This is a genomic window from Streptomyces sp. NPDC002889 (genome assembly GCF_042888425.1).
Classification (GTDB): Bacteria; Actinomycetota; Actinomycetes; order Streptomycetales; family Streptomycetaceae; genus Streptomyces.
This window is the reverse complement of sequence record NZ_JBIAPT010000006.1, coordinates 14,041-129,383: the sequence shown is the minus strand read 5'-3', so window position 1 is coordinate 129,383 and position 115,343 is coordinate 14,041. Positions and strand designations below refer to the sequence as shown.

Below are 115,343 nucleotides of genomic sequence, written 5' to 3'. Positions count from 1 at the left end.
CTTCGGCGATCTGCTGCGCGAGTCGCTGGAGATCCCTCAGGCCCGAAAGCTCGTCCTGGACCGGGTCTTCGCGGAGAAGGAGTACGGCCCGCTCGCCACCGACCACCTCCGAGCGGCCTTCGACGAGTTGCCCACTTCCCAGCTGGTGGAGGCGCTCGTCGGCGGGATGACCAAGCGGGAGTTCCTCGCGGGGCATACCGAGCCGACGTCCGTCCGCTTCCATGCGATGGACCTGGACGACTTCCTCCTCCACCCGCTGCCCAACCATCTGTTCACCCGGGACACCTCCGCCTGGATCTACAACGGTGTCTCCATCAACGCGATGCGCTGGCCGGCCCGGCAGCGTGAAACCGTCCATTTCGAGGCGATCTACAAGCACCACCCCCACTTCGTCGGCCCTGATGCGGGCACCTTCCACCACTGGTCGGAGGGTCAGGACGACTATCCGTCCACCATCGAGGGCGGCGACGTACTGGTCATCGGCAACGGCGCCGTGCTGATCGGGATGAGCGAGCGCACCACTCCGCAGGCCGTGGAGATGCTGGCCCGCGGGCTGTTCGCCGCCGGATCGGCCCGCACGATCGTGGCTCTGGACATGCCCAAGAGGCGTGCCTTCATGCATCTGGACACCGTGATGACGATGGTCGACGGGGACACCTTCACCAAGTACGCGGGGCTGGGCATGCTCCGCTCCTACACCATCGAACCGGCCGACGGCTTCCACGGGCTGAAGGTCAGCGACCATCCGCCGGAGCATATGCACAGTGCGATCGCCGCGGCGCTGGGGCTGCAGGAGATCCGGGTGCTGACGGCGACGCAGGACGTGCACTCGGCGGAGCGCGAGCAATGGGACGACGGCTGCAATGTGCTCGCCGTCGAGCCGGGTGTCGTCATCGCGTACGAGCGCAATGTCACCACCAACACGCATCTGCGCAAGCAGGGCATCGAGGTGATCGAGATCCCCGGCAGTGAGCTGGGGCGGGGCAGGGGAGGCCCGCGCTGTATGAGCTGCCCGGTCGAACGCGAGCCCGTCCGGTAGACCGGCGGGCCGTCCGGCGTGGTGCTCGGCGCGTCGAGCCCGGCGGGGCTCTGTATAGCAATGCAGGGTGTCGTATATAGTTCCATGGTACCCGCATCAGTGACCCAGGAGCAGCCACCATGGCGATACATCTCGAAGGCCGCCACTTCCTCAAGGAGCTGGACTTCACCGCCGAGGAGTTCCGCAGCCTGATCGATCTGGCCGCGGAACTCAAGGCGGCCAAGCGGGCGGGCGCCGAGGTGCAGCGGCTGCGGGGCAGGAACATTGCGCTGATCTTCGAGAAGTCGTCCACGCGTACGCGCTGTTCCTTCGAGGTGGCCGCTGCCGATCAAGGGGCGTCGACGACCTATATCGACCCCGCCGGCTCCCATATCGGCAGCAAGGAGTCCGCCAAGGACACCGCGCGGGTGCTCGGCCGGCTGTTCGACGCCATCGAGTTCCGCGGCGACAGCCAGGACGTCGTCGAGGAGCTCGCCGCGTACGCCGGCGTGCCGGTGTACAACGGCCTGACCGACGACTGGCACCCCACCCAGATGCTCGCCGATGTGCTGACCATGACCGAGCACAGCGACAAGCCCCTGGAGGAGATCTCCTTCGCCTACCTCGGCGACGCCCGCTTCAACATGGGCAACTCCTACCTGGTCACCGCCGCGCTGCTGGGAATGGACATCCGGATCGTCGCCCCCCGGTCGTACTGGCCGGCCGAGGAGATCGTCGCCCGGGCCCGCCGGGTCGCCGAGGGGAGCGGGGCCCGGATCACCCTCACCGAGGACATCGCCGAGGGAGTGCTGGGTGCGGACTTCGTCGCCACCGATGTCTGGGTGTCGATGGGGGAGCCCCAGGAGGTCTGGGACGAGCGGATCAAGGTCCTCGGCCCGTACGCCGTGACCATGGACGTCCTGCGCGCCACGGGCAATGCGGAGGTGAAGTTCATGCACTGCCTGCCTGCCTTCCACGACCTGAAGACCAGGATCGGCCGCGAGATCCATGAGCGCCACGGTCTGGCCGAGCTCGAAGTCACCGACGAGGTCTTCGAGTCGGCCCACTCCGTCGTCTTCGACGAGGCGGAGAACCGGATGCACACGATCAAGGCCGTCATGGTGGCCACGCTCGCCGGGGGTGCGACCGGGGAGGATGCCGGATCCGCGTAGTCATGCGCCCGACCGGGGTGAGCATGCGTAGGGGGTCGCAGTGGGCCCCGACACGCCGCGCGATGCGGCGTAGTGGGAGCAGCTGGCCTACTGGCTGTTTCGCCGACGGCGTCGGATGCCTGCCAGGGCCAGTACGCCGGCGACCAGGGCAGCGGCTGTGGCGGCTCCGGCGTAGAGGAGTACGCGAGATTCCCTCTTCTCTTCCTTCTCTTCGGTGAGCGTCACGGCGGCTGTGCTCGTGTGTTGCACTGTGCCGCTCTGCAGCGTCAGTGTGGCTTTCCAGGGGCCGTCGGGCAGGCCTGGATCAAGGGGGACGGTGACGGTGCCTGTTCCGTATGGGGCGAGTGTGACGCCGGCGGCTGCGCGAAAGGGGCCTGCGCTGATGTCTCCGGGGCCGTGGTGAAGGTCGAGTGCCCCGTTCAGGTCCACCGCTCGCCTGCCGAGGTTGCGGACGGCGGCGGTGACGCTGGGACGGCCCTGTTTGTCTCGCGTACCGTTCAACTTCGCGATCTTGAAGTCGGAGACGGGCTCTCCGCCGGGCCCGATGTCCAGGTAGAGCCGCACCCCCACACGGGTGATGCTGCCGATGTTGTGGGTGGCGTCCGCTGCCGCGGCGCTTTCGGCCCAAACGACGGCGTAACGCTCCCCGGCTTGCGCGGTCCGCGGCACATTGATCGTGATCTCGGCCTTGGCTCTTGAGTGTGGCTCCAGGTTCGCTGTAGCGGGTTCGACTCTGGTCCACCGGGTCAGCTCGTTGGCTGTGCGCCTCGGGGCGAAGGTGAACCCCTGGTTCTCGATGGAGGCGGCGGCCGCGTACAGGTCCATACGGCGCGGAGCGGACGACTTGTTGGAAATCTCGATCTTGCGCTTGATCGTCATGCCCGGCTTGAGGTGGTCGACGATATACATCCGCGCGCGTGGGTCGTTACGCCGTGCTACAGGGGCCTGGAGGAGCCGGATCCCCATGAAGTCCCCCTTCGCGTCCGCCACTGCCGCTGAGGTGATGCCGGCCGGAGCAAGGACGCCCAGGGCGATCGCCGCCGTGGCGAGAGCCGCGGCGGCGATCAGAGTGAAGACCCGGTACTGGGGCGAGGAGTTACGCCACAGAATGGGTCACCGTCCCGGTGTAGGTGCCGGCGACCGCGGCGGCGGGCACAGCGACGTCCAGGGTGGGGTTCCACTTGACGGAGTTGTTGCCGGAACCGCTCGGCTTGCTGAACGCGGTCCGGGCGGAAGCGAGCGTGCCGGCCGCGCCCGGAGTGAACGGCCCGTTGACCGGGTCGATCGCGGCTCCCGGTGTGTAGGTCACCGCGCTGCCGGTGATGGGGCTGCCGCCGGTGGTGGTGAAGGGATCGGTCAGGGAGACGGTGGACACCCAGCTTGCATCGGCCAGCGAGCGCTCGTCGTTGACCGTGACCTGACCGAGCTGGCCAGTGGCGGTCCCGCCCGGAGTGACCTCGCTCAATGTGGCGGAGGCGGGAACGGCGGCGGTCAGGCCGTCGGTGGGGGTGACCTGGAAGGTGACCACCGTGTCCTCCTGGTCCGGGGAGGGTGCTGCTCCTGTCGGACCGCCGCCGACAGTGAGGAGAGTGGCGCTGGCGGTGTCGGTGCTGGTGTCGATCACCGACACGTCGTCGGAGCCGGTGTTCGTGATGTACGCCTTGGCACCGTCCGCGGTGATGGCCACCCCGCTCGGACCGGTGCCGATGTTGGTGGTGATGGTGGAGGAGACGGCGTCGGTGGTGGTGTTGATCACGGACACGCTGTCGGAGCCGTTGTTCACGACGTAGGCCTTGGCGCCGTTGGGAGCCACGGCCACCCCTCGGGGGTTGGAGCCGACGGCGATGGGGGTACCAGCGGTGTCGGTGGCAGTGTTGATCACCGATACGTCGTTCGAAGTGTTGTTCGTGACGTAGGCCTTGGCGCCGTTGGGGGTCACGGCGACCGTGGAGGGATTCGTGCCGACGGTGATGGTGGTGCTGACAGTGTCGGTGGCGGTGTCGATCACCGACACACTGTTGTTGTTGAGGTTGGCGACGTAGGCCTTGGCGCCGTCGGGGGTCACGGCCACCCCGATGGGAGTCGTGCCGACGGTGATCGTGGAGGTGACGGCATCGGTCGCGGTGTTGATCACCGAGACGTTGCCGTCATCGGAATTGACCACGTAGGCTTTCGCCCCGTTGGGGGTGACGGCAACCCCCCGGGGGCCGTCGCCGACGGCGATGGTGCCGCTGACAGTGTTGTCGGCAGTGTTGATCACCGACACGTCGTCGGAGCCGTAGTTGGTGACGTAGGCTTTTGTGCCGTTCGGGACGATCGCCACCCATGTCGGATTCGTGCCGACGGTAATGGGCGTGGCGCCAACGGTGTCGTTCGTGGTGTTGATCACCGAAACGGTGCCGTCATCGGAATTGGCCACATAGAGAAAGTCCGACGGGTCGGCGACTGCTGGAGACGCAGCGACCATGGACAGGGTCAACGACGCCAGCGCCATCAGACCCACCAAGGCCCGTCGCCTGGCTGCTGCAGGCTCCCTTCTTCGTCTGAACCATCTCCCCTGCCGCCCTTCGGGGCGGTCACCCACTTCCGTTCGAAGAGCCCGATGTCCGAGCACGGCGACCTCCGCGTCCACCACGATGACGCCCCGAATGCACCGAGGCGCCGAGATCATCTGCGATGACTCGAAGATCACTTTATGAACGCTGTTACTGCATAATTCCTAACTCAAATAGCGCGTGTCGCCCTAGTCATATATACCCAGTAAGTCCTGACGCTCTCCGGCCCTGGATATGAACCACCGTGATGTGCATGAGCCGGAACAGAGGCGGTCCCCTGATGGGGCTCACGCCACTGAATGCGTCACCACGCCTCGGTAGACGCCCGCCACCCAGGCGGCGGGCACGTGGACGTTCAGAGCGGGGCGCCAAGCGACGGAGTTGCTGCCGGAACCACTCGGATGGCTGAACGCCACGCGGAAGGTGGCGAGGGGCCCGGGGCGACCGGGGATGAACAGACCGTTGAACGCATCGACCGCCGCTCCGGGGCGGTAAACCACGCGACCGGCGGGTATCGCCTCATGGGGGCCACGTGAACCGGCCGTGAAATCCCGGCTCACGGTGACGGTGGCTGTCCAAGCGGCATCCCGCGCGGCCCGCTCATCGTTGACACGAACCTCGCCCAGGCGGCCAGATGCAGTGCCCCCCGGATGTGCACCAGACAGCACAGCCGCGCACGGCGCGGAAATGGACAGGCCCCCCGGCGCGACCACCTCAAACCGCATCCGAGTGCTGTCTGCTGTCTCATCGGCGCAGGCTGGCGTAGCACCCAGCGCAGCAACCACCCCGGCCGCCACGATGACGCCTCTCACCAGCGACATTCCACTGCCGTTACGACTTGCCATAGAAGTACGGTATGAGGAAACGGCCACTCATTCGCACTTTAAGTCACCTGATGGTGGAGTCCGGCTCCTCTGAAAGGGCGTGTATCGAATGTGCTGGTCGCAGCCACTCGTTGATGGCCGCTACAAGGACGATCGCCTCGTAGTGGACCGCGAGCTTGTCAGTTCACGATATCGGCCCGGTCACCTCGGCGGCGTGCACGGCGGTGTCGCCGTCGGGGCGTGGCCGGCTTCCATGCCACGCACGCGGCGGTGCCATCCCTCCCGTCGGCCGCCCCGGGAGGTCTGTCGCGTACTCGTGACGGCAGTCACGTATGGATGATAGCTTCGAGAGGCAGGCAGCAGCCGGACCACCCCGGCAGCAGACCGCCCGCCGAAGGAGGCCACACTCCATGAGCCCCTTTACCGGCTCCGCAGCGCGCACCGAGGACTGGCGACATCTGCGGCTGACGATCGACGAAGGTGTCGCGACCGTCACCCTCGCCCGCCCCGAGAAGCTCAACGCGCTCACCTTCAGCGCCTACGCCGATCTGCGCGATCTGCTCGCCGAGCTCGCCCGGGAGCGTTCCGTACGCGCGCTGGTGCTCGGTGGCGAGGGCCGAGGCTTCTGCTCCGGCGGCGACGTCGACGAGATCATCGGCGCGACCCTGTCCATGGACACCGCCCAGCTCCTCGACTTCAACCGGATGACGGGCCAGGTCGTACGGGCGGTCCGGGAGTGCCCGTTCCCGGTGATCGCCGCGGTGCACGGTGTTGCCGCCGGAGCCGGGGCGGTGCTCGCACTGGCCGCGGACTTCCGTATCGCGGACCCCTCGGCCACATTCCGGTTCCTGTTCACCAAGGTGGGGCTGTCCGGCGGCGACATGGGCGCGGCCTATTTGCTGCCGAGGGTCGTCGGACTCGGCCACGCCACCCGGCTGCTGATGCTGGGCGACGCCGTCCGGGCCCCCGAGGCCGAACGGATCGGTCTGATCAGCGAGCTGACCGACGAGGGCCGGGCCGGAGCCCGGGCCGCCGAACTGGCCCGCCGTCTCGCGGACGGACCGGCTCTGGCCCATGCGCAGACCAAGGCCCTGCTCACCGCCGAACTCGACATGCCGCTCGCCGCGTCGGTCGAACTGGACGCCGCGACGCAGGCGCTGCTGATGAACGGTGCGGACTACGCCGAGTTCCATGCCGCCTTCACCGAGAAGCGCCCGCCCAAATGGCAGGGGCGATAGCGGTGTCCGGCGCCCTGCGCGTCGCCGTCATCGGAGGCGGGCCCGGCGGACTCTACGCGGCCGCGCTGCTCAAACGGCTCGATCCCGAACGGGACATCACCGTCTGGGAGCGCAACGCCCCCGATGACACCTTCGGGTTCGGCGTCGTCCTCTCCGACGAGACCCTCGGTGGCATCGAGCACGCCGACCCCGCCGTCTACCGGGCCCTTCAGGCCGAGTTCGTACGGTGGGACGACATCGACATCGTCCACCGGGGCCGCACGCTCACCTCCGGTGGCCACGGCTTCGCCGCGCTCGGCAGGCGCAGGCTCCTGGAGATTCTGCACGAGCGCTGCGAGGGACTCGGCGTAAGGCTCCGCTTCCGCACCGAGGCGCCGCCCGTCGCCGAACTCGCCGCCACCCACGACCTCGTCATCGCCGCGGACGGCGTCCACAGCGCCACTCGTGACGCGCACGGCGACGTCTTCGCGCCCCGCATCACCACCCACCGCTGCCGCTACATCTGGCTCGCCGCCGACTTCGCCTTCGACTCGTTCCGCTTCGAGATCGCCGAGACCGAGCACGGCGTGATCCAACTGCACGGCTACCCCTACTCCAAGGACGCCTCCACCGTCATCGTCGAGATGCGAGAAGAGGTCTGGCGGGCCGCGGGCTTCGACCAGGTGGACGAGGCGGAGTCCGCCGTCCGCTGCGCCAAGATCTTCGCCGACGCGCTCGACGGCCGCCCCCTGCGGGGCAACTCCTCCGCCTGGACCGCCTTCCGCACCGTCGTCAACGACCGCTGGTCCCACGGCAACACGGTGCTGCTGGGCGATGCCGCCCACACCGCGCACTTCTCCATCGGCTCCGGCACCAAACTCGCCGTCGAGGACGCGCTCGCGCTCGCCGCCTGTATCGAGGAACAGCCCGGTCTGCCCGCCGCCCTCGCCGCGTACGAGAGCGAGCGCCGCCCCGTCGTCGAGTCCACCCAGCGCGCCGCCGGGGCCAGCCTGCGCTGGTTCGAGGAGCTCGCCACCCACCTCGACCAGCCGCCCCACCAGTTCGCCTTCAACCTGCTCACCCGCAGCCGCCGTGTCACCCACGACAATCTGCGGCTGCGCGACGCCGCCTTCACCGGCGCCGTCGAGAAGGGCTTCGGCTGCCCGCCCGGAACCCCGCCGATGTTCACCCCCTTCCGGCTGCGCTCCCTCACCCTGCGCAACCGCGTCGTCGTCTCACCCATGGACATGTATGTCGCGAAGGACGGGCTCCCCGGCGACTTCCACCTCGTCCACCTCGGCGCCCGCGCGCTCGGCGGAGCGGGCCTGGTGATGACCGAGATGGTCTGTGTCAGCCCTGAAGGCCGCATCACGCCCGGCTGCACCGGCCTCTACACCTCTGAGCAGCGGGACGCCTGGCGCCGCGTCACCGACTTCGTCCACCTCAGCTCGCCGGGTACCGCGATCGGCGTCCAGCTCGGCCACTCCGGTCGCAAGGGCTCCACCAAACTCATGTGGGAAGGCATCGACCAGCCGCTCGACCAGGACAACTGGCCTCTCTCCGCCGCCTCCCCGCTTCCCTACCGCCCCGGGGTCAATCAGATTCCGCACGCACTGGAGCGCACCGGACTCACCGAGATCCGCGAGCAGTTCGCCGCCGCCACCCGCCGCGCTGCGCACAGCGGCTTCGACCTCCTCGAACTCCACTGCGCCCACGGCTACTTGCTCTCCGGATTCCTCTCCCCGCTGACCAACCACCGCACCGACACCTACGGTGGCTCGCTCGAGAACCGGCTCCGGTTCCCCCTCGAAGTCTTCGACGAGATGCGTGCCGTCTGGCCGGACGACCGGCCGATGACCGTCCGTATCTCCGCCACCGACTGGGCCGACGGCGGCACCACGGCCGATGACGCCGTCGTCATCGCCCGCGCCTTCGCCGCCCACGGCGCCGACGCCATCGATGTCTCCACCGGCCAGGTCGTCCCCGACGAACAGCCCGAATACGGCCGCTCCTACCAGACCCCCTACGCCGACCGGATCCGCAACGAGGTGAACGTCCCCGTCATCGCGGTCGGCGCGATCTCCTCCTGGGACGACGTCAACTCACTCCTGCTGGCCGGCCGCGCCGACCTGTGCGCCCTGGCCAGGCCCCATCTCCACGACCCCCACTGGACGTTGCACGCGGCGGCCGACCAGGACTACACCGGCCCGGGCGCGCCCTGGCCGCTCCCGTACCGGGCGGGCAGCCGCAAGCCGCCGACCGGCCGTACGGACGCGCCCAAGCCCCGGCTCACGCTGGACGCGCGCTGACGCGACCGGCACCGGCAGCATGTCCCCGCGGTGGGCCGGGCGCTTTCCCCTCCGCCCGCCGGGGACAATGAGCCCATGCGTATCCGAGCGGCGACCATCGGCGACCTCCCCCTTCTGCAGGACATAGAGAGGGCGGCGGGGAGGTGCTTCCGAGACATCGGCATGCCGGAGATCGCCGACGACGAGCCCCTTCCGCTCGGCGAACTCGCCCGTCACCAGGAGGCAGGGCTGGCCTGGGTCGCCGTCGACGGTTCCGACGCTCCGGTGGCCTATCTCATCGCCGTCCCGGCCGACGGCAACCTGCACGTCGAGCAGGTGTCGGTCCACCCGGACAGCGCGCGCCGCGGCATCGGACTGTCCCTGCTGGACCACCTGGCAGACCATGCCCTGGCGGGCGGTGTGCCCGCCCTGACCCTGACCACGTTCGCCGAGGTGCCGTGGAACGCGCCCTACTACGCGCGCTGCGGCTTCCGGACGCTGAGCGAGAGCGCGCTCGGCCCCGATCTGCGGGCCATCCGCCGGCAGGAGACCGCCCACGGCCTGGACCGATGGCCACGCGTCTGCATGCGCCGGGCCGTGTGACCACCGGGCACCCCGACAGCGGTACCGGCATCGTGATGCCGTTCCGTCCGCTCGACCTCGGCGGTCACCGGAGCCAGAGGGGCCCGAGCGCCGGCTCGCCGGCCGCGGTCCCGGCGCTCACGCTCCCCCGCCCCCCAGCACGAACTTCGCCCCGGCTTCCCGCAGCCGCCCGTGCAGCCGGGCGAACACCTCCGCCGACCGGCCCCCGGGCCAGTCCTGCGGCAGCAGCTCGGCCGGCAGGCCCGGGTCCGCGTACGGCAGCCGCCGCCAGGAGTCCAGGGCCCGCAGATAGTCCTGGTACGCGTCCTCGGGCGCTGTGTCGTCGCGTGCGTCCCACGACCGCAGTACCGGCTCGTAGCGATCCAGGAATTCCTTGTGCAGCTCGGCGATCGCCCCCAGATCCCACCACCGTGACACCGCCTCCGCCGTCGCGGCGAAGCCGAGGTGCTCGCCCCGGAACAGCTCCACGTACGCATCGAGCTGAAGGCGGCGCAGCGTGTGCCGTGTCTCCTCGTACAGCCGTGCCGGCGCGATCCACACCCCCGGCGCGGCCGAGCCGAAGCCCAGCCGGACCAGCCGGGAGCGCAGCAGATGCCGCTTGTGGCGTTCGGCCTCCGGTACGGAGAACACGGCGATGACCCAGCCGTCGGACAGGAGCGGTGCGGTGCGGGTGTAGATTCGGCGGTCGCCGTCGTCGAGCAGCTGGCGGGCGTCGGCCGACAGGGCGTAGCCGGCCGCTCCGTCCTCGGTGCGCTCGGGAACCAGCAGGCCACGGCGTTTGAGCCGGGAGACCGACGAGCGCACGGACGGTGCGTCGACGCCGAGCACCGCCAGCAGCCGGATCAGTTCGGACACGGGCATGGAACCCGGCCGTTCGCGTCCGTACGCGCCGTACAGGGTGACGATCAGGGAGCGGGGGGTGTGCTGCTCGGCCACGTGATCACTCTAGGGCCCGCAGTCGGTAGCGCTGCAGCTTCCCGGTCGGGGTACGCGGCAGGGCCTGAAGGAAGACGATCTCGCGCGGACACTTGAACGGGGTCAGCCGCCCCTTCACCCAGTCGGTGAGTGTCCGCGCGGTGTCGTCGCCCGCCGGGACTCCGTCGCGCAGCACGACATACGCGACCACGATCTGTCCCCGCAGCTCGTCGGGACGCCCCACCACCGCCGCCTCGGCGACATCGCGGTGGTGCAGCAGTGCCTCCTCCACCTCGGGCCCGGCGATGTTGTACCCGGCAGAGATGATCATGTCGTCCGCGCGGGCGACGTACCGGAACCAGCCGTCCGGATCGCGCACGTAGGTGTCACCGGTCAGGTTCCAGCCGCCCTGCACGTACTCCGACTGCCGCGGGTCCGCCAGGTACCGGCAGCCCACCGGGCCGCGCACGGCCAGCAGCCCCGGCTCGCCGTCCGGGACCGGGCGGCCCTCGCCGTCCACGACGCGCGCGTCCCAGCCCGGGACGGGCACTCCGGTGGTGCCCGGCCTGATGGCCTCGTCCGCGGCCGAGATGAAGATGTGCAGCAGCTCGGTCGCCCCGATGCCGTTGATGATGCGCAGCCCGGTCCGCTCCTGCCAGGCCTGCCAGGTGGCGGCGGGCAGGTTCTCGCCGGCCGACACACAGCGCCGCAGGGATCCGGTGTCGTGCCCGTCCATCTGGTCGAGCATGACCCGGTAGGCGGTCGGCGCCGTGAACAGGACCGAGACGCGGTGTTCGGCGATCGCGGGCAACAGCTGGGCGGGGCCCGCCTGTTCGAGCAGCAGGGCCGATGCCCCTGCCCGCATCGGGAAGATCACCAGACCGCCGAGCCCGAAGGTGAAGCCCAGCGGCGGGCTGCCCGCGAACACATCGTCCGTCTCCGGCCGCAGCACCTGCGCGGAGAAGGTGTCCGCGACCGCAAGGACGTCGCGGTGGAAGTGCATGCATCCCTTGGGACGGCCGGTGGTGCCCGAGGTGAACGCGATCAGTGCGACATCGTCGGCGGCGGTCGCCACCGGCTCGAACCTCTCGTAGGGGCGTGCCGCGGCCAGCCGCAGCAGGTCGTCGGGGGAGTCGCCGCCGTATGCGGTGATCCGCAGCCCTGCCACCTCCGCCTTGGCCAGGTCGTCGACCGAGCGGATGTCGCACAGGGCGTGGCCGACCGCGGCGATCTCGCACACCGTGGCCAGCTCCTTGGCCCGCTGCTGGGCCAGGACAGTGACCGCCACCGCGCCCACCCGCATCACGGCCAGCCAGCAGGCGGCCAGATGGGGGGTCGTCGGGCCGCGAAGCAGCACCCGGTTGCCGGGCACCACCCCGAGATCCGCGGTGAGGACGTGCGCGATCCGGTCCACCTGTTCGCCCAGTTCCCCGTACGTCCAGACCTCGCCGCCCCCGGTGCGGAAGACGGGCCGGTCCGCGCCGAAGCGCTCGATCGTACGGTCCAGCAGCTCCGCCCCGCAGTTCAGCCGCTGGGGATAGTTCAGCGCCGGCAGGTCGAGGACGAGGTCGGGCCACTGCCCGGCGGGCGGCAGATGGTCGCGCGGAAAGGTGTCGAGGTGGGCCGAGGGTGACAGCTCCATGGTTCGCCCCGTTCTGGTGGTGGGGTCGCGCCTCGAGCGTATCGTGAAGGTGACGACAGTCAACGCTCCGCGATACTCTGCTTTTCCGGGGACGCAGACATCCGTGGCTTCGCCGCCAGGCCCCGGACCCCGGCCGTCGGAAGTGGGGGCTCGAATGCCCGTATTCTCGCTCGATCCGGTACAGACCGCCTGGTGTGCCCAGCTGCGCACCCTGGCCGACCAGCGCTTGCGGCCGCTCGCCGAGAAGGGCGAACCGGGGCGGGTCAACCGCCCGTTGATCACGGCACTCGGTGAACTCGGTCTGCTGGAACGCCTCTTCACGGCAGGCGCGCTGGAACTGTGCCTGCTGCGGGAGTCCCTGGCCTACGGCTGTACGGAGGCAGAGACCGCGCTGGCGCTCCAGGGCCTTGGCAGCTACCCGCTGGTCCAATCGGGTACGGCCGCACAGCGCGAGCGCTGGCTCCCCGACGTGAGTGCGGGGCACGCCGTCGCCGCCTTCGCGCTGTCCGAGCCGGATGCGGGATCGGATGCGGCGGCCCTCGGACTGAAGGCAGCGCCGGACGGTGCGGGCTGGCGGCTGAGCGGCGAGAAGCGCTGGATCTCCAACGCCCCCGAGGCCGATTTCTACACCGTGTTCGCCCGCACGACCGAGGGCGCGGGTGCCCGCGGCGTCACCGCCTTCCTCGTCCCCGCCGACCGCCCCGGTCTTTCCGGCACCGCGCTCGACATGCTCTCGCCGCACCCGATCGGCGCGCTCACCTTCACCGATGTGCCGGTCACCGCGGACGATGTGCTCGGCGAGGTGGACCGCGGGTTCCGTGTCGCGATGAACACGCTCAACCTCTTCCGCCCCAGCGTCGGCGCGTTCGCGGTCGGCATGGCCCAGGCCGCCCTGGACGCCACGATCGGTCACACGGCCGCCCGCCGAGCCTTCGGCGGCCCCCTCAAGGATCTCCAGTCGGTCGCCCACAAGGTCGCCGAGATGGCCACCCGCACCGAGGCCGCGCGGCTGCTGGTGTACGCGGCGGCCTGCGCGTACGACGACGGCGCGGCCGACGTGCCGGGGCGGTCCGCGATGGCGAAACTGCTCGCCACCGAGACCGCCCAGTACGTCGTCGACGCCGCCGTCCAGCTGCACGGCGCCCGCGCCCTGCAGCGCGGGCACCTGCTCGAACACCTCTACCGCGAGGTCCGCGCGCCCCGGATCTACGAGGGCGCCACCGAGGTCCAGCGCACGATCATCGCCAAGGAGCTGTACGCCAGGGGGACCGCCCAGGACCCGGCCGTGCGGCCGGCTGCCGACGAGCCGTACGCCACGGAGGTGTCCGCATGAGCCTGCAGCGCCACAACCCGGCCGAACTCTCCCCGCCCACCGGTTTCTCCCACGCCGTCACCGCCAGCGGTACCCGGCTGGTGTTCCTGGCCGGCCAGACCGCGCTGGACACCGAGGGAAAGGTGGTCGGCGATGCGCTGCCCGAGCAGTTCGAGACGGCACTCACCAACCTCCTCACCGCCCTCGCCGCCGCGGGCGGCACCCCGCACGACCTGGCCCGCGTCACCGTCTACGCCACGGACGTGGCCGACTACCGCGTACATGCGACCGAACTGGGCCGTATCTGGCGACGGTTGGCCGGCCGCGACTATCCGGCCATGGCGGTGATCGGCGTGGTCCGGCTCTGGGACGATCAGTGCCTGGTCGAGGTGGACGGAGTGGCCGTGCTGCCCTGACGGTCGTCGGTGGGGATGCTGCCGCCGGGCGGGACGTACTGGGTCCGGTCCTTGTACGGCTCCAGCTCCTTCGCCCGTTCATTGACCTCGAGGTCCACGAAGATCTGCCAGCGCGGGCTGGTGGCGATGTCGCGCATCTCGTCGAGGCTCAGCGGCGGCTCCAGACCGATGACCGGACCGTCCTCGATGTCCACGCCGTTGGCGGTGCCGACGGCGACCCGCATGCCGTCGGCCCGCAACAGATCCGCGTGCCGCCGCAGCAGAAGCCCCGAGCGGTCCTCGTACATGATCAGCACCGAGCCGTCGGCGAGCGCGGTGACACCACACGCCGTCATGCGCCCTTCCGGTTCACGGCCCTCACACGAGTAGAACTCCTCGAGGTCCTCACCCAGTGCGGCCGAGTTCCGGCCGAAGTCGGCATCGACGTTGACCTGCACCTCCGCCCCGGCCGGCCAGCCGGTGCCGAGCCTCCCGAAGGTCGTGGCCGGGTAGTGCTCCGGCCCGTCCTGTCCCTCGTAGTCCGATGACGACCTGTCGTTGGGCAGCAGGTCCCTCAAGATCTGTACGGTGGCCCGCCCGGACAGCCACTGCTTCCCGGGCGGCGGCGCGGTGGGCGGCCTGGGGACCTTGCTGAAGTCCGGCATCTCCACCCCGCCCATCCCGCCGCCGGGCGCGCTCGGCATCGCCGCACGCACCTCGCCGCCTGTGTACGTCGGCAGATACGCGCCGAAGACCGGCACCCCCAGTACCGCGCCGGTGACCGCGAACGCCACTGTCCCCACCGCCATCCGCCGCCGCACCCGCAGCCGCTGCCCCGTGCGTGTCGCCCCCTCGACCAGGTCGCCGGTCGCCGGCCGCACACCGCCGACCGCGTCATCCATCGCCCTGCTGAGTTCCTGCTCGTCCAGTTTCATGCTCCGCCCTCTCAGACAGTCGTGAGTGACTCGCGCTCGGCACCGAGCAGTTCACGAAGCCGTGCCAGCGCGCTCATGCTGCGATTGCGTACCGTGCCCGCCCGCAGGCCGAGTTCGACCGCGGTCTGCTCCACGCTGCGGTCCTCCCAGTAGCGCAGTACCAGCACCGCACGGTCCTTGGGAGGCAGCTGGGCCAAGGCCCCCAGCAGCGCGACGCGCAGGGCCGGATCCCCGCCCGTGCCGTACGCGCTGTCGGGCACCTCCCCCACAGGCTGCTCCGTGCTGCGCCGCAGCCGCCGCTGGGACAGATGGGCGCGCACCAGCACGGTGCGGACGTACGCGTCCTGGTTGTCCGCGCGCCGCACCCGTCCCCACGAGGCGAACGCCTTGCCCAGGGCCGTCTGCACCAGGTCCTCGGCCTGATGCCAGTCGCCGCCGGTCAGCAGCAGTGCCGTACGGAAAAGGCGGGCGCTTCGGGTGCTCGCGAACTCCTGGAATTCGTCCAAACTGTCGTGGCCGACCACTCCTGCCCTCCCTCTCCAGCCGCTCTGTCGCGGACTGCTCACTTCTCAGACGCGACGGAGAGCCAACCTTGTCACTGCCGCATCACTGGTATCCGGGCAGGCCTGTGCATAACATCGTTATCCAACGAGGGGAGCAGCAGTGCCGGAGATCGAACTCACCGCAGGCACCATCCACTACGAGGACACCGGGGGACCCGGCCCGGTCGTCGTCCTGCTGCACGGCCTGGTCCATGACGCGACGGTCTGGCGCACGGTCGTCGCCGACCTCCGGCGCGACCATCGATGCATCGCCCCGACCCTGCCGTACGGTGCGCACCGCACCCCCATGCGGCCGGACGTTCCGCTCGATCCCGACTCGGTCATCGAGCTGATCGCCGAGTTCATGGAGCGCCTGGACCTGCGCGAGGTGACGCTCGTCGAGAGCGACTGCGGCCGGGCACAGACCGTTGCCGCCCGCCACCCCGAGCGGCTGGCGCGGCTGGTGCTGATCTCCTGCGAGGCGTTCGACAACTACCCGCCGGGTGCCCCGGGCAAGATGATCTCCTTGATCTGCAAGGTGCCGGGCGGCGTCGCCCTCATGGCCCGAGTCCTTGGGCTGCGCGCCCTGCGCAGGCTCCCCATCGGGCTCGGCGCGCTGACCAAACGCCCGGTCCCCACGGAGATCACCGAGGGCTGGCTGCGTCCGCTGCGGACCGACCCGGTCATCAGAAACGACTTCCGCCGCTACAACGCGGGCGTGCGCAGGACGGAACTGCTCGAAGCGGCCGAGGCCCTGCCCTCCTTCGACCGGCCCGCGCTCGTGGTGTGGGCGACCGAGGACCGGATGATGCCCCGCGACCACGGGCGGCGGCTCGCCGAACTGCTGCCGCAGGGGCGGCTGCTGGAGATCGAGGACAGCTGCACCCTGATCGCCGAGGACCAGCCGGAACAACTGTCGGCCGCGCTGCGCTCCTTCGTCGCGGAGCCGACGGGCGACCGCGCTTGATCGAGTGGTGGCGCAACCACAGGGGGATTACCGTCGGAACAGTGGGCGGAATCCTCCACTGACCCGCCGCACGATTCGCCATGACCTCCCCCAAGCCGACGACCCCCGTACAGACCGCCGCTCCGGGCAAGGGCGGCGGACACGGAATCGCCCTTCTCGTCATCGCCTCGTGCCAGTTGATGGTGGTGCTGGACATCACCATCGTGAACATCGCCCTGCCGCACATCCAGAGCGCGCTGGACTTCTCCACCACCGGCCTGGCCTGGGTGGTCAACGCCTACACGCTCACCTTCGGCGGCCTGCTGCTCCTCGGTGGCCGGGCCGGTGACATCCTCGGCCGGCGACGCGTCTTCATCTTCGGCGTGCTGCTCTTCGCACTCGCCTCACTGCTCGGCGGACTCGCGCAGGACTCCGGCCAACTCCTGGCGGCGCGTGCCCTGCAGGGCGCCGGCGGCGCCATCGCCTCACCCACCGCGCTCGCGCTGATCACCACCACGTTCGCGGAAGGCCCGGAACGCAACCGGGCGTTCGGCGCGTTCGCGGCCGTCTCCGCGGGCGGCGGGGCGATCGGCCTGCTGCTCGGCGGTGTACTCGTGGAATGGCTGGACTGGCGCTGGGTCCTGTTCGTCAATGTGCCCATAGGGGTGCTCATCGCCTTCGTCACGCCCCGCGTCATCAAGGAGTCCGAGCGCCATCCAGGCAACTTCGACCTCGCCGGAGCTCTGACCTCCACGCTGGGTATGGTCGCGCTGGTCTACGGCTTCATCCGCGCCGCGCAGGAAGGCTGGCGTGACCCGCTCACGCTGGCGTCGTTCGGCGCGGCCGTGGTGCTGCTCGCCTCCTTCATCATGATCGAAAGGCGCTCCAAGCAGCCGATCACTCCGCTGCACATGTTCGCCGACCGCAACCGCGCCGGGACGTACGGCATCATGCTGAGCCTCGCCGCCGCGATCTTCGGCATGTTCTTCTTCCTCACCCTCTTCGTGCAGAACGTGCTGGGCTTCAGCCCGCTGCGGGCCGGCCTCGCCTTCCTGCCGGTCAGCGCCCTCATCGCGGTGGGCGCGGGCAGCACCTCCCGCCTGCTGCCGAAGTACGGGCCGAAACCGTTCATGGTCACCGGCGCCGTGCTCGCCGCGGCCGGGCTCTCCTGGCTTACTCTGACCGACATCCACTCGACGTATCTGGGCAGCGTCCTCGGCCCGATGCTCGTCTTCAGCCTCGGTATGGGGATGCAGTTCGTCTCACTGACCCTGATGGCGGTCTCCGGCGTGTCGCCGCACGAGAGCGGGGCGGCGTCCGGCCTGCTCAACACCACCCAACAGGTGGGCGGTTCGCTCGGCCTGTCCATCCTCGTCACGATCTACGGAACGGCCAGCCGCAATGAGGCCGAGGTCCAGGTCCCTGCATTCCTCGCCCAGGCGACCCCGGTCGAGCGGCTGCAGTTCCAGCGCACCGGGCAGCTCCCGCCGCCCTGGGGTTCAGAGGTCCTGACCTCCGGAGTCTCCGCGGCCTTCGTCATGGCCGCGGTCTTCACGGCGATCGCCGCGTTGATCGCCATATGCGTCATCCAGGTGCGGCCCTCCGACCTCGAACGCCTCAAGGGTGGCGTCACCCCCGGCCCGTGAGCTGCGCAGTCCCGCTGCCGCGCAGGGCGAAGGCCCCGCTCCTTCCGTTCGGGGCCCTCGATCGATGACAGCGGTGCGACGGTGTCAGCGGGCCAGTCGGCCGCGCGACATCTGACCGTTCGTGGCAGCCATGGCCAGGCCGCAGAGCAGCGCGACGACACCGACGATGACGTTGTTGACCACGGTGCGAGTCGTGGCGACACTGCCGGCGACGACCCACGGGGAAATGATCGTCCATGCGCCTATGGCGCACGCCGCCCACGCCATGGCGTGGGTGCGTTCGTATGCGGAACCGAAGCCGCCCATGCAGATGGCATAGGCGATACCGGTGATCAGGTTGCACACGGCCAGACTGGTCAGGTCGCTGAATCCGGCGATCCACGGCGAGGCCGCCAGGTAGAGGCCCGTGAGCAGGGCCAGGGTTTCAACGGCCTGGGCACGCGGAGTGGCGGTCGCCCGCTCGAAGCGGGAACGCATCTCGGCCAGGTCCGGGTGTTGCTCGATGTCTGCGTGGGTGGTCATGGTGGGCAGCCTCCCGTCGGCAGCCTTATCTGTCCTTTATGTCCATGGAACGCCTGTCGGGGCAGCCGGTCAATGGCCAATTTCCCGGTGTTCGCACGGTGCTTGCGCGGTGCCCGCAGGGCCCCTTGGTTGTGATCTGCGTCACGAGGTGACGGGTTCATTGCGGAGGGTGACGGTTACCGTCCGCCATTCCGGAGGGGCTCAACTCCCTTGCTGTGCAAGGTCCCTGAGTGGTCGTGGGTTCATTGTGCACGTCTCGTGATCATTACAGAGGCGTTGCATTTGTGAATCATGCAACTGTATCCCGGCGCGGCGACCTATTGTGTGACGCTCGGTGACATCGCCTGGATCGGTTATATCCGATCATGCTCGGGAGTATCCACAATTCTGCGATTGCCGTGGCTACTGCGAATGGTGTTGACGGCTCCCCGTGTCGCGCCTTTGGCTTCCCCGCGCCTGTGTAGGACTTGTGACTCTGGGGTGGGGACTGTGGGGGTTCGAAGAGGGTTCCCGCGTGCGCATGCGCGCATGCGGAGCAGATTCGCGGTGTCGACCGCGCTCGCGGCGATGTTCTCGGCACTGGTGGTGCCGGCCGTGACCGCGGAGGCCGCGGTTCTGGAAGCAAATCCTCCGGCTCGGTCGGAGGAACAGAGGGCACTGGCCCGGGCCGCCGAGACGGGGGAGCGCGTCGAAGTGGTGGGAGCGCGGACGGAGTTCGCGACGACCTATGCGAATCCCGACGGCGCTTCGTTCCGGTTGGAGCAGTCCGTGGTACCGGTGCGGGCTCGTACCGGTACCGGTGCGTGGGTGAAACCGGACGCCACGTTGGAGCGGCGGGCGGACGGAAGTGTGGGGCCCAGGGCGGCCACGGTCGACCTGTCGTTCTCCGGCGGCGGGGAGGGCGGCCGGCTGGTGAGCATCGCCCGGGGCGGGCGGTCTTTGGACCTGGGGTGGCCGGGCAGGCTGCCCGAACCGGTGCTGGACGGCGACAGCGCGGTGTACCCCGAGGTTCTGCCCGGCGTGGACCTGCGGATGACGGCCACGGTGGAGGGGTTCCGCGAGGTTCTGGTGGTCAAGACGCCGAAGGCGGCGGCCAATCCGGCGCTCAAGCGGATCCAGTTCTCGCTGAAGTCGGCGGGGGTGAAGGTCTCCGGCACTGCGGGTGGCGGCATGAGCGCGACGGACGCGAACGCCAAGGAGGTGTTCGTCTCGCCGCCTGCGCTGATGTGGGACTCCCGCGGGGAGGCGGCGCCCGCCCCGGAGCCTGTCCCCGGCCGTGGGTCCGCGGCCGCTTCGCCGTCCAGGACCGGCGATGCCCCGTCCGTATCGACGCCCGCGGCCAAGGCGTCCGTGCCGGCACCCGCGGCCAGGGGTTCCGTGTCGGTGCCGACGGCGGCTTCGGCACCGGGCGCCCCCGAGCCCATCGACGGCCCCGGCCCCGGTGACGCCCGGGCCGACCTGCCGATCCAGGTGGCCAAGGACTCGCTGGCCGTCGTCCCCGACGCCGAGCTGCTGGGCCAGAAGGACGCGCAGGCCTTCCCGCTGTACATCGACCCGCAGGTGACGTGGGGCGAGTCCGAGCGCACCCTGCTGCGCTCGGACGGCTACGAGAGCTACGGCTGGGGGAACGGCGACGACGGTCGGGGCATGGGCGCCGGCAAGTGCGGCACCTGGAACGGCTACTACTGCGGCCCCGGCTATGTGCAGCGGCTGTACTTCGAGTTCTCGCCGAGCTCGCTGGCCGGCAAGCACATCCTGGACGCCACGTTCCGGCTCACCGAGCCGTGGGCGTTCCAGTGCGACCCGCGCTGGGTGGACCTGGTCCGTACGAACAACATCTCCTCGGCGACCTCATGGTCCTCGCGCCCGGGTGAGCTCGACCTGATGGTGGACCGCCACGTCTCGGCGGGCCGCGGCTCGCTCTGCGACCCGGACGCACCGGACGCGCCCATCGACTTCAACGACAGCGCCGACGAGAGCAACGAGAACCTGACCCCGACCGTCCGCGACTTCGCGGCGGGCAAGTTCTCCCGGCTCACCCTGGCGATCCGGGCCCACGACGAGGGTGACACCAGCGCCTGGAAGCGGTTCAAGAACGACGCCGTGCTGGCGGTCGAATACGTCGGCAGGCCCTACTACCCGAGTCCGTTCGGCCTGATCGCCGGAAAAGGCACGGTCTGCTCCAAGGACGCGGCCAAGCCGAGCATCGTGAGCGACCCGACGCCGCAGCTCTCCGCGACCCTGCGGACCTACTCGGGCGGCGAGTCCGGCGCGATGCTCAAGGGCCTGTTCCGGGTGGAGCACCAGTCCGGCGGCAGCTGGATCAAGAACCAGGACATCCTCTCGCCGACCGGCACCGCCTACGTCGGCGCCGGAAAGCCGGTAACGCCGACGGTGCCCACAGCGCTCAAGGAAGGGACGCTCTACCGCGTCGGCGCCTGGACCAACTCGTACTGGAACAGCTTCAGGAACGTGCTCACCTCGGGCAGCGCGGGCGTGTGCTACTTCAAGGTGGACCCCACGGCGCCGAAGGCACCCGTGGTCACCGCGGTGAGCGGGTACACGCTGTGCACCACCACCTGCGTCCCGGGCGGCGGCCCGAACATCAAGGGCACCTTCAGCTTCGCCCCGGCCCCGGGCGACACGATCACCGCCTACCAGTACAAGCAGTCCAACCAGACGGCCTGGTCGCCTGAGATCGCCGGGTCGACGGTGTCGCGCGACATCGTGCCGCCCGAGCCCGGGACCTACCAGCTGGAGGTCAGGGCCAAGGACAACGTGGGCCGCTTCGGCGCCTCGCAGATCGTGAGCTTCCTGGTCAAGGAAGGCGACGGCCCCGTCGGCCGCTGGCACTTCGGCGAGGACAGCGGCCAGGCACTCGACACGTCGACCACCGTGGTGGCCAACCAGGACAACGCAACACTGTCCACAGGGGCCACGCGTGACGGCCGCGGTCGGCGCGGTGAACTCTGGTACGACGGCAAGGGCGAACCGCTCCCCGCCCCGAAGGCAGACAAGGGCATGCGGCTGAACGGCACTTCGGGCTACGCCGCGACCAGCGGTCCGGTGCTGGAGACCCGCTCCGCCTACACCGTCTCCACCTGGGTGCGGCTGGACGACAAGGGAGTGGACTCCATCGTGCTGTCGCAGGACGGCACCCGCTACAGCCCGTTCCTGCTCTGGCACGAACTCACCTACGGCAAGTGGTGCTTCGGCACCAAGGAGAAGGACGAGGACACCGGCCAGGCCTACTTCGGGGTCTGCGGCAGCAAGCAGGCCCAGCTCAACGTATGGACCCACCTCGCCGGCACCTATGACCCGGCCACCCAGTCACTGGCGTTCTATGTGAACGGCAAGCTCCAGGGGACGCGTACCGTCGCAGGTTCGTGGAACGCGGGCGGGGGAATGCAGATCGGCCGCTACAAGTGGAACAGCTCCTACCAGCACTACTTCCCCGGTTCCGTCGACGAGGTGGCCGTCTGGCAGCGGGCGCTCTCCGCCGCGGAGATCGCCAAGGAGGCACGCACCCTCTCCAGTGCGTCGGGTCTCGCCGACGTCGAACTTGTCGCGAACTGGAGCGCGGCGGGCGGCAGCGGCACCACGCTCACCGACGCCGCCTCCGGCTACGGACGGAACCTGACGCTGGCGGGCGGCGCCGCCCTGGACGGCCAGGCCCTCGAACTGGACGGCACCGACGACGCCGCGACGACCACGGGACCCGTCCTGGACGACACCGGATCCTTCACCGTGACCACCACGGTGGCGCTGGACCGCGAGAAGCTGCTGGCGAAGGACGCCGGATATGTCGGCCAGGTGGCAGGGCAGCGCACCGCCGGCGGTTCCTCCTGGGGCCTGTGGTACGAGCTGACGGGCAAGGAGACCCGGCTCGACGACGAGGACCACGAGTACACGGTCCCGGTGGGCTACTGGCGATTCGGCCGGGTCAACAGCGACGGCACCCACACCTGGGTGAGTTCCGACGAGGCCGCAGACCTGGGCAGCCCGGTCCGGCTGACCGGTGTCTTCGACGCACTGGCCGAGCCCGGCGGACCGGTGATCCGGCTGTACGTCGGTCTGAAGCAGAACGACACGGAGAGGGCGTACACGGCCCTCGCCGGGTCCGGTGACTTCGCCGTCGGCAAGGGAGCGAGCACCACGGACTGGGGCCACTACCTGCCTGCCCGGGTCGACGAGGTCCGGATCTGGGCCGGCGCGATGACCGGCACGGACCAGATCGGCGCCGTCATCGGGGACTAGGCCCTGGCCGGGCGATCTTCTCGGGCCCGCGACGACAGCTCCGGCACCTCGCTGTGCTGTCGGAGTCGCCCGAGTACGTCCAGTACGAGAGCCATCCTCCGCCTGGTGATGGCACGCACCGGACGACGCTCCTTGACGGGCAAACGTGTCGGTCACGGTACTCGCAGCATCCCGAACCGGCCCGCACCACGCACGGGGGCGGGCCGGCTGGGCATGCCCGGCCACGGGCATCACTGACGTTCCCGTGCGAGAGGGTGGGGGTTTCACAGTCATGCGCATCGGTTCAACAGCACGTCGAGGAAGCAGACACAGACATCGCAGATGGGCGCGGCCGGTCATGCTGGCCCTGTCCGTCGTCCTGGCCGTTCCCGCCGGGCTGACTCCGGTGGCGCAGGCCGCCGAAGGACCTGGCCGCCCGGGTGTGCCCAAGCAACGGTCCAGCAAGGTCGAGGCCATGAACGCGGCCGGGGCCGCCAAGGCGCGCAAGCGGGTGGCCGCCTCGGCGAAGAGCAATGCCGCCGATACGGCAAAGGCAGCAAAGGAGCAGCGCACCGCCCATTGGCCTGAGCCGGGCACGGCCGATGTGCCGCTCGCCCCCCGGGGCAAGGCCAAGCAGACAGCAGTCGGTGGTCTGGCCGTGTCCGTGGGGAGCCTGCCCGGCGCCACGGCTCCCGAGCGGACCAGGATCGCCGTTCTCGACCGCAAGGCGACCCGGGCGGCAGGGATCCGCGGTGTGGTGCTGACCGCCCAGGCCGACCGGAGCGGCAAGGCCGAACTGACCGTTGACTACGCCTCGTTCGCCTCCGCCGTCGGTGGCGGGTGGTCGGGACGGCTGCGCCTGGTCGAGTACCCCCGCTGCGTCCTGACCACCCCGAAGGACCCGAAGTGCCGGACGGCGAAGCCGCTGGAGGCGCGCAACGACATCACCGCGCAGACTCTGTCCGCTCCACTGGACCTCACGGCACCGCCGCGCTCCACGGCCCCGGCCGGCCGGGCCGCATCGGCGTCCCGGGCCACGGCGTCGACCGCGACCGTGCTCGCCGTCACCCCGGATCCGTCCGGTCAGTCCGCATCGGGCGCCGGCGACTTCTCGGCCACTCCGCTCGCCTCCTCGTCGACCTGGGAGGCAGGCGGCTCCTCCGGATCGTTCACCTGGGCCTATCCGATGAGCGCCCCGGCTCCGGCCGCCGGTCCCGCACCGTCGCTGAATCTGGCGTACGACTCCGGGAGCATCGACGGCCGCAACGCGTCGACGAACAACCAGGGCACCGACGCCGGTGAGGGCTTCGGCCTGTCCACGGTGTCGTACGTCGAGCGGCGGTACGGCTCCTGCGAGAGGGACGGACACGACAAACAGTACGACCTGTGCTGGAAGTTCGAGAACGCCTCCCTCGTCCTCAACGGCCGGTCCACCGAGCTCGTCAAGGACGACACCGACGGCACATGGCGGCTGAGGGACGACGACGCATCGACCGTGACCCGCGGCACCGGTGCCACCAACGGTGACGACAACGGCGAGCACTGGATCGTCACCACCGGTGAGGGCACCAAGTACCACTTCGGCGTCGACAAGCTGGCCGACGCGGACACCGAGCGCACCAACTCCGTCTGGACCGTGCCGGTCTTCGGTGACGACGCGGGCGAGCCCGGTCACGACAAGGGCGACGCGTTCGCCGACCGCGCGCTCACCCAGGCCTGGCGCTGGAACCTCGACTACGTCGAGGACACCCACGGCAACGTGATGACGTACTGGTACACCGCCGAGAAGAACCACTACCGCAAGAACAAGGCGAGCACGGCCAACACCCCGTACACACGCGGCGGTTACCTGAACGAGATTCGCTACGGCCAGCGCAAGGACACGCTCTTCACCACCACGGCCCCGTACAAGGTCGGCTTCTCCTACGCCGAGCGCTGCACGGCAGCGGACTGCTCCACGCTGAACGAGGACACGGCGAAGTACTGGCCGGACGTGCCCTACGACGCGATCTGCGCCGCCGGCACGGGCAAGGACGACTGCCTGCCCGAGAGCCCGTCGTTCTTCACCCGCAAGCGGCTCACCGAGATCGAGACCTCGGTGCTCTCGGGAACCGCGCACACGCCGGTCGACTCCTGGGTCTTCACCCAGGAGTTCCTGAACAACGGCGACATCGGTGACTCGACCGACCAGACGCTCACGCTGGAAAGCATCAGGCGCACCGGCCACACCGGCACCGACATCACCCTCGACCCGGTGACCTTCACCTACCACAAGCGCCCCAACCGGGTCGCGGGCGGCACCCAGCCGGGGGGCGGCAACATCCTCCCGCTGACCCGCCCTCGCGTGAACACCGTGACGTCGGAGGTCGGTGCGATCACCACGGTGACCTACAGCGAGCCCGAATGTGTGCGCGGTTCACGGATGCCTGTGGCCGAGGACGACAACAACGAGGCGTGCTACCCGCTGTACTGGCACATCAACGGCGCCCAGGACGCGAGCCTGGACTGGTTCCACAAGTACCGCGTCACCGCGGTGAACGCGGCGGACCCGGCCGGCCACGGTGAGCTCGTCGAGCACCACTACAGCTACGAGAAGCCGGCCTGGCACTACAACGACAGCCCCTTCCTTACGGCCGACGAGCGCACCTGGTCGAGCTGGCGCGGCTACCAGAAGGTCACCGTCCGCACCGGTGCCGGCACCGGAACGCAGTCCAGGACGGTCTCCACGTTCTTCCAGGGCATGCACGGTGACAAGCGCAAGGCGGGAGGCACCCGGAGCGTCGCCCTGCCCGGTGCCGACGTCGCCGGACTCGACGTGCCGGACTTCACGGACGCCGACCAGTTCGCCGGCTTCGTCCGCCAGACCATCACCTACGACGGGGGCACCCCGGTCTCCGTCAACGTCAACGACCCCTGGTCGGCGCGGACCGCGACCCAGCACAAGTCGTACGCCGACATCGAGTCGTACTACGTACGCACGGGCAAGGCCACCACGCACACGTATCTGACCGTGCCCAAGTCCTGGCGCACCACCAGCACCACCACGAGCTACGACTCCTACGGCATGGCCGTCAAGGTCGACAGCGCGGGGAACACCGCCAAGACCGGTGACGAGACGTGCACCAGAACCTGGTACGCCCGCAACGACAAGGCGGGCATCAACAGCCTGACCACCCGGGTCCGGATCACCGGTCGCCCCTGCGCGACGAAGGAGAGCGATCTGACGCTGCCGGCCTCGTCCGCCACAGCGGGCGACGTACTCGGCGACACCGCCACGGTGTACGACAACCCGGCGGCCACCGGATGGTCCCCCGACCAGCAGCCCACCGACGGCCTGGAGAGCTGGACCGGCCGGGCCACCGCCTATCCGGTCGCCGAAACCGGCGCGGAGCGCGCGCCCACGAGCTGGCAGCGCACCTCGAAGAAGACGTTCGACGCACTCGGCCGCCCGCTGAGCGTCATCGACACCGGAGGCAGGGAGACCACCACGCTCCACACGCCCACCGGTGCGGGTGTCCCCACGAAGACCGTGGTCACCAACGCCAAGGGGCACAAGACCACCACCTTCCTCGACGGCATGCGGGGCGTCCCCGTGCGGACGTACGACGCCAACTCGAAGAAGACCGAGCAGACGTACGACGCTCTGGGCCGGCTCACCGATGTCTGGCGGCCCGACCGGAGCAAGGACGGCGGCCAGAGCGCCAGCGTCTCCTTCCGGTACACCCTCGAGCGTGGCAAGGCCCCGGCCATCGCCACCTCGAAGATCAAATCGTCCGACACGGTGACAAAATCGTACGAGATCTTCGACTCGCTCCTGCGCCCGCTGCAGAAGCAGACGCCGACACCGCTCGGCGGACGGCTGCTCACCGACACCCGTTACGACTCGCGTGGCCTCGCCCACGAGACGTACGCCGAAATCTTCGATTCGACCACGACCCCCAACGGCACCTACGCCCGTGCCGAGTACGGGGAGTCGCCGAAACAGACGAACATCGCCCACGACGGTGCAGGACGCGCCGTCAGCAGCACCTTCCTCGTCTTCGGCGAGAAGCGGTGGACCACTACCACGACCTACACCGGCGACTCCACGGCGACCAGCGCGGTGGACGGCGGCAAGGCCACCCGGGTGATCACCGATGCCCTGGGCAGGACCGAGCAACGCCGTGAGTACGCGGGCCCCGATCCCAGGGACGCCGAGTACGGCGGCGCCCTCGGCGTCTCGTACACCACGACGCGCCACACCTATACCCGGGACGGAAAGGAGGCGACGATCACCGGCCCCGACGGCGGCACATGGTCCTCCACCTACGACCTGTTCGGCCGCCGGGTCAGCTCCACCGACCCGGACAAGGGAGCCTCCACGACCGGCTACACCGCTGCGGACCAGATCGACTGGACGAAGGACTCGGCCGGCCACCATCTGCTGTACGGCTACGACGAGCTGGGCCGCACCACCGGCCTGTGGTCGGGTTCGCGCACCGACGCCGGCAAGCTCGCCGCGTGGACCTTCGACACCGTCGCCAAGGGGCAGCCGACCGGCTCCACCCGCTACGACGGCGGAGCCACCACAGCGGGCAAGGCCTACACCAAGTCCGTCGTGACCTACGACAACCTCTATCGCGCCACCGCCACCCAGCTCTCACTGGACGCCAAGGAACCACTGGTCGTCGCCGGCGCGGCCCAGGCCACCTACAGCTTCGGGACCGCCTACAACCTCGACGGCACCGTGCAGCACACGACAGAACCGGCGGCAGCCGGCCTGCCCGCGGAGACCATCGAACGCAGGTACACACCCACCGGCCAGCCGACCTCCGTCTTCTCCGGTACCTCCGGATATCTCCAGGCTGCGAGCTACAGCGCGACGGGCCAGGTCCAGCAGCTGACCCTCGCGGTGTCGGCCGCCACCGAGGCGAAGAAGACGTACCTCAACAACGAGTACGAGCAGGGCACGGACCGGCTGAGCCGCTCCTATGTGACGATGCCGCAGACCGCCCCGTACAAGCCGCAGGACCTCTCCTACACCTACGACCAGGCCGGCAATGTCACCAAGATCAAGGACGTGCCGAATCCGGACGCCACGCTCAAGGCAGAGACCCAGTGCTTCGGCTACGACGGCCATCGGCGGCTGACGGAGGCATGGGCACCGTCGACGGACGACTGCACCGACAAGACCATCGGCGGCCCCGCCCCGTACCGCACCGCATACACCTACGACACCGCCGGCCTGCGCACCAGTGAGACCCGGTACAGCACCGACGGAACCAGCACCAGGACCAACTACTGCTACGCCGACAGCGCGCAGCGCCACACTCTGACGACCACCACGACCAAGCCCTGTGAAGGTGCCGACCCCACGTACGACTACGACCCGGCGGGCAACACGGAAAAGCGCCCCGGCTCCACAGCGAGCCAGTCGCTGGACTGGAACGCCGAGGGCAAGCTCGCTCTGCTCACGGAGGGCACCAAGAAGACCGGATACCTCTACGACACCGAAGGCAACCTGTTCATCCGCCGGGCGATCGGCGACGGCGAAAGCGTGCTGTACCTGGGCGCCACCGAGATCCACCGCAAGGTGAGCGGCACCACCACGAAGACCTGGGCCACGCGCTCGTACACCGCCGGCGAGACCGGCATCGCGGTGCGCAGCACCGAGAGCGGCAACCAGAAACTGTCCTTCCTCGCCGGGGACCACCACGGCACCTCCAGCCTGTCCGTCGACGCGACGACCCAGGCCGTGGTCCGGCGCTACTCCACGCCGTTCGGCGCCGCCCGCGGCACCACCAGCAGCGGCACCTGGCCCGACGACAAGCGGTTCCTGGGCAAACCTGCGGACACCGGAACGGGCCTGACCCATATCGGCGCACGCGAGTACGACCCGGCGATCGGCCGCTTCCTCAGCGTCGACCCGCTGCTGGAGTCGGAGAAGCACCAGTCGCTGAACGGCTACGCGTACGCCGAGAACAGCCCGGTGACCATCGCCGACCCGACCGGTCTCGCAGGTCAGATCACCTGCTCCGGCAGCAGCTGCACGCCTGAGATGATCGCCGCGGAGGAGACGCTCAGCCCGCCCCTGTTCGCCGGCGGCAGCGGCAACAACGCCAAGAGCAGCAGCAGCGGCAACAGTGGTACCGCGTCCAGCACCAGCACGGGCAACACGTGCAACGCAAAGTGCCAGGCGGCCATCCTGTGGGAGCAGCAGCGGCTCCTCGCCCTGCGCCAGGCAAAGGCCGACTACATCCGGATGATGATGTACGGCGTCGGCTCGGTCCAGCGCAAACAACTGAGGCCACTGGTCGACCTGAGCGGCTGCGATGTGGACTGCCGGGCCGAGTTCCTCCTGCTCCAGATCCAGAACATGCCGGCGACGAACGGCTCGTCCAAGCAGGGGTACAGCCTCTTCGACCCGATCAACAACTGGATGATCGACAAGGGGCAGTCCCTGCGGCAGGGCTACGACTGGCTCAAGAACCCGAAGAACCAGAGCGAGATACTGGGCGAGATGTACGAGGATGCGGCCGAGTTGACCGGCGGGGCCTGCGAGGACAAGGGCGTCGATCTGACCGTCTGCACCACGGACTGGACGATCTACGGCCGAGGCGGTACGACCATCGGCGACACCTATGTCACCGCCAAGAACCGTCCCGACTGGGTTGACCCGCCAAGGCTGAAACATGAGCGTGTGCATGTGAAGCAGTGGGAGAAGCGCGGCGTGAAGTTCGGATGGGACTACGCCATGGAGGGGTTCGACGCGTGCGAGAACAAGTACGAAGAGCAAGCGGGCTTCGCGGACGGGGACTACCCATGTCCGTGATGCGAGCGGTGCTGCGCGTTGCCATGCTCCCGCTGATCGTCCTCGCCACCGTGTCGTCCTGTGCGCTGACGAACGGTCCCGTGCCTATGGACTTCGGCTATCGCATGGAAGGCGGTCACCTTGTCGTCGTCCGTCCGAGCTGTCCGTCGGAGACGGTCCTCGGTGCCACCGTGGCGGTGAGCGTCGAAGGTGACGGCCGCGGAGACGGCTTCGAGTCACTGTGGAGCGCAAGTGATCCGACGTCCGGCGAGGTCCGCGGCGGATTGTTCGTGGTGGGAGGCGCGGGCAGTTTCAAGACCGAGCGGAAGCCGTTGCCCGGGAAGCTTCCCGACGAGTTCTATGTCGAGGCATGGCTCGATGAGGGAGGACAGAACACTGATTCCGGCTCGGTCGACCTGACCAAGCTCCGCTCCGCAAAGCTCGCCGACGACGAGTACATGACCTGGTCGGGCAAGGTCATGACGCGGGACCAGATCAATGCCCAGCGGAAGTGCAAGGTCGCTTCGTAACCGTGGCAGAGCCCGCCGGCCGGGCCACCGCACCTGCGGTGGCCCGGACAGTTCTCGCACACGTCGGATGTCCCGGAACTGACGGGGCGGGTTCTTGAGCTCTGCGCTTGTCAACGACGGCCCCTCCCACCTGCGGCGGGGCCGTCGTTGGTGGTCGCTGTGGACCGTTGTCGGCCGTCCCTCGATGGCCCGCCGAGGCCCGGGATGTGGCGACGACAGCCGGCCCGCGGTGAAAGGGCGGCGGGAGCTTCGATCTGTCAGGTTTCGCCTCCCCGATCACGGGCGGATGGTTAGCCTCACCGGCAGCTGATGCTGAGCCGCTGGATGATCGCCCGGCGGTCGGCGGTCGGCGATCGTCGGCCGTCAGCCACGAGGGGGTGGGCGGAAAATCTTGGGGCGGGCCGTGCATCCGACGAGCAGAATGCAGCCATGAACGACTGGCTCGACGACGTCCCCGGCGCCCCCACGGCGGACCGGGCGATGGACTGGATCACCACGCCCATCACCACAGCCATCCTGCGCGGCGCCCTGGATCTGGAGCGCACCGAACACGGGGTGCTGCCGCACCGGCTGCCCGCCCGGGCCCGTGCCCAGTGCGCCGACGGGCAGCTGGCCATGGCGGAGGCCCAGCCGTCCGGCGTACGGCTGGTGTTCCGCACGCGGGCCACCGCGGTCGAGCTGGACGCGCTCCGCACCAAGAACGTCTACGAGGGCGCCCCGCCCCGCCCCGATGGCGTGTACGACCTGCTCGTCGACGGCCGGCCGGCCGGGCAGGACAGTGTGACCGGCGGCAACGTCCTGATGGTGGACATGACCACCGGGTCCGTGGAAACCCGGCCCGGCCCGGTCGGCACCGTCCGTTTCTCCGGCCTCCCCGACCGCGTCAAGGACGTCGAGATCTGGCTGCCGTACAACGAGATCACCCAGCTGGTCGCCCTGCGCACCGACGCCCCCGTCGAGCCCCTACCGGGTGGTGGCCGCAAGAAGTGGCTGCACCACGGCAGTTCGATCAGCCACGGCTCCGACGCCGCAAGCCCCAGCACAACCTGGCCCGCCCTGGCCGGCTCTCTCGGCGGTGTGGATCTGACCAACCTGGGCCTGGGCGGCAGCGCCCTGCTCGACCCGTTCACCGCCCGGGCCCTGCGCGACATCCCCGCGGACCTGATCAGCGTCAAGATCGGCATCAACCTCGTCAACACCGACCTGATGCGCCTGCGCGCCTTCGGCCCCGCGGTGCACGGCTTCCTCGACACCATCCGCGACGGCCACCCCACCACTCCGCTCCTGGTCGTCTCGCCCATCCTGTGCCCCATCCACGAGGACACCCCCGGCCCCAGTGCCCCGGACTTCAGCAACCTCAGCGCGGGAAGGCTCCAGTTCCGGGCCGCGGGCGACCCCGCGGAACGGGCCGGCGGGAAGCTGACCCTCAACGTCATCCGGGACGAACTGGCCCGCCTCGTGAAGCAGCGGGCAGCCGACGACCCGAACCTGCACTACCTCGACGGCCGCGGCCTCTACGGCGAGCCGGACTTCGCCGAACTGCCGCTGCCCGACCAACTTCACCCGGACGCCACCACACACCGCCGCATAGGCGAACGCTTCGCCGCCCTGGCCTTCGGCTCCGGCGGCCCGTTCGCCGCCAAGCGTGCCTGAAACGCCCGCTCCTCGTCCGGCTCCGATCACGCTCGGGCCAACGGTCCGAGCACCTGGGATGCTTTGCCGTTCGGTGCGCAACCTGGATGGCAGCCCCGTAGACCCAGTTCTACGTGATGAGTCGGAGGAGCTGCTTTGTAGAGCCGCCGACACCAACCCGGCTCAGCCGACCTCAACTGAGACGCGGAGGCCGGCGAGCGCCGAACCGAGGATGATCCCGCCGGGCCGAGTCTGTTCGATTAACTCGCGCGGAACGGTGAGGAAGCCGCATGTGGCGACCCCCCGGTCGTAGGGAGCGCCGTCCTTGTGGCCCCGCCACGCCGTCGCCGACCGCGTCGGCGGGTTGGCCCCTGATGTGAGGTAGATACCGCGCACGTCACCGGGATGCAGGACGTCGCCGAGAGGCTGATCCCACACAACAGACCCTTCATCGTCAGCCACCAGAGCCAGCCCGATGGCTGGGGCATCGCCGCAGTTCGCAAGACGGAATGCGCCACTTCCTGGGCTGGTGATGCGGAACTTGGCCCTCGGCTCCGCCGCTGCCTTCTGTAGCTCGACAGCTGCTTCTGCAACTTCGGCGGAGCGGTGACTGCTCCAGAAGGCAAGGCCGCTAATGATCAGCGCGGCAATGGCCATCAGGAACGTGGCTATCTCCATGGACGGTCTGCAACGCCGGCTGCTCCTGGCAGTCGATCTAGACAGCTTGATCCGAAGCGGCACCAGCGTCTTGAACTGCACTTCGGGCGACGCCCCTGACCAGGCCAGATAGCGAAACGCTGCTGGAGGACCCGTCCACGGATGGCAGTACCCGCCAGTCGTGTCCTGTCCTCGCGCGCCTGCTCACCGAGCGCCAGGGCACCAGCCGGTGGCGGTCGTTCGCGTCAGGCGGTTACGCGTCGGGACTCCCCGGGTCCGGGGCGAGTCCCTCCAGTTCGCGCACTCGCTCAATCACCTCATTGATGGACCGCAGGCTCTTGTGGGACAGACCTGCCGTCCTGAGCGCCACGTGCTGCACCTGTGTGTCCCGGAGGGCCACGAGCAGGTCGAGTTCGGCGTTCACGGTCGCCGTCACCTGGTCGTCGAAGAAGTACGCCGGCGGTACACCGAAGAACCTCGCCATGCCTTCCACGTGCCGCAAGGTGGGATTGTCACGCTGCCCCTTGCGCAGAAGCCAGATGTAGCTGCCCGAGATGGGCACACCATCCACGCTGATGGCGCGGGCAACCTCCTCGTTGCTGTAAGGGCCGCGGCCGGCCGGAATCATGCTGGTGAACAGGTGGTTCAGCTTGTCTGCCAGGCTTCTGCCCGGCTCATTCTCTGAGTCGCTCAAGGCCGCGCCTCCATCCTCTGGAGCACACGCTATCGCCACACTGGTGTGGAAGTCGATGAGCGTGCAGCCTCTATACCGGTTGACGCCACGCGGACCTCAGGACTAGCGTCACACGAGGGCTTCAACTGGTGTTGACGCCAGAGGTGAAGCCACGGCATGCCAGTCAATGGGGGGCGGATGCCATGAGTACCCGTGTTACAGGGCACCGAACTGCACGATCCAGTGATGCCCGTCAGGCACGCGGCGCTGTGCGGGGCCAGCCGGGGTCCACAAGGGCGGTCACGCGGGAGGACTTCCTCGCCGCGCTCTTCTCCTCGCTGAGCAGAAGAGACCAGCGGGAAAGAGGGGAGCAGTACGTCCGGGGACTACTCGTGGCTCAGGGCCGCAAATCGGTCCGGAACATCGCCGCCAGCCTCGGCATCCCGGAAGAGGAACAGCGACTGCACCACTTCATCGCCGTTTCGACCTGGGACTGGGAACCGGTGCGAGCCGCCCTGGCCGACTTCTTGGAGCGGACCAGCCCGCCGCAGGCGTGGGTGATCCAGTCCATGCTGATTCCCAAGGTCGGCGAGCACACCGTCGGCGTGGACCGGTGGTTTGATCAGCGATACGGGCAGACCGTCGTGGGGCAGCGCGCCTATGGTGCGTGGTATGCCTCCGATCGGCTGAGTGTGCCGGTCAACTGGAAACTGTTCCTCCCCAGTCGATGGGCGTACGACCGGGACCTGCGCAATCGTGCCGAGATCCCTGACAAGGTCGCCGGCCAACCGCTCGAGGAATGTGCCGCCACTGTGGTCCTCGACGCTGCCGCCGCCTGGAACACCCGGCCGAGGCCGGTGCTGATGGACTTGAGGGACAGCAACGGCTGGAGGGCCATGAGCCGGTTCGCGTCGGCCGGGTTCCCGGTGCTCGCCAGGATCGACAGGGGAGCCCGGCTCGTGGTCGAGGACCCTTTGCTGCCCGGAGCCGGCGGGGCCGCCATGCCCGCGGCGCGCATTCTGGATGCGGTCAAGGCCCTGCGGCACCCGGTCGAATGGGCAGATCCGAGCGGGGCTCCGAGCATACGCGCCTCATTGGTCGCGTCCGTACGCGTACGGACGCCGGAGTCGTCCCCCGGTGCCCGGCGGACGCTCTTACTGTTGGGAGAGTGGCATACCCCGGACCGCGCTCCCGCCCAGGTGTGGATCACGGATCTCACCAAGGTGCCCAGCAGTTCACTGCTCCGACTCACGAAGCTGACCCGCAGGGTCGCCCGGGACTTCTCCCGTGGGGGTGACGAGGTCGGCCTGCGCGACTTCGTGGGCCGCTCGTTCCGGGGCTGGCACCGGCACATGACCCTGGCATCCGCGGCGCACACGATGGCCGCACTTCCGCTGTGACTCGGGGCGAGTCGCGGTCCGGGGCCGCTGCCCGCAAGGCCGGCCCCGGACCGGAGACTCAACCGGCCACCCGGGCTTCCTCCGGTGCCGGAGCCGTCACTTGGACAGCATCCAGCAGCTTGGGAAAGCGGGCATCGATGTCCTCACGCCGGAGCGTGATCACACGGGTGGTCCCGCGGATCTCGGTCTGCATGAGTCCGGCTTCCCGCAGCACCCTGAGGTGATGCGAGAGCGTCGACTTCGCGATCGGGTAGCTGAGCTGCCCGCACACGCGTGGGCCCTCCAGGTGCATCGTACGAGCGATGTCCCGGCGGATGGGGTCGCTGAGAGCGTGCAGCACCTTGTCCAGGGAGATGTCTCCCCGGTCGGGGTGAAACAGTTCACCACGCACGTCTGACCTCCTCGTCTCCTGATTGCAACGGCCATGTGATTGTCGCGGCTACGCGTCGTTGCCCTCCCCTTCCGGTGAGCACAGCCGGGAACCGGCTCCCGGCTGTGCCACTCCTTTGCGGTTCCGCAGCTGCCTCAGGCCGCGCTGAACCGGTCGATGACTTCGAGGGCCTGCAGCACATTGAGGCGTGGATCGCACAGGCTCGTGTAGTGACGCCCGAGCGCGTACTCGTCGGGGACGTCGACGCCTACGCATTCGGTGACGGCATCGGCAGCGGTCTCCAGGTGCAGCCCGCCGGGGTGAAGGCCCAGGCCGGTCAGCACTCGGGCGAAGGCGACGGCCTCTGCGGCGATGTGCTGGACGTACCGCGTCTTGATTCCGCCGGCGGTTCGTACGGTGTTGCCATGCATCGGGTCGCAGACCCAGACCACCGGGTGTCCAGCTTCCCGGACGGTCTGTACGAGCGCAGGCAGCCTGTCTGCGGCTGCCCGGTGGCCGAGCCGGGCGATCAGCGTGAGGCGGCCCGGCTCACGCTCGGGGTCGAGTACGCGGCACAGCTCCCGCAGCTGTTCGGGAGTAGCCGTCGGGCCGACCTTGCAGGCGACGGGATTGGCGAGGTTCGCGAACAGGCGTACGTGAGCTCCCCGCACATCCCGGGTCCGCTCCCCGATCCACGGGAAGTGCGTGGAACCGAGGAACCAGCGCCCTTCGGCCTCGTGGTAGCGGACCAGCGGGACCTCGTAGTCCATCACCAGGGCTTCATGACTCGTCCAGATGCGCCGCCCGTCGGCCGCGTTCGCCTCGAGCTGGGCCGCGGCGGCGCCCGAGAGTTCGTAGGCGCGCAGCATCCGGTCAGGGTCGTTGCGCCGGTCCGCCGCCGAAGTGCCCTCACCATTGACGAGATGGCCTCGGAAGACCGGCAGGTGCCGGCCGTCAACGGTCTCGACAGCGTCCGAGCGCGGCTTGGCGAACTGACCCGCCGTCCGCCCGACCGACACGACCTCGGTGCCACCGGTCCGGGCGAGCCGGGCGGCCAGTCGGCTCACGGTTCCGGCTTTGGCCCGGACGTGCGCGGGTGAGTACTCGGCGAAACTCTCGGCGCAGTCGCCGGCCTGGAGGATCCGCGCGGCACCCCTGGCGACGTCAGCCAGCAGACCCTTGAGTTCGGCCAGGCCGGCAGGGCTGACCAGCGATGGGGCCTCGGACAGCGTGCGGCAGGCGAGGTCACGCCGCGCGGGATCGCTCCAGTTGGGCTGCTGCGCGGTGGGCAGGTACTTCCAACGCTCCACGTCGTCCTGACGACCCGCGTCAGTGAGTGTCAGAGGCGCTTGTGCATCGGGGAGGGGCATGGGTCTCCTCGTGGATAGGACTGACGGACTGGACACCACCCCGGCCTTCCTCTCATTCGATGTTTTACGACTCTAGAACATTTGGAGGAGTGTCGGCCAGAAGGAGCGAGAAGCACTCGGACGGGGATCAGGAAAGGGAGCGGCGCCCGCAGCCGTGGCCGCGGGCGACGCGAGGGAGCAGGGGGAGCCTCAGGAAACGGCGATGGCGAAGTACGGGGTCAGGCCCTTGGCCAGGATGGCCAGGGACTGCACCGCCGCGAAGCCCTCGTCGATGGTTCCGGACGTCACTCCGGGGATGTTGGAGAAACCACCGTCCGGCGTCTGGCACCCGGTCAGCCACGTCTGGCACTCGTCCTGCCGGAGCGGCGCGGATTCGAGCAGGTAGAGCGCGGCGACCGCGTGGTAGGTGGCGATCAGGCTTTCGCGGCTGACCAGGTCGTGGGAGAAACCACCGCCCGGCCCCTGGCAGTCCTGCAGAAAGCGGACAGCTTCGGCGCGGTACGGCAGGTCTTTGCCGAGGAGCGCCAGTGTGCCGACCGCCCGGTAGACGGAGAAGGTGTCGGACGGGGTGCCCACCCGCTCGCCGTAGCCGCCGTCCTCGTTGCGTGCGGCGACGACGTAGCGCACGCACGCCTCGGGATCCGCAGGACCGGATCCCAGCGAATCGAGCGCCACCACTGCAAGGTTGGTGTGGAACAGGTCGCTGACAAAGCCGGGGACGACACCGAAGCCGCCGTCCTTGTTCTGGCAGCCCCGCAGGAACTCGATCGCCCCTTCGCGGTCCCGCGGCCCGGCCTCGTGCCCGAGGAGCTGGAACGCGTTGACGGCCAGGTACGAGTTGAGGACGTCAGCCGGGCCACCCGGGAACTCCGCGAACGCACCGTTGGGTGACTGGGCGTACGTGAGCCAGGCCGTCACCTGTTCGAGCTCCTGAGGGTCCTCGCCCAGAACGCGGAGGTTGGCCACCGAGTGGTGCGTGCCGAAGACGGAGGGCGCCTGGTTCGCGCCCGAGCCGATCGGGGCAATGCGCGGGGTCCATCCATAGCCCTGTCCGGGGGTGAAGCTGGAGCGGATGTAGTTCAGGTGGGCCGCGACGTCCATGACACCGGAGAGGTCGACCGCCTCCATGGCGTGGATGTCCTCGATCGCTGCCCGTATTTCGGGCAGGCCGGCCGCCAGAGCCGCGACGGACTCCGTCTGCGTGGCGACGGTCTGCTTCAGGTCGTCGGCCGCGTCCTCACGGGTGGCGTGCAGCGCGAGCGCGGTGAGGATCTGCGGAGACGCCTGCTTGTTGTAGAGGCGCAGGAAGCTGCTCGAACCGAAGTGGAAGATGCCCGGCAAGTCGCGGGGCGGCAGCATCTGGCGGACGAAGGGGCCGACAGGAGTGCCCGGAGGCGTCCAGAAATAGCCCTCGCCGATGAAGACACCGCCGTGCACCGTGTCGACCATGGACTCCAGGTACCCGCGGGTACGGGACACCGCCTGCTCAAGGCCCGTGTCGCGCAGGCCCAGGGCCGTGCGCACACGGCCGTTGGCGAGCAGGGACCAGGCGTTGGCGGCCGTGGTCTTGATCGGTATGGCGGAGTTCAGCAAGGTGATGAACTCCCGGTGGATGGTGATCTTTCCGTCGAGGTCGCAGTGGTTCCAGTGGCCGCCGAACCGCTCGTCCCACAGATGGCTGTTGTTGTAGCTGACGATCTGGACGGCGAGATCGGTCAGTGCCGCGTCCCCGAGCGTCCTGCCGGCCTCGGCCAGGGCGATCGCGGTAAGCGAGGAGGCGGTCAGGTCCACCTTGGCCGTTGGCACGGGGGCGTTGTCCAGGCCGCGCCAGTCCGGCACCGACCCGTCCTGGTTCACGAAGACCTCGACCAGGACGGCCGCCGACTGAACCGCCTCCTCCCGATCGGCGGCGTCGCTGGTCAGCCGGGCCAACAGGGCCAGGGCGAGCGTCCGGGCGGCGGCGCCGGCCGCCGGTGAACGGTCGTCGAGAACCGAACTGCCGTCACGCGCCACCGAGCCGAGCAGACGGCCGTCCCGGACGAGCAGTTGCTGCGCGTACTTCAGCTGGGCACGCCCGTCGGCCGGCTCCCCGACCCCGTGGGCGGCCGCCTCCAGCAGCGCCGCCGCGACGAGGAACTGCCGGTGCGCGGTTTTCACGCTGCTGAGCTCGTGCGGGATCCCGGAGACTTCCAGGAACTCGAGGTAACCGCCGTGCGTCCGGTCCACGAAGTCCGCCAGACCCTCGGCGGGCCGGACCCGGGCGGTGTCGAACCCGGCCTCCGCGGCCGCCCAGTGGGCCAGGGCACAGCTCTCGACCATACGGTCCGCCGTGATGGCCCGGGTACCGTCGTAGTCGATGGCCGAAACCAGGCCGCCGTACTGGGTGTTGGCGAACGAGGCAGCGTAGTTCTCCCACAGGGCCTCGGGGGCGGTGGCACGGGCGTTCTGGGGCATCGTTTTCCTTAAGGTGTCTGGGCGGGCCCGGCCCTGGGAGAGGTTCCGGGGACTGGGCCCGCGTCGGTCAGTCGGCGTGCTGGGCCGCCGGGCGCTGGGCCGCCGGGCGCTGGGCCGGCGGGGCGGCCGTCTCGGAGGCCGCCTGATTGGTTTCCGTAGCGCGGCTGCGCGCCACGCTGATGAGGTAGACGACGAGCGAGACCAGAGCCAGGACGGCACCCGTGGGTCCGATGTTGCGGACATCGCCCATGTCGATGACGGCGCCACCGACCAGCCCGGACGCTCCGATGCCGATGTACTGCGCCGAGGTGTTGAGCGAGATCACCAGCGGCGGGGCCTTGGGAGCCAGGCCGATGAGTCGGTGCTGCTGGGACAGCAGGATCATCCAGGCGAAGCCGGCGAAGAGCAGCAGGGTGACGGCGGCACCGGCGACGGTCGTGCCCGTCCACGGCAGGATGCCGAGCATCACGGCGAAGCCGAGGACGCACATCACGGTGGTCTTGGTGCTGCCCCACTTGTCCACGAGCCAGCCGGCGGCGAAGTTTCCGCAGGCGCCGCCGATTCCGTAGACGACGAGCAGCAGCGTCAGCGTGCCGGCGTCGACCTCCAGGATCTCCTCGAGCAGCAGCTTGATGTACGTGTAGACGGTGAAGCCGCCGAGGAAGGCGAGCAGGGTCGTCAGCAGGGTGCCGCCGACGCCCCGCACCTTCAGTACGGAGAGCCGCGTCCGCAGGCTGGTCGCCGGCGGGTTGGGCAGCGTGGGCAGGAAGACGGCGACTCCGATCAGCGCAACGACGCCCACGCCGGTGAGCATCCAGAAGACGCCCTGGTAACTGGTGTAGCTCCCGAGGTAGGTGCCGAGCGGGGAGCCGAAAACGGTGGCCACCGTGATGCCGCCGCCGACCACGGCCAGTGCTCGGCCGCGGGCCTCCTCGGGAGCAACCGCTGTCGCCGCCACTGCCGCGTTCGGGACGAACATCGCCGCACCGATGGCCGCCACGGCCCGCCCGGCGACGAGGACCTCGTAGTCGGAGGAGAGTGCGATGAGCAGATTGCCAAGGGTGAAGATCCCGAGCCCCCACAGCAGGACCCCGCGGCGGGGGAACCTGCCGAGCGCTGCCGCCAGTACGGGGCTCGACACGGCGAGCACCCAGGCGAACACCGTGATGAGCTGACCTGCCTGGCTTACCTCGACGCCCGCCTGTGCGGCGATGTCGTCAAGCACGCCGGCGATGACGAATCCGTCGGTGCCGATCGCGAAGGTTCCCAACGCGAGGATGAGAATCCGAAACCACATGAGCTGTCCTTTCCGTCTTCGGGAGAAACGCGCGCCAATAGTTCGAAGTTCGACGCACATCGAAAGACTAGAGGGAGGGCGGCCGCAGATCAACGGGGGCGGGGCCGGGATCGGCTGAACGAGTGTCAGTCGGTGCTCTGGCGACGCGCCTCGGCGTTCATGGCGGCGAAGTCGGCGCTCTTGCCCGCCACCCACTCCTGCGACGCCTTCAGGCTGCGTACGGAACCGCGGAAGTGCGGTACGACGTAGCGGGCGATGAGCTCATAGCTGCGCCGGAGCTTCTCCCGCGGAGCCCAGTCCTGCGCCGTGAACAGCACGGTGCCGAAACCTCCGCTGATCTCCTCCAGCTTCTCGATCGCCGCGATCGCGTCCTCCACCGTGCCGACGATCGCGCTGCCGGAGGCGACCATGGCCTCGACCTCTCGCCCCTCGGGCAGCTTGATCGGCAGACCGATGGTGTCCCGGAAGTAGCCGTTGATCCACCGGCCGACTCCGGCCCGAACGTCGTTGAGCGCCTCTTCCCTGGACTCCGCGACGTGCGCCGAGATGACGACCCGCCAGCCCTTGCGGTCCACGGTCTGCCCGTGTTCAACGGCCGATGCTTCGGCCGCCTGCCACAGCTCACCCAGCGGCGGGGCCCCTGCCCCGGGCATTCCGGTGGCGAAGGTCAGCGGGCTGAGGCCGTAGCGGCCGACGAGTTCCATGCTCCGGGTCGACCCGGAGCTGGCCACCACCATCGGCAGGCCGTCCGGGTTGTACGGGCGCAGGTGCAGCCGGGCTTCCTGGAGGTTGAACCAGTCGGTCTTGCGCGTCAGCGGCTCGTCCGAGTGAAAGAGATGCATGATCGCATCGAGCGACTCCGTCATCATCCGCCGCTGGTCGACCGGCGAGATACCCATCATGTACGCGTCCGAGGGGAGCACCCCGGCGCCCATGCCGAACAGCACGCGGCCGCGGCTCTGGTGGTCGAGCTGCACGATGCGGTTCGCCACGGTCAGCGGGTTGTGGTACGGCAGGCTCACGACACCGGTGCCGAGCTTGATCCTGTGCGTGCGCTCCGCTGCCGCCGCCATGAAGAGCTCGGGCGAACTGATGGGTGCCCACCCGGCCGAGTGGTGCTCCCCCACCCAGGCCTCGTCGAAGCCCAGCTCCTCGAGCCACTCCACGAGGCCGAGGTCGCGCCAGTAGATGTTGTGCGGGTCCTCTCCCGGCTCGTGGAAAGGCGGAAGGAAGCCGCCGAAGGAAAGGGTCATGGTGTTCTCCTCAGAGTGTGAAGGAGCTCCAGGCGGAGCTCGATGACGAAGTCCGGAGTCAGCCGACGGTGGCGAAGCGCCGTTGGTAGCGGACCAGGGGCCGGCCACCTCGCACCGTGACCTCGTGGACGGCACCTATGAGCAGTTCGTGGTCCCCCGCGTCGACCCGCTGGGCCAGGGAGCACCGGAAGTGCCCAATGGCGTCGCGGACGTACGGGAGACCGTCGCCGTCCTGCACCTGGTCGGTGCCCGAGAACCGGTCGATGCCACTGGTGGCGAAGGTCTCGGCGAGACCGACGTGGTCCCAGGACAGCATGCTGACGGTGAACTCAGCGGCCTGGGCGAAGGCCTCGTAGCAGCTGGAGGACCTGGCGATGCCGACCAGCAGGAGTGGTGGATCCAGCGAGAGGGACGAGACCGCGCTCGCGGTGAAACCCCACGGGCGGCCGTCGGCGTCCCGCGTCGCGACGATCGTCACAGGTGCGGAGAGCAGCGCCATTCCGTCGCGGAAGGCCGCCGTCGTGACGAGCGGTGCGGTCTGCGACTGCTGCACCGGCACCTACCGCCCCTTGCCGTTGACGACCACCTTGATGTTGCCCTCGACCGCACGGACGAAGGGGCACAAGGCATGGGCTTCGTCGAGCAGTTGATCCACCTGCTCCTGCGGTACGTCCGGCAGGGAGACCGTCAGCACGGCGCCCAGGGCAAAGCCGCCGTCCGCGGTCTGACCGAGCTCGATGTCCGCGGTGACCCGCGAGTTCTCCACATCGACGCCCTGGTTACGGCCCGCCACTCCCAGCATGCCCTGGAAGCAGATGGCCCAGGCCGCGCCCATCAGTTGCTCGGGATTGGTACCCGTCGTGGGCCACTCGCCGACGGGCGGTACGTACGCCACGTCGAAGACGTCGTCGTCCGCGCGCACCCGGCCCACCCGGACGGCGTCGCTCGTGGCGCCTCCGGTGTACCAGCTCTTCGTGATCTCCAGCATAGGAACTCCTGGTCGGTGGTGGTCGCTTCGTGGTCCGTATGCCTGGCCGGCTCAGCTGCCGGCAGGCTCGAGGTCCCGGTCGGACTCGGCCGCGCTCACGTATGCGGGGTTGAACTTCTCGAATACGTAGATCCGTGACCCGTCCGCGCAGGAGATGACGTATTCCTTGAACGCGCACGGCTGGTGGCGGTCGTCGCCGGGCCATTCGGCCAGGCCGGATGTCAGGATGGTGCGGTGCTGCTTGCTGCCGGCCTCGCGCAGGCGCTGGCCCAGCGGGGTGCTGTCGCTCGCGGATGCGGACCAGCCCGACGGCTGGACGGTGAAGGCGACGGTGTTGACGCTCACCACGTCGCCGCCAGGAGTGAGCAGCGCCGAGTGGCGCAGTACGGCTTGTTCCCCGGCCGCGAGCCCGAGGGCGCGCACGGCCCGGGAATCGAGCACATGCGCCGGGACGGGGCCCTGTGCGTCGACCCGAACGGAGAGCGGGCAGTTCAACAGCGCTTCGAGCAGGGTAGTGGTGGACCCGTCGCCGGCCAGCAGCATGCGTGTGGCATCGGCCGACAGGGCAACGTCGATCATCTGTTGCTCCCTCGATGGCTGGACGTTTCAGTGGCGGGACGGCGGGACCGCCGCGCGGTGGAAGAACGGCGGGCGGCCTCGACCAGCAGGCCGGCCGCGTAGGTGGTGCCCGGCCCGTCCGGAGCGATACGGCGGGCAGCCGCCTCGAACCGGTCGCCGGCGCCGGCGGCGAGCAGCGGTGAGACGGTGGTGGCGAGATCGTCCGGCCCCGGCGCTATGAGAGTGGGATACCCGAGGAGTTCCAGCCGCCGGGCGGCCTCCACCTCGTGGTACTCCCCGAGGCTGCCCAGCACGAAGACGCTGGGGACGCGCATCGCGGCCACTTCGGTCACGGTGATCCAGCCGGGAGCGGACAGCAGCAGGTCGGCCTCCTGGAGCAGCGGCATCCAGTCGGGCAGATAGCTGAGGGCCACCACATCAGCCGGCGTGTCGACCGGCTCCCGGCTCAGCAGCACCATCTGGAGGTCCGGGTGTTCCTTCTTGAGCAGCCGGAAGGCGTCCAGGTAGGTTCGGATGACACGTTGCTTGTTCTCCAGGAACATGGTCGTTCCGCCGACCGAGGCGACGACGACGGGTCCATCGCCCAGCCCGAGGGACCGGCGTACCCGGGTTCCGTCCACAGCGGCCGGGAAGTCGCGGATCATGGGACCGGTGAACACGGCCCGCCCTTCCTCCATGGCCAGCGCCACGGCCGTTCCGCGGTCCAGCTCCGCGACGGCCGGCTTGTCGGTGAGGACGATCTCGGCCGTGTCGACGATCCACGCGAAGACCGCGCGCAGGGCCTCACGGGCACGCCTCATGTCGTCCCGGTCGACCTCGAAACCCCCGGATTCGAGGGTCTCGTCATCGAGTTGGACGAGCGTGAAGTCAAAGCGCTCGGTGACAAGCGCATGCGCAACGCCGAGAATGGCGGCGGCCATACTGGCCGAGATGTTGTAGTCGCTCACCACCAGGTCCGGCTCGAGGTCGCGGAATTGGGCGAGGTGACTCAGAATGCGGTCCCCGCTGACGAACGCCGGGGCCACGTAGTCGGTGATGTACGCCGACCAGTCCATCTGTTTGCCGAGGTGGCTGGAGGTCGAGTGGTCCACATGCTTGCCGGCGACGTCCACCACGGCCACCCCGGCACTTTCGAAGAGAGGGGTGAAGGTGTCCTGCAGCGACCCCAGCAGGACGGTGAGCTCAGCATCGGGGTGCTGGGCTCGCAGGGCCCTGGCGAGCGACAGGGCGCGCATATTGTGCCCGGACCCGGTCGGGTTGGGCGCAAAGACGATCCTCATCGGATGCGTTTCCTTAATATTCCGGAAGTGGTGTTGCCTGCGGGTACGTCACTCACGACCAGGGCGTCCGCGGTGACCGTGGCCCCGTCTCCTATGTCGACCGGGCCGACGATCGTGGCCCCGTCGCCGATCCGGCAATCCGCACCGATGGTGATCGGTCCGGCCTGCCAGGGAAGGGAACGGCGGCCCATGTCGTGACCGCTGGAGAGCACGAGTACGCGTCGGCCCAGTACCGTGCGGGCGCCGATGTCGATCCCGCTCGATGCCTCGAGAATTGATCGCGCCCCCACCGTGACCGCGGCGCCGAACCTCACGCCGCCGTGTTCCGATGGCCCGTCGGCCCGGCCCATGGCAATGACCTCGTCGCCCAGGACGACGTCGGGACCGCCTGTCATGTCGGCGTCGAGCTGACAGTCGGAGCCGGCCAGCCAGCCCCGGGGAAGCGGGTGCGCCTCAGCCGTGCGCCTGGCCCGGACGACCTCGATGATGCGGCTGATATCGGGCAACCCGTCATCGAGGACGGTGCGGCGGCGCAGCAGGCGGGCGGGCGCTCCGGCCACGACCGCGTCGTCCGCCACGTCGTCGGTCACATGCGCGCCGGCGGCCACAACAGCACCGCCGCCCACCCGGACACCTGGCTCGATCACGGCCCGGGCCCCGATCCAGGCGCCGGAGCCGATACGGGTCCGGACATCCCCCACGCGTCCGATGCGGGCTTCGGAGGCGATCAGGGAACCGGCTCCGATGTCGGCCGAATCCAGCCGGCACCGGAAGCCGACGAAGGTGCCGTCGCCGAGAACGGATCCGCTCACCGTCGTTCCGGTGCGAATCCAGATGCCGGAACCGACAGCTGTGTCGGGGGCGACGGACGCCCCTGCCTCGACGAGAACTGCGGACATACTCCCCCCTGGGTCTCGGTTCTGATGGAGGATCGGAAGCTCGATCTGCTACTGACTGCTACTTCGAACTTCTACGAATGTTGAGGACCGTAGCGAGCGGCCCCGGGTAGCGCAAGCGTTCGACGACCTACCTGACAGACTCTTTCCTGGCTCACCCTCGACCGCCTGCCGATCGACAGCGGTCGACACAGCCACCCATTGAAGTGCCTCTGACCTGCGCATTTCATCCGTCTGTGAAGAGGAGCGCCGAACCGGTCAAGAGTTCGCCGCCAGCCGGCGACCAACTTTGACGTTGCTTGTCTGACTCAATTTCGTAGTTCTACGATCAGCGAATCCGGTCGAGCGGCGGGCATGCCCCCGCTTCGACTATCCATGTCTCACTACACATGGTGATGACTGCCGGGGTTCGACCGCGTCCTGGACCCCAACACCTCGCGACGACCCGAGCAGGGGGCTCTCCATGCATGTCCTGGTCACCGGCGGAGCCGGATTCATCGGCAGCAACTACGTACGCAGGACACTCGAAAACCACTACGGCACTGGTCACGCCACCGTCACCGTGCTGGACAAGCTCACCTATGCCGGAAACAGGGCGAACCTGGCGCCGTTCGCCGACAACCCGCTCCTGCGGTTCGTACAGGGGGACATCGGCGACGCCCAACTGCTCACCCGCTTGCTGCCTTCCGTCGACGCCGTCGTGAACTTCGCGGCCGAGAGCCATGTGGACCGGTCCATCGACAGTGCCGCCGAGTTCGTCGCCACCAACGTGGCCGGCACACAGACTCTGCTGCAGGCAGCGCTGGACGCGGGAGTCCCCCGCTTCGTCCATGTCTCCACCGACGAGGTCTACGGATCGATCGACACCGGATCCTGGACGGAGGAGTGGCCTCTGGAGCCCAACTCCCCCTATGCGGCGACGAAGGCGGGTGCCGACCTCATGGTGCGCGCCTACGCCCGGACCCACCGGATGAATGTGAGCATCACCCGCTGCAGCAACAACTACGGTCCCTACCAGTTCCCGGAGAAGGTCGTCCCCCTCTTCGTGACCAGCCTCATGCAGGGTGCGACCGTCCCCCTCTACGGAGACGGTCTGAACATCCGGGACTGGCTGCACGTGGACGATCACTGCCGCGGGATTCAGCTGGTCCTCGAACGCGGTGCCCCGGGCGAGATCTACCACATCGGCGGCGGGCAGGAGCTCACCAACCGTGAGCTGACGGAACGGATCCTGCAGGCGTTGGGATCCGACTGGTCCTCCGTGCGCCAGGTCGCCGACCGCAAGGGCCACGACCGCCGCTACTCCCTGGACGACAGCAAGCTCAGAGCGCTCGGCTACCGTCCGGAGGTCCCCTTCGAGGAAGGCCTCGCCACGACGGTGGCCTGGTATCGGGACAACACCGATTGGTGGCAGCCCATCACCGCGGCGGCTGCCTGACCGAAGGGAACTCAACGATGCGCGGCATCATCCTCGCCGGCGGGTCAGGCAGCCGCCTCCGCCCGTTGACCAGCATTCACTCCAAACAGCTCCTGCCCGTCTACGACAAGCCCATGATCTACTACCCGCTCTCGGTCCTGCTCCAGACCGGGATCCGGGAGATCCTCATCATCTCCACCCCGGCGCATCTGGGGATGTACCGCTCTCTGCTCGGAGACGGCAGGCAGTTGGGCATCAGCCTCTCCTACGAGGTTCAGGACGAGCCGAAGGGGCTGGCAGAAGCACTCCTGATCGGACGGGAGTTCGTGGGGTCGGAGCAGGTCTGCCTCATACTCGGCGACAACATCTTCTACGGTCACCGCCTCCCGGACATGCTGCGCGAGGAGGTCGAACGCCTCGACGGGTGCACCCTCTTCGGCTACCCGGTCAGCGATCCCGAGCGGTACGGAGTCGCCTCCGTGGACGCCGAGGGCACGATCTTGACCCTGGAGGAGAAGCCCACCGCTCCGCGGTCCAACCTCGCCGTCACGGGGCTCTACCTCTACGACAACGACGCCCTGGCCCATGCATCCGAGCTCCTGCCCTCCGCCCGCGGCGAGCTGGAGATCACCGATCTCAACCTGAGGTACGTCAAGGAGGGCCGGGCCCGGCTGGTCAACCTGGGCCGGGGATCAGCCTGGTTCGACACGGGCACCCACGACAGCCTGCTGGAGGCTTCGCTCTTCGTCCAGCTGCTGGAGAAGCGCCAGGGCATCCGCATCTCCTGCCTCGAAGAAGTCGCCCACCACATGGGCTACATCGACAACGAGCAACTGAGGGTGCTGGCCAAGGAACTCTCCTCCTCCAACTACGGCCAGTACGTCCTGAGCCTGGCCGGTGCCTAGAGAAGAGCGTGATGCGGATATGAGCCACACCGGTACCGACATCAACAGCGGGCGCTGGTCCAGGCGCCGGCTTCTGACCACAGGCGCCGTGTCCGTGGGAGCCGCCGCACTGCCCGCCGCGGCTGCCGCGGATCCGGGCCCGTTGACGGACACAACACCGGGTGCGGTGTCGGTCGTGCCGGGCGACCCCCGCTACCGGGACCTCGTCACCGGCATGAACCAGCGGTGGACCGGCCGCCCCGAGGAGGTCCGGCTGGCCCGCTCGACCGCCCACGTGGTTGCCGCGGTGCAGGAGGCGGTGACAGCGGGCAAGCGTCTCACGGTCCGCAGCGGCGGGCACTGCTACGAGGACTTCGTCTTCAACAGCGAAACGCAGGTCGTACTCGACATGTCCGGGATGAACGCGGTCGACTACGACCCCGAACGGCGCGCGTTCCGGGTGGAGGCGGGCGCCACCCTCCTCGACGTGTATGAGCGCCTGTACAAGGGCTGGGGCGTCACCGTCCCCGGCGGCATGTGCTACTCCGTCGGCGCGGGTGGCCACATCAGCGGCGGCGGCTGGGGGCTCCTGTGCCGCCGTGACGGCATCAGCGTGGACCACCTCTACGCCGTTGAGGTGGTGGTGGTCGACGCAGAGGGCACGGTGCGCACGGTCGTCGCCACGCGGGAACAGAGCGACCCCAACAGGGAGCTGTGGTGGGCGCACACCGGAGGGGGCGGCGGGAACTTCGGCGTCGTCACTCGGTACTGGTTCCGCTCGCCGCGCTCCTCCGGCGCGGATCCCGCCCAGGCCCTCCCGAAGCCGCCGGGCGAAGTGCTGCTCAGCGCCATCCAGTGGTCGTGGAGCAGGATGACCCAGAGCGCCTTCACCACTCTGGTCGGGAACTACGGTGCCTGGCACGAGGCGCACCGCGCGCCGGGCGGTCCGTACGCCGGTCTGTGCAGTTTCCTGCGGCTGAGCCACCGCTCGAACGGCACCATCGGCCTGGTGACACAGATGGATGCCACCGTGCCCGACGCGGAGCGCCGGCTCGACGAGTTCATCGCGGCAATCACCCAGGGTGTGGACGTCCCGCACGGGCCGCTCACGACGGGGGCCGGCGAGCACGGCCCCATGCCCGAGTTCTTCATACCGCAGCGCTGGCCGTGGCTGCGCGCCACACGCTATCTGGGCACAACCAACCGTCCGCTGGTCGATCCGTCCCTGCGCAGCGACTACAAGTCGGCGTACATGCGCACCAATTTCCCCGACTCCCAGATCTCCGCGTTCTACCGGCACCTGAACCGGGAGGATTTCAGCAACGGCTCCGCGATGGTCGTGCTCAGCTCGTACGGAGGCGAGGTCAACGCGGTGGCCCCCGAGGCGACGGCCACGCCCCACCGGGATTCGGCGTTCAAGCTGCTCTACCAGACCTATTGGTCCGAGCCAGACGACGACGCGGCCAACCTCGACTGGATCCGCAGCTTCTACGAAGACGTCTATGGGGACACCGGCGGTGTACCCGTGGCCAACGGCGTGACCGGCGGCTGTTACGTGAACTACGCGGACATAGACCTGGGAGACGCGCAGCGCAACACCTCCGGAGTGCCGTGGTACACCCTCTACTACGGCGCCAACTACCCCAGGCTGCAGCAGGCCAAGGCGAAGTGGGACCCGCGCGACTTCTTCCGCCACGGACAGTCGATCCGGTTGCCTGGCCATGCGTAGTGAGCTGTCGCGACGAGCGGAAGTCCGCCGTCCGCGCGTGGGCCGGACCTTCCCTGTCCTGGCGATGTGCTGGCTCGTCGTCATGTTCGACGGCATGGACCTCAACCTGTACGGCGCGGTGATGCCGCACATGATGGCTGACAAGGAGCTGGGCCTCACGCCCTCGACGGCAGGCACCATCGGCAGCTGGACCACGCTGGGCATGCTGATCGGTGCACTCGCCGCCGGCAATCTCACCGACTGGGCCGGCCGCCGGCCCGTCGTCATCAGCTGCACTGTGGTGTTCTCCGCGGGTTCGGTGCTGTGCGCCGTCTCCCAGGGAACCGGAGCCTTCGGCTTCGGTCGTTTCATCGCGGGTCTCGGCCTGGGCGGGGTGCTGCCCACCTGTCTGGCCATGGTCATGGAGTTCGCACCGGCCGGACGCGCCGCGTGGACCGCAGGCGCGCTGATGACGTCGTACCACGTGGGCGGCATGCTGGCGACGGGGCTGGGGCTCAGCCTGACGTCCGGAGCTGACTGGAGATGGGTGTTCTGGGCGGGGGTGGTCCCGGCGTTCGTTGCCGTGCCACTGCTCCTACGTCATCTGCCTGAATCCCCGTCCGTGCTCCTGGCCCGAGGCAAACGCGAGCAGGCAGATGAGGTGGCCCGCAGATTCGGGATGGAGCGGCCCGCCATCGACTCGGCCCCGGCATGGGGCGTCCGGGGCCGCTGGGACACTGTGCTGTTGCTGTTCCGCGCAAGCAGCCGCTGGGCCACGCTCCTGCTGTGGGCAGCCTCCTTCTGCGGTCTGCTGCTCGTCTACGGGGTCAGCACCTGGCTTCCGCAGCTCATGCGGGCGGCCGGATACGGGGTGAGCTCCTCGGTGAGCTTTCTCCTCGTGATCAACGCCGGCGGGATTGCGGGCATGTTCCTCGCGGGGAGGGCCGCCACAAGGTTCGGCCCCGTGCGCGTCTGCTCTCTCTGGTTCGTCCTCACCGCTGCGGGCTCCCTTCTGCTGTCTGTCCGGATGCCGTTGATGGCGACGTACGCGGTCGTCGCGCTCACCGGTGTGTGGCTGTTCAGCGCCCAGGTCATGGTCTACGCCGCGGTTTCTGCCCTGTATCCGGCCGGCCGGCGTGCCGCAGGTCTGGGCTGGACAACGGGGGTGGGCCGTCTCGGAGCGGTCGTGGGCCCCATGCTGGGTGGCGCTGTCATGGCCAACGGGGCGCACCAGTGGGGTTTTGCGGCCTTCGCGGTGGCGGGCCTGATCGGCGCCCTGACTATCGCTGCCGTACCGCTGGCGAGTGGCACCCGGGCACGAGGGCCGGACGCGGAAGCGCCGCATCAACCCGAGCTCTCCGCGCCGCCCGCCGCAACCCACCGAGCCCGCTGAACCGACCGTGGGAGCATCATGCCGCTGGGGTACCTGGACTTCCTCGACCAGCCCTTCGGGGACCACCGCGACAGCCCGCCGGAGGCGCCCGGAGCCTCCGTGCCCCGCGACCGTCCCGGTACGGGCAGGGTCAATGGCGGGGACTGCGCAGGGCTCCCGGGCGGAGTTCCTCAGGACCCGGCGAGCACTGTGGGCCGGCTCAGGAGGCTGCTGCGGCAGATCGCCCCTCGCCGTGCACCGTCTTGCAAGTCGCACTCGGAGGACCTGACGGACTTCGTGAGACGACATCGCAGCACAGCGCGAGCACGTCCTCGTGTCCGGAAGTAGCCCTACCTTGCCGCCAGTTGGGGATCATGTGTGGATGGATGCTTTGCAGTCGCATGGTCCGGTCGGGAGTGTCGTGACGCACAACACGTGGACATCACCTCAGCGTACGCGTATCCAGAGTCCGAAGCCGGGGCCTGCCCGCGCCGGGACCAAGCCGCCACAGCCGCACCTCCGCCCCCGCGATCAGTGATCAGTGATCGTGATGCGATGGCGGAGGACGGTCGACAGTCGACGCGCGGCCGGTCTCGGCGCCCGGTGTGAACAGCGAGTGCGTGCTCTCGGCCTTCCCCCCGGGACCGCTCTGACCATCCATGAGTTGTGTGACCGCATCAGCCACACCCGCGGCCGTCCCCTGCAACTGCTCCCCTTCCGCCTTCCGATGGCCAGCCCCCACGGGCTGTGGGTATCCGCGGCAACCCAGGACTACGTCGTCTTCGAAGAGCGATTGGCACCCATCCATCAGCATCAGGTCATTCTCCATGAGATCGGGCACGTGATCTGTGATCACGAGGGCTCGCCTGTCATGACCGCGGAAGCCTCGCGACTCATTCTGCCGTCGCTCGACCCTGCGCTGGTGCGTCGCGTACTCGGACGCGAACACAGCCACTCCGAGGCCGAGATGGAAGCCGAACTCGTCGGCTCGCTCATCGGACGTCAGATCAGCACGTGGACCGCGCGGCCCGACTGGGCGGTACCGCCGCAAGCCCGTGAGCTGGTCGAGCGTCTCACAGCGCTGCAGCCACCTGGCCGGCGAGGAATGAATGAGTAGCCTCCTGTACCCGGTCTCTGCCGTGATCGCGCTGCTCGCCCTGCTGTACAAGGTCCGGATCCTGCGGACCGAACGATCGACGGTACAGCTGGCCCTGGTAGCGCACTTCTTCTTCCTCGTTGTGGTCTTCACCGTTTCCACACCCACGGTCTGGGCATGGACAAGTCGCGCGGTCGGCGTCCCCAACTTCTCCGGACTGCTCACCCAGAGTGGCGTCATCGTCATGTCTGCCTGCCAGCAGCTGGTGTTGCTGCATCTCACCCATGAGCCGGAGACCGCAAGACGCAAGACCGCTCCTCGTCTCATCGCTCTGGGCCTGGTTCTGATCGCGATGGCACTGCTGTTCCGGGAAGCATCATTCCGTGACGAAGCGCCTCGTGATTTCGCCCTCACCCAGGCCACGGACACTCCGATCTACCTTGCGCTCTACCTTCTCGCCTATACGGCCAATCAGGCCGAACTCGGAATGAGTAGCTGGCGCTACTCCAAGATCGCTCCATCGCCCTGGTTGCGCCGCGGACTGCGCCTCGTCGCTCTTTCGCTGCCCCTCACCTTCCTCTATGTCGGGTGCCGCTCGGCCGACATCATCGCCGCTCAACTCGGCTTCACCGGCCGCCCGTGGGAGCCGGCCGCACAGGTAGGGGCGGCCGTCGCCGCCGCGGCACAGACCCTGGGCTGGACGCTGCCGGACTGGGGCCACTACATGACGTCGCTGGCCGGACACATCTACCACAGACGTGCCCACCGCGCGCTGACCCCACTGCACAGACAGGTCACCGCCCAGGTACCGGAGCCAGTCATACCGCTGATCCCCCATATGGATCTGCGTGGACGCCTGTACCGCATGGTGATCGAGATCCGTGATGCCCAGTGGGCGCTTCGCAGTTGGATGGACCCTGCCGTCGCCCACATTGCGCGCGAGCAGGCCGAACAGGCAGGGCTGCTCGGCGATGAGCTCGCAGCTGCAGTCGAGGCCACACAGTTCAGGGCCGCGATCGAAGCAAAGACGCGCGGCATCCCACCCGGGCTGCACGTCGAAACCCCACTGGCCGCGGAGCCCCGTGACCTGGCTGCCGAGATCGTCTATCAGCGGAGACTGGCGCGCGCCATGAGCTCCCCGTTCGTCGCCCGGGTCCTCGCCCACCACGCAGTGGGCGCCAATCGCAAGGAGGACGTATGACATCGCAGAATGCGGCATTGAAACACCCAGAACCGTTCGATGAGACATTCCGCGCCAACCCCTATGCGGTCTACGCACATCTGCGCGAGGCGGGGCCGGTCCACCAAGTCGCGCTGCCCGACGGATCACTCGCCTGGATCGTCACCCGGGAGGCCGATGTACGAACAGGTCTCATTGATCCCCGACTCTCCGTCAGCAAGGTGCACGCGCGCACCGGCTACAAGGGCTTCTCCCTGCCACCGGCTCTGGACGCCAACCTCCTGAACATCGAGGCGGGTGACCACCTGCGGCTGAGGCGCCTGGTCTCCAGTGGATTCACAGCCCGGCGCGTCGCGAGCCTGCGCCCCCAGATCCAGGCGGCGGCCGACGGTCTGGCCGACCGCCTCGCCCGACGCATCGCGTCCCAAGGCCACGCCGACCTCGTGGCCGAGTATGCCAACCCTCTGCCTCTCGTGGTCATCGGCGAACTGCTCGGAGTACCCGAAGCCGACAGGCAGCCGTTCTCCGCCTGGGTCGGCGCGATGATCGCGCCGAAAACCCCCCAGGACGTCGCTGCTGCCATCGGCAGAATCCACAACTTCCTCATAGACCTGGTCGCCGATCGCCGTGCCCGCCCGGGCGATGACCTTCTCTCGGACCTGATCGCCGCGCGCGACGTGGACGACCGCCTCACCGAGGACGAACTCGTCTCGCTCGCCTTCCTCATCCTCATGGCAGGGAGTGAGAACGCCCAGCACCTGATCAGCGGCGGCTTGCTGACACTGCTGGACCACCCGGATCAGCTCGCGGCGATCCGCGACGACTGGTCGTTGCTCCCCGAGGCCGTCGAGGAACTCCTGCGCTACGCCCTGCCCAACCAGATGGCCATCCGCCGTTTCCCCACCGAGCAGATGGAGATCGGCGGAATCCGGATTCCTGCAGGCGACACCGTGCTCCTCTGTCTGGCTTCCGCGAACCGGGATCCCGAGCGGTACCCCGATCCCGACAGATTCGACATCCGGCGAGAAGACAAGGCACATCTCGCTCTTGGCCACGGACTCCACTACTGCCTGGGAGCTCCGCTGGCCCGCGTGGAGATCGCTCTCGCGTTCAGCACGCTGCTGACCCGCCTCCCGGACCTCCGGCTGGCCGTCCCTGCCGAACGGCTTCGGTGGAACACCTCCTTCCGATCCCACGCACTGAGAGAGCTGCCGATCACCGCGAGCCCCTGACCTGCCGGCACTCCGGCGATTCGTCCGGCGCAGGGTGATCCAACCGTCCGGGATCCAGCCATTTCACGTGTCCGTCCCGGCAGGCTCCGAGGCCGGGACCACCCAGGTGGCCTACTCTGCGCGACTTGACCGTACGGCAGCCATCACGCCGACGCAGTTCACGCGGTCCGACGCCGAAGGAGAGGCACATGGACGGTGACGAGCCGGACTTCCCTGTGAAGCGGGTGTGATGTCACGGCGGGCCGGAAGTGACTCTGCCGGTCAGGTCCCCTGAGCGGAGCGAGGAGGGCAGCGCGATCACGTCCGCGGGACGCCCCGTCGAGGAAGCCGCTCTGACTCCGACAGGAGGGCCAAGCCGCCCCTCCGCGCCAGGCGCAACCGGCGCGGAGGGGCCCCAGGGCGCGCGTCGGAGACAGGGGTCAGGCGTCCGAGTCCGCGCGTACGAGCACACACGTGTCCACCATCCACGCCCCAGTGAATCGGAACTACTTCAACATGCGTGTGTGGAAGCCGGCTCTTGCCCGGGCCGGTGTCATCCCCGAACGAGAGGTGGGGGAGAAGCGCTTCGTCTCGTCCCGCGAGCACGGCATGCATGCGCTTCGGCACTTACGCGTCGGTCCTTCTGGACGCCGGCGAAAACATCAAGGCCCTCGCGGAGTACCTCGGCCATGGCGACCCCGGCTTCACCCTGCGCACCTACACGCACCTCATGCCGAACAGCCAGGCGCGAGCGCGTAAGGCCGTCAACCGTGTCTTTCGCAACGGCGATGACACGGTTGACGGCCCACACACGGCCCAGGCCGGAGAAAAGGTCTCCTGACCTGGGGATACATTAGATGTCGCGGAAGATCTCGATCTGCGCGCCCACCGAATTCAGCCGCTCCGCCAGATCCTCGTAGCCCCGGTTGATCACATACACGTTCCGCAGCACCGAGGTGCCCTCCGCGGCCATCATCGCCAGCAGCACCACCACCGCCGGTCGCAGCGCCGGCGGGCACATCATCTCGGCAGCGCGCCAGCGGGTCGGGCCCTCGACCAGGACGCGGTGCGGGTCCAGCAGTTGGAGGCGGCCGCCAAGGCGGTTGAGGTCCGTCAGATAGATCGCCCGGTTGTCGTAGACCCAGTCGTGGATCAGCGTCTTGCCCTGGGCGACGGCCGCGATCGCCGCGAAGAACGGCACATTGTCGATGTTCAGCCCGGGGAACGGCATCGGGTGGATCTTGTCGATCGGTGCCTCGAGTTTGGAGGGCCGTACGGTCAGGTCGATCAGACGGGTCCGGCCGTTGTCCGCCGCGTACTCGCCGGAGCGGTCGTGGTCCAGGCCCATCTCCTCCAGGACCGCCAGCTCGATCTCCAGGAACTCGATGGGCACCCGGCGGATGGTCAGCTCCGACTCGGTGACGACGGCGGCGGCGAGCAGGCTCATCGCCTCGACCGGGTCCTCGGAGGGGGAGTAGTCGACATCCACGTCGATGTTCGGCATGCCGTGCACGGTGAGCGTCGTGGTCCCCACGCCCTCGACCTTGACGCCCAGTGCCTCCAGGAAGAAGCACAGGTCCTGGACCATGTAGTTGGAGGAGGCGTTGCGGATGACGGTCACGCCGTCGTACCGGGCGGCGGCCAGCAGGGCGTTCTCGGTCACCGTGTCGCCGCGCTCGGTCAGCACGATCGGCCGGTCGGGGGAGGTCGTACGGTCCACCCGGGCGTGGTAGATGCCCTCGGTCGCGGTGATGTCCAGGCCGAAGCGGCGCAGCGCGATCATGTGCGGCTCTATGGTCCGGGTGCCGAGGTCGCAGCCGCCCGCGTAGGGCAGCCGGAAGTTGTCCATCCGGTGCAGCAGGGGGCCGAGGAACATGATGATCGACCGCGTCCGGCGCGCGGCCGCCACATCCATCGCGTCCATGTCGATCTCGGCAGGCGGCACGATCTCCAGGTCCACGCCCTCGTTGATCCAGCGGGTGCGCACGCCGATGGAGCTGAGCACCTCGAGTAGACGGTAGACCTCTTCGATCCGGGCGACCCGGCGCAGCACGGTGCGGCCCTTGTTGAGCAGTGAGCCGCACAGCAGCGCGACACAGGCGTTCTTGCTCGTCTTGACGTCGATGGCACCGGACAGCCGGCGGCCGCCGACCACCCGCAGATGCATGGGACCCGCGTAGCCGAGCGAGACGATCTCGCTGTCGAGCGCCTCCCCGATGCGCGCGATCATCTCAAGGCTGATGTTCTGGTTGCCGCGCTCCACGCGATTGACGGCACTCTGGCTGGTGCCGAGCGCGTCGGCAAGTTGCGTCTGTGTCATGCCGCGATGCTGGCGTGCGTCACGGATGAGCTTGCCGATGCGGGCGAGGTAATCGTCAACCATGCCTCGGAGGCTATCTCAGATATGAGATGTACTCCTGTCGGGGTAGGCCATCAGGGTGACAAACCGTGGGCGGTGGCGTGCCGCGGTTCATACAGGGGCAGTTCGGCTCCGCTCGGCATCCGTACAGAGGCCAGAACGCCCCAGCCCTGATCGCTCGGCGCCTGCGAGATCTCCACACCGCGATCGGTGAGTCGGGACAGGGTGCCCTCCAGGTCGTCGCACATCAGATAGAACTCCTGTTTCGCATCGCCGCTCGTCGGGTGCACCGCGATCTCCGCGGGCGGCAGTTTGAAGATGAGCCAGCCCTGCCCTGCGTCGACGTGGGCGAACCCGAGAACGTCCTTGACGAACGCCCGGTCCGCGTCGGCGTCGTTCGTGTAGAGGATCACGTGCGCACCGCTGAACATGCTTCGATGCTCGGCCCGCTGTGTGTCCGCGGCAACCGAAGCGCCGCCGGATGGTGGGAGCGGTGCGCCTTCGGTGTGCTCCTTGCGGGGGTCTGCCCGGGCGTCATGGTGTGGCGTCCCTCCTGTCCGTGGGCGTCGATTCCGGCGACCGCAGTCTCACCTGTGGCGGCAGTCACGGACGGGCCGATCGATGGCGCCCCATGTGACGGCCTCGGTGAACGCAGTGGGGCAGGGACGCGTAGGACACGGAGTACGTGTTCGTCCATCGGCTCGGCCCGGATGGCTCTGCCTCGGATCTCTCGGGCGAGCGTGCCGTCGACCAGGCGGACGGCGGGAGCCGTGACGGGTCGGTGGGATGGGACGGGACAAGGCCCGTCCGGGCATGACCCCGCAGCGGTCATGTACTAGAGTTATCTCGACATCGAGATATCTGCCGAAGGCGTACCGCAGCCGCCAATCGATAAGGGTTACCTAACTAAGCCTTACCTTAGCGGATCGGCGAGCAGCCGGGGCGGCAGCATTGAGGTAGTACGCGCATATTGATGAAGGAGACTGTCGTGTCGGCGAACAGCTTCGACGCCCGCAGCACGCTGCGCGTGGGCGACGAGTCTTACGAGATCTTCAGGCTGGACAAGGTCGAGGGCTCCGCGCGCCTGCCTTACAGCCTGAAGGTGCTGCTGGAGAACCTGCTCCGCACCGAGGACGGCGCGAATATCACCGCCGACCACATCCGGGCGCTCGGCACCTGGGACTCCCAGGCGCAGCCCAGCCAGGAGATCCAGTTCACGCCGGCCCGCGTGATCATGCAGGACTTCACCGGCGTGCCCTGTGTCGTGGACCTCGCGACCATGCGTGAGGCTGTCAAGGAGCTCGGCGGAGACCCGGCGAAGATCAACCCGCTGGCCCCGGCCGAGCTGGTCATCGACCACTCCGTCATCGCCGACAAGTTCGGCACCAACGACGCCTTCGCCCAGAACGTGGAGCTGGAGTACGGCCGCAACAAGGAGCGCTACCAGTTCCTGCGCTGGGGCCAGACCGCCTTCGACGAGTTCAAGGTCGTCCCGCCCGGCACCGGCATCGTCCACCAGGTGAACATCGAGCACCTGGCCCGCACCGTGATGGTGCGGAACGGCCAGGCATACCCCGACACCCTCGTCGGCACCGACTCGCACACCACCATGGTCAACGGCCTCGGTGTGCTCGGCTGGGGCGTCGGCGGCATCGAGGCCGAGGCCGCGATGCTCGGCCAGCCGGTCTCCATGCTCATCCCGCGCGTCGTCGGCTTCAAGCTGACCGGCGAGCTGCCCGCCGGCACCACCGCCACCGACCTCGTCCTCACGATCACCGAGATGCTGCGCAAGCACGGCGTCGTCGGCAAGTTCGTCGAGTTCTACGGTGAGGGCGTCGCCGCCACCTCGCTCGCCAACCGCGCCACCATCGGCAACATGTCGCCGGAGTTCGGCTCCACCGCCGCGATCTTCCCGATCGACGACGAGACCCTGAAGTACCTGAAGCTGACCGGCCGCAGCGAGCAGCAGGTCGCCCTCGTCGAGGCGTACGCCAAGGAGCAGGGCCTCTGGCTGGACCCGGCCGCCGAGCCCGACTTCTCCGAGAAGCTGGAGCTCGACCTCTCCACGGTCGTCCCCTCCATCGCCGGCCCGAAGCGCCCGCAGGACCGCATCGTCCTCGCCAACGCCGCCGAGCAGTTCACGCAGGACGTGCGCAACTACGTCGACGAGGACGACGAGGCGGGCAAGGAGTCCTTCCCGGCCTCCGACGCCCCGGCCGAGCACAACGGCGTCCCGACCCGCCCGACGCTGGTCACCGCCCCCGACGGCTCGACGTACGAGATCGACCACGGCGCTGTCACCGTCGCCGCGATCACCTCCTGCACCAACACCTCGAACCCGTATGTCATGGTCGCCGCCGCGCTCGTCGCGAAGAAGGCCGTGGAGAAGGGCCTGACCCGCAAGCCGTGGGTGAAGACGACCCTCGCCCCGGGCTCCAAGGTCGTCACCGACTACTTCGACAAGGCGGGTCTGACCCCCTACCTCGACAAGGTCGGCTTCAACCTCGTCGGCTACGGCTGCACCACCTGCATCGGCAACTCCGGCCCGCTGCCGGACGAGGTCTCCAAGGCCGTCAACGACCACGACCTGGCCGTCACCTCGGTCCTCTCGGGCAACCGCAACTTCGAGGGCCGGATCAACCCCGACGTCAAGATGAACTACCTGGCATCCCCGCCGCTGGTCGTCGCGTACGCCATCGCTGGCTCGATGAAGGTGGACATCACCAAGGACGCGCTGGGCATCGACCAGGACGGCAAGCCGGTCTACCTGCAGGACATCTGGCCGACCGAGGCCGAGGTCAACGACGTCGTGGCCAACGCCATCGGCGAGGACATGTTCAACAAGTCCTACCAGGACGTCTTCGCGGGCGACGCGCAGTGGCAGGCGCTGCCGATCCCGACCGGCAACACCTTCGAGTGGGACCCGCAGTCCACCTACGTCCGCAAGCCCCCGTACTTCGAGGGCATGACGATGGAGACCACCCCGGTCTCGGACATCGGTGGCGCCCGGGTGCTGGCCAAGCTGGGCGACTCGGTCACCACCGACCACATCTCACCGGCCGGTGCGATCAAGGCCGACACCCCGGCCGGCAAGTACCTCACGGAGCACGGCGTCGAGCGTCGCGACTTCAACAGCTACGGCTCGCGCCGAGGCAACCACGAGGTGATGATCCGCGGCACCTTCGCCAACATCCGTCTGCGCAACCAGATCGCGCCGGGCACCGAGGGCGGCTACACCCGCGACTTCACGGTCGAGGGCGGCCCGGTCTCCTTCATCTACGACGCCTCGCAGAACTACCAGGCCGCCGGCATCCCCCTGGTGATCCTCGCGGGCAAGGAGTACGGCTCGGGCTCGTCCCGCGACTGGGCCGCCAAGGGCACGGCGCTGCTCGGCGTCAAGGCCGTCATCGCCGAGTCGTACGAGCGCATCCACCGCTCGAACCTCATCGGCATGGGCGTCCTGCCGCTGCAGTTCCCGGAGGGCGCGTCCGCCGGCACCCTCGGCCTGACCGGTGAGGAGACCTTCTCCTTCACCGGCGTCACCGAGCTGAACGACGGCACCACGCCGCGCACGGTCAAGGTCACCACCGACACCGGTGTGGAGTTCGACGCGGTCGTCCGCATCGACACCCCCGGTGAGGCGGACTACTACCGCAACGGCGGCATCATGCAGTACGTGCTGCGGAACCTGATCCGCGGCTAGTCGCACGCCGAAGGGCCGCACCCCGTCCAGGACGGGGTGCGGCCCTTCGCCATTGGTCCGGGCCGAGACGGGGCAGCAGGGCAGTCCCGGGAGACGAGCGGGGAGTGGAATGCGCTACATCATCATCGGGGCGGGTGCGGTCGGCGGCTCGATCGGAGGGCGGCTGCACGAGAGCGGACACGACGTCGTCCTTGTCGCCCGCGGGGCGCACTACGACGCACTGCGGGCCCACGGCCTTCGACTGAGGGTCCCCACCGGGACGCTCACACTGGCCGTACCCGTCGTGGACCGGCCCGAGGACGTCGAGCTGCAGGGCGGCGACACACTCGTGCTCGCCGTCAAGACCCAGGACAGCACAGCCGCACTGGACGCCTGGTCCTCACGTCCGGTGACCGGCGGCGGCACGGCGGGCGAGCGGCTCCCACTGGTCTGTGCCCAGAACGGGGTGGAGAACGAGCGCCTCGCGCTACGTCGCTTCCGCCGGGTGTACGGCATGTGCGTGGTTCTGCCGAGCACCCATGTCACGCCGGGCGAGGTCATCGCGCCCTGCGGTCCGCGCACCGGTGCCCTCGTCCTCGGCCGCTGCCCGGAGGGCGTGGACGACACCGGCCGGCAGATCGCCGCCGACCTGGAGAAATCCAGCTTCCTGGCCCCGGTCGTGCCGGATGTGATGCGCTGGAAGTACGGCAAGCTCCTCGGCAATCTCGCGAACGCGGTCGACGCTGTGTGCGGCGAAGAGCCGGGCCCCGCGGCGCAGGACCTGGTCACCAGGGCGAGGGCGGAGGGTGTCGCCGCCCTGGAGGCCGCCGGCATCCCGTACACGAGGGGCGCCGTGTTCGCCGAACTGCGCACCGGCGCGGTCGAAGTCCAGCCGACGGACGGCGAGCGCGGGCTGGGCTCGTCGTGGCAGAGCGTGGTCCGGGGCACGGGATCGATCGAAACCGACTACCTGAACGGCGAGATCGCACTTCTGGGACGGCAGTACGGGGTGGCGACGCCGGTCAACGAGGTGCTGCAGCGAACCGCGAGCGAGAGCGCGCGCGAACGGCGTGAGCCGGGCCGGATCACCGCCGCCCAACTCGTCGCACTCGCCGACACGCCCGCGTCCGCCGCTGCGGGCTGAACGCGAAGGCGGGGGGCCCGTCCTGCGGCCCTCCCGCCTTCGGCTGATGGGGAGCTGCTCAGGAGAGCAGCTCCACCTCCGCCAGTGTCGACTCACCGGTGCTCACCAGCCGGTAGTGCTGGTACGTCCCCGGCTTGTCCACGGTGAACACCCGGGTCTGCCGGTCCCAGGCGAACGACTCGCCCGACCGCTTGTCCAGGTCCGTCCACGACTGCCCGTCCACGGAGCCCTGCAGCACCCAGCCGGCCGGGGCCTTGTCGCCCGCCGACGAGGTGAGCGTGTACTGCACCGCCCGAGTCGCCGACGCCACCGGCAGCTCCACCGATCCGAACGCGGCGGATGTGCCGGAGGAGTTGTCGAACAGCGGTCCGCCGGCCGTGGTCGCGTCGTGCCGCGGGGCGGGTGCCTTGTCGTCCTGGGTGATGGAGACCGGGGCGGCGTGCTTGCCCGTGCCCCATGCGGACGGCTTCGGTCCCATGGCGAAGTCCAGCGTGCCGCCCCTGGCGATCAGGCTGTGCGGCAGTGCCGTGGACTTCCACGCCTTGCCGTTGACCTTCAGGCCCTGCACGTAGATGTTCCTCGTGCTGTTCCTCGGGGCCTTGACCACCAGATCCCGGCCGTTGTCCAGGTGCACGGTCGCCTTGGTGAACAGCGGCGAGCCGATCGCGTACTCCCCGCTGCCCATCACCAGCGGGTAGAAGCCGAGCGCGGAGAAGAGGTACCAGGCCGACTGCTCGCCGTTGTCCTCGTCGCCGTGGTAGCCCTGGCCGATCTCGCTGCCGGTGTAGAGGCGGGAGAGCACCTCGCGCACCTTCTCCTGCGTCTTCCACGGCTGCGACGCCGCGTTGTACATGTAGGTGACGTGATGGGCGACCTGGTTGGAGTGCCCGTACATGCCCATCCGTACATCGCGCGCCTCGGTCATCTCATGGATGACGGAGCCGTACGAGCCGACGAACTCCGGGGAGGCCGTCTCGGGCGTGGAGAAGTAGGTGTCGAGCTTCTCGCCGAGACCGGAGCGGCCGCCGTACAGATTCGCCAGACCGTGGCTGTCCTGCGGAGCGGTGAAGGCGTATCCCCAGCCGTTGGTCTCGGTGTAGTCGTAACCCCACACCCGCGGGTCGAACTTGCCGCTCTCGACGCGCCAGTCGCCCTTGAGGTTGCGGCCCTGGAAGAAGCCGGCCTTCGTGTCGAAGAGGGTGACGTAGTTACGGGCCCGGTCGAGGAAGTACCGCGACTCCTCCTTGTAGCGGTCCTTCCCGGTCTTCGCGTAGAGCGCCTGGCCCATCTTTGCCAGCCCGTAGTCGTTGAGGTAACCCTCCAGCGACCAGGACAGACCCTCGTGCGTCTCGGTGGAGGCGTAGCCGAGGAACGGAGAGGTCTCCATGCCCTTGCGGCCGACGCCCGGGGACGGGGGCACCACGGTCGCGTTCTTCAGCGCCGCCTCGTATGCCGCCTCGGCGTCGAACTTCACTCCCTTGACGTACGCGTCGGCGAAGGCCACGTCCGAGCTGGTACCGGTCATCAGATCGGCATAGCCGGGCGAGGACCAGCGCGAGATCCAGCCGCCGTCCTTGTACTGCTGGACGAAGCCGTCCACCAGCTCGCCCGCCTTCTTCGGAGTGAGGAAGGAGTACGCGGGCCAGGTCGTGCGGTACGTGTCCCAGAAGCCGTTGTTGACGTACACCTTGCCGTCGACGATCTTCGCACCGGTACGGGTCGGGGTGTCGGGACCGGTCATCGGCGAGAACGGGCTCGCGTACTGGTGCTTCGGGCTTGCCTTGGTGCCGGTGTTCTCGAAGCCGGAGTTCGGGTACAGGTACAGCCGGTACAGGCTGGAGTAGAGGGTGGTGAGCTGGTCGCGGGTCGCGCCCTCGACCTCCACCTTGCCCAGCAGACCGTCCCAGGCCTCCTGCGCCTTGCCGCGCACCCGCTCGAAGCGGGTGCCCGCCGGGATCTCGTCGGCCAGGTTCTTCTTCGCCTGGTCGACGCCGATGAGCGAGGTGGCGATACGCAGATTGACGGTGCGGTCCTCGCCCGCGTCGAAGCGGAGCCGGCCGGTGACGCCTTCGGACGCCGAGTCGGTCACCGGCGCGTCGAAGACGCCGTACACGAACAGCCGGGTGGCGCCCGTGGACAGACCGCTCTTGACGTCCGAGAAGGCGGTGAAGGAGCGGGTGTCCGGGTCGAGGGTGAGCCCGGCCTCCTTCGTGACGTTGTCGAGGATGACGCTCGCGTCGCCCGCGGGATAGGTGAAGCGCATCATCGCCGCGTGGTCGGCCGGAGCCATCTCGGCCTCGACCCCGTTCTCGAACGACACGCCGTAGTAGTGCGGGCGGGCCGTCTCGTTCTCGTGGCGGAAGGTCAGCGCCCGGGCCGTGCGCGAGGTGTCCACCGCTCCGGCCGCCGCGGACGGCATCACCTGGAAGGTCTGCCGGTCCCCCATCCAGGGGCTCGGCTCATGGCTGGTGCTGAAGGCCTGCACGGTCGGCAGATTGTCCGCGTTGTTGCCGCGGGAGTACTCGTACAGCCAGCTGCGTGACCCGGCATTGGTCACCGGCGTCCAGAAGTTGAAGCCGTGCGGGACGGCGGTGGCGGGGAAGTTGTTGCCGCGGGAGAACGAACCGCTGGAGTTGGTGCCACGGGTCGTCGAGGCGTAGTCCGAGAGGTGGGCGAGCCGCTTCTCGGGAGCCTTGGGCGCGAGGGTGATGTCGTCGACCCAGCCCTGGAACTTCGCCGGGCCCTTGGGGGAGTCGTACGCCACCAGCACCCGGTCGACGGTCTTGCCGGCGGCGACCGTGCCGATGCCGGACGCGACGCTGTTCCACTGGTTGACGTACAACCGCTTCGCGGCGCCCTGTCCGGTGGGGGTCAGCAGGCCGCCGTGCGAGTCGACCGCGCGAAGATCACTCAGATAGGTGCCGTCGGTGAAGGCGAGGTCCACCGACACGTTGGTGGCCGGGTAGTTCAGATCGGTTTCGGCCATGGAGGGGAAGATCTTGTACGACAGTTCGGTGTCGCGGCGCACCGTGACATCGATGTCGAAGATCTTGTTGTACGAATATGCCCGGCCGTCCGCCTTGTGGGTGCCGGCGTACTTCAGCGCCCGCGTGCCGGTGAACCCGGCATTGGCCTTGGCGGTGGGGGAGCCGCCGGGGCCGCGGTCGACCTGGCTGCGCATGTCGTCGGGGACCGGGGTGCTGGTGTCGCCGTTGGAGAACTGGACGTCGGCCAACTGGGTGGCGTCGGACGCCCCGTTGTTCCTGGTGATCTCCAGCCGGTAGTGCCCGTACGCACTCACCTCCGAGGGAGCGCCGATCTCGAAGGTCCTGGTCTGGAAGCGCTCGCTGAACGACTCGCCCTCGCGCGAGTCCAGGACCACCCACTCCTTGCCGTCGACCGAGCCCTTGAGTGTCCAGTCCTTCGGGTCACGCGAGGGGAAGTCGTTGGCGGACGTGAGGGCGTAGGTGGCGACCTTGACCGGATTGTCGGTGTCGAACTCGATCCAGGCGGTGGACCGGAAGCCCAGCCATTTGCTGCTCGGCAGCAGATCGACCAGGTTCTCCTTGGTCTCGCCCGCGCCGGTGTTCTCGTCACTGGCGCGCAGCTCGACCACCTTGTCGGTGACATTGCCCGGTATTCCGCTGGAGAAGCCGCCGTCGACACCCGATGAGCGCTTCTTTCCGTCAGCGTCCACTTCTACGGTATTGCGCCATTCCGGTGGGGATTCATCCGCTTCGAAGGATGACCTGAATTCCGGGTCGGCGGCCGGGTATTGTCCGGGCTGCGCCGGCAGGGCGACGGCGGCCGAAGATGTCGTCAGGACGAGCAGCGAAGCGGTCACCGCCAAGGCGACCGCGTGAATGCTTTTCTGCCGGGGTCTGGGTCTGGGCTGCATCCCGGTCTTTCCTCCAGGGAGAGTCGCTTGGACAACGTTGTCAAGCGCTGAGCGCAGCCACCAGTAGGGGGGTAAGTGCCGTACGGTGTCAAGGGTGTTGCAGATGTGAGTCGGTCCGATGAGGCCGTTCCGCGGAGAATGCAGTGGTCGTCACAGTGGACAGAGTGCTCAGGTGTCCGAGAGGTCTCAACTCGGGAAAGACTGCTGCCCAACCTTGTTTTCGATCTTGCCCAGTTGACGTGAAGTGGACTATACCTGTCGGCGTCCGGATAGCTGTTCCCTATGGCAGCGGACCCACGGGGGCGGGGGATGGCGGACGGGCGCGGCCCGCGCGGCGCCGTCCGCGGAATTCCCCGTTCCGGCTGGCCGTGCACGACCCGAGCTTCACTGTGTTTCCCCCCGGGAAGGCACAGCAACTGACCGCGGTGGCGGGGCCCTTCGCCTGAGGCGAGAAGGACGGGCGACCGGTACACCGCCTGAGTCCTGGAGAAGGCGAGGACTTGAGCATGGGATCCACCTCCGCCCACGACAACAATGAGGGTCTCAACCGTCGAGACCTGATCAAGCGGTCTGCCGCACTCGGCCTGATCGCCGTTCCGACCATGAGCTTTTTGTCCGCCTGTGCGAGCAGTGGCGGCGGCAAGGGCGGAGAGAAGGAAAAGGGTGAGGTGACGAAGAACAACCCGTTCGGCGTCACCAAGGGCGGGACGCTCGATGTCGTCATCTTCAAGGGCGGCTTCGGCGACCAGTACGCCATTGAGTGGGAGAAGCTCTACAAGGCCAAGTGGGGTCCACAGATCAGCCACTTGGGTACTCAGGAAATCACCGGAAAACTCCAGCCCCGATTCAACGCGGGCAACCCGCCGGACGTGATCGACAACTCCGGTGCCCAGCAGATCAAGCTGGACGTGCTGCACAAGAACGGACAGCTCGCCGACCTCACGGAGCTTCTCGAGTCCCCCTCCATCGACGACCCGAGCAAGAAGATCAAGGACGTCCTGATCCCGGGCACCGCGGACAAGGGCTTCATCGGCGGCAAGATGCACGCCCTGCAGTACGTGTACACCGTCTGGGGTGTCTGGTACTCGGGCAAGCTCTTCGCGGACAAGGGCTGGGAGGTCCCGAAGACCTGGGACGCCTTCCTGAAGATCATGCAGGATGCCAAGAAGGACGGCATCGGCGGCCTCGCCCACCAGGGCAAGCACCCCTACTACATCAACGTCATGATCATGGACCTGATCGCCAAGACCGGTGGTCTGGACGCGATGAAGGCGATCGACAACCTCGACCCCAAGGCGTTCGTCGGCAGCGACGCGGCCAAGCAGTCCATCGAGGCGATCTACGAGATCGTCGACAAGGGCCTGCTCATGCCGGGAACCAACGCCCTGGACCACATCGAGTCGCAGACCGCGTGGAACAAGGGCAAGGCGGTCTTCATCCCCTCCGGCTCATGGCTGGAGAACGAGCAGCTCAAGCAGACCCCGGCGGACTTCGACATGAAGTTCCTGCCGATGCCGCTGCTGCCGGACAGCAAGCTGCCGTTCGAGGCGATCCGGGCCGGCGCGGGTGAGCCGTTCATCGTTCCGGAGAAGGCCAAGAACAAGGCCGGCGGCCTGGAGTTCCTGCGCATGATGATCTCGAAGGAGTGGTCGACGAAGTTCGCCCAGGAGGCCAACTCGCTGACGATCGTGCAGGACGGCGTGGACAAGGGCGTCACCTTGCGCCCCGGCACCAAGTCGGCCGTCGAAGCAGTGGACGCCTGCCCCGTCGAGCAGCGCTTCGACTATTTCTACACCACGTGGTACAGCGAGATGGACGAGACCATCCGCACGGCGTCCGCCGAGCTCATGGCCAAGCGCATCCCCCCGAACGAATGGCTCAAGCGGGCGCAGGCCGCGGTCGACAAGGCGGCCAAGGACCCCGCCAGCAAGAACAACAAGCGTCCGTAGCCGCCGGGAGAGCAGAGGCAGGGTGCCATGCAACAGGGAAAGTACCGGTTCGTCACCGGATTTCTGATCGTTCCGGTCGTGCTGTACGCGGTCTTCATGATCTGGCCGTACCTTCAGACCTTCGGATACTCCTTCACCAACTGGCAGGGCCAGTCGCAGGAGATGAGTTTCGTCGGACTGGACAACTACAAGGCGTTGTTCTCCGACGACGTATTCCTGAAGGCCCTGTGGCACAACATCCTGCTTCTGTTCCTCCTCCCGATCGCCACCATCCTGCTCGCCCTCTTTTTCGCCTTCATGGTGAACGTGGGCGGGCGGGGCGGCGCCGGAGGAATCCGCGGTGTGCGCGGCTCCGGCACTTACAAGATCCTTTTCTTCGTCCCGCATGTGCTGTCGATCGCCATCCTCGCCGTGCTCTGGCGGGCGATCTACCGCGGTGATGTCGCCGGTCTGATCAACGGCGTATTCATCGAACTCGGGCTGTCCGATCCGGCCCACCCGATCGAATGGCTCAACGACCCCGACCTTGTGCTGTGGTGCGTCGCCTTCGTACTGCTGTGGTGGGGCGTCGGTTTCTATCTCGTGCTGTTCTCCGCCGCGATGCAGTCGGTTCCGAAGGAGATCTACGAAGCCGCCCTGCTCGACGGTGCGAGCCGCGTCCAGTCCTTCTTCAAGGTGACGCTTCCGCTGCTGTGGGACACCGTGCAGACGGCGTGGGTCTATCTCGCGATTCTGGCCATGGACTGCTTCGCGCTGATCTCCGTGATGACACCGGGCAACAGCTTCGGCGGCGGCCCCGACCACAACAGCGAGGTCATGGCGACCTATCTGATGCGTAACTTCCTCTCCTTCGGGAAGAGCGGCTACGCCTGCGCGATGGGCGTCGTGATCCTGCTGCTCACGCTGATCCTGTCCCTCGTCACGCTGCGGATCAGCCGCCGCGAGCGCATCGAATACTGAGCGGGGAAGCACGCCATGTCGAACACTCGGATGATTCCCGAAGTCGAGAAGGACGCCGTTCCTGCCCCGCGTGTGACGAAGAACGACGGGGGCCGCTCCCGCGGAGCCGGAGGCGACGGCGAGGGCAAGATTCTCGATGTCTTCTCCCACGGCTTCCTGCTGCTGTGGGCCGTGATGATCGTCCTGCCGCTCATCTGGCTCCTCCTCGGTTCGTTCAAGACCGACTCGGAGATCGGCGCGAGCGCCTGGTCGTGGCCTTCGAACTGGAACCTCGACGCGTTCGGCCGGGCCTGGGAGAAAGGGATCGGCGACTACTTCGCCAACACCCTGATCGTGCTGGGCTTCTCGATCCCGCTGACCATGCTGCTCGGCGCGATGGCGGCGTACGTGCTGGCCCGCTACGAGTTCCCGGGCAACCGCTTCTTCTACTACTTCTTCGTCGCCGGCGCGATGTTCCCGGTGTACCTGGGCCTTGTGCCCCTGTACTTCCTGGTCGACATGCTCGGCATGCTGAACACGTACCAGGGCCTGATCCTGGTGTACGTCGCGTACTCGCTGCCGTTCACCGTCTTCTTCATGCACGCGTTCTTCCGTACGCTGCCGACCGCCATCCACGAGGCCGCGGTCATCGACGGCGCGTCGCACACCCGGATCTTCTTCCAGGTGATGGTGCCCATGGCCAAGCCGGGCCTGCTCAGCGTCGGCATCTTCAATGTGCTGGGCCAGTGGAACCAGTACATCCTCCCGATGACCCTGATGCAGCAGCAGAGCGGCTTCGACAAGGACCGCTCGGTCCTGACCCAGGGTCTGGTGCTGCTGAACCAGCAGCAGGGCTACGAGGGCGACCTGCCGGTGATCTTCGCCGGGATGACGATCGCCATGCTTCCGGTGATTGTCGTCTATCTCTCCTTCCAGCGGCAGGTCCAGTCGGGCCTCACCGCGGGAACGCTCAAGTAACGGTCCGAGGCCCCCAGGCACCGCACCCAGCCCCGGCCGGGCCCCGTTCGACGCCTGTCGAACGGGGCCCGGCCGCCGTTGTCGCCCCGCTCAAGGTCTTGACGGGATAAGCCCCGAAGAGTTGAGCTTAGAGTTCACAAGTTGGAGAAACGTCGGGGTTCCGTTGCGGTGACCCCGACCGGGGGCGGTCGTCGTGCCGCCCACCGGGGGCAGGAGTGGATGAGTCGATGGAGACTCCGGGGTCGCAGACATCTCTGCACCGGGCCAACCTCGAGCGGGTCGTGCGCGCGGTGCGTATGGCCGGCTCGCTCACGCAGGCGGAGATCGCGAGGAGTACCGGCCTCTCCGCGGCCACCGTCTCCAACATTGTTCGTGAGCTGAAGGACGGCGGCACGGTCGAGGTGGTGCCCACCTCCGCGGGCGGCCGCCGGGCCCGCAGCGTCTCCCTCAGCGGTGATGCCGGCATCGTCATCGGTGTCGACTTCGGGCACACCCACCTGCGCGTCGCCGTCGGCAATCTGGCCCACCAGGTGCTCGCCGAGGAGTCCGAGCCGCTCGATGTGGATGCTTCGTCCGCCCAGGGCTTCGGCCGGGCGGAAGCGCTGGTCAACCGGCTGATCGAGGCCACCGGGATCGGCCCGGACAAGGTGATCGGCGTGGGGCTCGGTGTCCCGGGCCCCATCGACGTGGAGTCGGGCACGCTCGGTTCCACCGCGATCCTGCCGGGCTGGACAGGCATAAACCCCAGCGAGGAGCTCTCGGGCCGCCTCGGGGTGCCCGTGTACGTCGACAACGACGCCAACCTCGGTGCGCTCGGCGAGCTCGTGTGGGGCAGCGGGCGGGGGGTCAAGGACCTCGCGTACATCAAGGTCGCCAGCGGGGTCGGCGCCGGTCTGGTGATAGACGGACAGATCTACCGAGGACCGGGCGGTACGGCCGGCGAGATCGGCCATATCACCCTCGACGAGTCGGGCCCGGTCTGCCGCTGCGGCAACCGCGGCTGCCTGGAGACCTTCGCCGCGGCCCGCTACGTACTGCCGCTGCTCCAGTCCAGCCACGGGGCCGAGCTGACCATGGAGCGCGTGGTGCGGATGGCCCGTGAGGGCGATCCCGGCTGCCGCCGTGTGGTGGCTGATGTGGGCCGTCACATCGGCAGCGGCGTGGCCAACTTGTGCAATCTGCTCAACCCCAGCCGGGTGGTGCTCGGAGGTGATCTGGCGGAAGCTGGAGAGTTGGTACTGGGGCCGATCCGCGAGTCGGTTTCCCGCTACGCCATCCCCAGCGCGGCGCGACAGCTCTCGGTGGCTCCGGGGGCACTCGGCGGACGGGCAGAGGTGCTGGGCGCCCTTGCTCTCGTTCTCAGCGAGATGGGCGATTCGACCCTTTTGGACAGTGCGGTGCCCAGCAGCGCCCCTGCCTTCACTTAGATAACGAATGGCACCGTTGTCATCTCGTTAAGGATTTACTCCTTGACGCTGACGGCGGGGCCGAGTTGACTTCCAGCCACCTCGGCCGCAACGACGCGGCCTCGTCAGGGAGGTTTACATCGTGAACGCACATCTGCGTCGTGCCGCCGTTGCTGTCGCTGCCTCTGCGATGGCCGTTTCGCTCGCCGCTTGCGGCAGCGCCAAGGAGTCCGGTGGCGGCTCCGAGGAGACGGGCGCCAAGAAGGGCGACGACATCACGATCGGCCTGCTCCTTCCGGAGAACCAGACCGCTCGTTACGAGAAGTTCGACAAGCCGCTCATCGAGGAGAAGATCAGCGAGCTCACGAACGGCAAGGCGAAGGTCGTCTACGCCAACGCCAAGCAGGACGCCACGCTGCAGACGCAGCAGGTGGACACCATGATCACCAACAAGGTCGACGCCCTGATCGTGGACGCGGTCGACTCCAAGGCGATCGCCGGTGGTGTCAAGAAGGCCAAGGAGGCGAACATCCCCGTCGTCGCCTTCGACCGCCTGGCCGAGGGTCCGATCGACGCCTACACCTCCTTCGACAACGAAGAGGTAGGCCACGTCCAGGGCAAGGCCCTGCTGGAGGCCCTGGGCGACAAGGCCGAGGACGGCCAGATCGTGATGATGAACGGCGCCGTCACCGACCCGAACGCCGCCCTGTTCAAGAAGGGCGCGCACGCCGAGCTCGACGGCAAGGTGAAGATCGGCAAGGAGTACGACACCAAGGAGTGGAAGCCGGAGAACGCCAACGCCAACATGGAGGCCGCGATCTCGGCCCTCGGCAAGGACAAGATTGTCGGCGTCTACTCCGCGAACGACGGCATGGCGGGCGGCATCATCACCGCCCTGAAGGCCGCCGGCTTCTCCAAGCTCCCGCCGGTCACCGGCCAGGACGCCGAGCTCGCCGGTGTGCAGCGCATCGTTGCGGGTGAGCAGTTCATGAGCGTCTACAAGCCGTACGCGCCGGAGGCCGCTGCCGCCGCCGAGATGGCTGTGGCGCTCGCCAAGGGCGAGTCGCTCGACTCGATCGCCAAGGAGAAGGTCTCCAGCCCCACCCAGAAGGACGTCCCCTCGGTGCTCGTCCCGGTCGTCTCGCTGACGAAGGACAACATCAAGGACACGGTCGTCAAGGACGGTGTCTACACGGTCCAGGAGATCTGCACCCCGAAGTTCAAGGCCGCGTGTGACGCGCTCGGCCTGAAGTAGGCCGACCGCCGGAACGCCCGGGACCACCCGGTCGCGCCGGCTCTGCCCCGGACCGCAAGGTCCTGCAGAAACCTTCCGGTGCTCCGCCCCTCCTCCAGCCCCCGCTAAGGGGCGGAGCGCCGGAAACACTCGCACACTGTCTACTGCTCAACCTCCGCGCCGGTCCCCGGCGCGGCATCCCCGCCGGTCAGGCGGCGAAGGAGATGGTTCACGTGTCCGCTACGCCCGTGTTGGCGTTGCGCGGGGTCTCCAAGCGGTTCGGTGCCGTTCAGGCGCTCACCGACGTAGAGCTTGAGGTCCACGGCGGCGAGGTGGTCGCCCTGGTCGGCGACAACGGCGCCGGTAAGTCCACGCTGGTCAAGACGATCGCCGGCGTGCACCCCATCGATGAAGGTGTCATCGAGTGGGAAGGCCGATCGGTATCGATCGGCAGGCCGCACGACGCCCAGAACCTGGGTATCGCGACGGTCTACCAGGACCTCGCGCTGTGCGACAACATCGACGTCGTCGGCAACCTCTACCTCGGCCGCGAGATCATCACTCGCGGTGTCCTCAACGAGGTCGAGATGGAGCGCAGGGCCCTTGAGCTCCTCAAGACCCTGTCGATCCGGATCCCCAGTGTCCGTATCCCGATCGCCTCGCTCTCGGGCGGGCAGCGCCAGACCGTGGCCATCGCCCGTTCGATGCTCGGCGAGCCCAAGCTCGTCATCCTCGACGAGCCCACCGCCGCGCTCGGCGTCGAGCAGACCGCACAGGTGCTCGACCTCGTGGAGCGGCTGCGCGAGCGCGGTCACGCCGTCATCCTCATCAGCCACAACATGGCCGATGTGAAGGCCGTGGCCGACAAGGTGGCCGTGCTCCGGCTGGGCCGGAACAACGGCGTCTTCGACGTCAAGTCCACCTCGCAGGAAGAGATCATCTCCGCCATCACCGGTGCCACGGACAACGCCGTGACCCGTCGTGCGGCGCGCACCTCGGAGGTTCAGAAGTGAGCACCGAAAAGACCTCCGTTCCCGAAGAAGCGCCGGTCGTCAACCCCGAGGCCGCCCACGACGCGGTCACCGCGGTCGACCCCCGGCTGCTCGTACGCGAGCAGGGCCTCAAGGGCTACCTCTCCGAGTTCAAGCGGAAGCTGCACGCCGGTGACCTCGGCTCGATCCCGGTCGTCATCGGCCTGATCATCATCGCCGCCATCTTCCAGAGCCTGAACTCGCAGTTCCTGTCCGCGGAGAACCTCAGCAACATCGCGGTCACGATGGTCGCCACCGGCATGATGGCCGTAGGCATCATCTTCGTGCTGCTGCTGGGCGAGATCGACCTGTCGGTCGGCTCGGTCAGTGGTGTCTCCGGCGCGATCGTCGCGGTCCTGAGCGTCACCCACGGGATGAACGAGTGGCTCGCGTTGCTGGTCGCCCTGGTGAGCGGCGCGGCCATCGGAGCCCTCCACGGCTTCTTCTTCGCCAAGATCGGCGCCCCCGCGTTCGCCGTCACCCTGGCGGGTCTGCTGTTCTGGCTGGGCTTCATGCTCCAGCTGCTCGGCGAGAACGGCACCATCAACCTGGACAGCGAGGGCGTGGTCGGCAAGCTGACCACGTACTACTTCACGGACGTCGCGGCCGCCTACGGCCTCGCCGCTCTCGCTGTGGCCGGGTTCTTCCTCTCCTCCTACCTCGACAACCGCCGCCGCGCGGCCGCCGGCATCCCCTCCCGGCCGCTGTCCGACATCGTGCTGCGTACCGTGGTGCTCGCGGTGATCGCCTTCGCGGCGGCGTTCATGTTCAACCAGTACAAGGGCCTGCCCCTCGCGCTGGTGCTGTTCCTCGCGGTTCTGGTGATCACGGACTTCGTGCTCCGCCGCACCGCATACGGCCGCAAGATCTTCGCCCTCGGCGGTAGCGTCGAGGCCTCGCGCCGTGCCGGTATCAACGTCGCGGCGATCCGTATCTCCGTGTTCGCCCTGGCCGGGTTCTTCGCGGCGGTCGGCGGTCTGTTCTGGGCCTCCAAGATCGCGGCGGCCAACCAGAGCGCCGGCGCCGGTGACCTTCTCATGAACGTCATCGCCGCCGCCGTCATCGGAGGCACCAGCCTCTTCGGCGGCCGGGGCCGCACCTGGAACGCCCTCCTGGGCGTCATGGTGATCGTCTCGATCCAGTACGGCCTGGCTCTCGAGGGCATTGCCACACCGATCCAGTACATGATCACCGGCGGTGTCCTGCTGGCGACCGTCGTCATCGACTCGGTGACCCGCAAGACGCAGAAGACCGCAGGTCGCGCCTAGCACGACCAGCCAGTGCCCGGCACCGCACCGCGGTGCCGGGCACTGGCGCGTCCACGTCATGGTCGTGACACAGAACGCACCGCCCGATGACCAAGGTCCCGACCGGAACATTAGACTCGGGCAATCGGCAAGCTGGATCAGCTCAATGCAAGGAGGCACGGTGACACAGCCGCGCGAAGCGCGTCGTGCAAAGGTGGTGGTGGGCGCCGAGGGGGAGCTGCTGACCCGCATCACAGGACCGCGCGATCTGGACCGGCTCAGCCCCGAGCAGCTGGAGCAGTTGGCCGCAGAGATCCGGACCTTCCTGGTGGACGCCGTCTCCAAGACCGGCGGACACCTCGGCCCCAACCTCGGCGTGGTCGAGCTGACCATCGCCCTGCACCGTGTCTTCGACTCCCCGAAGGACAAGGTCCTGTGGGACACCGGTCACCAGAGCTATGTGCACAAACTGCTCACCGGCCGTCAGGACTTCTCGAAGCTGAAGATGAAGGGCGGCCTGTCCGGCTACCCCGCCCGTGCCGAGTCCGAGCACGACATCATCGAGAACTCGCACGCCTCCACCGTGCTGGGCTGGGCCGACGGCCTGGCCAAGGCCAACGAGGTCCTGGCGAAGGACGACCACGTCGTCGCGGTCATCGGTGACGGTGCCCTCACCGGCGGGATGGCCTGGGAGGCGCTGAACAACATCGCGGCCGCCAAGGACCGCCCGCTGGTCATCGTCGTCAACGACAACGAGCGCTCGTACGCACCGACGATCGGCGGCCTCGCCAACCACCTGGCCACGCTGCGCACGACCGACGGCTACGAGCGTTTCCTGGCCCGGGGCAAGGACATCCTGGAGCGCACCCCCGTCGTCGGGAAGCCGCTCTACGAGACCCTCCACGGCGCCAAGAAGGGCCTCAAGGACTTCATCGCCCCGCAGGGCATGTTCGAGGACCTCGGCCTGAAGTACGTCGGCCCGATCGACGGCCACGACATCGCGGCCCTGGAGTCCGCGCTCGCCCGCGCCAAGCGCTTCGGCGGGCCCGTGATCGTGCACTGCCTCACCGAGAAGGGCCGCGGCTACCAGCCCGCCCTCCAGGACGAGGCGGACCGCTTCCACGCGGTCGGCAAGATCCACCCCGACACCGGTCTGCCGATCGCCTCCTCCGGCGTCGACTGGACCTCGGTCTTCGGCGAGGAGATGGTCAAGCTCGGCAAGGAGCGCAGGGACATCGTCGCCATCACGGCCGCGATGCTCCAGCCGGTCGGCCTCGACAAGTTCGCCAAGGCATTCCCCGACCGGGTCTACGACGTCGGTATCGCCGAGCAGCACGGCGCCGTCTCGGCGGCGGGCCTGGCGACCGGTGGGCTGCACCCCGTCTTCGCCGTGTACGCCACGTTCCTCAACCGCGCCTTCGACCAGGTCCTCATGGACGTGGCGCTGCACAAGTGCGGTGTCACCTTCGTACTCGATCGGGCCGGTGTCACCGGCACCGACGGCGCCTCGCACAACGGCATGTGGGACATGTCGATCCTCCAGGTCGTCCCGGACCTGCGGATCGCGGCCCCGCGCGACGCCGACCAGGTGCGCGCCCAGCTGCGCGAGGCCGTCGACATCGATGACGCGCCGACCGTGGTGCGCTTCTCCAAGGGCGCGGTGGGCCCCGCGGTGAAGACCGTGGGCAAGGTCGGCGGCATGGACGTGCTGCGCCGTCCCGAGACCGACCGGCCCGACGTACTGCTCGTCTCCGTCGGCGCGCTCGCCCCGATGTGCCTCGAGATCGCCGGCCTGCTGGATGCCCAGGGAATCTCGACCACCGTGGTGGACCCCCGCTGGGTCAAGCCGGTCGACGAGGCGCTCGCGCCGCTCGCCGAGCAGCACCGCGTCGTCGTCACCGTCGAGGACAACAGCCGGGTCGGCGGCGTCGGTTCGGCGATCGCCCAGGCGCTGCGCGACGCGGGGGTCGATGTGCCCCTGCGGGACTTCGGTATCCCGCCGCGCTTCCTGGACCACGCCTCCCGCAAGGAGGTCATGGCGGAGATCGGGCTGACCGCCCCGGACATCGCCCGCCAGGTCACCGGTCTGGTCTCCCGGCTGGACGGCCGCTTCGAGAGCGAGGCCGTGGAGCCCGCCCGCGACTGAGCCGTCCTCATCCGGCCTACACATTGGGCCGGTCGGAGCACCCCGAGGGGTTTCCGTCCGGTCCTTTCGTGTGAAACGCATCGGGAGGGCAGGCGGGGCCCCGCACCCCTCTCGATCATGGGCATACGGCCATGGGTACGGAGGTACGTCGGTGAGCACGGACCAGCAGTCGAACGCGTCGATGTTCCGGAGTAAAACGGTCGAACAATCGATCCGGGACACGGAAGAACCCGAGCATGCGCTGAAGAAGACCCTGTCCGCCTGGGACCTGACCGTCTTCGGCGTCGGGGTGATCATCGGTACCGGCATCTTCGTGCTCACCGGAAAGGTGGCCAAGGAGAACGCGGGACCGGCCACGGCGCTGGCCTTTGTCGCCGCCGGTATCGTCTGCGCGCTGGCGGCCCTGTGCTACGCCGAGTTCGCCTCCACGGTCCCGGTGGCCGGGTCGGCGTACACGTTCGCGTACGCCTCCCTCGGTGAGCTGCCGGCCTGGATCATCGGCTGGGACCTCGTCCTCGAGTTCGCGCTGGGCACTGCGGTCGTCGCGGTCGGCTGGTCCGGCTATGTGCGCTCCCTGATGGACAACGCGGGCTGGCACATGCCGGGGGCGCTGGAAGGGCCCGACGTACCCGGCGGCGCCTTCGACCTCCTGGCCTTCCTGCTGGTCCTGGTGCTCACGGTGATCCTGGTGATCGGCATGAAGCTCTCCGCCCGGATCACCGCGATCGTCGTGGCCATCAAGGTGACGGTGGTCATGATCGTGATCATCGCCGGTCTGTTCTTCATCAACGGCGACAACTACAAGCCGTTCATCCCCAAAGCGCAGACCCCGCCCGGCGGAGTGGGCTGGGAGGATGCCCCGTTGGTCCAGCTGCTGTTCGGCTACGAGCCCACCAACTTCGGCGTCATGGGCATCTTCACCGCCGCCTCCGTCGTCTTCTTCGCGTTCATCGGCTTCGACGTGGTCGCCACCGCCGCCGAGGAGACCAAGGTCCCGCAGCGGGACATGCCCCGCGGCATCCTCGGCTCGCTCCTCATCTGCACCGTGCTCTATGTCGCCGTCGCGCTCGTGGTGACCGGTATGCAGCACTACACCGAACTGTCCGTCAGCGCCCCTCTGGCCGACGCCTTCAAGGCCCTCGGGCATCCGTTCTACGCGGGTGTGATCAGTTTCGGCGCCGCCGTCGGCCTCACCACCGTGTGCCTCATCCTGCTGCTGGGCCAGACCCGTGTGTTCTTCGCGATGAGCCGTGACGGGCTGCTGCCTCGGTTCTTCTCCGTCACGCACCCGCGGTTCAGGACCCCGTACCGCCCGACGATCCTGCTCGGAGTGGTCATCGCCATCGTCGCGGGCTTCACGAGCATCAATGAACTCGCGACCCTCGTGAACATCGGCACGCTCTTCGCGTTCGTCATGGTCGCCATCGGCGTGATGGTCCTGCGCCGCACCCGGCCGGATCTGCACCGAGCCTTCCGCACCCCGTGGGTGCCGGTGATCCCGATCCTGTCCATCGCCGCGACGGTGTGGCTGATGCTGAACCTGCCGGGGGAGACCTGGCTCCGTTTCGCCATCTGGATGCTGATCGGCCTGGTCGTGTACTTCCTCTACGGGCGCTCCCACAGCCGCCTCGGCAAGGCGGGCAAGGACGCCATCTACTAGGAGCCGCTCCCTCCGGCCCCGTGCGCCCCGCCTGGGGGCGCACGGGGCCGCGGCATGTCCCTATTCGCGCTTGTCGCTCCCGCGCACCGCGCGCGGGCCCACACACTCGGCGCCCGACGCCTCGACCCGCCTGCGCAGTTCCCGGTCGGCCGTGACGACCACGCAGTGCCGTCGTGGCGCCTCGGCGGCCACCTGCTCCACGATGCAGTCGTCGCCGCTGCCGGGTGCGGGCACGACCCGAACGCCGGGGACGGACTCAACGCCCTTGGCGGCTCCTTCGACGACGAGCACGATCTCCACCGGCCGGTATCCCGCTACCCCTTCCGAGGCACGCGCGGCCAACTCGTCCCGCAGTCGCTCCGCGGCCCCACGGCGATCGCGCCACCAGCCGTCCGGTACGGATCCGACGACATTGGCGCCGTCCACCACCACAAGAGTGTCCATGAGGCCAGCCTTGCACGGACGGTCCGTCAGCCCGTGATGCCTACCGCCCCGCTCCGGGAACCTCGTTCGCACGCTGTGTAGGGTGGATGACCTTGTGAAGCGGAAATCGAGGAGTAGCCGGGTGGGGCGGGCCTTCGTGAAGGAAGAGCGTCGGACGAAGGACCGGGGGAGGCGCCAAGCGGAACGCCGCGAGGCCCCGGCCCGGCACGGCGCTGACGGCAGTGCCTCCTGCCCGGGCACGGTGGCCCATGTCGTCGCCCATCCTGCCGACGTGCTGAGCGTGGGCGGAGTCGACGTGCTGCGGCCCGTCAGCGCCCCCGCCCGGCCGTCGGCGCTCATCTGTTTCGCGCCCGGCGACGCGGCGGCCCGTACAGCCCTGCTCGACACGCTGGGCAAGGGCGGTGCATGGACCCGGCACGCCGAGCGACTGCCCGGCGGCACCTCCCTGGAGATTCACACCCTGTCCTCGGCGCCGTACGTCGAGGTCTGTTTCGCGGACGCGGCGCAGTGGCTCGGCCCCGGGGCGCAGCGGGAGCTGACCGGCTGCGCCGTCGAACTGCTGGAACGGTTCTCCCCGGCGATGCTCCGCACGCTCGACCCGGACCCCGAGCACACCGGCTGGGACGGGGAGACCGCCTCGTACGCCGACCACCCCGAACACACAGCAGTCGCCCAGGCGGTCCTCGAAGCCGTACGGCTGCGCGCGGACCGGCCGGACGCCTCCGCTCTCGTCGTGGAGTGCTTCCGGGCCGCCGCGCCCTGTGACGCGTCCGCGCCACAGCCTGCCGTACCCCGCTACCCGGGCGGCCGTATCTGGCTCACCCGTGGCGCCGACGATCGTCTGACCGTGTACGCGGCCCTGGGCGGCGGGATCGTGCGCTGGACCGAGGACCGCCCGGGCGGTCCCGACTGGACCGAGCAGCGGTTGCTCTCGACGCCGCCGCTGCTGCCCGTCCTCGCGGTCGCCCAGAGCCCGGAAGGCTGGGTGCACCTGGTTTCGCTGCGCCGTACCCCGGACGCGTCGGCAGGCGGGGCCGAGGTCGAGGTCATGCACGCGGTGCAGTACCAGACAGGCCGGCCCGTCGCCCCGTGGCGGTCGCTCGGCAATCCCAACGGCGGTCACCGGACCAAGGGCCGGGAAGTCGGTGTTCCCGCCGTGGTCGTGGACGGCAACGGCTGCCCGCACATCTTCGCGCGGAACTTCGGACGCGGCGTCAGCTCCCGCTCCCAGCGGGCTGACGGCTCCTGGGGACCGTGGACCGACCGGCAGGGCACCGGCGTCAACGACGGGCTCGCCGCCGTGCTCGACGAACGAGGGCGGCCGGAGCTGTTCGCCCCGACGGACGAGGGCGTGATCCGCTGGTACCAGGGGTCCGGCAAGGGGGGCCTGGTCCGCAGCCCGGATCTGCTGCCCCTGCGGGCTGCCCGTGGTTCCGCGCTCGCCGCGCGGAGGACCGGGTCGGGGATCACGGTGTACGGCTCGGACGCCGGCGACGGCGCTCTCCTGGCTCTGCGGACGGACGGTACCTCGACCCGTATCGGCGATGCCGCAGGCCACGGAGTCACCCTTGCCCAGGCGTCCGTCGACGGATACGACTGCACGGTGCTGCTGCGGCGTGCGCCCGAGGGGGAGACGGCTATCGCCGCGTACCCGACGGACGACGAGAACCCCCTTCTGTGGTGGGAGCGCACGGGCGGACCGGGGGTACGTGGGCCGGCCGCGGCCATCGACGCGTACGGCCGCCTCGTCGTGGCCTCGCTGGATCCGGACGGCCGCCTGCGGGTGGCACGCCAGGACACCACCGCGGAGGGTCTCCTGCTCGGCGCATGGGCGACCGCCTGACGGGAGCAGGCCCAGGGCGGGCATCGGTCGTGCCCGGGACGCTGTCCTGCCCCGCCCGGGCAGGGCCGCCGCGCGGGACGCGACGCGCGAACGGGCCGTACGGAAGGATCCGTACGGCCCGTTCGCGGGTCTCTCGGTGTTACGCCGGGACGCTCGCGATGCCCTGCGCCAGGAACGGCTTGCCGTTCACACGCTCGGAAACACCCTCACGGTCCAGGTACGGCGTGATACCACCCAGGTGGAAGGGCCAGCCCGCGCCCGTGATCAGGCAGAGGTCGATGTCCTGGGCCTCGGCCACGACACCCTCCTCGAGCATCAGGCCGATCTCCTGCGCGACCGCGTCCAGGACGCGGGCACGGACCTGCTCCTCGGTCAGGACGACATCGCCCTGCTTGAGGAGAGCAGCGACCTCGGGGTCCAGCTCCGGCTTGCCGGAGTCGTAGACGTAGAAGCCGCGCTTGCCGGCCTTGACGACCGCGGCCAGGTTCTCGGAGACCGTGAAACGCTCCGGGAAGGCGCGGTTGAGGGTCTCGGAGACGTGCAGACCGATGGCCGGACCGACCAGCTCCAGCAGGACCAGCGGCGACATCGGCAGACCGAGGGGCTCGATGGCCTTCTCGGCGGTGGCCACCGGGGTGCCCTCGTCGATGACGTTCTGGATCTCGCCCATGAAGCGGGTCAGGATGCGGTTCACGACGAACGCCGGGGCGTCCTTGGTGAGAACCGCGGTCTTCTTCAGCTTCTTCGCCACACCGAAGGCGGTGGCGAGGGACGCGTCGTCCGTCTTCTCACCGCGGACGATCTCCAGCAGCGGCAGGACCGCGACCGGGTTGAAGAAGTGGAAGCCGACCACACGCTCCGGGTGCTGGAGCTTGGAGGCCATCTCGGACACCGACAGCGAGGAGGTGTTCGTGGCGAGGATCGCGTGCGCCGGGGCAACCGCCTCGACCTCCGCGAACACCTTCTGCTTGACGGACATCTCCTCGAACACGGCCTCGATGATGAAGTCCGCGTCCGCGAAGCCCTCGGCCTTGTCGAGAACACCGGACACAAGGGCCTTCAGGCGGTTGGCCTTGTCCTGGTTGATCCGGCCCTTGCCGAGCAGCTTGTCGATCTCGGCCTGGACGTAGCCCACACCCTTGTCGACGCGCTCCTGGTCGATGTCGGTCAGCACGACCGGCACCTCGAGGCGGCGCAGGAAGAGCAGCGCCAGCTGAGAGGCCATCAGACCGGCGCCGACGACGCCGACCTTGGTGACCGGGCGGGCCAGGTTCTTGTCCGGGGCACCGGCGGGGCGCTTGCCGCGCTTCTGCACCAGGTTGAAGGCGTAGATACCGGAGCGCAGTTCGCCACCCATGATGAGGTCGGCGAGGGCGGTGTCCTCGGCGTCGAAGCCCTTCTGGAGGTCGCCGTCCTTGGACGCCTCGATGATGTCCAGGGCGCGGTACGCCGCCGGAGCAGCGCCGTGCACCTTGGAGTCGGCGATGAACCGGCCGCGGGCGACGGCCTGGTCCCAGGCCTCGCCACGGTCGATCTCCGCACGCTCGACCGCGATCTCGCCCTTGAGGAGGGACGCGGTCCAGATCAGCGACTGCTCCAGGAAGTCGGCGCCCTCGAAGATCGCGTCGGCGATGCCGAGCTCGAAGACCTGGCTGCCCTTGAGCTGCTTGTTCTGGTTGAGCGAGTTCTCGATGATCACGGAGACCGCGCGGTCCGCACCGATCAGGTTCGGCAGGATCGTGCAGCCGCCCCAGCCCGGGACGAGACCGAGAAAGACCTCGGGGAGCGAGAAGGCCGGGAGGGCCTTCGAGACGGTGCGGTAGGAGCAGTGCAGACCGACCTCGACACCGCCGCCCATCGCCGCGCCGTTGTAGTACGCGAAGGTCGGCACGGCGAGGTGCGACAGACGCTTGAAGACGTCGTGGCCGCCCTTGCCGATGGCGAGCGCGTCCGACTGCTGCTTCAGCAGCTCGACGCCCTTGAGGTCGGCGCCCACGGCGAAGATGAACGGCTTGCCGGTGATACCGACGCCGACGATGTCGCCGTTCGCGGCCTCGGCCTCGACCTGGTCGATCGCGGTGTCGAGGTTCGCGAGGGACTGCGGGCCGAAGGTGGTCGGCTTGGTGTGGTCGAAGCCGTTGTCCAGGGTGATGAGGGCGAACGTGCCCGCGCCGCCCGGGAGGTCGAGGTGGCGTACGTGCGCCTGCGTGACGACCTCGTCCGGGAACAGCTCGGCCGCGCCCTTCAGGAGCTCAGCGGTGGTGCTCACTTGTTGCCTCCGGCGTCCTTGTGGTGCGGGTTCTCCCAGATCACGGTGGCGCCCATGCCGAAGCCGACGCACATCGTGGTGAGGCCGTAACGGACCTCCGGCTGCTCCTCGAACTGCCGCGCCAGCTGCGTCATCAGACGCACGCCGGAGGAGGCGAGGGGGTGGCCGAAGGCGATGGCGCCGCCGTACTGGTTGACACGGGCGTCGTCGTCGGCGATGCCATAGTGCTCGAGGAAGGCCAGCACCTGGACGGCGAAGGCCTCGTTGACCTCGAACAGGCCGATGTCCTCGATGGACAGGCCGGCCTGGGCGAGGGCCTTCTCGGTCGCCGGGATCGGGCCGTAGCCCATGACCTCGGGCTCGACTCCGGCGAAGGAGTACGAGACCAGGCGCATCTTCACCGGGAGGTTGTTCTCGCGGGCGAAGTCCTCGGAGGCGATGAGGGAGGCGGTGGCGCCGTCGTTCAGACCGGCGGCGTTACCGGCGGTGACACGGCCGTGGACACGGAAGGGCGTCTTCAGACCCGAGAGGTTCTCCAGGGTCGTGCCCGGGCGCATCGGCTCGTCGGCGGTGACCAGGCCCCAGCCGGTCTCGCCGGCCTCGGGGTTGGTGCGGCGCACCGAGACCGGCACCAGGTCCTGCTGGATCTTGCCGTTGGCGTACGCCTTGGCGGCCTTCTCCTGCGAGCGCACGGCGTACTCGTCGGCGCGCTGCTTGGTGATCGAGGGGTAGCGGTCGTGCAGGTTCTCGGCGGTCATACCCATGAAGAGGGCCGACTGGTCGACGAGCTTCTCCGACACGAAGCGCGGGTTCGGGTCGACGCCCTCGCCCATCGGGTGGCGGCCCATGTGCTCGACACCGCCGGCGATGGCGATGTCGTACGCACCGAAGGCCACGCTGCCCGCGACCGCGGTGACGGCGGTCAGGGCGCCGGCACACATGCGGTCGATGGAGTAACCGGGCACGGACTGCGGCAGACCCGCGAGGATGCCGGCGGTACGGCCGATGGTCAGACCCTGGTCACCGATCTGCGTGGTCGCGGCGATGGCGACCTCGTCGATCTTCGCGGGGTCCAGGTCCGGGTTGCGGCGCAGCAGCTCCCGGATGGCCTTCACGACGAGATCGTCGGCGCGGGTCTCGTGGTAGATGCCCTTCGGGCCCGCCTTGCCGAACGGGGTGCGGACGCCGTCGACGAAGACGACATCCCTGACGGTACGAGGCACGATGGCTCTCCTCCAGGGTGCGGGGTGGCACTGCTGCTGCGGGCACACGGCTAAGCGCGCGCTTGCTGCTCTCATGCTACTTGTGGGTAACCAGGTTGCCCACCCCTCACGACGGGAGCGTTGAACGTCACACGGACGGGCGCGGGCGGCTCGGCCTGCGTCCAGGACAGTGAGCCGCGCCGTGAGGCGGCGGAGGCGTGCGGGGCTTGTGGCGGGCCGCTTCCTCTTCTCCTACGCCTGGCGGTGTGGGGGGACCCCGAATCCCGCATTGGGGGCAAGCCCCGGATGCCCGCACGGCCTCAGGCGGGAGTACCTCCCACGCCCGCAGGGCGCAGGGGGCTTCGAGGCGCGGGGTCCGGGGGCCGAGCCGCTGGCGGCGGGAAGGGGCGGGCAGCGCACAGGACCGGCGCAGGCGCCGCGCGCTCGTTACGCAGGCGTCGCCGTCAGCGCGTCCGCCAGCAGCGGCGCCACCAGCTCGATCTGCCAGGCGCGCGCGCCCAGAGCGGACAGCGCGGCCGACACCGCAGGCACCGTCGGCTCGGACGGCGGCTCCCAGCAGACCCGGCGGACCGTGTCCGGCGTGATCAGATTCTCCTGCGGCAGGTTCAGCTCCTCGGCCAGCGCCGAGACCGCCGTCCGCGCGGCCGACAGCCGGGCCGCGGCCTCCGGGTCCTTGTCCACCCACGAGCGCGGCGGCGGCGGGCCGTTCAACGGCTGGCCCGGCTGCGGCAGCTCGGAGTCGGGCAGTGCCTTCGCCCGGTCGACGGCCGCCTGCCACTGCTCCAGCTGACGTCTGCCCATCCGGTGCCCGAAGCCGGGCAGCGCGCTGAGCGCGTGCACATTCTCGGGGACGGCGAGCGCGGCCTCCACGATCGCGGCGTCGCCGAGCACCTTGCCGGGCGACACGTCGCGCCGCTGCGCCACCTTGTCGCGGGCCGTCCACAGCTCCCGTACGACCGCCATCTGGCGGCGGCGGCGCACCTTGTGCATTCCGGAGGTGCGGCGCCAGGGGTCCTTGCGCGGGGGAGCGGGCGGGGCCGAGACGATCGCGTCGAACTCCTGGTGGGCCCAGTCGAGCTTGCCCTGCCGGTCGAGCTCCTTCTCCAGAGCGTCCCGCAGATCGACGAGCAGCTCCACATCGAGCGCCGCATAGCGCAGCCAGGGCTCGGGCAGCGGGCGGGTGGACCAGTCGACCGCCGAGTGGCCCTTCTCCAGGGCGTAGCCGAGGACGCTCTCGACCATGGCGCCGAGCCCGACCCGCGGGAACCCGGCGAGCCGCCCGGCCAGCTCGGTGTCGAACAGGCTGGTCGGAAGCATGCCTATTTCGCGCAGGCACGGCAGGTCCTGGGTGGCCGCGTGCAGGATCCACTCCGTACCGGTCAGCGCCTCGCCGAGTCCGGACAGATCGGGGCAGCCGACGGGGTCGATCAGCGCCGTACCCGCGCCTTCACGGCGCAGTTGGACGAGGTAGGCCCGCTGGCCGTACCGGTAGCCGGACGCGCGCTCGGCGTCGACGGCGACAGGGCCGGTGCCTGCGGCGAAGGCGGCGATCACTTCTGCGAGGGCTGCCTCGTCCGCAACCACGGGCGGAATTCCTTCGCGGGGCTCCAGCAACGGAATCGGCAGCCCACCCTCTGGGACGCCATCGTCCGGGGGAGCGCCCCCGGTGGTTCGCAGTGCTGTCTCTGCTGCGGTCTCTTGGGCGTCGGTCACGTGTCAAGGGTATCTGTGAACGGAACGCGCTCGTCGACGGAACGTTCCGTCGACGAGCGCCGAAGATGTGTAAAGCGGTCAGTGGATGATTCCGGTACGCAGCGCCACGGCCACCATTCCGGCCCGGTCACCCGTGCCCAGCTTGCGTGCGATACGGGCGAGGTGACTCTTGACGGTCAGCGCGGACAGACCCATCGAGACGCCGATCGCCTTGTTGGACTGGCCCTCCGCGACCAGGCGGAGCACCTCGACCTCACGGCCGGAGAGCTCGCGGTAGCCGCCCGGGTGGCTCGGGGCACCCGGGGGGCGGCGGTGCATACGCCCGGCCGCGGCGCCGAGGGGGGAGGCGCCGGGACGGGTGGGGTGTCCGATGTTGGTACGGGTGCCGGTGACCACATAGCCCTTGACTCCGCCGGCGAGCGCGTTGCGTACGGCGCCGATGTCGTCGGCGGCGGAGAGCGCCAGGCCGTTGGGCCAGCCCGCGGCGCGGGTCTCGGAGAGCAGGGTCAGCCCGGAGCCGTCGGGCAGGTGGACGTCGGCCACACAGATGTCACGCGGGTTGCCGACGCGGGGGCGGGCCTCCGCGATGGACGACGCCTCGATCACGTCGCGCACCCCCAGTGCCCACAGATGGCGGGTGACGGTGGAACGGACACGCGGGTCGGCCACGACGACCATGGCCGTCGGTTTGTTCGGGCGGTAGGCGACCAGGCTTGCGGGCTGCTCGAGAAGAACGGACACCAGGCCTCCTGGAAAGGTGGGGGACGGAGCCGGCTCGGGGTGTAGCCGGGGCGAACCGTGCAGTTGGGTCACTGACCTCTTCGGCACCAAACTCGCCCGCCTTTAGAGAATGATCACGATTTGGTGAGTAATAATCCGGGCAATTCGGACAGGCGATCGATCATCCTACGAATGAACCGTTCATGTGCACGGCGCGCGACCAGTGTCGCGGCGCCGAGCGGCGCCCCGTGTCACGTCTGCTGCGGACCGCGTCGCTGAGGGAGGGTCACCACACCTGTCGCGCTGTCCGCGGGGCCGGCCGGCGAGGGCGGCAGCCCGGCGACCTGACACAGCAGATCGCACCAGGCAGCGAGGTGTGCGGCCGAGTCCGGGACACCCCCCTGACCCTCGCGGGGAGTCCACGACGCACGGATCTCGATCTGGGTCGCCGACGGGCGCTGCGAGAGTCCACCGAAATAGTGAGAGCTTGCCCGCGTGACGGTGCCGCTCGGCTCCCCGTACAGCAGCCCGCGCGCCTCCAGCGCGCCCGTCAGCCACGACCAGCAGACCTCCGGGAGCAGCGGATCGGCCGCCATCTCCGGCTCCAGCTCGGCACGCACCAGGGTCACCAGCCGGAAGGTGCCGTGCCAGGCGTCGTGCCCGGCCGGCTCGTGCAACAGCACCAGACGCCCGTCCGCCAGATCGTCGTCGCCGTCGACCACCGCCGCCTCCAGGGCATACGCATGCGAGGCGAGCCGCTGCGGAGGCCGGGTCGGTTCCACCTCGAGCTCGGGCCGCAGCCGCGCCGCGCGCAGCGCCTCGACTGCCTCCCGGAACGCGCGCGGGTCGGCATTCCGCTCCGCACCGTCCGAGGTGTCAGCGCTGTTGGAATGATCGGAAAAATGTCCCTGAGCCGCAGCCATGCGGGGAAGAGTAGGCGGAACGAGAGCTTCGCGCAGGGAGGGACACCCTGCCCGGGGCAGCCGCTTCCCGCGTACGTGCGAAGATTCTGGGCGTGAGCGCCAACGACCTTCCCCTCGCTCGAGGCTTCGCCCGAGCCGGGGACACCCCTTCCTCGGGCCGACAGACGAAGACGTACGACTCCGCGTTCCTGAAGGCCTGCCGGCGCGAGCCCGTGCCGCACACGCCGGTCTGGTTCATGCGGCAGGCGGGCCGCTCACTTCCCGAGTACCTCAAGGTGCGCGAGGGCATCGCGATGCTCGAGTCCTGCATGCGGCCCGAGCTCGTCACCGAGATCACGCTGCAGCCGGTACGGCGCCACAAGGTCGACGCCGCGATCTACTTCAGCGACATCGTGGTGCCGCTGAAGGCCATCGGCGTCGACCTCGACATCAAGCCGGGCGTCGGCCCGGTCGTCGCGGAGCCCATCCGCAGCCGCGCGGACCTCGCGCGGCTGCGCGATCTGACACCGGACGACGTGCACTACGTCACCGAGGCGATCGGGATGCTCACCGAGGAGCTCGGCTCCACACCGCTGATCGGGTTCGCCGGTGCACCGTTCACGCTCGCGAGCTACCTCGTCGAGGGCGGCCCCTCGCGCAACCACGAGCACACCAAGGCGCTGATGTACGGCGACCCGCAGCTGTGGGCCGACCTGCTGGACCGCCTCGCGGAGATCACCTCCGCGTTCCTGAAGGTCCAGATCGAGGCGGGCGCCTCCGCCGTCCAGCTCTTCGACTCCTGGGTCGGCGCGCTCGCCCCCGCCGACTACCGGCGCTCGGTGATGCCCGCGTCGGCGAAGGTCTTCGACGCGGTCGCCTCCTACGGTGTCCCGCGCATCCACTTCGGCGTCGGCACCGGGGAACTGCTCGACCTGATGGGGCAGGCGGGCGCGGACGTCGTCGGCGTCGACTGGCGCGTCCCGCTCGACGAGGCCGCCCGCCGGGTGGGCCCCGGCAAGGCGCTCCAGGGCAACCTCGACCCGGCGGTCCTCTTCTCCACCACGGAGGCGGTCGAGTCCAAGACCCGCGAGGTCCTGGACGCGGCGGCGGATCTGGAGGGCCATGTCTTCAACCTGGGCCACGGGGTGCTGCCGACGACGGACCCGGACGCGCTGACCCGCCTGGTGGCGTACGTGCACGAGTCGACCACGCGGTAGGCCCTGACGGGGCGCTTCCCCTGCACGCGGGGTCCGGGGCGGAGCCCCGGGAGGCAGACCTACGCGTCTGCCTGCCGGACCGCCGCCGTCGCCTTTCTCGCTGCCACCAGGACCGGGTCCCAGACCGGCGAGAACGGTGGGGCGTAGCCGAGGTCCAGGGCTGTCATCCCGTCCACCGTCATGCCCGCCGTCAGGGCGACCGCCGCGATGTCGACACGCTTTCCCGAGCCCTCATGGCCGACGATCTGGACGCCCAGCAGTCGGCCCGTGCGGCGTTCGGCCAGCATTTTGACCGTCATCAGGGCGGCGCCGGGGTAGTAGCCGGCGGTGCTCGTGGACTCGATGGTGGCCGTGACGTACTGGAGGCCGACCGCGCGGGCGTCCTTCTCGCGCAGGCCGGTGCGGGCGATCTCCAGCTCGCACACCTTGCTGACCGCCGTGCCGACCACGCCCGGGAAGGTGCCGTAGCCGCCGCCCGCGTTCGCTCCGATGATCTGGCCGTGCTTGTTGGCGTGCGTGCCCAGGGGGACATGGCGGTGGCGGCCGGAGACCAGGTCGAGCACCTCCACGCAGTCGCCGCCCGCCCAGATGTTCTCCTGGCCGCGGACCCGCATCGAGAGGTCCGTCAGCAGACCGCCGTACTCACCGAGGGGAAGGCCCGTGGCACGCGCGAGTGTCGTCTCCGGCTCGACGCCGATACCGAGGACCACCACGTCCGCCGGATACTCGGCGTCCTGTGTCACCACCGCCCGGGCCCGGCCCGCCTCGTCCGTGCGGATGGCGGTCACCGCGGTGCCGGTCACCGTCGTGATGCCGAGGCCGGCCATCGCCTTGTGAACCAGACGGCCCATGTCCGGGTCGAGCGTCGCCATCGGCTGCTCGCCGCGGTCGACGAGCGTCACCTCGTAGCCGCGCTTCAACAGTGCCTCGGCCATCTCGACGCCGATGTAGCCCCCGCCCACCACGACCGCGCGCCGGCCTTCCGCACTGTTCAGGGTGTCCAGCAGCGCCTGGCCGTCGTCGAGGGTCTGCACCCCGTGCACGCCCGGCGCGTCGATGCCCGGCAGCTTGGGCCGCACCGGCCGGGCGCCGGTCGCGATCACCAGCTTGTCGTAACCGGTCCAGCCCTCCGTTCCGGTCTCCAGATCGCGCGAGCGCACCCGCCCGCCCGCGACGTCGATCTCCGTCACCTCCGTACGCATCCGCAGATCGATGCCGCGCGCACGGTGCTCGGCCGGAGTACGGGCGATCAGGTCGTCGCGCTCGGGCACATCACCGCCCACCCAGTACGGGATGCCGCACGCCGAGTACGAGCTGAAGTGCCCGCGTTCGAACGCCATGATCTCGAGCTCGTCGGGACCCTTCAGCCTGCGCGCCTGCGATGCGGCGGACATACCCGCCGCATCGCCCCCGATGACCACCAGTCGCTCCGTTGTCATGGAGAACACGCTACGGGGGAGCGCGCGTTCAGTCCTGGTCGGTGCCAGGTGCGGGCGCGGCCGCGGGTACGGACACGGCCGCGGCGACCGGGCGCTTCGGGAGCCGGCGGCGCACCAGCCACCGCCACAGTGCGTACAGCAGCGCCCCGACCGCGGCGAACGGGGCCACCGCACCGATCGCCACCGTGATCCACCGCAGTGTCGCCACGAGCGCACCCCAGCCGCCCGCCAGCGCGTCGAGGAAGCCGGGGTCGTCATCCTGCTTCCCGCTCTCCTCCCTCTCGGTCTCGGAGAGCGAGAGAGTGATCGTCGCCAGCGTCGTACGGTCCTTCAGCGCCGCCTGCTGGGCCAGCAGCGACTCCAAGGCCGCCTGACGGCTGCTCAGCTGGCCCTCCAGCGTGACCACGTCGGACAGCTTCGTGGCCCGCTCCATCAGTTCCCGCACCCGGGTCACACTCGCCCGCTGCGTCGCGATCCGGCTCTCCACGTCCACGACCTGATCCGTGACATCCTTGGCGTCGGCCTTGCGGGACTGCAGCTTGCCCGCTCCGGCCAACTCGGCCAGCACCGAGTCGTAGTGCTCCTGCGGAACCCGCAGCACGACGCGCGAGGACACGTGGGTGTCGTCGAGCCGCTCCGTGGTCTCGTTCTCGACCCGGCCGCCGGCCCGCTCCGCGGTCCTGCGCGCCGCGGCCAGCGCCTTGGGGGCGTCCTTGACCTCCACATCGAGCTCGGCTGTGCGGATGATGTGGGCCGGTGCGAGGGACGGCTGCTGCGGCGTCCCGCCCCGGCCGGCGCCGCTGTCGGCCGGCTTCCCGGCGGCCGCCTCGTCGCCCCCGTACCCGGCGCCGCCCTTCGCGTCCCCGGGTGCGCGCTCGGCCGCGCCGCCCGCGTTCTGTGCATCGGTCGATGAATCGGACCCGGCGCACCCGGCGAGGGTGAGCGAGGTGAGGAGTAGCAGTGCCGCCAACGCACGTGGTGCACGCATGTCCGGCCCCCCGGGATAGGTGACGAATGATGCCGGTTCGACGTGCGAGGACGCGCTGAGGGTTGCCCGAATCCGGTTCCGAAGCGGTCACGGTCGGGACTCGGTACGGGATTTGAGAGCATGGACCCATGCAGCGTTCTCTCCACCGCATGGACACACCTGCGCGTCATGTGGTCGTCATCGGCGGCGGCATCGCCGGTCTCGCCGCCGCGCACCGCCTTCTCGCGTCCGGCGCACGGGTCACCCTCCTCGAGGCCACCGACCGCCTCGGCGGCAAGCTGCAGGCCGGCGAGATCGAGGGCGCTCCCGTGGACCTCGGCGCGGAGTCGATGCTGGCGCGCCGTCCCGAGGGGGTCGAGCTGGCCCGTGCCGTCGGCCTCGGCGACCGGCTGCAGCCTCCCGCCGTCGCCGCGGCCACGGTCTGGACGCGCGACGCACTGCGTCCGATGCCCAAGGGCCATGTGATGGGTGTGCCTGGCACCGCCCAGGCACTCGCGGGACTGCTCTCGGCCGAGGGCATCGCCCGGATCGAACGGGAACGCGACCTCGCCCCCGCCGAGATCGGCGACGACGTGGCGGTGGGCGTCCATGTCGCCGAACGCCTCGGCCGTGAGGTGGTCGACCGGCTGGTGGAGCCGCTGCTCGGAGGGGTGTACGCGGGTGACGCGTACCGCATCTCGATGCGCGCCGCCGTCCCCCAGCTCTTCGAGGCGGCCAGGACCCATGCCTCACTGCTGGAGGGCGTACGCGAGATCCAGGCCAGGGCGGCGGCCGGGCAGCAGGTCGCGGGCCCAGTCTTCATGGGCATCGACGGCGGCATGGGCCGTCTGCCGGGAGCCGTCGCCGAAGCCGTCCGCGCGCAGGGCGGCGAGATCCGCACCGAGACCCCTGTCCTCGGCGTGACCCGCGACGCCGCAGGCTGGCGGATCCGCACCGACCGGACGCGCCTCACCGCCGACGGCGTGGTCCTCGCCACCCCCGCATGGTCCGCGTCCGCGCTGCTCGCGGCCGAGTCCCCGGCGGCCGCCGCCGAACTCGGCCGGGTCGAGTACGCCTCCATGGCACTGGTCACCATGGCCTTCCGGCGCAGGGACCTCGCCAGGATGCCCGCCGGCAGCGGGTTCCTCGTCCCGCCCGTCGACGGCCGGGCCATCAAGGCGTCCACCTTCTCCAGCAACAAGTGGAGCTGGGTCGGTGACGGCGCGGGCGACCTGTTCCTGCTGCGTACCTCGATCGGCCGCTACGGTGAGGAGGAGGCACTCGAACGCGAGGACGTCGAGCTCGTGGACGTGTCGCTGGCCGACCTCGGCGAGGCGATCGGACTCTCGGCCGAACCCGTGGCCACCGAGGTCACCCGCTGGACCGGCGGCCTGCCGCAGTACCCGGTCGGGCATCTGAGCCGGGTCGCCCGTATCCGCGAGGAGGTCGCCAAGCTGCCCGGACTGCGGGTGTGCGGCGCGGCGTACGACGGTGTCGGCATCCCCGCCTGCATCGCCGGCGGGCAGCGCGCGGCGGACGAGATTCTCGCCACGCCGACCCTGGCGCAGGGCACTGATCGCGACGCGGGAGAATAGCTGTATGAGTGCGCCCGAAAAGATCCCGAACGCAGGCAAGAAGGCCAAGGACCTCAACGAGGTCATCCGGTACACGCTGTGGTCCGTCTTCAAGTTGCGCGATGTGCTCCCCGAGGACCGCTCCGGGTACGCGGAAGAGGTCCAGGAGCTGTTCGACCAGCTCGCCGCCAAGGACGTGACCGTGCGCGGCACCTACGACGTCTCCGGGCTGCGCGCCGACGCCGACGTCATGATCTGGTGGCATGCCGAGACCGCGGACGAGCTCCAGGAGGCGTACAACCGCTTCCGGCGCACCCGTCTGGGCCGCGCGCTCGAGCCGGTCTGGTCGAACATGGCGCTGCACCGGCCCGCCGAATTCAACAAGTCGCACATCCCGGCCTTCCTGGCCGACGAGACGCCGCGCAACTACGTCAGCGTCTACCCCTTCGTGCGCTCCTACGACTGGTACCTGCTGCCCGACGAGGACCGTCGCCGCATGCTGGCGGACCACGGCAAGATGGCCCGCGGCTACCCGGACGTGCGCGCGAACACCGTCGCCTCGTTCTCGCTCGGTGACTACGAGTGGATCCTGGCCTTCGAGGCCGACGAGCTGTACCGGATCGTCGACCTGATGCGGCACCTGCGCGCCTCCGAGGCCCGCATGCACGTCCGCGAGGAGATCCCGTTCTACACGGGCCGACGCAGGTCGGTCGCGGAACTGGTCACCGGGCTCGCCTGAGCCTGCGCGAGACCTTGCGGCCGGGGCGTGGACCACGACCCCGGCCGCGACTTTGACCCGGAAGATCAGACGGCGTTCGGCAGCTTCGGCTGTGCCGCCCGCCGGTCCAGCGACACCGGGTCCGGCTCCGGGTGCGGCGCGCACGCAGCGCGCCGCACCGGTGTCTCGCCCGTCAGCAGATAGTTCTCCATGTAAGCGTTCACGCAACTGTTGCTGCCGCCGCCGATGCCGTGCGTACCCGCGTCCTTCTCCGTGATCAGCACGGATCCGCGCAGCCGCCGCTGCAGCTCCAGCGCCCCGTCGTACGGCGTCGCCGCGTCCCGCTCCGCCGCCAGGATCAGCGTCGGCGGCAGCTCCCCGTACGTGGTGCGCACATCCAGCACCTCCTGCCGGGGCTCGGGCCAGAAGGCGCACGGCAGATTCATCCAGACGTTGTCCCAGGTCTCGAACGGAGCGAGCTGCGCCAGCAGGGTGTTGTCGCGGTCCCAGATGTTCCAGTCCGTCGGCCACGGCGCGTCGTTGCACTCGACGGCCGTGTACACGGCGTTGCCGTTCTCCGCCTCCCGCGCGCCCTCCGGCCTCGGCGCGGCCTGCGCGATCAGCGGCTTCGGGTTGCCCGCGAGATACTCCGACAGCGCGCCGGCCCGCTTCGGCCAGTAGTCGTCGTAGTACCCGGCTCCCAGGAACGCGGCGTGCAGCTGACCGGGGCCGACCTTGCCGCCGGCCGGCTTGTGCGCGAGACGGGCCCGCACGGTCTCGTAACTGCGCGCGACCGCCTCGGACGTGGCACCGAGCTGATAGGTCTTGTGGTGCTTGGCGACCCAGGTGCGGAAGTCGGCCCACCGGCTCTCGAAGGCGCGCGACTGTTCGAGGTTGTTGCGGTACCAGACCTGCCGTGGATCGGGGTTGACCGCCGAGTCGAAGACCATGCGGCGCACATGGGACGGGAACAGCGTCGCGTACAGCGCTCCGAAATAGGTCCCGTACGAGGCGCCGATGAACGTCAGCCGCTTCTCGCCGAGCGCCGCCCTCAGCACATCGAGGTCTCGGGCGTTGTTCAGCGACGTGTAATGGCGCAGCGTCGCACCGGAATTGCGGGCACAGCCCAGGGCATACGCCTTCGCCTGCGCGATGCGTTCCTTCTTGTACGAGGGGGAGGGGTGCGTCGGGGCCAGGCTGGGCGCCTTGATGAAGTCCTCCGGGTCCTGGCAGGACAGCGGAGCGGAGCGGCCGACGCCGCGTGGCGCATAGCCCACGATGTCGTAGGCCTTGGCGATCCGCCCCCACTCCGGCAGTTCGGCAGCCATCGGGAAGTACATGCTGGAGGCGCCCGGGCCGCCGGGGTTGTAGACGAGGGCGCCCTGCCGTTCGGCCGCCTTGCCGCTCGCCTTCACCCGGCTGACGGTCAGTGTGATCCGACGGCCCGACGGGTCCGCGTAGTCGAGCGGGACCTCGACGGTGCCGCACTGGATCGGCGCGGGCAGCATCTCCGCCTTGGGGCAGCGCCCGAAGGTGATACCGGCCTCGGCAGCGCGCTCGGCAGCCAGGGCGGTGCCGTGGAACGCGGCGGAGTCGGTGGTGGCACCGCCGGCCGGGGCAACGGTGAGAGCGATCAGGATCACGGAACTGAGACCCGTCGCGGCCCCGTATTTCGCAACTCCTCGCATCGCTGTTCGCATCGGCGTTCCCTTCGTGCGCACGGCGGCGGCCGGAAGGCCACAGGACAAAGGGATCCTTGGCAGAGCAAACGACGTTGTAAAGCACCGAAATGGGGTGTCGGTGTCAAGAACTCCGATGCGCTGACGCCGAACGGCCCTCGGTGAGGGCCGCGCGCAACTCCGGATCATCCAGGGCGCGCACTCCGTGGACGGCGACCTCGGCCAGCAGCGCGTGCTCGGCGTCGCCGCCCACGTGGCTCTCTTCGTATCCGTCACTCGCATTGCCGGTGCCGGCCGCCGGGGAGAGCGAGCCGAGCAGGCGCTGACCGTCCGGCGAAGCCCAGCGGGTGTACGGGCGCACCTCGATCCGCGCGATTGCCAGACAGCCGGCCACCAGCATGAGCGGAAGCGCGAACCAGGCGAGCACCCGGCCCGTGTCGGCCTGGTCCAGAGGGGCCGTCAGCAGGGCCGCGGCGGCCAGCGCCACGGTTGCCGCACCGGCGGCCTGGACGCCCCGCACCGCGGAGACCATCCGCGATCTGGCGGCGTCGGGGACGGCCAGACCGGCCCCGACGAGCCGGTCGGCGAGCGCCCGCACCGCGTCGGCCGCGGACGCGGCCGTGCGTACCGCCGCTATCCGCGCCTGTCCCGCCGGGCCTATCGCGCCGATGACCGAGCGCTCCAACTCGTCCTCGCCCTCCGGGTCGACGACCGTGGCCCAGCCCGTGTGCGCCAGCAGCAGCCTGCGCCTGCGGTGCATCGAGACCAGGGTGAGGTCGGTGACCCGGTACGGACCGCCGGCCAGGAAAGCGGCCTCGTACAGGCTCAACTCCCGCTGGTCGCCCACGTCCTCGAGCGAGGGGACGGCGGTCTCGGCGGCGGCGACACACAGGCGGATGCAGCTCAGGCCCGTCACGGCCCAGGCGACCAGCAGGAAAAGGACCCAGAACATGGCCGAGTTGTACGCGAGGAGTGCTCGAGTGCGCCATGAGCTGTTCCACATGAGGACACAGCGTTATGGCTTCGTGACGCTCTCCGCAGCTCCTTCCCTGTCTCCCGTATCGGCCGCCTCTGCCGCACCGTCAGGAACTACTGCTGCTGCTGCCACCACAGCTGGAACTGGAGGAGCTTCCGCAGCTGGACCCGGACGAGCCCCCACAGCTCGACCCGCTGCCGCTGCTGGATCCGCAGCTGGAGCTGCCACAGCTCGAGCCGGAACCCGAACCGGCGCACCACACGGGGTCGCCGTACGAGGACGAGCTGCCGGCGTCGTACGAGGAGTCGTACGACGAAGAGCGGTTCCGGCGGCGGCCCGCCATGGCCGCCGCCGTCAACTGTGTCCTCAGATCGGTGTCGGGCAGGGCAAGCACCCCGTGCGCGGCGACCAGAGAGGCGGCGTCGTACGTCTGCGCGTGCGCTGCCTGGTACGAGCGCAGGACACTGCGCCCCGCAGGGGTGACGCGGCGCCGGGCCCGGGCCGCCATGACGGAGCCGGCCACGATGCCGGGAAGCAGCGCGGGCAGCACCAGCACGATGAACGGCGGCCCCCCCTCGCCGAGATCGGTGCTGACGAACTCGATGACGGTCAGCGCGAACGAGACGGGCAGGCCGAGCATGCACACGATCGTCTGGGCCAGGCCCCATGCGGCCAGGCCGCCGTTGTGGCCAGGAGGCATCATCAGCCCGCGCGCGGCGAGACCGTCCCCGATCTCCTGCACGGCGGGGCTGCGCATCACCTCGCGCCGCAAGGGGTGCAGCGCACCGTGAGGGGCGGCGGCCAGCGTGTCGAACACCGCGCGTTCCACGGGGTCCTGGGCAACGGGACGCAGCACCGTGGCGATCCCGGGCCCTCCGACGGCCAGCCGTCCGTCCGCATGCAGTGCGGCGAGCGCGGCGTCCACGACCCTGGCGGGGCCGCCCCCGAGGAACGCGGCTTCGTAGACGTGGTGGATACGGGAGTCACCCGCGGCTCCGGCGGGCCGGGCGGCGGACACCTTGATGATGAGCAGGGCGGAGGAGAGCCCCACCGCGAGATAGACGATCACTGCGAGAACGGACATCCCGCTCACCTCCTGACAAGTGCGGCTCGGGCGGCACGGACCAGACGAGCGGTCCTGCGCGGCGGGTGTGGTGCGGCGCGCTCCTGCCACCAGCGGGTGAGCCGGCGGCGGGCGCCGATGTCGTCCGGGCGGCCGGCGGCCAGCAGATGCTCGGCGAAGTCGAGCGCGTCACGCCGGTAACCGGCACGCATGGGCCGCGCCTTGGCATAGGCGAGAAACGCGGCGCGGTACCCCGTGCCCAGGATCTCGGGCAATTCGGGCGCGACCTTGCCGACGACATCGGCCCGCTTGCCGGCCAGTGCCCGGGCCTGCACCCGCAGCCGTCGCGGATCGAACCCCTCGGGCGCGGGTGTACCGGCGACAAGAGCGGACAACAGCGCGGCCTGCGCGAGGGCAACCCGTTCCCGTGCGGCGGGCGTCGCCACCGGGACGGGCTGCCGCGCGGCGCCGGGTGCCCTGCTGCCCGCGGTCGCGTCGGCTTCCCCGGCCGGGACCGACGGCCGTGCTTCGGCGCGGGTACGACCGGTCCTTGCCGGTGTGGCGGGCGCGTCGGCGGCCGGCCCGGGCGCCGGGGTACCGGTGATGCGGTCCGGTTGTGCCACGGCCGGCTCCCGAACTGCGGTCCGTGCCCCTGCGGTGGTGGCGCACCCCCGGCTCGCGGCCGGTGCCTGCGCCGGAGCGTCGTCCTCCCGCGCGGCGCCCGCCGCGGCCGAGGACGACGCCAGGAACGGCTGCCGCTCGGCGGACAGCGTCGTGCGGATCGTGGTCAGTTCCGCTTCGAGCTCCGCAGCGGGCGGGAAGTCGTCGTCCCGTTCCAGCAGGACGCCCGGTGGGCGCACCCGCCTGCGCAGGTCCGACAGGATGTCCAGGACCGGCTGGGTCACCGGGTGGGCGTGGGTGTCGTGCCAGACGCCGTCGCGTTCGACGCCGCCCGCGACATGGACGTAAGCGATGGCCTCGACCGGAAGCTCGTCGAGGGCCTTCGACGGGTCCTCGCCGCGGTTGACGTGGTTGGTGTGGAGATTGGCCACATCGATCAGCAGCCGTACCCCCGTCCGCTCCACCAGCTCCGCGAGGAACTGGCCCTCGGTGAGCTGCTCGTCCGGCCAGGAGATCAGCGCCGCGATGTTCTCCAGCGCCAGCGGCACAGGCAGTGAGTCCTGCGCGATGCGCACGTTCTCGCAGAGCACCTTCAGCGCGTCCCAGGTGCGGGGCACCGGCAGCAGATGACCCGCCTCCAGCGCCGGTGAGGCCGTCAGCGCGCCGCCGGCCCGGACGAACGCGATGTGCTCGGTGACCAGTGGCGCGTCCAGCGCCGTGGCCCGCTCGGCGAGGTCGGCGAGCCGCTGCCCCGAGGGCCGGTCCGCGCCGCCGAGGCCCAGTGAGACCCCGTGCGGCACGATGCGGACCCCACGCGAGCGCAACCGCGCCAGCGAGGCGGGCAGATGACCGGGGCAGACGTTCTCCGCGACGACCTCGACCCAGTCGACGCCCGGCAGCCGTTCCACCGTGTCCGCGATCTCGGGCCGCCAGCCGATTCCTGTGCCGAGTTCCATGGAGTCCCCCTCCTCTGCGCCCGACGTGATGACGTGCGGTGCAGGGGTCATGGCCCCGCCGGACGCCGGTGAATCCAGAGGAGGGGACGTTCAGAGCTTCATTTGAGGTTCCGGGCGGTCCCGTCCTACCCGCCGGTCTGCGGGTCCGGTGCCTCCGGACGGTTCGTGTTGACCGTGCCCGGGGCCACGGGAGACGGCTTGGACGTGAGCGACTGGTTCGCGGACGGCTCCGCGGGCTGCGGCGCCGGCGGCAGGCTGCCGTTCGGCGGCGGCGGGCCCGTGGGGCTGGCCGTCGCGCCCCCGGCGGCCTCGTTGGCTATGGCGTCGAAGTCGACCATCCCGGTGTTCTCCAGCATGGTGATGTGGTCGAGGACCGTGACGTTCGCGTCGCTCGCCAGCTGACGTATCAGCGTGTTCCGGGTGGTGTGCCGAACCTGCGCGACCAGGGCGAAGACCTTGCCGTGCGCGTTGCGCAGCAGGTTGGCGAACTTGTACTCGTACTCCCGGCCGCTCGCCGCCGACAGCTCCTTCAGCCACCCCTGCTGCTGCTCGGTCGGCTGGTTGGGCAGCTCCACGCCGAGCTTCGCCGCCACGTCGCGCGACCGCTTGTCGAGGTCGGCGTGGCCGACGATCAGGTGGTCACCCGCGTCCCTGATCGCCTTCGTCGGCGCCCGCTCGAGCGCCTGCTGTCCCGCGGGCAGCTCCCAGAGCCCCGCCAGCCGGACCTTCACCAGGAAATCGCGGTCGGTGGCCGACAGCGGTCCCCACTGGGTCGCCACGCTCGAGGCGTTGAGATTGTCCTGCCCGGTGCCGGAACGGTCGGCGTAGGACCACACAGGGAAGGCGAGTGCGCCGACCGTGACGACCAGAGCCGCGATGATGAGTGCTGTTCCGTTGATGCGCCGCAACAAAGTGCCTCCAGAGCCGATGCCGTTCCACGGCAACCAACCGCCGAATGGAAATCGCCGCACAAACTACTTGGCGGTACGGAGAAGTACGTAACGCGGGGGGCCGGTGTTCAGCCCCGCAGCGACGGATGGTCCGCGACCACCGTGCAGGAGCCCGGAGTGATCTCCGTGAAGCCCGCGTCGCGCACCACCGGCAGGCCACTGACCGTGAGTGGCCGCCAGTGTGCCTCGCCGGCCGTACGTACCGACAGGGGGTACCCGGCCTCCCGCCACGCCTTGCGCTCCGCGTCCGAAAGCTCCCACCAGGCGAGCTGCGCACCGTGCCCGGCCTGCGCCATCGCCTTGCCCGCCGACATCGCCACCTCGGGGCTCAGCCACAGCACGGGTCCTGCGAGGTCGGGGGACGCCGGCGGCTCGGGATCGTCCAGTTCGGTGCCGGACACCTGAAGTTTGGCCAGTTCTTTCGGCCAGCCGTCGAGCGGGACCGGCGGAAAGACCCTTACCTGCGCATGTGTTCCCGTCACCGTGATGCCCGGCAGCGCAGAGGCCTTGCGCCACTCCGCGCCGCGCGCCCGCCGCACCACCTTGCGGATCCGGGCGTCCTGCCAGTCCCGCATGGACTGCGCCCACTCGCCGTCGCCCTCGGACCGCTCGTCTCCGAGGATGGCGAGCACCGCCCGGGCAGCGGTCTCCAGCGCGTCGGTACGGGCCGGGGGGTCGGCCTTCTCGATGCGTACGACGAGCGGCAGGACGAACTGCGGGGCCTCGTCGCGCGAGGTGCTCTCGTGCCGGAAGGGGCTGTCAGGGCTGTCGGTGCGGGGTTCTTCGCTGCTCACGCGGTTCAGTCTGCCAGCCGCCGTGACGGGCAGTGTTGGCGGAACGTATGCCTCCGGGCGACGATGCCCGGCATGAAGAGTGACCTTTTCTCCACGGAGAACATGGCGCAGCAGGCGACCGTGCCCGGAATGACCCTGCAGAACGCCAAGTCGATCAAGTACGCGGTCAACGGCGAGATGCACGCGCGGCAGGGCTCGATGATCGCCTTCCGCGGCAATCTGCAGTTCGAGCGCAAGGGCCAGGGCATCGGCGGCATGCTCAAGCGCGCCGTCACCGGCGAGGGCCTGCCGCTGATGGCGGTGCGCGGCCAGGGGGAGGCATGGTTCGCCCACGAGGCGGCCAACTGTTTCATCGTCGACATCGATCAGGGCGACACGCTCACCATCAACGGCCGCAACGTGCTCTGCTTCGACGCGACCCTCTCGTACGAGATCAAGACCGTGAAGGGCGCCGGTATGACCGGCGGTGGCATCTTCAACAGCGTCTTCACCGGATACGGAAAGCTCGGCGTCATCTGCGAGGGCAATCCCCTCGTCATACCCGTCACGGCGCAGCAGCCGGTGTTCGTCGACACGGACGCGGTCGTCGGCTGGAGCGCCCAGCTGCACACCTCGCTGCACCGCTCGCAGTCCATCGGCTCGATGATCCGCGGCGGTTCCGGCGAGGCGGTCCAGCTGAAGCTGGAGGGCGAGGGCTTCGTCATCGTGCGGCCCAGCGAGCTCACCCCGCAGAAGGCGGGCCAGAACTGAACTCCCGGCCGCTGACGCTTCGCCAGGTGGGCCGCCGCTACGGTCTCGGCGGGCCCTGGATCCTGCGCGGCATCGATCTCGAGGTGGAGCCGCGCACCCTGGTGCGTATCGAGGGGACGAAGGGCAGCGGCAGGTCGACCCTGCTGCGGATGCTCGCCGGTATCGGCGCGCCCACCGCGGGCCGGATCGGCGGCCGGCCACGTACGGCATACGTCCCCGAGCGCTTCCCCGCCGCGCTGTCCTTCACGGCGACGTGGCCATCTGACGCATCTCGGGCGTTTCCACGGCCTTGGCCTGCGCACCGCCGAGTGGCTGGAACGGTTGTGGGCGGCGGGCCATGCCCGCATCCCGCTCGCCGAACTGTCCAAGGGAACCACCCGGAAGGGCGGGGAGAGGGCGGGTTGGAGTCGTACGCAACGGACAACGGCAGGGGGTGGGCGAATGGACGGGCATGAGCCGTACTGCGCGGCGCCTGACACCGAGCCTGCCGCAGCCCACGTCCCGGCCGCCGACGGTCCCTTCGCCGAATGCGTGCTGTGCCGCAGGCCGACCGAATACCCGGATTCGGTCAAGGGTGCACCTCTGTGTCCTGTGTGCGCATGGCATGAGGGCCAGCGGTCCGCCTGTTCCGGCTAGGCATCCACCGTCCGGAGCACCCGGCCCCGGCGCGGTTGTCTGCAGCTGCGGTGGCCAATCTGCCCGGATGCGAAGTGGGGGAGCCGGCAGCGACAGCAGTGACGGGTGCGCCGACGGGCCCGGCGAATGACCCGCGGCCAACCCCGCGGGCGGAGCGTTGCAGACGGTCAGCCCGAGCGGCCGAGCGCCGGGCACCGGTGCGCATCAGATCGGAGACCTTCACCAGGTGGTAACCGCGTCTGCGCAGCTCGGGAACGATTGTCCGGACGGCCTGCGCGGTGACCGGCGCCGCGCTGCGCGTGCAGTGCATCACCACCACCGAGCCCGGCTTCACCTCCGCCAGGACCTGCTCGGCGACCGCGTCCGCGTCCGTCGCGAAGGCGTCGCCGCTGACGACGTCCCACTGGACCGCGGTCACCCCGGCCGGACCGATCGCGCGCAGCGCCCTCTCGTCGTAACAGCCGCCGGGGAAGCGGAAGTACGGCACAACCCTGCGCGCACCCACCTTGCGGAAGGCGGCGAAGGCCCGCTCCACATCGGCCCGCATGTCCTGCCTGCCGATCACCGGCAGCCCGTAGCAGGGCGATGCGAACGCATAGTGGCTGTAGGAGTGGTTGGCGATCTCGAACAGCGGGTCGTTGCCGATCTGCTTCGCCTGATCGGGGTACTCCTCCGCCCAGCGGCCGGTCATGAACACCGTCGAGGGGACGCTCAGACTGCGCAGCGAGTCGATCAGTGCGGGATTGTCGAACCGTTCCCCGCCGCCCGCCCGGGCCCCCTGATCCGCCGTCATATCGGCGTCGAAGGTGAGCGCGACGGCCTTGCCGGCAGGGCCGGTCGCCCGCCGGAACACCGGCGTGAGCCCGCCGGGCCCCGGTGCGACCTTCGGTGCTCCGGGATCGGCCTTCTCCAGCGGCCTCCCAGCTTGCGGGGAGGCCGCCCGCGTCCGGCTCGGGGACGGCTTCGGGGTGGTGCCGGAGCGATGCTCGCTGCCGCAACCGACAAGGACGGTGCTCATCACGGCAGCGACCGTCATCCTCCGCACAAGAGTGATCACCCAACGGAATATATGATCAGTCCTTCGGCGTGCGGCTGTGGCGCTCCCGTGCCGGGGCTAGGTTCCCCCGGTCCAGCCCAGCGGATGCAGCTCCACGGGCCTGGCCGCGGCTTCCGGCTCCCCGCCCGCCTCGGTGAACGCCGTCAGTGCCGCTATCAGCGCGGCCCGCTGCGCGGGGTCAAGACGCTCCACGATCGACGCGATCTCCTTGCGGCGTCCCGACATGACCTCCTCGACGATTCGCTCACCCTCCGGTGTCAGCCGCAGCACGGTCTCGCGACGGTTGTCCGGGTTGGTCTGCCGGTCCACCAGGCCGATGGTGATCAGCCGGTCCACCATGCGCATCGCGGTCGAGGGGCTGACACCGAGCCGCTCGGCGAGCAGGACGAGCTTGGCGGCGCCGTGCGTCGACAGCACGACCAGCAGCCGGAACTGGTGGAGTGTCACCCGGTCCTCGACCGAGGCCAGGGACCGTGCGGACAGGGCCACCAGCAGCCGGGACGCGGTCAGTACCGCACGGGTGACCGCGTCCACGTCGTCCATGCCGTCGCCCGGCTGATTCTGCTCGACCATGACCCCTTTCTACCCTGTCGCCTGTTCTGCGGCGGCAGGGGAGTGCCTCTCGTTGAACATTCCGGTGCTCTCCCGCGTACCTGTCGACGCGCCGTGCCAGCCGCAACACCAGCTCCCGTGAACAAGAGACGTGTTCTTGAAGCCGAAACTGGGAGACACCATGCGTTCGATGCACGGCACCGCACGATCCAGGACCGGAATATGGGCGGCGCTCGCCCTCGCTGTGGCGCTGGCCGCCATCGCCTCCGTATTGCTCGTGGTACGTGGCAGCAGCGGAGGGGATGCGGACCCGGCGGCCGTCGGGCTGCCGCAGCATCAGGGGGGCCACGCGGGAGCCGCCGGCCAGGAGGGGACGCTCCAGGGCCGGAGCGGGGCCGCCGGCGCCGCCGACAGCGGGCCGCAGCCGGTCACCGAAGTCGACAGGACGTTCCTCGTCAAGGTGCGCCAGGCGGGGTTGTGGGAGATTCCCGCGGGCCGGCTGGCGCAGACCCACGCTTCGAGCGATGCCGTACGGCGCGCCGGACTCCACCTGCTCGACGGTCACAGCAAACTCGACCAACTGGTCCGTGAGGACGCCGACATCCTCGGCGTCGAGCTTCCGAATGAGGCCACGGCCGAGCAGCAGCAGTGGGTGACCCAGTTGGACGAGGCCAGGGGCGACGAGTTCGACCGGCTGTTCGCCAACGTACTGCGTGCGTCGCACGGCAAGATCTTCGCCACGATCGGCGAGGTGAGGGCTGCCACGCAGAACGACCTCATCCGCCGCCACGCACGTCAGGCCAACCAGACCGTGCTGGACCACATGGAGGTCCTGGAGGACACGGGGCTGGTCACCCCCGACACGCTCCGCGAGGTCGAGTCCGCCGTCACCCCCAAGTAGGCAGGTGCGACGGGCACTCCAAAGCCCCGCCGGGCTTTTTGCACTGTGCAATGATGCCCTCGTGAGGGACCCGGCGGGCGGTCGGCAACTGCTCGGGAGCGGCACTGGCACGGTGGCGTGGCTCGACCGCGCGCTACCCGCCTGCCGGGTCCTTCGCTCCGTGTGCTCAGGAGGAATGAACGATGGCAGGGACCCCTTCGGTCGGTGTGCTCGCCGGGCTGGCGAACCTGATCGAGGTTCCGGCCGGCCAGGGTGGCGCCGTGTGGCGCCTGACCGCCGCCGGCCGTCAGCTGGACGCCAATCTGATCCGCGTCCTGCCCGGCGACCGGGTCCAGGGTCATGTCGAACCGGACCTGGATGTGCTGCTGTGCGTACTGACCGGCACCGGTGAGCTGGAGACGGACGGCACTCGGCAGCGGCTGTCGGCGGGTTCCGTGGTGTGGCTGCCGCACGGCGCCCATCGGTCACTGTCCGCCGGGCCGGTCGGACTCGCCTACGTCACGGCGCACCGCCGCCGTCCGGGCCTCGCCATCCGCAACGCCACGTCCGCCGCCACGGCAGTCGAGGGCGGTGAACCGGCCTGTCTGCTGAATCGGATCTGTCCGGGCTGCGACCGCCCTGCCGAGGACGTCGGTGCACGTTACTGCAGCCGGTGCGGCACAGAACTGCCCTCGTGAGCCGACTCTGACGGTTCGTCACAAAGGTTCTTTCGCAATCGCGATGAGTACAACTCCCGCCCCATCCGTATCAACGGTCGGACGCGTCCCCCGGTTTCCATCGGCAACCGGACTCCGTACCCCCTACAGGAGGCGACGAGTTGAGTCATAGGCGAATACCCAAGCGAAAGGCCATTCTGGCGGGAGCCGGAGCGGTCGGGATCGCCGCAGCAGCCATTCTGCTGCCCCAAGCCAACGCCTCGCAGGACGGCGACTCCCAATCCGAGGCGCGGTCGGCTCCCCGGAAGTTGAGCGCCGCATCCGCGGCAGATCTCCTCGAACAGCTCGGTGAGAAGCTCGGCGACGCCTACGGCGGGGCCTATTACGACGCCGACGACCAGGAGCTCGTCGTCAATGTCGTCGGCGACGACAACGATGTGATCGTCCAGGTCAACAAGGCCGGGGCGGTGGCGCGCGAGGCGGACAACAGCTGGGGTGCGCTCAAAGCCGCCACCGGCGAACTGGCGAAGAAGGCCACCATCCCGGGCACCGCCTGGGCCCTGGACCCGCGGACCAACCAGGTCCTGGTCACGGCGGACCGCACCGTGGCCGGCGACCAGTGGGACAAGCTGGAGTCGGCAGTGGACTCCCTCGGCACGGGCGTGGCCCGGATCCAGAAGTCCAAGGGCGAGTTCAAGCCCTTCCTCGAAGGCGGCGACGCCATCTTCGGCGGCGGCGCACGCTGCTCGCTGGGCTTCAATGTCACCACGCAGGACGGCCAGCCCGGCTTTCTGACCGCGGGCCACTGCGGAGTGGCCGCCGAGCAGTGGTCCGAGTCCGCGAACGGTGCACCCATCGGTACGGTCCAGGCCGCGACGTTCCCCGGCGACGGCGACTTCGCGCTCGTCACGTACGACGATCCGGCCGTGGACGCCCCGAGCTCGGTGGACCTGGGCAACGGGCAGACCGTCGAGATCGTGCAGGCGGACGATGCGGCCGTCGGGCAGCAGGTGTTCCGGATGGGCAGCACCACCGGTCTGAAGGACGGTCAGGTCACCGGACTCAATGCCACCGTGAACTATCCGGAGGGCACGGTCACCGGTCTGATCCAGACCAATGTGTGTGCGGAGCCCGGTGACAGTGGTGGTGCCCTGTTCACCGGCGACGGCAGCGCGATCGGTCTGACCTCGGGCGGCAGCGGCGACTGCACACAGGGTGGTGAGACCTTCTTCCAGCCGGTCACCACGGCGCTGGCGGCGGTCGGCGCGCAGATCGGTGACGGCGGAGCGGGCGCAGGTGACGCGGGCGCTGGCGCGGGTGATGCCGGTGCTGGTGACGCGGGTGCCGGTGATGCCGGTGCCGGTGACGCGGGTGCCGGTGATGCCGGTGCCGGTGACGCGGGTGCCGGTGATGCCGGTGCCGGTGACGCGGGTGCTGGTGACGCGGGTGCCGGTGACGCGGGTGCCGGTGATGCCGGTGCGGGCGAGGCACAGGACGACAACGCCGGTGCGGACGACAACGCCGTCCAGAACCCCGGTTCCGGCGGCTGACGAGGGCTGACGGGTGTGGGGACAGGGCTCCGGGCGCCGTGGGCGCCCGGAGCCCTCCGGGTCCTTCGGCAGCTCGGCCGGTCCCGCCGCGCGGTCCACGGAGCAGCCGCGGGTCCGGCCCGCCCCCGTCGGTCGGGCCGGACACCGCTGCTACTGCATGTGTTGAACGCGCGGACGGGGTGCGGTCATTCCCCCGGGGCCCTCCGGAAGTGCGAGCAGTGCGAAGAAGCGGTGGGCCGCGCCGCCGCGCCGGACGACCAGAAGCCAGGTGAGCGCGACGGCCACCGGGACTCCGAGCCACCAGCCCAGCAGATGCACCAGGACCGAGGACGCGACGGCCGTGCCGAGCGCCGCTGCGAAGACCGCCCCGAGCACGGCGCCGAGGACACGCAAGGAGCCCGTCATCGTTGAGGCGCCCGCGTCGCGCTGCCCGGTCCGGATCCAGTGGGCCATGAGCGCCAGCATCGCCGGGACGAGGACGGCGCCCATGCCGTACAGGGTCAGTGCGACGGGTGAGCCGAGCCAGTCGCCCGTGCGCGACAGGGCCTGACCGAATCCGGGCTGCTCGGGCCATGCCGCGAACGTCTCCCGGTCGGCGGAGAAGAAGCGCTGGTACCCGCGTCCGTCCCAGCCGTGGACCAGGATGAAGAACATGCCGGTGTAGCCGATCCCCGCCTGCAGGAAGGCCGCGTACACCCGTCCGGCGGCGATGAGTCGCGACGCGACCCAGTAACCGAGCACGCCCTGGCTGACGTTGGTGGCGGCGAACAGGGCGACCAGCCAGGCCGGGAGCGCGTCGTGCCCGCGGGCGGCCTGCATGGTCTCCCAGTCCGGGAAGCCCCAGAGCAGCCAGGCGCCGCTGGGCGCGAACAGCACCGCGCAGTACAGGACGGTGGCCATGAGGTACGGGTCGGACCAGCGGCCGCGGTCCTTGCCTGCCGCTGAGGCGAGTTGACGGGCGGCGGCGGTCGCGAAGCCCGCGCCTATCCCGTAGGACCAGAAGACATCCACCTGGACCATCGTGCTCCCTTTCCGGAATGACACGTCATTCCGTTCTGAAGGCAAAAGAAAAGAGCGGTCCTTGCCGGCCACAGCTCAGGGTGAGCCGAGACCGTCGAACATGAGCGTCTCCACCGTGCGGATCCAGGGATCGCGCATGGCCTCGGGATCCTGCGCATGCAGCAGCCGCACGGCCCCGGTCAGGATCATTCCGTTGACCGCGAGACCCACGACGTGGGCGTCGAGGTCGCGCCGCAGAAAGCCGCGGTCCTGCCCGTTGTGGATGAAGCCGGCGGTGTACGCCGCGGCCGCTTCCATCGCCTTGCCGGCCATGTCCGGCTCGGCCCTGTCGATCGCTACGGCGTCGTAGAAGAGGATGCGGCACAGCGCGGGTTCGGCCACGACGAGGTCGAACAGCTTGTGGCCGATGCGCCGCACCTGTTCCCGGTACTGCGCCAGTTCCGCACTGGCCCCGGGGTCCTCGTCGGCGAGGGCCTCCAGCACCTGCCCCAGAGCGCGGGACACCACGCTGCGCGCGATGTCCTCCTTGTTCTTGAAGTACCGGTAGAAGGTCCCGTGCCCGGCCCCGAGCTCCCGGGCGATGTCGGAGATCCCGGTCGCGTGGTAGCCGCGCTCGGCGAACACCTTGCCCGCGGCGCGCAGTATGGCGTCCCGCTTGTCCCCGGCGTCGTGCGTCACGTCCCGGCCCCTTCACCCGACGGAATGACGCGTCATTCTGGTGCCGGGGGCGAACTCCCGTCAATACCGGGCCCGTTCGCAGTCCCCACCCGGTCCAGCGTGGCCGTCAGCGCGTCCAACTCCGTGCGCAGGGCCCGGATGCGGTCCAGGGAGAGCCCCGTGGCCCCGGCGATCCTGCGGGGTACGCCCAGCGCCCGACCGCGCAGTGCGGTCCCGGCGGGGGTGGGGCGGGCAGTGACGGAGCGCTCGTCCTCCTCGCTGCGCCTGCGCACCACGTAGCCGGCCGACTCCAGTCGCTTGAGCAGGGGTGACAGCGTGCCCGAGTCCAGATGCAGATGCGCGCCGATCTGCTTGACCGGCAGTTCGCCGTGCTCCCAGAGCACCAGCATCACCAGGTATTGCGGGTACGTGAGCCCCAGCTCCTTCAGTGCGCCGCGATAGACGCCGTTGAAGGCGCGCGCGGCGGCGTGCAGCGAGAAGCAGATCTGGTGGTCGAGCCGCAGAAAGTCCTCGTCAGGCACCTGACTCAGTGGCGTCGTCTCCCGGGAGCTCTCCATGGGCTCAGCATACCTGCGCGCCACTCAGTTGTGCACAATTGAGTTGTGTGCTTTATTTATCCCTGCTGTTCCCCACGGACGAAGAGGGATGAAACTCATGGACGCGCTCTACACCGCCGTCGCCACCGCCAACGGCCGCGAAGGCCGCGCCGTCAGCTCCGACGGCCAGATCGACCTGCCGCTCGCCCACCCCAAGGCCCTGGGCGGCAACGGCCAGGGAACCAATCCTGAGCAGCTCTTCGCCGCCGGTTACGCGGCGTGCTTCGCCAGTGCGATGGGCGCCATCGGCCGCCAGGAGAAGATCGACGTCAAGGACGCCTCGGTGACCGCCGAGGTCTCGATAGGCAAGGACACCGACGGCGGTTTCGGCCTCTCCGTGATCATGCGTGTCGAGCTGCCCGACCACCTCCAGGGCGAGGCCGGGCGTGAGCTCCTGGAGAAGACGCACGCGTACTGCCCGTACTCCAAGGCGACCCGCGGCAACCTTCCGGTCGAGCTGGTCATCGAGTAATCCCCCGACACGGCGGCAGAGCCGGGCGATCGGCGCTTGGATGGCCTCATGGCCGAGGCGGTCAAGCAGTTCGACCCGGCTCTGCTGCGGATGATGCGGGCCGACGAGGCCAACTGGGACGCACGTACTCCCGTACACCTGGCCGGCCGGTTCCACGACGTGAGCCCGGCCGCCGACCCGGCGCGCTGGTTCGCTTCCTGCGGGTGGGCATCGGTGATCCGACGGGGCGTGAGGTCCTGCATCTCCTGTGCCATGTGGGCGGGTCAGCCGTTCAGGTTCCGCATGAGCTCGGGTGCGTAGCGGTCGCCGGAGACGATTCCGCTCGGGGCAACGGCGTCGATGGCGGCCACGTCCTCGGCGGAGATCGATATGCCGGTGGCGGCGACGTTGTCCTCCAGGTAGCGGCGCCGCTTGGTGCCGGGAATGGCGACCGCGCCCTGATGCAGGACCCAGGCGAGCGCGAGCCGGGACGCGGTGACGCCCTTGTCGGCCGCGATGCGGCGCACCTCGTCGACCACCGCGAGGTTGCGTCCGAAGTTCTCGCCCTGGAAGCGGGGGTCGGTGCGGCGGAAGTCGTCCGCGGCGAAGTCGTCGGGGCTGGTGATCGCGCCGGACAGGAAGCCCCGGCCCAGCGGTGAGTAGGCGACGAGTCCGATTCCGAGCTCCGTCAGGGTGGCCAGGACGCCGTCGTCCTCGATGCCGCGCTCGAACAGCGAGTACTCGCTCTCGACCGCGGTGAGCGGGTGGACGGCATGCGCGCGGCGGATGGTCGCGGGCGCCGCCTCGGACAGCCCGATGTAACGGACCTTGCCGGCCGCGACGAGCTCGCCCATAGCGCCGACCGTCTCCTCGATGGGGACGCCGGGGTCGACGCGGTGCAGGTAGTAGAGGTCGACGTGGTCCGTGCCGAGGTGGCGCAGGGACCGCTCCAGGGAGCGGCGGACGTACGCGGGCGAACCGTTCTGGCCGACGAGCGTCCCCTCGTCGGTGAACTCGATCCCGGTCTTGGTCGCGACGACGGCCTGCTCCCGTCGGCCCGCGAGGGCCTTGCCGATGAGCTGTTCGTTGATGAACGGACCGTAGGCCTCGGCGGTGTCCAGCAGGGTGACGCCGAGCTCCAGGGCCCGGTCGATCGTGGCGAGCGACTCGGCCTCGTCGGTACTGCCGTAGAAGGCGCTCATTCCCATGCAGCCCAGCCCCTGGGCGGAGACGGTCAGGCCCTGGGTGCCCAGTGTGCGGTGTTCCATCGTGGTGCTCCTCAGGCTAAGTAACTAACTGGATAGATCCAAGGTGCGCTACGTCGTCCCGAAAGTCAATAACTGGATAGTTACTTGTTACGCTGCAGCCATGGCACGCGACTCCAGCGCAACCAAGGCCCGCCTCCTCGACGCCGCATTCGCCGAGTTCGCCGCGTACGGCATCGCCGGCGCGCGAGTGGACCGGATCGCCGAGGCCGCGGGAGCGAACAAACGGCTGATCTACGTCTACTTCGGCAACAAGGACCAGCTCTTCGACGCGGTCATGGAGCGAGCCCTGGCCCTGGGCGTGGAGGCGGTCCCGTTCGAAGCGGAGAACCTGCCCGGATACGCAGGACGGATCTTCGACCACCTGGTGGCCCATCCCGATCTGATGCGCCTGATCACATGGAAGCACCTGGAGCGCCCCGGTGCCACCGACGCCGAGGCGCAGTCGTACCGGGCAAAGACGCAAGCCGTTGCCGTGGCCCAGCGGGATGGACGCATCGATCCGGAGTACGACCCGGCCGATGTGCTCATCCTGACACTGGCACTGGCGCAGGCATGGTTCACGATCGCGGGCGGTATGAGCCCCACGGGCACCGGCACTCCCTGGCCGCCCCAGCAGCTCGCACGGCACCGCGCCGCCGTCGTCGACGCCGTACGCCGGATCACCGCGCCACGGGGGGACTCTGCAGTGGGGCGTTCCGCGTCGTCGCAGGCGTAGCCGGGCGCGGCACTCGCGGGAGAGCCGGCCGCCGGGTGACACCCTGCGTGGCGCTCCGCGATGCGGGCCGCGGCAAGCGACCCCGCGCGCGGGGCCCCTCAAGGGTCCACGCGCACGGGGTCGCTTGCCGCGGCCGGTGGGAAAAGGCCCGGTCAGAAGGAACGGAGCCTGAGGAGACGCTCCTTGGTGCCGTCGCCGTCCTGGGAGGGCCAGGTCCAGTCGAGGCTGCCGGCGCGTTGCAGAGCCGCCTTGACAACACTGGGTGATGCGGTGGGGTGGGTCGCCCGGTACAGGGCTGCGCCGCCCGCGACGTGGGGCGCGGCCATCGAGGTGCCGGACATGGTGGCGTACCCGCCGCCCATGTAGGTGGAGCGGATGCACACGCCCGGGGCGATCAGGTCCACATCGGAGCCGTAGTTGGAGAAGTTGGCGAAGGTGTCGTCCTGGTCGCTGAGGCACGTGGGCCGGCCGATGCCTCCGGGCTTGCCGTCGAAGTCGGCCAGGGCGCTGACGGTGATCACTTCGTCGTACGCGGCGGGGGTGGTGTTCTTGGCGTCGGCGTGGTCGTTGGCGGCCGCGACGGTGTACGTCACGCCCTTGGCGACGGAAGCGCAGATCGCCTGGTGCATGGCGTCGTTGTCGGTCTTGCCGCAGTTGCCGTCGTCGGTGCCGCTGCCGCCCAGGCTCATGTTGGCGACGTCGATCTCGTCGGCGTGCTCGGTGACATAGTCGATGCCGCAGACGACGTCCGAGGTGGAGCCCCAGCCGAGGGGGCTGAGCACCTGCACCGGCCAGAGCCGGGCGCCCGGTGCCACGCCGACCACTCCCGTGCCGTTGTCCAGGGCGCCGATGGTGCCGCCGACGTGCGTGCCGTGACCGTGCATGTCGTCCGGGGGCAGCATGCCGAGCCAGCAGTTCTTGCCGCCGTCCTTGTGCACATTCAGGTCCGGGTGGTCCAGATCGATTCCGGTGTCGATCACGGCGACATCCGCGGCGACCCGGGTGTCGACGCCGTCGATGGCCGCAGTGGGGCTGAGATCGGCCTCCGCCCGGTCCACGCCGGTCGGGGTCGACTGGGCGGTGGCCTGCACCCACCGGTCGGGCTGTACCGACAGGACCTGCGGGTCGTCGGCGAGCGTGGCCGCCGCGCTCGGGCTCATGGACGCCGCATAGCCGTGGAGGGCGTAGCGGTAGACGTGCTTCACCTCGGCACCCATGGAGGATGCCTGCTCGACAGCTGCGTCCACGGCCGTATCGGCGTCTCCGCGGACGGCAGTGTCCTTGAGGGTCACGATGTACCGGCCGGGGATGTGGTCGGACTGTGCGGATTCCTTGGCGACCGCGGGGGTCGGTGAAGCGGCCGCCAGGACGAGTGCAAGGAGGGCGACGCCGAAGATCTTGGGCATCCCGGACCTTTCTTGAGGGCATTGAGGGGCGCGAACCGGCCTGGTACTTCTGCATATTTCTGCAATGTCCGGTTCATCTGGGTGTCCACAGCTAGCAGGTTTGCGACAGCGCGACAGCCCGACATTCGGCGGTCACGGAATTCCTGAGCCCCTGTCAACCATGTGGCGGCTGTCAGGTCCTTGCCGTGACGTTTCCCCTCCGGAGGCCGGATCCCGGGCCCCAGGGACCCCTTGTGAGGGGGCGCCCCGGACCCGGTCCGGACTCCCTGCAGGCAACCGCGGAGCGCCCGGGCGCACCCTCCTGCGCTTCGAGCGTGGCGGCGGCCGGCCGTTCCGCCTGTCGAGTTCGCCGCCCCACCACCCGTATCCCTCGGGCCGCCTGCCCGGTCGTGCCGGCCGGGACGGCTATCGGCTCTGCAGCCACCAGGTGATCCATGCGATGACGGCGGAACCGGCGGCGGTGGCGATACCGCGAACCAGACCGAACAAGGCCGTGCGGCCCAGCCGCCGGACGGAACGCACGGTGTCCCTTTTGTTCTTCATCGTGATCCTTTCGGCAAGACGTTGACAGGTCCGGCCCCAAAGGCGACGGACCGGGAGAGCGCGGAGCTCGTCATGGGCCGAAGTGGCGGCAGCAGCAGGCGTGTTGCCCTTACGCTCCTGCTCGACAGCCCGGCCGGTGGGGTCGGAACGTCGGCCAGCGTGCGCCGGAGAAGCAGCCGGGATCAGCGGCGGCGGTCGACTCCGGACTCGGGCGCCGAAGGTGCAGGTCAACAGGCGACCGGCAACCAGCAGCGCCGGATCGCGCCGGACACCCGGACCGGGGGAAGCGAATGAGTGACGGCGGAGGCGACGCGGTCGAGGCGCAGCGGCGCCGGCTGGGGAAGCGGCTGCGTGCTCTGCGACTTGAAGCGGGACTGACGCAGACCGCCCTGGCCGGACGCATCGGCTCCGCCAAGCAAACGATCTCCGATCTCGAAACCGGCAAGGGAAAGGGCGCGCCCGAGCGCGGCATGTTCGAGAAGTACGTGCAAGCGTGCCTGGCCGAGTCACAGGCGGGCGGCGCCGTGCAGCAACAGCGGTGGGCAAGCCTGCGGGGGGACTACAAGGCCCTGCAGCTGTTGCTGGAACACGCGCAGGATCGTGGCGGCGGTCCCGTCGGCGCGGCACCCGGCCGTCCCGACGGCCGGTGTCCCTATCCCGGCCTGGAGTCCTTCACCGAGGACACGGCCCAATGGTTCTTCGGACGCAAGGCCCAGACCGAGGAACTGCTGAGGCTGCTCAGCACGCGCACCGAAGGCGGGCCACCGCTGTTCCTGATCGGCGCCTCGGGCGCCGGCAAGTCGTCCCTGCTGAACGCCGGCCTGCTCCCCCAGCTACGCATGGGGCGTCTGTCGCCGGACGGTTCGGACCCCGCGCCGGCGGTTCGGCTCACTCCGGGGGCGCATCCGCTGGAGGCGCTCCGTGCGCAGCTGGAGAAGACGAACGACAGGACCGACGGCCCCCTGGTGCTGATGGTGGATCAGTTCGAAGAGATCTTCTCCCAGTGCGAGGAGAGCGAGGAACGACACGCCTTCGTGTCCGCGCTCGTCGAGCAGGCATCCGGAACCACGAACCGCCGGCCCGTCCCGGTCGTGGTGGCGGTACGCGCCGACTTCTTCCACCGCTGCATCGCCCTGCCCGGGCTGGCCGGAATGGTGAGCAAGGGCAACATCGTGCTCGGGCCGATGACCGAGCCCGATCTGCGCCAGGCCATCACCGGTCCGGCTCGCGAGGCGGGACTGGAACTGGAGCCGGGACTGGTGGAGATGCTGCTGCGCGACCTGGGCGTGCGTGGCGGCGGCTACGAAGCAGGCACACTGCCGCTGCTGGCCCACGCACTCCAGGCCACATGGGCCCAAGGGGACGGCCGCCGGATGACGCTGGCCGGCTACCACGCCTCCGGAGGCATCCAGAACGCGGTGGCCCACACGGCCCAGGGGGTGTACGACGCCCTGGATCCGGACGAGAAGCAGGCGGCTCGCCGGATGCTGCTCCGGCTGGTCGCCGTGGACGACGGCGGTGAGGCCGTGCGGCGCCGGGTCCGCGAGGGGGAGCTCGCGCACGAGAGCGGACCTGCCCGCGTCGCCCTGCAGCGCCTGATCGCAGAACGCCTGGTCACCGCGGACGACGGGGTCGTACAGATCACTCACGAAGCGCTCGTGCGCGCCTGGGCGCAATTGCGGGAGTGGCTGGTGGAGGATCGCGAGTGGCTGCGCGTGCACCGCGACCTGACCGCAGCCGCCGAAGCCTGGCAGGCCCTGCGACGTGATCAGGGCAGCCTGTATCGCGGGCACCGACTGTCCCGGGCCACGGACATGGCCGCCCGACGCCGCGCCGACCTCAACCCGCTGGAAAGTGAGTTCCTGGCGGACAGCGTCATGGCGGCAGAGGCAGAGATCACCATGGCTGCGGCCGAGGCCGCGGCCACCCGTCGCCGTAACGTACGGCTGCGGCATCTCACTGCGGCCCTCGCACTGCTGGTGGTGGCGTCGCTGGTTGCCACGGGTGTGGCGGTAGGGCAGTGGCAGGCCGCCGAGGGACAGCGCAGGACGGCCGACCGGAAGAGTCGGCTGGCCACAGCGAGCAGTCTCGCCGCACAGTCCCGCACGGTCCTGGAAAGCCGGCCCGACCTCGCGAACCTCCTGGCCCTGGCCGGTCTGCACCAGGCGGCCGTAGCCGGGACCAACGCGAGTGCACAAGCCGCCCTGTCGACCCCCATGCATCCGGTTCGGCCGCTCATCGGCCACACCGGGGAGGTCACCGCGGTGGCTGTCAGCCCGGACGGGCACACCGTGGCCACGGGGAGCAGGGACAGGAGCGCCCGGCTGTGGGCCGGCAGCGGGCGTCGAGTGACCGCCACGGTGACCGGTCATACGGGTGAGGTGTACGCCGTGGCGTTCAGTCCGGACGGGAAGTGGCTGGCCACGGGTTCCGCCGACGGCACCGCACAGCTGTCGGATGTCGGGACCGGCCGCCCGGTCGCCACGCTGACCGGCCATACGGATGACGTGCTTGCGGTGGCGTTCAGTCCCGACGGGAAGTGGCTGGCCACGGCTTCCGCAGACCGCACCGCACGGCTGTGGGACGTCCGTACGGGGCGTCCCGTCGTCACCCTGGCCGGCCACTCCAGCAGGGTGAGTGCGCTGGCGTTCAGTCCTGACGGCCGCACGCTGGCGACGGGCAGTTGGGACGACACGGCCCGGGTGTGGGATCTGCACCGCCGTGCGGTGGCCGGCACGTTGACCGGTCATACGGGTGAGGTGTACGCCGTGGCGTTCAGTCCGGACGGGAAGTCGCTGGCCACGGGCTCCGCCGACGGCACCGTACGGCTGTGGGACGGCCGTACCCATCAGCGCGTCGCCACCTTGCGAGGGCACACACGCGTGGTGAGTGCGCTGGCGTTCAGTCCTGACGGCCGCACGTTGGCGACGGGCAGTTGGGACGACACGGCCCGGGTGTGGGATCTGCACCGCCGTGCGGTGGCCGGCACGTTGACCGGTCATACGGGTGAGGTGTACG

At 69.3% G+C, this 115,343-nt stretch carries 87 protein-coding genes and 3 pseudogenes (1 of these 90 running past the window's edge); 46 read left to right on the top strand and 44 right to left on the bottom strand.

The genetic code is table 11. The annotated features are described in order from the left end of the window. On the top strand, positions 1-1,039 hold the 3' portion of the coding sequence (locus tag ACFYWI_RS10970) for an arginine deiminase (RefSeq protein ID WP_389228659.1). The gene continues 197 nt to the left of window position 1, outside the view; only the last 1,039 of its 1,236 coding nucleotides appear in the window; its start codon lies off the left edge, out of view; its stop codon occupies positions 1,037-1,039. A gap of 119 nt (positions 1,040-1,158) precedes the next feature. After that, positions 1,159-2,190, top strand: coding sequence for an ornithine carbamoyltransferase (gene argF / locus ACFYWI_RS10965; protein ID WP_389228656.1), 1,032 nt, complete (start codon positions 1,159-1,161; stop codon positions 2,188-2,190). Positions 2,191-2,277: 87 nt separating this feature from the next. Here argF and ACFYWI_RS10960 read toward each other — a convergent pair whose 3' ends face one another. After that, positions 2,278-3,156 (bottom strand): peptidase, encoded by an 879-nt coding sequence (locus tag ACFYWI_RS10960; RefSeq protein ID WP_389228653.1) that lies wholly within the window; start codon positions 3,154-3,156, stop codon positions 2,278-2,280. Between the two features lie 130 nt (positions 3,157-3,286). After that, positions 3,287-4,609 (bottom strand): beta-propeller fold lactonase family protein, encoded by a 1,323-nt coding sequence (locus ACFYWI_RS10955; RefSeq protein ID WP_389228650.1) that lies wholly within the window; start codon positions 4,607-4,609, stop codon positions 3,287-3,289. Positions 4,610-5,979: 1,370 nt separating this feature from the next. Between ACFYWI_RS10955 and ACFYWI_RS10950 the strand changes: the two genes are divergently transcribed. The 3 genes from ACFYWI_RS10950 to ACFYWI_RS10940 all read left to right on the top strand — a co-directional run bounded on the left by ACFYWI_RS10950 (position 5,980) and on the right by ACFYWI_RS10940 (position 9,677). Beyond that, positions 5,980-6,807 (top strand): enoyl-CoA hydratase family protein, encoded by an 828-nt coding sequence (locus ACFYWI_RS10950; RefSeq protein ID WP_389228647.1) that lies wholly within the window; start codon positions 5,980-5,982, stop codon positions 6,805-6,807. Then, positions 6,792-9,095: a bifunctional salicylyl-CoA 5-hydroxylase/oxidoreductase gene (locus ACFYWI_RS10945; protein WP_389228644.1), complete on the top strand. Its 2,304-nt coding sequence runs from the start codon at positions 6,792-6,794 to the stop codon at positions 9,093-9,095. The genes ACFYWI_RS10950 and ACFYWI_RS10945 overlap by 16 nt, the downstream gene beginning before the upstream one ends. Positions 9,096-9,170: 75 nt before the next feature. After that, positions 9,171-9,677 carry a GNAT family N-acetyltransferase gene (locus ACFYWI_RS10940; RefSeq protein ID WP_389228640.1) on the top strand — a complete coding sequence of 169 codons (507 nt, stop codon included), beginning with the start codon at positions 9,171-9,173 and terminating at the stop codon, positions 9,675-9,677. 117 nt (positions 9,678-9,794) lie between these two features. On the opposite strand, the gene ACFYWI_RS10935 is transcribed toward ACFYWI_RS10940, so the two are convergent. Then, positions 9,795-10,613 (bottom strand): PaaX family transcriptional regulator C-terminal domain-containing protein, encoded by an 819-nt coding sequence (locus tag ACFYWI_RS10935; protein ID WP_389228637.1) that lies wholly within the window; start codon positions 10,611-10,613, stop codon positions 9,795-9,797. 4 nt (positions 10,614-10,617) lie between these two features. Then, entirely contained in the window at positions 10,618-12,234 is a 1,617-nt protein-coding gene (locus ACFYWI_RS10930) for an AMP-binding protein (protein WP_389228634.1), read from the bottom strand. Between the two features lie 154 nt (positions 12,235-12,388). Here ACFYWI_RS10930 and ACFYWI_RS10925 point away from each other — a divergent pair, with 154 nt between their 5' ends. After that, on the top strand, positions 12,389-13,567 hold the full coding sequence (locus ACFYWI_RS10925; protein WP_389228631.1) for an acyl-CoA dehydrogenase family protein: 1,179 nt from the start codon (positions 12,389-12,391) through the stop codon (positions 13,565-13,567). Continuing rightward, complete coding sequence (locus ACFYWI_RS10920) at positions 13,564-13,962, top strand: RidA family protein (RefSeq protein WP_389228628.1); 399 nt, start codon at positions 13,564-13,566, stop codon at positions 13,960-13,962. The genes ACFYWI_RS10925 and ACFYWI_RS10920 overlap by 4 nt, the downstream gene beginning before the upstream one ends. On the opposite strand, the gene ACFYWI_RS10915 is transcribed toward ACFYWI_RS10920, so the two are convergent. Both ACFYWI_RS10915 and ACFYWI_RS10910 read right to left on the bottom strand, forming a co-directional pair. Next, entirely contained in the window at positions 13,920-14,876 is a 957-nt protein-coding gene (locus ACFYWI_RS10915; protein ID WP_389228625.1) for a hypothetical protein, read from the bottom strand. The two genes, ACFYWI_RS10920 and ACFYWI_RS10915, sit on opposite strands and share 43 nt — an antisense overlap. 11 nt (positions 14,877-14,887) lie before the next feature. After that, a complete protein-coding gene (locus tag ACFYWI_RS10910; RefSeq protein ID WP_389228622.1) occupies positions 14,888-15,400 on the bottom strand; it encodes a SigE family RNA polymerase sigma factor in 513 nt (170 codons plus the stop codon). A 139-nt stretch (positions 15,401-15,539) separates the two neighbouring features. Between ACFYWI_RS10910 and ACFYWI_RS10905 the strand changes: the two genes are divergently transcribed. Further along, entirely contained in the window at positions 15,540-16,385 is an 846-nt protein-coding gene (locus ACFYWI_RS10905) for an alpha/beta fold hydrolase (protein WP_389228619.1), read from the top strand. Between the two features lie 80 nt (positions 16,386-16,465). After that, a complete protein-coding gene (locus tag ACFYWI_RS10900; RefSeq protein ID WP_389228616.1) occupies positions 16,466-18,010 on the top strand; it encodes an MFS transporter in 1,545 nt (514 codons plus the stop codon). An 84-nt stretch (positions 18,011-18,094) separates the two neighbouring features. Here ACFYWI_RS10900 and ACFYWI_RS10895 read toward each other — a convergent pair whose 3' ends face one another. Next, the gene (locus ACFYWI_RS10895; protein WP_389228613.1) at positions 18,095-18,532 is read right to left on the bottom strand and encodes an SPW repeat protein; all 438 of its coding nucleotides are present in this window, start codon (positions 18,530-18,532) and stop codon (positions 18,095-18,097) included. A gap of 528 nt (positions 18,533-19,060) precedes the next feature. Between ACFYWI_RS10895 and ACFYWI_RS10890 the strand changes: the two genes are divergently transcribed. From ACFYWI_RS10890 to ACFYWI_RS10875, 4 genes are all read left to right on the top strand, one after another. Beyond that, positions 19,061-22,789, top strand: coding sequence for a LamG-like jellyroll fold domain-containing protein (locus ACFYWI_RS10890; RefSeq protein WP_389228610.1), 3,729 nt, complete (start codon positions 19,061-19,063; stop codon positions 22,787-22,789). 337 nt (positions 22,790-23,126) lie between these two features. Further along, the gene (locus ACFYWI_RS10885) at positions 23,127-29,579 is read left to right on the top strand and encodes an RHS repeat-associated core domain-containing protein (RefSeq protein WP_389228603.1); all 6,453 of its coding nucleotides are present in this window, start codon (positions 23,127-23,129) and stop codon (positions 29,577-29,579) included. Beyond that, positions 29,570-30,088, top strand: a complete 519-nt coding sequence (locus tag ACFYWI_RS10880) for a hypothetical protein (protein ID WP_389228600.1) — start codon at positions 29,570-29,572, stop codon at positions 30,086-30,088. Before ACFYWI_RS10885 ends, ACFYWI_RS10880 begins: the two co-directional genes overlap by 10 nt. 429 nt (positions 30,089-30,517) lie before the next feature. Then, a complete protein-coding gene (locus tag ACFYWI_RS10875; protein WP_389228597.1) occupies positions 30,518-31,741 on the top strand; it encodes a GDSL-type esterase/lipase family protein in 1,224 nt (407 codons plus the stop codon). 162 nt (positions 31,742-31,903) lie between these two features. On the opposite strand, the gene ACFYWI_RS10870 is transcribed toward ACFYWI_RS10875, so the two are convergent. Together ACFYWI_RS10870 and ACFYWI_RS10865 are read right to left on the bottom strand one after the other, a co-directional pair. After that, on the bottom strand, positions 31,904-32,479 hold the full coding sequence (locus tag ACFYWI_RS10870) for a hypothetical protein (protein WP_389228594.1): 576 nt from the start codon (positions 32,477-32,479) through the stop codon (positions 31,904-31,906). 151 nt (positions 32,480-32,630) lie between these two features. Next, positions 32,631-33,071 (bottom strand): XRE family transcriptional regulator, encoded by a 441-nt coding sequence (locus tag ACFYWI_RS10865; RefSeq protein ID WP_389228591.1) that lies wholly within the window; start codon positions 33,069-33,071, stop codon positions 32,631-32,633. Positions 33,072-33,253: 182 nt separating this feature from the next. On the opposite strand from ACFYWI_RS10865, the gene ACFYWI_RS10860 reads away from it, so the two are divergent. After that, the gene (locus ACFYWI_RS10860; protein WP_389228588.1) at positions 33,254-34,450 is read left to right on the top strand and encodes an IS701 family transposase; all 1,197 of its coding nucleotides are present in this window, start codon (positions 33,254-33,256) and stop codon (positions 34,448-34,450) included. A gap of 58 nt (positions 34,451-34,508) precedes the next feature. Here the strand turns inward: ACFYWI_RS10860 and ACFYWI_RS10855 are convergent, their stop codons facing one another. The 10 genes from ACFYWI_RS10855 to ACFYWI_RS10810 form a co-directional block, all read right to left on the bottom strand. Further along, positions 34,509-34,841 carry an ArsR/SmtB family transcription factor gene (locus tag ACFYWI_RS10855; protein ID WP_389228585.1) on the bottom strand — a complete coding sequence of 111 codons (333 nt, stop codon included), beginning with the start codon at positions 34,839-34,841 and terminating at the stop codon, positions 34,509-34,511. A 134-nt stretch (positions 34,842-34,975) separates the two neighbouring features. Next, positions 34,976-36,190: a 3-deoxy-7-phosphoheptulonate synthase gene (locus tag ACFYWI_RS10850; RefSeq protein ID WP_389228582.1), complete on the bottom strand. Its 1,215-nt coding sequence runs from the start codon at positions 36,188-36,190 to the stop codon at positions 34,976-34,978. 189 nt (positions 36,191-36,379) lie between these two features. After that, entirely contained in the window at positions 36,380-38,644 is a 2,265-nt protein-coding gene (locus ACFYWI_RS10845; protein WP_389228579.1) for a prenyltransferase/squalene oxidase repeat-containing protein, read from the bottom strand. Positions 38,645-38,711: 67 nt separating this feature from the next. Next, positions 38,712-39,941, bottom strand: coding sequence for an MFS transporter (locus tag ACFYWI_RS10840; protein ID WP_389228576.1), 1,230 nt, complete (start codon positions 39,939-39,941; stop codon positions 38,712-38,714). A 125-nt stretch (positions 39,942-40,066) separates the two neighbouring features. Further along, entirely contained in the window at positions 40,067-41,194 is a 1,128-nt protein-coding gene (locus ACFYWI_RS10835) for an LLM class flavin-dependent oxidoreductase (protein WP_389228573.1), read from the bottom strand. Between the two features lie 58 nt (positions 41,195-41,252). Further along, positions 41,253-41,753: a flavin reductase family protein gene (locus tag ACFYWI_RS10830; RefSeq protein WP_389228570.1), complete on the bottom strand. Its 501-nt coding sequence runs from the start codon at positions 41,751-41,753 to the stop codon at positions 41,253-41,255. After that, positions 41,754-42,182: an Ohr family peroxiredoxin gene (locus ACFYWI_RS10825; protein ID WP_389228567.1), complete on the bottom strand. Its 429-nt coding sequence runs from the start codon at positions 42,180-42,182 to the stop codon at positions 41,754-41,756. A 51-nt stretch (positions 42,183-42,233) separates the two neighbouring features. Then, positions 42,234-42,761: a hypothetical protein gene (locus ACFYWI_RS10820; RefSeq protein ID WP_389228564.1), complete on the bottom strand. Its 528-nt coding sequence runs from the start codon at positions 42,759-42,761 to the stop codon at positions 42,234-42,236. Further along, positions 42,758-44,041, bottom strand: a complete 1,284-nt coding sequence (locus tag ACFYWI_RS10815; protein WP_389228562.1) for a hypothetical protein — start codon at positions 44,039-44,041, stop codon at positions 42,758-42,760. Before ACFYWI_RS10815 ends, ACFYWI_RS10820 begins: the two co-directional genes overlap by 4 nt. Continuing rightward, a complete protein-coding gene (locus ACFYWI_RS10810; RefSeq protein WP_389228559.1) occupies positions 44,038-44,940 on the bottom strand; it encodes a DapH/DapD/GlmU-related protein in 903 nt (300 codons plus the stop codon). The genes ACFYWI_RS10815 and ACFYWI_RS10810 overlap by 4 nt, the downstream gene beginning before the upstream one ends. 460 nt (positions 44,941-45,400) lie before the next feature. On the opposite strand from ACFYWI_RS10810, the gene rfbB reads away from it, so the two are divergent. The 8 genes and pseudogenes from rfbB to ACFYWI_RS10770 all read left to right on the top strand — a co-directional run. Continuing rightward, the gene (gene rfbB, locus ACFYWI_RS10805; protein WP_389228556.1) at positions 45,401-46,375 is read left to right on the top strand and encodes a dTDP-glucose 4,6-dehydratase; all 975 of its coding nucleotides are present in this window, start codon (positions 45,401-45,403) and stop codon (positions 46,373-46,375) included. Between the two features lie 17 nt (positions 46,376-46,392). Beyond that, positions 46,393-47,259: a glucose-1-phosphate thymidylyltransferase RfbA gene (gene rfbA / locus ACFYWI_RS10800; RefSeq protein WP_389228553.1), complete on the top strand. Its 867-nt coding sequence runs from the start codon at positions 46,393-46,395 to the stop codon at positions 47,257-47,259. Between the two features lie 19 nt (positions 47,260-47,278). Further along, positions 47,279-48,967, top strand: coding sequence for an FAD-binding oxidoreductase (locus tag ACFYWI_RS10795; protein ID WP_389228550.1), 1,689 nt, complete (start codon positions 47,279-47,281; stop codon positions 48,965-48,967). A 37-nt stretch (positions 48,968-49,004) separates the two neighbouring features. Then, positions 49,005-50,339, top strand: coding sequence for an MFS transporter (locus ACFYWI_RS10790; protein ID WP_389228548.1), 1,335 nt, complete (start codon positions 49,005-49,007; stop codon positions 50,337-50,339). 706 nt (positions 50,340-51,045) lie between these two features. Further along, a complete protein-coding gene (locus ACFYWI_RS10785; RefSeq protein ID WP_389228545.1) occupies positions 51,046-51,435 on the top strand; it encodes a hypothetical protein in 390 nt (129 codons plus the stop codon). Further along, the gene (locus ACFYWI_RS10780; protein ID WP_389228542.1) at positions 51,428-52,615 is read left to right on the top strand and encodes an MAB_1171c family putative transporter; all 1,188 of its coding nucleotides are present in this window, start codon (positions 51,428-51,430) and stop codon (positions 52,613-52,615) included. Before ACFYWI_RS10785 ends, ACFYWI_RS10780 begins: the two co-directional genes overlap by 8 nt. Next, positions 52,612-53,826, top strand: a complete 1,215-nt coding sequence (locus ACFYWI_RS10775) for a cytochrome P450 (RefSeq protein ID WP_389228539.1) — start codon at positions 52,612-52,614, stop codon at positions 53,824-53,826. Before ACFYWI_RS10780 ends, ACFYWI_RS10775 begins: the two co-directional genes overlap by 4 nt. 474 nt (positions 53,827-54,300) lie before the next feature. Next, positions 54,301-54,646: pseudogene (locus ACFYWI_RS10770) on the top strand (tyrosine-type recombinase/integrase); the annotation flags it as partial. A 12-nt stretch (positions 54,647-54,658) separates the two neighbouring features. On the opposite strand, the gene ACFYWI_RS10765 reads toward ACFYWI_RS10770, so the two are convergent. Together ACFYWI_RS10765 and ACFYWI_RS10760 are read right to left on the bottom strand one after the other, a co-directional pair. Then, the gene (locus tag ACFYWI_RS10765; RefSeq protein ID WP_389228536.1) at positions 54,659-56,188 is read right to left on the bottom strand and encodes a helix-turn-helix domain-containing protein; all 1,530 of its coding nucleotides are present in this window, start codon (positions 56,186-56,188) and stop codon (positions 54,659-54,661) included. A gap of 50 nt (positions 56,189-56,238) precedes the next feature. Then, the gene (locus tag ACFYWI_RS10760) at positions 56,239-56,595 is read right to left on the bottom strand and encodes a VOC family protein (RefSeq protein ID WP_389228533.1); all 357 of its coding nucleotides are present in this window, start codon (positions 56,593-56,595) and stop codon (positions 56,239-56,241) included. A gap of 557 nt (positions 56,596-57,152) precedes the next feature. On the opposite strand from ACFYWI_RS10760, the gene acnA reads away from it, so the two are divergent. Together acnA and ACFYWI_RS10750 are read left to right on the top strand one after the other, a co-directional pair. Beyond that, a complete protein-coding gene (gene acnA, locus ACFYWI_RS10755) occupies positions 57,153-59,867 on the top strand; it encodes an aconitate hydratase AcnA (RefSeq protein WP_389228530.1) in 2,715 nt (904 codons plus the stop codon). 109 nt (positions 59,868-59,976) lie between these two features. Further along, entirely contained in the window at positions 59,977-60,990 is a 1,014-nt protein-coding gene (locus ACFYWI_RS10750; RefSeq protein ID WP_389228527.1) for a ketopantoate reductase family protein, read from the top strand. Positions 60,991-61,048: 58 nt separating this feature from the next. On the opposite strand, the gene ACFYWI_RS10745 is transcribed toward ACFYWI_RS10750, so the two are convergent. Beyond that, complete coding sequence (locus tag ACFYWI_RS10745; protein ID WP_389228524.1) at positions 61,049-64,888, bottom strand: GH92 family glycosyl hydrolase; 3,840 nt, start codon at positions 64,886-64,888, stop codon at positions 61,049-61,051. Between the two features lie 506 nt (positions 64,889-65,394). Between ACFYWI_RS10745 and ngcE the strand changes: the two genes are divergently transcribed. From ngcE to ACFYWI_RS10700, 9 genes are all read left to right on the top strand, one after another. Continuing rightward, the gene (gene ngcE, locus ACFYWI_RS10740) at positions 65,395-66,837 is read left to right on the top strand and encodes an N-acetylglucosamine/diacetylchitobiose ABC transporter substrate-binding protein (protein ID WP_389228521.1); all 1,443 of its coding nucleotides are present in this window, start codon (positions 65,395-65,397) and stop codon (positions 66,835-66,837) included. 27 nt (positions 66,838-66,864) lie between these two features. Next, positions 66,865-67,797 (top strand): carbohydrate ABC transporter permease, encoded by a 933-nt coding sequence (locus tag ACFYWI_RS10735; protein WP_389228518.1) that lies wholly within the window; start codon positions 66,865-66,867, stop codon positions 67,795-67,797. A 15-nt stretch (positions 67,798-67,812) separates the two neighbouring features. Then, a complete protein-coding gene (locus ACFYWI_RS10730; protein WP_389228515.1) occupies positions 67,813-68,754 on the top strand; it encodes a carbohydrate ABC transporter permease in 942 nt (313 codons plus the stop codon). Positions 68,755-68,981: 227 nt separating this feature from the next. Next, positions 68,982-70,181, top strand: a complete 1,200-nt coding sequence (locus ACFYWI_RS10725; RefSeq protein WP_389228512.1) for an ROK family protein — start codon at positions 68,982-68,984, stop codon at positions 70,179-70,181. A 121-nt stretch (positions 70,182-70,302) separates the two neighbouring features. Continuing rightward, the gene (locus ACFYWI_RS10720; protein WP_389228509.1) at positions 70,303-71,415 is read left to right on the top strand and encodes a substrate-binding domain-containing protein; all 1,113 of its coding nucleotides are present in this window, start codon (positions 70,303-70,305) and stop codon (positions 71,413-71,415) included. Positions 71,416-71,618: 203 nt separating this feature from the next. Beyond that, the gene (locus ACFYWI_RS10715) at positions 71,619-72,407 is read left to right on the top strand and encodes an ATP-binding cassette domain-containing protein (protein WP_389228506.1); all 789 of its coding nucleotides are present in this window, start codon (positions 71,619-71,621) and stop codon (positions 72,405-72,407) included. Continuing rightward, complete coding sequence (locus ACFYWI_RS10710; RefSeq protein ID WP_389228503.1) at positions 72,404-73,693, top strand: sugar ABC transporter permease; 1,290 nt, start codon at positions 72,404-72,406, stop codon at positions 73,691-73,693. The genes ACFYWI_RS10715 and ACFYWI_RS10710 overlap by 4 nt, the downstream gene beginning before the upstream one ends. Before the next feature lie 217 nt (positions 73,694-73,910). Then, the gene (gene dxs / locus ACFYWI_RS10705) at positions 73,911-75,818 is read left to right on the top strand and encodes a 1-deoxy-D-xylulose-5-phosphate synthase (protein WP_389229250.1); all 1,908 of its coding nucleotides are present in this window, start codon (positions 73,911-73,913) and stop codon (positions 75,816-75,818) included. A gap of 181 nt (positions 75,819-75,999) precedes the next feature. Next, a complete protein-coding gene (locus ACFYWI_RS10700; RefSeq protein ID WP_389229247.1) occupies positions 76,000-77,478 on the top strand; it encodes an amino acid permease in 1,479 nt (492 codons plus the stop codon). A 60-nt stretch (positions 77,479-77,538) separates the two neighbouring features. On the opposite strand, the gene ACFYWI_RS10695 is transcribed toward ACFYWI_RS10700, so the two are convergent. Beyond that, complete coding sequence (locus ACFYWI_RS10695) at positions 77,539-77,922, bottom strand: NYN domain-containing protein (RefSeq protein WP_389228500.1); 384 nt, start codon at positions 77,920-77,922, stop codon at positions 77,539-77,541. 121 nt (positions 77,923-78,043) lie between these two features. On the opposite strand from ACFYWI_RS10695, the gene ACFYWI_RS10690 reads away from it, so the two are divergent. After that, positions 78,044-79,765 (top strand): hypothetical protein, encoded by a 1,722-nt coding sequence (locus ACFYWI_RS10690; RefSeq protein ID WP_389228497.1) that lies wholly within the window; start codon positions 78,044-78,046, stop codon positions 79,763-79,765. A 139-nt stretch (positions 79,766-79,904) separates the two neighbouring features. On the opposite strand, the gene ACFYWI_RS10685 is transcribed toward ACFYWI_RS10690, so the two are convergent. From ACFYWI_RS10685 to ACFYWI_RS10665, 5 genes are all read right to left on the bottom strand, one after another. Beyond that, complete coding sequence (locus tag ACFYWI_RS10685) at positions 79,905-82,034, bottom strand: 3-hydroxyacyl-CoA dehydrogenase NAD-binding domain-containing protein (RefSeq protein WP_389228494.1); 2,130 nt, start codon at positions 82,032-82,034, stop codon at positions 79,905-79,907. Continuing rightward, complete coding sequence (locus ACFYWI_RS10680) at positions 82,031-83,257, bottom strand: thiolase family protein (protein ID WP_389228491.1); 1,227 nt, start codon at positions 83,255-83,257, stop codon at positions 82,031-82,033. Before ACFYWI_RS10680 ends, ACFYWI_RS10685 begins: the two co-directional genes overlap by 4 nt. 426 nt (positions 83,258-83,683) lie before the next feature. Continuing rightward, the gene (locus tag ACFYWI_RS10675) at positions 83,684-84,970 is read right to left on the bottom strand and encodes a ribonuclease D (RefSeq protein WP_389228488.1); all 1,287 of its coding nucleotides are present in this window, start codon (positions 84,968-84,970) and stop codon (positions 83,684-83,686) included. Between the two features lie 78 nt (positions 84,971-85,048). Continuing rightward, positions 85,049-85,711, bottom strand: coding sequence for a response regulator transcription factor (locus ACFYWI_RS10670; protein WP_328395063.1), 663 nt, complete (start codon positions 85,709-85,711; stop codon positions 85,049-85,051). A 230-nt stretch (positions 85,712-85,941) separates the two neighbouring features. Beyond that, positions 85,942-86,613, bottom strand: coding sequence for a DUF3000 domain-containing protein (locus ACFYWI_RS10665; protein WP_389228485.1), 672 nt, complete (start codon positions 86,611-86,613; stop codon positions 85,942-85,944). Positions 86,614-86,801: 188 nt separating this feature from the next. Between ACFYWI_RS10665 and hemE the strand changes: the two genes are divergently transcribed. Beyond that, positions 86,802-87,809: a uroporphyrinogen decarboxylase gene (hemE, locus tag ACFYWI_RS10660; RefSeq protein ID WP_389229244.1), complete on the top strand. Its 1,008-nt coding sequence runs from the start codon at positions 86,802-86,804 to the stop codon at positions 87,807-87,809. 59 nt (positions 87,810-87,868) lie between these two features. Here the strand turns inward: hemE and ACFYWI_RS10655 are convergent, their stop codons facing one another. Continuing rightward, positions 87,869-89,248: an FAD-dependent oxidoreductase gene (locus ACFYWI_RS10655; protein ID WP_389228482.1), complete on the bottom strand. Its 1,380-nt coding sequence runs from the start codon at positions 89,246-89,248 to the stop codon at positions 87,869-87,871. 28 nt (positions 89,249-89,276) lie between these two features. Beyond that, on the bottom strand, positions 89,277-90,236 hold the full coding sequence (locus ACFYWI_RS10650; RefSeq protein ID WP_389228479.1) for a DUF4349 domain-containing protein: 960 nt from the start codon (positions 90,234-90,236) through the stop codon (positions 89,277-89,279). Between the two features lie 128 nt (positions 90,237-90,364). Between ACFYWI_RS10650 and hemG the strand changes: the two genes are divergently transcribed. Both hemG and hemQ read left to right on the top strand, forming a co-directional pair. Further along, entirely contained in the window at positions 90,365-91,810 is a 1,446-nt protein-coding gene (gene hemG / locus ACFYWI_RS10645) for a protoporphyrinogen oxidase (protein WP_389228476.1), read from the top strand. A 4-nt stretch (positions 91,811-91,814) separates the two neighbouring features. Next, positions 91,815-92,528, top strand: coding sequence for a hydrogen peroxide-dependent heme synthase (hemQ, locus tag ACFYWI_RS10640; RefSeq protein WP_389228473.1), 714 nt, complete (start codon positions 91,815-91,817; stop codon positions 92,526-92,528). 65 nt (positions 92,529-92,593) lie between these two features. Here hemQ and ACFYWI_RS10635 read toward each other — a convergent pair whose 3' ends face one another. The 6 genes from ACFYWI_RS10635 to ACFYWI_RS10610 form a co-directional block, all read right to left on the bottom strand. Further along, on the bottom strand, positions 92,594-94,195 hold the full coding sequence (locus tag ACFYWI_RS10635) for an alpha/beta hydrolase (RefSeq protein ID WP_389229241.1): 1,602 nt from the start codon (positions 94,193-94,195) through the stop codon (positions 92,594-92,596). Between the two features lie 115 nt (positions 94,196-94,310). Then, positions 94,311-95,138: a TIGR04222 domain-containing membrane protein gene (locus tag ACFYWI_RS10630; RefSeq protein ID WP_389228470.1), complete on the bottom strand. Its 828-nt coding sequence runs from the start codon at positions 95,136-95,138 to the stop codon at positions 94,311-94,313. 130 nt (positions 95,139-95,268) lie between these two features. Further along, a complete protein-coding gene (locus tag ACFYWI_RS10625) occupies positions 95,269-96,246 on the bottom strand; it encodes a TIGR04222 domain-containing membrane protein (RefSeq protein WP_389228467.1) in 978 nt (325 codons plus the stop codon). A gap of 5 nt (positions 96,247-96,251) precedes the next feature. Continuing rightward, complete coding sequence (locus ACFYWI_RS10620) at positions 96,252-97,802, bottom strand: DUF692 domain-containing protein (RefSeq protein ID WP_389228464.1); 1,551 nt, start codon at positions 97,800-97,802, stop codon at positions 96,252-96,254. Between the two features lie 125 nt (positions 97,803-97,927). Next, a complete protein-coding gene (locus tag ACFYWI_RS10615; protein WP_389228461.1) occupies positions 97,928-98,710 on the bottom strand; it encodes a DUF4142 domain-containing protein in 783 nt (260 codons plus the stop codon). A gap of 110 nt (positions 98,711-98,820) precedes the next feature. Next, on the bottom strand, positions 98,821-99,546 hold the full coding sequence (locus ACFYWI_RS10610; protein ID WP_389228458.1) for a peptidyl-tRNA hydrolase: 726 nt from the start codon (positions 99,544-99,546) through the stop codon (positions 98,821-98,823). A 72-nt stretch (positions 99,547-99,618) separates the two neighbouring features. On the opposite strand from ACFYWI_RS10610, the gene ACFYWI_RS10605 reads away from it, so the two are divergent. Further along, positions 99,619-100,296, top strand: coding sequence for an AIM24 family protein (locus tag ACFYWI_RS10605; protein ID WP_389228455.1), 678 nt, complete (start codon positions 99,619-99,621; stop codon positions 100,294-100,296). Positions 100,297-100,307: 11 nt separating this feature from the next. Further along, positions 100,308-100,680 (top strand): annotated as a pseudogene (locus ACFYWI_RS10600) (ATP-binding cassette domain-containing protein); the annotation flags it as partial. 445 nt (positions 100,681-101,125) lie between these two features. Here the strand turns inward: ACFYWI_RS10600 and ACFYWI_RS10595 are convergent. Both ACFYWI_RS10595 and ACFYWI_RS10590 read right to left on the bottom strand, forming a co-directional pair. Further along, a pseudogene (locus ACFYWI_RS10595) lies at positions 101,126-101,968 on the bottom strand (polysaccharide deacetylase family protein); the annotation flags it as partial. Between the two features lie 78 nt (positions 101,969-102,046). Beyond that, positions 102,047-102,562, bottom strand: a complete 516-nt coding sequence (locus ACFYWI_RS10590; RefSeq protein ID WP_389228452.1) for a MarR family winged helix-turn-helix transcriptional regulator — start codon at positions 102,560-102,562, stop codon at positions 102,047-102,049. 160 nt (positions 102,563-102,722) lie between these two features. On the opposite strand from ACFYWI_RS10590, the gene ACFYWI_RS10585 reads away from it, so the two are divergent. From ACFYWI_RS10585 to ACFYWI_RS10575, 3 genes are all read left to right on the top strand, one after another. Next, positions 102,723-103,442 (top strand): DUF4142 domain-containing protein, encoded by a 720-nt coding sequence (locus tag ACFYWI_RS10585; RefSeq protein ID WP_389228449.1) that lies wholly within the window; start codon positions 102,723-102,725, stop codon positions 103,440-103,442. Between the two features lie 182 nt (positions 103,443-103,624). Then, positions 103,625-104,119 (top strand): cupin domain-containing protein, encoded by a 495-nt coding sequence (locus tag ACFYWI_RS10580; protein ID WP_389228446.1) that lies wholly within the window; start codon positions 103,625-103,627, stop codon positions 104,117-104,119. Positions 104,120-104,259: 140 nt separating this feature from the next. Continuing rightward, on the top strand, positions 104,260-105,648 hold the full coding sequence (locus ACFYWI_RS10575; protein WP_389228443.1) for a S1 family peptidase: 1,389 nt from the start codon (positions 104,260-104,262) through the stop codon (positions 105,646-105,648). 150 nt (positions 105,649-105,798) lie between these two features. Here ACFYWI_RS10575 and ACFYWI_RS10570 read toward each other — a convergent pair whose 3' ends face one another. The 3 genes from ACFYWI_RS10570 to ACFYWI_RS10560 form a co-directional block, all read right to left on the bottom strand. Further along, positions 105,799-106,668, bottom strand: a complete 870-nt coding sequence (locus ACFYWI_RS10570; RefSeq protein WP_389228440.1) for a hypothetical protein — start codon at positions 106,666-106,668, stop codon at positions 105,799-105,801. Positions 106,669-106,743: 75 nt separating this feature from the next. Then, positions 106,744-107,346, bottom strand: coding sequence for a TetR/AcrR family transcriptional regulator (locus ACFYWI_RS10565; protein ID WP_389228437.1), 603 nt, complete (start codon positions 107,344-107,346; stop codon positions 106,744-106,746). Positions 107,347-107,378: 32 nt separating this feature from the next. Beyond that, the gene (locus ACFYWI_RS10560) at positions 107,379-107,903 is read right to left on the bottom strand and encodes a MarR family winged helix-turn-helix transcriptional regulator (protein ID WP_389228434.1); all 525 of its coding nucleotides are present in this window, start codon (positions 107,901-107,903) and stop codon (positions 107,379-107,381) included. 97 nt (positions 107,904-108,000) lie between these two features. Here ACFYWI_RS10560 and ACFYWI_RS10555 point away from each other — a divergent pair, with 97 nt between their 5' ends. Both ACFYWI_RS10555 and ACFYWI_RS10550 read left to right on the top strand, forming a co-directional pair. Next, a complete protein-coding gene (locus ACFYWI_RS10555) occupies positions 108,001-108,414 on the top strand; it encodes an organic hydroperoxide resistance protein (protein ID WP_389228431.1) in 414 nt (137 codons plus the stop codon). A 48-nt stretch (positions 108,415-108,462) separates the two neighbouring features. Continuing rightward, positions 108,463-108,714: a hypothetical protein gene (locus tag ACFYWI_RS10550; RefSeq protein ID WP_389228428.1), complete on the top strand. Its 252-nt coding sequence runs from the start codon at positions 108,463-108,465 to the stop codon at positions 108,712-108,714. On the opposite strand, the gene ACFYWI_RS10545 is transcribed toward ACFYWI_RS10550, so the two are convergent. Further along, positions 108,678-109,661 carry an aldo/keto reductase gene (locus ACFYWI_RS10545; protein ID WP_389228425.1) on the bottom strand — a complete coding sequence of 328 codons (984 nt, stop codon included), beginning with the start codon at positions 109,659-109,661 and terminating at the stop codon, positions 108,678-108,680. The genes ACFYWI_RS10550 and ACFYWI_RS10545 overlap by 37 nt on opposite strands. A gap of 100 nt (positions 109,662-109,761) precedes the next feature. Here ACFYWI_RS10545 and ACFYWI_RS10540 point away from each other — a divergent pair, with 100 nt between their 5' ends. Continuing rightward, positions 109,762-110,376 carry a TetR family transcriptional regulator gene (locus ACFYWI_RS10540; RefSeq protein ID WP_389228422.1) on the top strand — a complete coding sequence of 205 codons (615 nt, stop codon included), beginning with the start codon at positions 109,762-109,764 and terminating at the stop codon, positions 110,374-110,376. A 152-nt stretch (positions 110,377-110,528) separates the two neighbouring features. Here ACFYWI_RS10540 and ACFYWI_RS10535 read toward each other — a convergent pair whose 3' ends face one another. Together ACFYWI_RS10535 and ACFYWI_RS10530 are read right to left on the bottom strand one after the other, a co-directional pair. After that, entirely contained in the window at positions 110,529-111,782 is a 1,254-nt protein-coding gene (locus tag ACFYWI_RS10535) for a S8 family serine peptidase (protein WP_389228419.1), read from the bottom strand. Positions 111,783-112,187: 405 nt separating this feature from the next. After that, positions 112,188-112,325, bottom strand: coding sequence for a hypothetical protein (locus ACFYWI_RS10530; RefSeq protein WP_389228416.1), 138 nt, complete (start codon positions 112,323-112,325; stop codon positions 112,188-112,190). A 290-nt stretch (positions 112,326-112,615) separates the two neighbouring features. Here ACFYWI_RS10530 and ACFYWI_RS10525 point away from each other — a divergent pair. After that, a partial coding sequence (locus tag ACFYWI_RS10525; RefSeq protein ID WP_389228412.1) for a helix-turn-helix domain-containing protein occupies positions 112,616-115,343 on the top strand: 2,728 nt, incomplete at its 3' end.

Coding starts and splice junctions, on each gene's coding strand:
- ACFYWI_RS10730 (WP_389228515.1), top strand. CDS start 67,813: ATGTCGAACACTCGGATGATTCCCGAAGTCGAGAAGGACGCCGTTCCT.
- ACFYWI_RS10750 (WP_389228527.1), top strand. CDS start 59,977: ATGCGCTACATCATCATCGGGGCGGGTGCGGTCGGCGGCTCGATCGGA.
- ACFYWI_RS10580 (WP_389228446.1), top strand. CDS start 103,625: ATGGCAGGGACCCCTTCGGTCGGTGTGCTCGCCGGGCTGGCGAACCTG.
- ACFYWI_RS10530 (WP_389228416.1), bottom strand. CDS start 112,325: ATGAAGAACAAAAGGGACACCGTGCGTTCCGTCCGGCGGCTGGGCCGC.
- ACFYWI_RS10915 (WP_389228625.1), bottom strand. CDS start 14,876: ATGAAACTGGACGAGCAGGAACTCAGCAGGGCGATGGATGACGCGGTC.
- ACFYWI_RS10570 (WP_389228440.1), bottom strand. CDS start 106,668: ATGGTCCAGGTGGATGTCTTCTGGTCCTACGGGATAGGCGCGGGCTTC.
- ACFYWI_RS10825 (WP_389228567.1), bottom strand. CDS start 42,182: ATGCTGGAGATCACGAAGAGCTGGTACACCGGAGGCGCCACGAGCGAC.
- ACFYWI_RS10775 (WP_389228539.1), top strand. CDS start 52,612: ATGACATCGCAGAATGCGGCATTGAAACACCCAGAACCGTTCGATGAG.
- ACFYWI_RS10940 (WP_389228640.1), top strand. CDS start 9,171: ATGCGTATCCGAGCGGCGACCATCGGCGACCTCCCCCTTCTGCAGGAC.
- ACFYWI_RS10885 (WP_389228603.1), top strand. CDS start 23,127: ATGCTGGCCCTGTCCGTCGTCCTGGCCGTTCCCGCCGGGCTGACTCCG.
- ACFYWI_RS10540 (WP_389228422.1), top strand. CDS start 109,762: ATGGCACGCGACTCCAGCGCAACCAAGGCCCGCCTCCTCGACGCCGCA.
- ACFYWI_RS10845 (WP_389228579.1), bottom strand. CDS start 38,644: ATGCCCCAGAACGCCCGTGCCACCGCCCCCGAGGCCCTGTGGGAGAAC.
- ACFYWI_RS10560 (WP_389228434.1), bottom strand. CDS start 107,903: ATGGAGAGCTCCCGGGAGACGACGCCACTGAGTCAGGTGCCTGACGAG.
- ACFYWI_RS10950 (WP_389228647.1), top strand. CDS start 5,980: ATGAGCCCCTTTACCGGCTCCGCAGCGCGCACCGAGGACTGGCGACAT.
- ngcE (WP_389228521.1), top strand. CDS start 65,395: ATGGGATCCACCTCCGCCCACGACAACAATGAGGGTCTCAACCGTCGA.
- ACFYWI_RS10875 (WP_389228597.1), top strand. CDS start 30,518: ATGAACGACTGGCTCGACGACGTCCCCGGCGCCCCCACGGCGGACCGG.
- ACFYWI_RS10700 (WP_389229247.1), top strand. CDS start 76,000: ATGTTCCGGAGTAAAACGGTCGAACAATCGATCCGGGACACGGAAGAA.
- ACFYWI_RS10605 (WP_389228455.1), top strand. CDS start 99,619: ATGAAGAGTGACCTTTTCTCCACGGAGAACATGGCGCAGCAGGCGACC.
- ACFYWI_RS10820 (WP_389228564.1), bottom strand. CDS start 42,761: ATGATCGACGTTGCCCTGTCGGCCGATGCCACACGCATGCTGCTGGCC.
- ACFYWI_RS10725 (WP_389228512.1), top strand. CDS start 68,982: ATGGAGACTCCGGGGTCGCAGACATCTCTGCACCGGGCCAACCTCGAG.
- ACFYWI_RS10930 (WP_389228634.1), bottom strand. CDS start 12,234: ATGGAGCTGTCACCCTCGGCCCACCTCGACACCTTTCCGCGCGACCAT.
- ACFYWI_RS10920 (WP_389228628.1), top strand. CDS start 13,564: ATGAGCCTGCAGCGCCACAACCCGGCCGAACTCTCCCCGCCCACCGGT.
- hemG (WP_389228476.1), top strand. CDS start 90,365: ATGCAGCGTTCTCTCCACCGCATGGACACACCTGCGCGTCATGTGGTC.
- ACFYWI_RS10895 (WP_389228613.1), bottom strand. CDS start 18,532: ATGACCACCCACGCAGACATCGAGCAACACCCGGACCTGGCCGAGATG.
- rfbA (WP_389228553.1), top strand. CDS start 46,393: ATGCGCGGCATCATCCTCGCCGGCGGGTCAGGCAGCCGCCTCCGCCCG.
- hemQ (WP_389228473.1), top strand. CDS start 91,815: ATGAGTGCGCCCGAAAAGATCCCGAACGCAGGCAAGAAGGCCAAGGAC.
- ACFYWI_RS10890 (WP_389228610.1), top strand. CDS start 19,061: ATGCGGAGCAGATTCGCGGTGTCGACCGCGCTCGCGGCGATGTTCTCG.
- ACFYWI_RS10780 (WP_389228542.1), top strand. CDS start 51,428: ATGAGTAGCCTCCTGTACCCGGTCTCTGCCGTGATCGCGCTGCTCGCC.
- ACFYWI_RS10810 (WP_389228559.1), bottom strand. CDS start 44,940: ATGTCCGCAGTTCTCGTCGAGGCAGGGGCGTCCGTCGCCCCCGACACA.
- ACFYWI_RS10550 (WP_389228428.1), top strand. CDS start 108,463: ATGGCCGAGGCGGTCAAGCAGTTCGACCCGGCTCTGCTGCGGATGATG.
- ACFYWI_RS10880 (WP_389228600.1), top strand. CDS start 29,570: ATGTCCGTGATGCGAGCGGTGCTGCGCGTTGCCATGCTCCCGCTGATC.
- argF (WP_389228656.1), top strand. CDS start 1,159: ATGGCGATACATCTCGAAGGCCGCCACTTCCTCAAGGAGCTGGACTTC.
- ACFYWI_RS10735 (WP_389228518.1), top strand. CDS start 66,865: ATGCAACAGGGAAAGTACCGGTTCGTCACCGGATTTCTGATCGTTCCG.
- ACFYWI_RS10900 (WP_389228616.1), top strand. CDS start 16,466: ATGACCTCCCCCAAGCCGACGACCCCCGTACAGACCGCCGCTCCGGGC.
- ACFYWI_RS10545 (WP_389228425.1), bottom strand. CDS start 109,661: ATGGAACACCGCACACTGGGCACCCAGGGCCTGACCGTCTCCGCCCAG.
- ACFYWI_RS10630 (WP_389228470.1), bottom strand. CDS start 95,138: ATGTTCTGGGTCCTTTTCCTGCTGGTCGCCTGGGCCGTGACGGGCCTG.
- ACFYWI_RS10795 (WP_389228550.1), top strand. CDS start 47,279: ATGAGCCACACCGGTACCGACATCAACAGCGGGCGCTGGTCCAGGCGC.
- ACFYWI_RS10785 (WP_389228545.1), top strand. CDS start 51,046: ATGGCCAGCCCCCACGGGCTGTGGGTATCCGCGGCAACCCAGGACTAC.
- ACFYWI_RS10745 (WP_389228524.1), bottom strand. CDS start 64,888: ATGCAGCCCAGACCCAGACCCCGGCAGAAAAGCATTCACGCGGTCGCC.
- ACFYWI_RS10620 (WP_389228464.1), bottom strand. CDS start 97,802: ATGGAACTCGGCACAGGAATCGGCTGGCGGCCCGAGATCGCGGACACG.
- ACFYWI_RS10765 (WP_389228536.1), bottom strand. CDS start 56,188: ATGGTTGACGATTACCTCGCCCGCATCGGCAAGCTCATCCGTGACGCA.
- ACFYWI_RS10695 (WP_389228500.1), bottom strand. CDS start 77,922: ATGGACACTCTTGTGGTGGTGGACGGCGCCAATGTCGTCGGATCCGTA.
- ACFYWI_RS10635 (WP_389229241.1), bottom strand. CDS start 94,195: ATGCGAGGAGTTGCGAAATACGGGGCCGCGACGGGTCTCAGTTCCGTG.
- ACFYWI_RS10945 (WP_389228644.1), top strand. CDS start 6,792: ATGGCAGGGGCGATAGCGGTGTCCGGCGCCCTGCGCGTCGCCGTCATC.
- ACFYWI_RS10665 (WP_389228485.1), bottom strand. CDS start 86,613: ATGGCTGCGGCTCAGGGACATTTTTCCGATCATTCCAACAGCGCTGAC.
- ACFYWI_RS10585 (WP_389228449.1), top strand. CDS start 102,723: ATGCGTTCGATGCACGGCACCGCACGATCCAGGACCGGAATATGGGCG.
- ACFYWI_RS10655 (WP_389228482.1), bottom strand. CDS start 89,248: ATGACAACGGAGCGACTGGTGGTCATCGGGGGCGATGCGGCGGGTATG.
- ACFYWI_RS10815 (WP_389228562.1), bottom strand. CDS start 44,041: ATGAGGATCGTCTTTGCGCCCAACCCGACCGGGTCCGGGCACAATATG.
- ACFYWI_RS10650 (WP_389228479.1), bottom strand. CDS start 90,236: ATGCGTGCACCACGTGCGTTGGCGGCACTGCTACTCCTCACCTCGCTC.
- ACFYWI_RS10715 (WP_389228506.1), top strand. CDS start 71,619: ATGGTTCACGTGTCCGCTACGCCCGTGTTGGCGTTGCGCGGGGTCTCC.
- ACFYWI_RS10840 (WP_389228576.1), bottom strand. CDS start 39,941: ATGTGGTTTCGGATTCTCATCCTCGCGTTGGGAACCTTCGCGATCGGC.
- ACFYWI_RS10590 (WP_389228452.1), bottom strand. CDS start 102,562: ATGGTCGAGCAGAATCAGCCGGGCGACGGCATGGACGACGTGGACGCG.
- ACFYWI_RS10860 (WP_389228588.1), top strand. CDS start 33,254: ATGAGTACCCGTGTTACAGGGCACCGAACTGCACGATCCAGTGATGCC.
- ACFYWI_RS10925 (WP_389228631.1), top strand. CDS start 12,389: ATGCCCGTATTCTCGCTCGATCCGGTACAGACCGCCTGGTGTGCCCAG.
- rfbB (WP_389228556.1), top strand. CDS start 45,401: ATGCATGTCCTGGTCACCGGCGGAGCCGGATTCATCGGCAGCAACTAC.
- ACFYWI_RS10555 (WP_389228431.1), top strand. CDS start 108,001: ATGGACGCGCTCTACACCGCCGTCGCCACCGCCAACGGCCGCGAAGGC.
- ACFYWI_RS10960 (WP_389228653.1), bottom strand. CDS start 3,156: ATGGGGATCCGGCTCCTCCAGGCCCCTGTAGCACGGCGTAACGACCCA.
- ACFYWI_RS10625 (WP_389228467.1), bottom strand. CDS start 96,246: ATGTCCGTTCTCGCAGTGATCGTCTATCTCGCGGTGGGGCTCTCCTCC.
- ACFYWI_RS10850 (WP_389228582.1), bottom strand. CDS start 36,190: ATGCCCCTCCCCGATGCACAAGCGCCTCTGACACTCACTGACGCGGGT.
- ACFYWI_RS10535 (WP_389228419.1), bottom strand. CDS start 111,782: ATGCCCAAGATCTTCGGCGTCGCCCTCCTTGCACTCGTCCTGGCGGCC.
- ACFYWI_RS10760 (WP_389228533.1), bottom strand. CDS start 56,595: ATGTTCAGCGGTGCGCACGTGATCCTCTACACGAACGACGCCGACGCG.
- ACFYWI_RS10835 (WP_389228573.1), bottom strand. CDS start 41,194: ATGACCCTTTCCTTCGGCGGCTTCCTTCCGCCTTTCCACGAGCCGGGA.